Annotated in this window: 103 protein-coding genes and 1 pseudogene (2 of these 104 running past the window's edge); 39 read left to right on the top strand and 65 right to left on the bottom strand. The window is 70.2% G+C overall.

Features of this window, described 5'->3' with window-relative positions; translation table 11 throughout:
* From QQM39_RS37345 to QQM39_RS37320, 6 genes are all read left to right on the top strand, one after another.
* Positions 1-511, top strand: the end of a protein-coding gene (locus tag QQM39_RS37345) for a caspase family protein (protein ID WP_302002033.1). It extends 4,445 nt beyond the left edge of the window; the window shows 511 of its 4,956 coding nt (coding positions 4,446-4,956); its start codon lies beyond the left edge, outside the window; it ends in the stop codon at positions 509-511.
* Positions 504-887: a hypothetical protein gene (locus tag QQM39_RS37340; RefSeq protein WP_302002032.1), complete on the top strand. Its 384-nt coding sequence runs from the start codon at positions 504-506 to the stop codon at positions 885-887. The genes QQM39_RS37345 and QQM39_RS37340 overlap by 8 nt, the downstream gene beginning before the upstream one ends.
* Positions 884-1,489, top strand: a complete 606-nt coding sequence (locus QQM39_RS37335) for a hypothetical protein (RefSeq protein ID WP_302002030.1) — start codon at positions 884-886, stop codon at positions 1,487-1,489. The genes QQM39_RS37340 and QQM39_RS37335 overlap by 4 nt, the downstream gene beginning before the upstream one ends.
* A 162-nt stretch (positions 1,490-1,651) precedes the next feature.
* Entirely contained in the window at positions 1,652-3,034 is a 1,383-nt protein-coding gene (locus QQM39_RS37330; RefSeq protein ID WP_302002028.1) for a ferredoxin reductase family protein, read from the top strand.
* A 50-nt stretch (positions 3,035-3,084) separates the two neighbouring features.
* On the top strand, positions 3,085-3,831 hold the full coding sequence (locus QQM39_RS37325) for an FMN-binding protein (protein ID WP_302002027.1): 747 nt from the start codon (positions 3,085-3,087) through the stop codon (positions 3,829-3,831).
* Positions 3,832-3,886: 55 nt separating this feature from the next.
* Entirely contained in the window at positions 3,887-4,627 is a 741-nt protein-coding gene (locus QQM39_RS37320; RefSeq protein ID WP_302002025.1) for an FAD:protein FMN transferase, read from the top strand.
* An 82-nt stretch (positions 4,628-4,709) separates the two neighbouring features.
* Here QQM39_RS37320 and QQM39_RS37315 read toward each other — a convergent pair whose 3' ends face one another.
* From QQM39_RS37315 to argC, 5 genes are read right to left on the bottom strand one after another with little or no spacing between them, the layout of a single operon-like run.
* Entirely contained in the window at positions 4,710-5,255 is a 546-nt protein-coding gene (locus tag QQM39_RS37315; protein WP_062715470.1) for an arginine repressor, read from the bottom strand.
* Between the two features lie 19 nt (positions 5,256-5,274).
* Positions 5,275-6,462, bottom strand: a complete 1,188-nt coding sequence (locus tag QQM39_RS37310; protein WP_302002024.1) for an acetylornithine transaminase — start codon at positions 6,460-6,462, stop codon at positions 5,275-5,277.
* Complete coding sequence (argB, locus tag QQM39_RS37305; protein WP_302002022.1) at positions 6,459-7,370, bottom strand: acetylglutamate kinase; 912 nt, start codon at positions 7,368-7,370, stop codon at positions 6,459-6,461. The genes QQM39_RS37310 and argB overlap by 4 nt, the downstream gene beginning before the upstream one ends.
* Entirely contained in the window at positions 7,367-8,518 is a 1,152-nt protein-coding gene (gene argJ, locus QQM39_RS37300; protein ID WP_302002020.1) for a bifunctional glutamate N-acetyltransferase/amino-acid acetyltransferase ArgJ, read from the bottom strand. Before argJ ends, argB begins: the two co-directional genes overlap by 4 nt.
* A complete protein-coding gene (gene argC, locus QQM39_RS37295; protein WP_302002018.1) occupies positions 8,515-9,543 on the bottom strand; it encodes an N-acetyl-gamma-glutamyl-phosphate reductase in 1,029 nt (342 codons plus the stop codon). Before argC ends, argJ begins: the two co-directional genes overlap by 4 nt.
* 201 nt (positions 9,544-9,744) lie before the next feature.
* On the opposite strand from argC, the gene QQM39_RS37290 reads away from it, so the two are divergent.
* Positions 9,745-10,485 (top strand): VOC family protein, encoded by a 741-nt coding sequence (locus QQM39_RS37290; protein WP_302002017.1) that lies wholly within the window; start codon positions 9,745-9,747, stop codon positions 10,483-10,485.
* Positions 10,486-10,568: 83 nt separating this feature from the next.
* Here QQM39_RS37290 and QQM39_RS37285 read toward each other — a convergent pair whose 3' ends face one another.
* Positions 10,569-11,189, bottom strand: coding sequence for a TOPRIM nucleotidyl transferase/hydrolase domain-containing protein (locus QQM39_RS37285; protein WP_302002016.1), 621 nt, complete (start codon positions 11,187-11,189; stop codon positions 10,569-10,571).
* A gap of 136 nt (positions 11,190-11,325) precedes the next feature.
* Complete coding sequence (locus QQM39_RS37280) at positions 11,326-13,809, bottom strand: alpha-L-arabinofuranosidase C-terminal domain-containing protein (RefSeq protein WP_302002014.1); 2,484 nt, start codon at positions 13,807-13,809, stop codon at positions 11,326-11,328.
* Positions 13,810-13,962: 153 nt separating this feature from the next.
* On the opposite strand from QQM39_RS37280, the gene QQM39_RS37275 reads away from it, so the two are divergent.
* Entirely contained in the window at positions 13,963-14,406 is a 444-nt protein-coding gene (locus QQM39_RS37275) for a DUF6314 family protein (RefSeq protein ID WP_302002012.1), read from the top strand.
* Here the strand turns inward: QQM39_RS37275 and QQM39_RS37270 are convergent.
* Entirely contained in the window at positions 14,388-14,981 is a 594-nt protein-coding gene (locus tag QQM39_RS37270; RefSeq protein ID WP_302002011.1) for a histidine phosphatase family protein, read from the bottom strand. The genes QQM39_RS37275 and QQM39_RS37270 overlap by 19 nt on opposite strands.
* Before the next feature lie 176 nt (positions 14,982-15,157).
* Positions 15,158-15,592, bottom strand: a complete 435-nt coding sequence (locus QQM39_RS37265) for a GNAT family N-acetyltransferase (protein ID WP_302002010.1) — start codon at positions 15,590-15,592, stop codon at positions 15,158-15,160.
* 90 nt (positions 15,593-15,682) lie between these two features.
* Here QQM39_RS37265 and QQM39_RS37260 point away from each other — a divergent pair, with 90 nt between their 5' ends.
* Positions 15,683-16,303: a DUF6461 domain-containing protein gene (locus tag QQM39_RS37260; RefSeq protein WP_302002008.1), complete on the top strand. Its 621-nt coding sequence runs from the start codon at positions 15,683-15,685 to the stop codon at positions 16,301-16,303.
* A gap of 107 nt (positions 16,304-16,410) precedes the next feature.
* Here QQM39_RS37260 and QQM39_RS37255 read toward each other — a convergent pair whose 3' ends face one another.
* Entirely contained in the window at positions 16,411-17,853 is a 1,443-nt protein-coding gene (locus QQM39_RS37255; protein WP_302002005.1) for a PLP-dependent aminotransferase family protein, read from the bottom strand.
* Between QQM39_RS37255 and QQM39_RS37250 the strand changes: the two genes are divergently transcribed.
* Positions 17,852-18,835 (top strand): DMT family transporter, encoded by a 984-nt coding sequence (locus QQM39_RS37250; protein WP_302002004.1) that lies wholly within the window; start codon positions 17,852-17,854, stop codon positions 18,833-18,835. The two genes, QQM39_RS37255 and QQM39_RS37250, sit on opposite strands and share 2 nt — an antisense overlap.
* Before the next feature lie 97 nt (positions 18,836-18,932).
* The gene (locus tag QQM39_RS37245) at positions 18,933-19,127 is read left to right on the top strand and encodes a DUF1918 domain-containing protein (RefSeq protein ID WP_302002002.1); all 195 of its coding nucleotides are present in this window, start codon (positions 18,933-18,935) and stop codon (positions 19,125-19,127) included.
* A 13-nt stretch (positions 19,128-19,140) separates the two neighbouring features.
* Here QQM39_RS37245 and QQM39_RS37240 read toward each other — a convergent pair whose 3' ends face one another.
* A complete protein-coding gene (locus QQM39_RS37240; protein ID WP_302002001.1) occupies positions 19,141-20,406 on the bottom strand; it encodes a glycoside hydrolase family 10 protein in 1,266 nt (421 codons plus the stop codon).
* 197 nt (positions 20,407-20,603) lie between these two features.
* Here QQM39_RS37240 and QQM39_RS37235 point away from each other — a divergent pair, with 197 nt between their 5' ends.
* Positions 20,604-21,476 carry a 3-hydroxybutyryl-CoA dehydrogenase gene (locus QQM39_RS37235; RefSeq protein WP_302002000.1) on the top strand — a complete coding sequence of 291 codons (873 nt, stop codon included), beginning with the start codon at positions 20,604-20,606 and terminating at the stop codon, positions 21,474-21,476.
* A 193-nt stretch (positions 21,477-21,669) separates the two neighbouring features.
* Positions 21,670-21,927 (top strand): hypothetical protein, encoded by a 258-nt coding sequence (locus QQM39_RS37230; RefSeq protein ID WP_302001999.1) that lies wholly within the window; start codon positions 21,670-21,672, stop codon positions 21,925-21,927.
* A 23-nt stretch (positions 21,928-21,950) separates the two neighbouring features.
* On the opposite strand, the gene QQM39_RS37225 is transcribed toward QQM39_RS37230, so the two are convergent.
* The 10 genes from QQM39_RS37225 to infC all read right to left on the bottom strand — a co-directional run bounded on the left by QQM39_RS37225 (position 21,951) and on the right by infC (position 32,913).
* Positions 21,951-22,496 carry an NUDIX hydrolase gene (locus QQM39_RS37225; protein WP_030054968.1) on the bottom strand — a complete coding sequence of 182 codons (546 nt, stop codon included), beginning with the start codon at positions 22,494-22,496 and terminating at the stop codon, positions 21,951-21,953.
* 86 nt (positions 22,497-22,582) lie between these two features.
* Entirely contained in the window at positions 22,583-23,923 is a 1,341-nt protein-coding gene (locus QQM39_RS37220) for a transcriptional regulator (protein WP_302001997.1), read from the bottom strand.
* 284 nt (positions 23,924-24,207) lie between these two features.
* Positions 24,208-25,269: a PP2C family protein-serine/threonine phosphatase gene (locus QQM39_RS37215; RefSeq protein WP_302001996.1), complete on the bottom strand. Its 1,062-nt coding sequence runs from the start codon at positions 25,267-25,269 to the stop codon at positions 24,208-24,210.
* Positions 25,270-25,519: 250 nt separating this feature from the next.
* Entirely contained in the window at positions 25,520-28,033 is a 2,514-nt protein-coding gene (gene pheT, locus QQM39_RS37210; protein ID WP_302001994.1) for a phenylalanine--tRNA ligase subunit beta, read from the bottom strand.
* Positions 28,033-29,154 (bottom strand): phenylalanine--tRNA ligase subunit alpha, encoded by a 1,122-nt coding sequence (gene pheS, locus QQM39_RS37205; RefSeq protein WP_302001993.1) that lies wholly within the window; start codon positions 29,152-29,154, stop codon positions 28,033-28,035. The genes pheT and pheS overlap by 1 nt, the downstream gene beginning before the upstream one ends.
* Positions 29,155-29,303: 149 nt before the next feature.
* The gene (locus tag QQM39_RS37200) at positions 29,304-30,440 is read right to left on the bottom strand and encodes an ATP-binding protein (protein ID WP_302001992.1); all 1,137 of its coding nucleotides are present in this window, start codon (positions 30,438-30,440) and stop codon (positions 29,304-29,306) included.
* A gap of 52 nt (positions 30,441-30,492) precedes the next feature.
* Entirely contained in the window at positions 30,493-31,341 is an 849-nt protein-coding gene (locus QQM39_RS37195; RefSeq protein ID WP_302001990.1) for an RNA methyltransferase, read from the bottom strand.
* A 97-nt stretch (positions 31,342-31,438) separates the two neighbouring features.
* Entirely contained in the window at positions 31,439-31,822 is a 384-nt protein-coding gene (gene rplT / locus QQM39_RS37190) for a 50S ribosomal protein L20 (RefSeq protein WP_016642495.1), read from the bottom strand.
* Positions 31,823-31,933: 111 nt separating this feature from the next.
* Positions 31,934-32,128, bottom strand: coding sequence for a 50S ribosomal protein L35 (rpmI, locus tag QQM39_RS37185; RefSeq protein WP_003977225.1), 195 nt, complete (start codon positions 32,126-32,128; stop codon positions 31,934-31,936).
* Positions 32,129-32,238: 110 nt separating this feature from the next.
* Positions 32,239-32,913, bottom strand: a complete 675-nt coding sequence (infC, locus tag QQM39_RS37180) for a translation initiation factor IF-3 (RefSeq protein WP_302003866.1) — start codon at positions 32,911-32,913, stop codon at positions 32,239-32,241.
* Positions 32,914-33,272: 359 nt separating this feature from the next.
* Here infC and QQM39_RS37175 point away from each other — a divergent pair, with 359 nt between their 5' ends.
* Positions 33,273-33,638 (top strand): DUF1844 domain-containing protein, encoded by a 366-nt coding sequence (locus QQM39_RS37175; RefSeq protein ID WP_302001985.1) that lies wholly within the window; start codon positions 33,273-33,275, stop codon positions 33,636-33,638.
* Between the two features lies 1 nt (position 33,639).
* Here QQM39_RS37175 and QQM39_RS37170 read toward each other — a convergent pair whose 3' ends face one another.
* The gene (locus QQM39_RS37170; RefSeq protein ID WP_302001984.1) at positions 33,640-34,371 is read right to left on the bottom strand and encodes an SseB family protein; all 732 of its coding nucleotides are present in this window, start codon (positions 34,369-34,371) and stop codon (positions 33,640-33,642) included.
* 150 nt (positions 34,372-34,521) lie between these two features.
* Here QQM39_RS37170 and QQM39_RS37165 point away from each other — a divergent pair, with 150 nt between their 5' ends.
* A complete protein-coding gene (locus tag QQM39_RS37165) occupies positions 34,522-35,502 on the top strand; it encodes a serine hydrolase (RefSeq protein WP_302001983.1) in 981 nt (326 codons plus the stop codon).
* Positions 35,503-35,513: 11 nt separating this feature from the next.
* Here the strand turns inward: QQM39_RS37165 and mycP are convergent, their stop codons facing one another.
* On the bottom strand, positions 35,514-36,749 hold the full coding sequence (gene mycP, locus QQM39_RS37160) for a type VII secretion-associated serine protease mycosin (RefSeq protein WP_302001981.1): 1,236 nt from the start codon (positions 36,747-36,749) through the stop codon (positions 35,514-35,516).
* Entirely contained in the window at positions 36,746-37,819 is a 1,074-nt protein-coding gene (locus QQM39_RS37155) for a hypothetical protein (RefSeq protein WP_302001980.1), read from the bottom strand. The genes mycP and QQM39_RS37155 overlap by 4 nt, the downstream gene beginning before the upstream one ends.
* Positions 37,820-39,366: 1,547 nt before the next feature.
* Between QQM39_RS37155 and QQM39_RS37150 the strand changes: the two genes are divergently transcribed.
* Complete coding sequence (locus QQM39_RS37150) at positions 39,367-40,572, top strand: amino acid deaminase/aldolase (RefSeq protein ID WP_302001979.1); 1,206 nt, start codon at positions 39,367-39,369, stop codon at positions 40,570-40,572.
* Positions 40,573-40,588: 16 nt separating this feature from the next.
* Here the strand turns inward: QQM39_RS37150 and QQM39_RS37145 are convergent, their stop codons facing one another.
* Genes QQM39_RS37145 through QQM39_RS37130 form a run of 4 tightly spaced genes read right to left on the bottom strand, consistent with a single transcriptional unit; the run spans position 40,589 to position 45,106 of the window.
* Entirely contained in the window at positions 40,589-41,554 is a 966-nt protein-coding gene (locus tag QQM39_RS37145; RefSeq protein ID WP_302003865.1) for a DUF2510 domain-containing protein, read from the bottom strand.
* A 26-nt stretch (positions 41,555-41,580) separates the two neighbouring features.
* A complete protein-coding gene (locus tag QQM39_RS37140; protein ID WP_302001978.1) occupies positions 41,581-42,363 on the bottom strand; it encodes a 3-oxoacyl-ACP reductase in 783 nt (260 codons plus the stop codon).
* The gene (locus QQM39_RS37135) at positions 42,360-43,733 is read right to left on the bottom strand and encodes an aldehyde dehydrogenase (protein WP_302001977.1); all 1,374 of its coding nucleotides are present in this window, start codon (positions 43,731-43,733) and stop codon (positions 42,360-42,362) included. Before QQM39_RS37135 ends, QQM39_RS37140 begins: the two co-directional genes overlap by 4 nt.
* Before the next feature lie 8 nt (positions 43,734-43,741).
* The gene (locus tag QQM39_RS37130; RefSeq protein ID WP_302001976.1) at positions 43,742-45,106 is read right to left on the bottom strand and encodes a glutamine synthetase family protein; all 1,365 of its coding nucleotides are present in this window, start codon (positions 45,104-45,106) and stop codon (positions 43,742-43,744) included.
* A gap of 140 nt (positions 45,107-45,246) precedes the next feature.
* Here QQM39_RS37130 and QQM39_RS37125 point away from each other — a divergent pair, with 140 nt between their 5' ends.
* The 3 genes from QQM39_RS37125 to QQM39_RS37115 all read left to right on the top strand — a co-directional run bounded on the left by QQM39_RS37125 (position 45,247) and on the right by QQM39_RS37115 (position 48,322).
* Positions 45,247-46,002, top strand: a complete 756-nt coding sequence (locus QQM39_RS37125; RefSeq protein WP_302003864.1) for a FadR/GntR family transcriptional regulator — start codon at positions 45,247-45,249, stop codon at positions 46,000-46,002.
* Positions 46,003-46,171: 169 nt separating this feature from the next.
* Positions 46,172-47,614, top strand: a complete 1,443-nt coding sequence (gene eat / locus QQM39_RS37120) for an ethanolamine permease (RefSeq protein WP_302001975.1) — start codon at positions 46,172-46,174, stop codon at positions 47,612-47,614.
* Positions 47,615-47,635: 21 nt separating this feature from the next.
* Complete coding sequence (locus QQM39_RS37115; protein ID WP_302001974.1) at positions 47,636-48,322, top strand: gamma-glutamyl-gamma-aminobutyrate hydrolase family protein; 687 nt, start codon at positions 47,636-47,638, stop codon at positions 48,320-48,322.
* Positions 48,323-48,495: 173 nt separating this feature from the next.
* Here the strand turns inward: QQM39_RS37115 and QQM39_RS37110 are convergent, their stop codons facing one another.
* Positions 48,496-49,419, bottom strand: a complete 924-nt coding sequence (locus QQM39_RS37110) for a LysR family transcriptional regulator (protein ID WP_302001973.1) — start codon at positions 49,417-49,419, stop codon at positions 48,496-48,498.
* Between the two features lie 70 nt (positions 49,420-49,489).
* Here QQM39_RS37110 and QQM39_RS37105 point away from each other — a divergent pair, with 70 nt between their 5' ends.
* Positions 49,490-50,614, top strand: coding sequence for a TDT family transporter (locus tag QQM39_RS37105; RefSeq protein WP_302001972.1), 1,125 nt, complete (start codon positions 49,490-49,492; stop codon positions 50,612-50,614).
* Here the strand turns inward: QQM39_RS37105 and QQM39_RS37100 are convergent.
* The 4 genes from QQM39_RS37100 to QQM39_RS37085 all read right to left on the bottom strand — a co-directional run bounded on the left by QQM39_RS37100 (position 50,526) and on the right by QQM39_RS37085 (position 56,005).
* Positions 50,526-51,245, bottom strand: coding sequence for a helical backbone metal receptor (locus QQM39_RS37100; protein WP_302001971.1), 720 nt, complete (start codon positions 51,243-51,245; stop codon positions 50,526-50,528). The two genes, QQM39_RS37105 and QQM39_RS37100, sit on opposite strands and share 89 nt — an antisense overlap.
* Entirely contained in the window at positions 51,245-51,814 is a 570-nt protein-coding gene (locus tag QQM39_RS37095; protein ID WP_302001970.1) for a helix-turn-helix domain-containing protein, read from the bottom strand. Before QQM39_RS37095 ends, QQM39_RS37100 begins: the two co-directional genes overlap by 1 nt.
* A 479-nt stretch (positions 51,815-52,293) precedes the next feature.
* Positions 52,294-54,924: an ABC transporter permease/substrate binding protein gene (locus QQM39_RS37090; protein ID WP_302001969.1), complete on the bottom strand. Its 2,631-nt coding sequence runs from the start codon at positions 54,922-54,924 to the stop codon at positions 52,294-52,296.
* Positions 54,917-56,005 (bottom strand): glycine betaine/L-proline ABC transporter ATP-binding protein, encoded by a 1,089-nt coding sequence (locus QQM39_RS37085; RefSeq protein ID WP_302001968.1) that lies wholly within the window; start codon positions 56,003-56,005, stop codon positions 54,917-54,919. Before QQM39_RS37085 ends, QQM39_RS37090 begins: the two co-directional genes overlap by 8 nt.
* Positions 56,006-56,217: 212 nt before the next feature.
* Here QQM39_RS37085 and QQM39_RS37080 point away from each other — a divergent pair, with 212 nt between their 5' ends.
* The 6 genes from QQM39_RS37080 (at position 56,218) to QQM39_RS37055 (ending at position 64,127) form a co-directional block, all read left to right on the top strand.
* Positions 56,218-57,147: a 5'-3' exonuclease gene (locus QQM39_RS37080; RefSeq protein ID WP_302003863.1), complete on the top strand. Its 930-nt coding sequence runs from the start codon at positions 56,218-56,220 to the stop codon at positions 57,145-57,147.
* Between the two features lie 198 nt (positions 57,148-57,345).
* On the top strand, positions 57,346-58,191 hold the full coding sequence (locus QQM39_RS37075) for a siderophore-interacting protein (RefSeq protein WP_302001966.1): 846 nt from the start codon (positions 57,346-57,348) through the stop codon (positions 58,189-58,191).
* A 246-nt stretch (positions 58,192-58,437) separates the two neighbouring features.
* A complete protein-coding gene (locus QQM39_RS37070; RefSeq protein WP_302001965.1) occupies positions 58,438-59,997 on the top strand; it encodes an amino acid permease in 1,560 nt (519 codons plus the stop codon).
* Between the two features lie 274 nt (positions 59,998-60,271).
* A protein-coding gene (locus QQM39_RS37065) for an IS5 family transposase (RefSeq protein ID WP_302003862.1) occupies positions 60,272-61,071 on the top strand; the annotation gives its coding sequence in 2 pieces (ribosomal slippage) (positions 60,272-60,611 and positions 60,611-61,071; 801 coding nt in all).
* Positions 61,072-61,876: 805 nt separating this feature from the next.
* Positions 61,877-62,902, top strand: coding sequence for a pentalenene synthase (locus QQM39_RS37060; protein ID WP_302001964.1), 1,026 nt, complete (start codon positions 61,877-61,879; stop codon positions 62,900-62,902).
* 283 nt (positions 62,903-63,185) lie between these two features.
* Positions 63,186-64,127, top strand: a complete 942-nt coding sequence (locus tag QQM39_RS37055) for an RluA family pseudouridine synthase (protein WP_302001963.1) — start codon at positions 63,186-63,188, stop codon at positions 64,125-64,127.
* A gap of 19 nt (positions 64,128-64,146) precedes the next feature.
* Here QQM39_RS37055 and QQM39_RS37050 read toward each other — a convergent pair whose 3' ends face one another.
* The 6 genes from QQM39_RS37050 to QQM39_RS37025 all read right to left on the bottom strand — a co-directional run bounded on the left by QQM39_RS37050 (position 64,147) and on the right by QQM39_RS37025 (position 69,743).
* On the bottom strand, positions 64,147-65,580 hold the full coding sequence (locus QQM39_RS37050) for a cytochrome P450 (protein ID WP_302003861.1): 1,434 nt from the start codon (positions 65,578-65,580) through the stop codon (positions 64,147-64,149).
* A 158-nt stretch (positions 65,581-65,738) separates the two neighbouring features.
* The gene (locus QQM39_RS37045) at positions 65,739-66,359 is read right to left on the bottom strand and encodes an ATP/GTP-binding protein (protein WP_302001961.1); all 621 of its coding nucleotides are present in this window, start codon (positions 66,357-66,359) and stop codon (positions 65,739-65,741) included.
* Positions 66,340-66,747, bottom strand: a complete 408-nt coding sequence (locus QQM39_RS37040; RefSeq protein ID WP_302001960.1) for a DUF742 domain-containing protein — start codon at positions 66,745-66,747, stop codon at positions 66,340-66,342. Before QQM39_RS37040 ends, QQM39_RS37045 begins: the two co-directional genes overlap by 20 nt.
* Entirely contained in the window at positions 66,744-67,151 is a 408-nt protein-coding gene (locus QQM39_RS37035) for a roadblock/LC7 domain-containing protein (protein WP_062710000.1), read from the bottom strand. Before QQM39_RS37035 ends, QQM39_RS37040 begins: the two co-directional genes overlap by 4 nt.
* Positions 67,148-68,740: a sensor histidine kinase KdpD gene (locus QQM39_RS37030; RefSeq protein ID WP_302001959.1), complete on the bottom strand. Its 1,593-nt coding sequence runs from the start codon at positions 68,738-68,740 to the stop codon at positions 67,148-67,150. The genes QQM39_RS37035 and QQM39_RS37030 overlap by 4 nt, the downstream gene beginning before the upstream one ends.
* Before the next feature lie 367 nt (positions 68,741-69,107).
* Positions 69,108-69,743: a TetR/AcrR family transcriptional regulator gene (locus QQM39_RS37025; protein WP_302001958.1), complete on the bottom strand. Its 636-nt coding sequence runs from the start codon at positions 69,741-69,743 to the stop codon at positions 69,108-69,110.
* A 173-nt stretch (positions 69,744-69,916) separates the two neighbouring features.
* Here QQM39_RS37025 and QQM39_RS37020 point away from each other — a divergent pair, with 173 nt between their 5' ends.
* The 6 genes from QQM39_RS37020 (at position 69,917) to helR (ending at position 80,303) form a co-directional block, all read left to right on the top strand.
* Entirely contained in the window at positions 69,917-70,741 is an 825-nt protein-coding gene (locus QQM39_RS37020) for an urea amidolyase associated protein UAAP1 (RefSeq protein ID WP_302001957.1), read from the top strand.
* On the top strand, positions 70,738-71,427 hold the full coding sequence (locus QQM39_RS37015; RefSeq protein ID WP_302001956.1) for an urea amidolyase associated protein UAAP2: 690 nt from the start codon (positions 70,738-70,740) through the stop codon (positions 71,425-71,427). The genes QQM39_RS37020 and QQM39_RS37015 overlap by 4 nt, the downstream gene beginning before the upstream one ends.
* Complete coding sequence (locus QQM39_RS37010) at positions 71,424-74,936, top strand: 5-oxoprolinase/urea amidolyase family protein (protein WP_302001954.1); 3,513 nt, start codon at positions 71,424-71,426, stop codon at positions 74,934-74,936. Before QQM39_RS37015 ends, QQM39_RS37010 begins: the two co-directional genes overlap by 4 nt.
* Positions 74,933-76,618 carry an allophanate hydrolase gene (gene atzF / locus QQM39_RS37005; RefSeq protein WP_302003860.1) on the top strand — a complete coding sequence of 562 codons (1,686 nt, stop codon included), beginning with the start codon at positions 74,933-74,935 and terminating at the stop codon, positions 76,616-76,618. The genes QQM39_RS37010 and atzF overlap by 4 nt, the downstream gene beginning before the upstream one ends.
* 198 nt (positions 76,619-76,816) lie before the next feature.
* Complete coding sequence (locus QQM39_RS37000) at positions 76,817-78,043, top strand: glycosyltransferase (protein ID WP_302001953.1); 1,227 nt, start codon at positions 76,817-76,819, stop codon at positions 78,041-78,043.
* 106 nt (positions 78,044-78,149) lie between these two features.
* Entirely contained in the window at positions 78,150-80,303 is a 2,154-nt protein-coding gene (gene helR, locus QQM39_RS36995) for an RNA polymerase recycling motor ATPase HelR (RefSeq protein WP_302001952.1), read from the top strand.
* 80 nt (positions 80,304-80,383) lie between these two features.
* Here the strand turns inward: helR and QQM39_RS36990 are convergent, their stop codons facing one another.
* Positions 80,384-83,236: an RNA helicase gene (locus QQM39_RS36990; RefSeq protein ID WP_302001950.1), complete on the bottom strand. Its 2,853-nt coding sequence runs from the start codon at positions 83,234-83,236 to the stop codon at positions 80,384-80,386.
* A gap of 432 nt (positions 83,237-83,668) precedes the next feature.
* On the opposite strand from QQM39_RS36990, the gene QQM39_RS36985 reads away from it, so the two are divergent.
* Positions 83,669-84,379 (top strand): hypothetical protein, encoded by a 711-nt coding sequence (locus QQM39_RS36985; protein ID WP_302001949.1) that lies wholly within the window; start codon positions 83,669-83,671, stop codon positions 84,377-84,379.
* Positions 84,380-84,666: 287 nt separating this feature from the next.
* A complete protein-coding gene (locus QQM39_RS36980) occupies positions 84,667-84,960 on the top strand; it encodes a helix-turn-helix transcriptional regulator (protein ID WP_302003859.1) in 294 nt (97 codons plus the stop codon).
* A gap of 751 nt (positions 84,961-85,711) precedes the next feature.
* On the opposite strand, the pseudogene QQM39_RS36975 reads toward QQM39_RS36980, so the two are convergent.
* From QQM39_RS36975 to QQM39_RS36945, 7 genes and pseudogenes are all read right to left on the bottom strand, one after another.
* Positions 85,712-85,847 (bottom strand): annotated as a pseudogene (locus QQM39_RS36975) (sphingosine kinase); the annotation flags it as partial.
* Between the two features lie 40 nt (positions 85,848-85,887).
* Positions 85,888-86,835 carry a twin-arginine translocase subunit TatC gene (tatC, locus tag QQM39_RS36970; RefSeq protein WP_302001948.1) on the bottom strand — a complete coding sequence of 316 codons (948 nt, stop codon included), beginning with the start codon at positions 86,833-86,835 and terminating at the stop codon, positions 85,888-85,890.
* 47 nt (positions 86,836-86,882) lie between these two features.
* A complete protein-coding gene (gene tatA, locus QQM39_RS36965; protein WP_302001947.1) occupies positions 86,883-87,170 on the bottom strand; it encodes a Sec-independent protein translocase subunit TatA in 288 nt (95 codons plus the stop codon).
* A gap of 260 nt (positions 87,171-87,430) precedes the next feature.
* Positions 87,431-87,625, bottom strand: coding sequence for a hypothetical protein (locus QQM39_RS36960; RefSeq protein ID WP_302001946.1), 195 nt, complete (start codon positions 87,623-87,625; stop codon positions 87,431-87,433).
* 28 nt (positions 87,626-87,653) lie between these two features.
* Positions 87,654-88,067 (bottom strand): transposase, encoded by a 414-nt coding sequence (locus tag QQM39_RS36955; RefSeq protein WP_302001945.1) that lies wholly within the window; start codon positions 88,065-88,067, stop codon positions 87,654-87,656.
* The gene (locus tag QQM39_RS36950; RefSeq protein WP_302001943.1) at positions 87,998-88,390 is read right to left on the bottom strand and encodes a transposase family protein; all 393 of its coding nucleotides are present in this window, start codon (positions 88,388-88,390) and stop codon (positions 87,998-88,000) included. The genes QQM39_RS36955 and QQM39_RS36950 overlap by 70 nt, the downstream gene beginning before the upstream one ends.
* 54 nt (positions 88,391-88,444) lie before the next feature.
* Positions 88,445-88,639, bottom strand: a complete 195-nt coding sequence (locus tag QQM39_RS36945; RefSeq protein WP_302001942.1) for an AlpA family transcriptional regulator — start codon at positions 88,637-88,639, stop codon at positions 88,445-88,447.
* Between the two features lie 90 nt (positions 88,640-88,729).
* Here QQM39_RS36945 and QQM39_RS36940 point away from each other — a divergent pair, with 90 nt between their 5' ends.
* The gene (locus QQM39_RS36940) at positions 88,730-90,730 is read left to right on the top strand and encodes a transposase (protein ID WP_302001941.1); all 2,001 of its coding nucleotides are present in this window, start codon (positions 88,730-88,732) and stop codon (positions 90,728-90,730) included.
* Positions 90,731-90,738: 8 nt separating this feature from the next.
* Here the strand turns inward: QQM39_RS36940 and QQM39_RS36935 are convergent, their stop codons facing one another.
* The 7 genes from QQM39_RS36935 to QQM39_RS36905 all read right to left on the bottom strand — a co-directional run bounded on the left by QQM39_RS36935 (position 90,739) and on the right by QQM39_RS36905 (position 97,439).
* Entirely contained in the window at positions 90,739-91,050 is a 312-nt protein-coding gene (locus tag QQM39_RS36935; RefSeq protein WP_302001940.1) for a hypothetical protein, read from the bottom strand.
* Entirely contained in the window at positions 91,047-92,087 is a 1,041-nt protein-coding gene (locus tag QQM39_RS36930) for a YafY family protein (RefSeq protein WP_302001939.1), read from the bottom strand. The genes QQM39_RS36935 and QQM39_RS36930 overlap by 4 nt, the downstream gene beginning before the upstream one ends.
* A 19-nt stretch (positions 92,088-92,106) precedes the next feature.
* On the bottom strand, positions 92,107-93,060 hold the full coding sequence (locus tag QQM39_RS36925) for a YafY family protein (protein ID WP_302001938.1): 954 nt from the start codon (positions 93,058-93,060) through the stop codon (positions 92,107-92,109).
* A gap of 157 nt (positions 93,061-93,217) precedes the next feature.
* The gene (locus QQM39_RS36920; RefSeq protein ID WP_030053355.1) at positions 93,218-93,589 is read right to left on the bottom strand and encodes an FKBP-type peptidyl-prolyl cis-trans isomerase; all 372 of its coding nucleotides are present in this window, start codon (positions 93,587-93,589) and stop codon (positions 93,218-93,220) included.
* Positions 93,590-93,665: 76 nt separating this feature from the next.
* Complete coding sequence (locus QQM39_RS36915; RefSeq protein WP_302001937.1) at positions 93,666-94,670, bottom strand: FKBP-type peptidyl-prolyl cis-trans isomerase; 1,005 nt, start codon at positions 94,668-94,670, stop codon at positions 93,666-93,668.
* 138 nt (positions 94,671-94,808) lie between these two features.
* Entirely contained in the window at positions 94,809-96,170 is a 1,362-nt protein-coding gene (gene pafA, locus QQM39_RS36910; RefSeq protein ID WP_028801611.1) for a Pup--protein ligase, read from the bottom strand.
* A 9-nt stretch (positions 96,171-96,179) separates the two neighbouring features.
* Positions 96,180-97,439 (bottom strand): MFS transporter, encoded by a 1,260-nt coding sequence (locus tag QQM39_RS36905; RefSeq protein WP_302001936.1) that lies wholly within the window; start codon positions 97,437-97,439, stop codon positions 96,180-96,182.
* Positions 97,440-97,592: 153 nt separating this feature from the next.
* On the opposite strand from QQM39_RS36905, the gene QQM39_RS36900 reads away from it, so the two are divergent.
* The gene (locus tag QQM39_RS36900) at positions 97,593-98,609 is read left to right on the top strand and encodes a LacI family DNA-binding transcriptional regulator (protein ID WP_302001935.1); all 1,017 of its coding nucleotides are present in this window, start codon (positions 97,593-97,595) and stop codon (positions 98,607-98,609) included.
* A 99-nt stretch (positions 98,610-98,708) separates the two neighbouring features.
* On the opposite strand, the gene prcA is transcribed toward QQM39_RS36900, so the two are convergent.
* The 6 genes from prcA to arc all read right to left on the bottom strand — a co-directional run bounded on the left by prcA (position 98,709) and on the right by arc (position 104,912).
* Positions 98,709-99,479: a proteasome subunit alpha gene (gene prcA / locus QQM39_RS36895; RefSeq protein ID WP_302001934.1), complete on the bottom strand. Its 771-nt coding sequence runs from the start codon at positions 99,477-99,479 to the stop codon at positions 98,709-98,711.
* Between the two features lie 60 nt (positions 99,480-99,539).
* A complete protein-coding gene (prcB, locus tag QQM39_RS36890; RefSeq protein ID WP_302001933.1) occupies positions 99,540-100,385 on the bottom strand; it encodes a proteasome subunit beta in 846 nt (281 codons plus the stop codon).
* Complete coding sequence (locus QQM39_RS46335) at positions 100,337-100,594, bottom strand: endonuclease VII domain-containing protein (RefSeq protein WP_367669509.1); 258 nt, start codon at positions 100,592-100,594, stop codon at positions 100,337-100,339. The genes prcB and QQM39_RS46335 overlap by 49 nt, the downstream gene beginning before the upstream one ends.
* A 377-nt stretch (positions 100,595-100,971) precedes the next feature.
* Complete coding sequence (locus QQM39_RS36880; protein WP_019757212.1) at positions 100,972-101,190, bottom strand: ubiquitin-like protein Pup; 219 nt, start codon at positions 101,188-101,190, stop codon at positions 100,972-100,974.
* 198 nt (positions 101,191-101,388) lie between these two features.
* The gene (gene dop, locus QQM39_RS36875) at positions 101,389-102,900 is read right to left on the bottom strand and encodes a depupylase/deamidase Dop (protein ID WP_367669506.1); all 1,512 of its coding nucleotides are present in this window, start codon (positions 102,898-102,900) and stop codon (positions 101,389-101,391) included.
* 245 nt (positions 102,901-103,145) lie between these two features.
* The gene (arc, locus tag QQM39_RS36870; protein WP_302001932.1) at positions 103,146-104,912 is read right to left on the bottom strand and encodes a proteasome ATPase; all 1,767 of its coding nucleotides are present in this window, start codon (positions 104,910-104,912) and stop codon (positions 103,146-103,148) included.
* 245 nt (positions 104,913-105,157) lie between these two features.
* Here arc and QQM39_RS36865 point away from each other — a divergent pair, with 245 nt between their 5' ends.
* Positions 105,158-105,463, top strand: a complete 306-nt coding sequence (locus QQM39_RS36865; RefSeq protein WP_302001931.1) for a ferredoxin — start codon at positions 105,158-105,160, stop codon at positions 105,461-105,463.
* A 58-nt stretch (positions 105,464-105,521) separates the two neighbouring features.
* Here the strand turns inward: QQM39_RS36865 and QQM39_RS36860 are convergent, their stop codons facing one another.
* The 3 genes from QQM39_RS36860 to QQM39_RS36850 form a co-directional block, all read right to left on the bottom strand.
* Positions 105,522-106,100: a hypothetical protein gene (locus QQM39_RS36860; protein ID WP_302001930.1), complete on the bottom strand. Its 579-nt coding sequence runs from the start codon at positions 106,098-106,100 to the stop codon at positions 105,522-105,524.
* Between the two features lie 263 nt (positions 106,101-106,363).
* Positions 106,364-107,266 (bottom strand): tRNA (adenine-N1)-methyltransferase, encoded by a 903-nt coding sequence (locus tag QQM39_RS36855; RefSeq protein WP_302001929.1) that lies wholly within the window; start codon positions 107,264-107,266, stop codon positions 106,364-106,366.
* A 55-nt stretch (positions 107,267-107,321) separates the two neighbouring features.
* Positions 107,322-108,980: a site-2 protease family protein gene (locus QQM39_RS36850; RefSeq protein WP_302001928.1), complete on the bottom strand. Its 1,659-nt coding sequence runs from the start codon at positions 108,978-108,980 to the stop codon at positions 107,322-107,324.
* A gap of 174 nt (positions 108,981-109,154) precedes the next feature.
* Here QQM39_RS36850 and QQM39_RS36845 point away from each other — a divergent pair, with 174 nt between their 5' ends.
* Positions 109,155-110,258 carry a RecB family exonuclease gene (locus tag QQM39_RS36845; protein WP_302001927.1) on the top strand — a complete coding sequence of 368 codons (1,104 nt, stop codon included), beginning with the start codon at positions 109,155-109,157 and terminating at the stop codon, positions 110,256-110,258.
* A 14-nt stretch (positions 110,259-110,272) separates the two neighbouring features.
* Complete coding sequence (locus QQM39_RS36840) at positions 110,273-110,944, top strand: response regulator transcription factor (protein WP_302001926.1); 672 nt, start codon at positions 110,273-110,275, stop codon at positions 110,942-110,944.
* 92 nt (positions 110,945-111,036) lie between these two features.
* Here the strand turns inward: QQM39_RS36840 and QQM39_RS36835 are convergent, their stop codons facing one another.
* Positions 111,037-112,617 (bottom strand): ABC transporter substrate-binding protein, encoded by a 1,581-nt coding sequence (locus tag QQM39_RS36835; RefSeq protein ID WP_302001925.1) that lies wholly within the window; start codon positions 112,615-112,617, stop codon positions 111,037-111,039.
* Between the two features lie 99 nt (positions 112,618-112,716).
* Positions 112,717-113,615: the 3' portion of an ABC transporter substrate-binding protein gene (locus tag QQM39_RS36830; protein ID WP_302001924.1), read on the bottom strand. Its footprint extends 706 nt past the window's final position; the window shows 899 of its 1,605 coding nt (coding positions 707-1,605); the start codon falls outside the window, past its right edge; its stop codon occupies positions 112,717-112,719.

The raw sequence follows: 113,615 nt of genomic DNA, 5'->3' as shown, positions 1-113,615 counted from the left end.
CACCGCGTACCAGCACCTGAGCCTATTCCGCGACCTCGGTGCCATCATTCCCGATCTCAGCGCGGAGGAGCTGGCTGCCTTCGGTGTCGGTGTCCCCGACGAGTGGGATCTCCTGGCCCTCTCCCCCGAGCAGCGACGTTTCGCCCCCTCCTCCCCCTACACACCCTTCGAGCTGGTCAGCATCGCCGCCCGCCTCGGCGAACCCGTCTCCGAGACGGTGCGCCGCATCAGGCCCTACCTTCCCCTGCTCACGGCCCTCGCCTCCCTGCCCACCGCCGCTGACACCGTCCCCTGCTGGCAGGACCTCACCCTGCTCACTCAGCACTTCGACGGCAGACTGCCCGCGATCGAAGGAGCCGTGACGCAGCGGCACATCACGCTCGCCGCCGAAACGACCCGGGAGAGCGAGGAGTGGATCAGGTGCCGACTGCACCTGTACGCCGGGATGTTCGGCCTGACCATCCCCGACACCGAGGACCAGAGCGAGAGCGAGACCCGCACCGATGACTGAACTCCCGGCACCCGGCCATGACTTCACGCTCGCCTACGCGGAAGAGGACATGGGGCACGCGCCCACTCCCTTCTTTCGCACGCCCTCCCCCGACGGGCACGGCATCGTGGTCGAGGGTGCCTGCCCACGCTGTCACGGGAGGACGTCGACGGAGTACCGGCACGGGACACCCGGAAGCGGCACCAAGGGACTGCTGTCCTGGATCACCGGCGGGCATCCCGCGCCCGACGGAAACGCCGACGCCGACCTGCTGAAACAGGAACTCCACTTCTGCGAGTGCGGGCATCCTCATGCAAACCTTCCGCACGACGCGCCCTTCATCGGATGCGGGGCCGGCTGGCGCGTCGGCTCGCTGGACGCGGGCGGTCCCTCGTGAGCGCACAGTCCGATCGGCGCTGGGCCCAGCTGGCCCGTGAGCTGGAGTTCACCCAGCTGACCGAGTTGAGGAAGCAGGCGGAGGGCTGGCGCAACGGGCTGGCCGGGCTCACGGCATTGCTCGCCGTTCTGGTGCTGCTCAAGGGGCGCGACGACCTGTCCAAACTCCCCTCGGCCGCCCGGCACACGGCCACGGCATTGCTCGCCGCCGCGTTCGTGCTGCTGGTCGTCGGCTCCGTACTCGCGGTGCGCGCCGCGCACGGCCGGCCCGGGAGTCGGGTGCTGCTCGCCGGGCAGGCGCTGCGCCGCTGGACCGAGGCCGAGACGGTACGGGTCACCGGGGCGTTGCGGCAGGCCTCCGTGTGCTGCGTCGCGGGGCTCGTGCTGGTGTGCGGCGCGGTCGGCGTCGCCTGGACGACCACCGAGTCGCCGCCGGACCATGTGGTGCGGGTGGTGACGAGGAGCGGTGAGCAGTGCGGGGAGCTGCTCGGCGCCGGGCCGGACGGTGTGTTGCTGCGGACAGACAGCCAGAAGCGAGTGGTGCTGCCCGTGCGAACCGTGCTGTCCGTAGTACCGGTGGATGCGTGTGGAGCCGGTGGCTGACCGACCCGCTCCAGGCCACGCACAAGGTGGCGGTTACCGCCAGTCACCCCTGGACGCACTCGACTCCGCACGCGGCTGAACACACGGACCTCCCCGCACGTATCTCAGGGCCAAGGGACCACGCCCATCACGCACCCCCTTGCTCCCGTCCCCGGAGGAACCGTGACCACCACGCTCGCAGGCGGCCGTGCCGCTCGCCGCCAGACGATGCGCCGCATCCGCCCGCGCCGCTCCCCGGCCGTCCCGCTGGTGATCGCCCTGTGGGCGGGTGCGGCGGCGGTGCTGTGGCTGTGGTGGGACAACACGCCGTCCCTCGCGGACAACACCGCCAAGATCCTCGCCGCGGGGCGGATCACCGGACTGCTGGCCGGCTATCTCATGGCGCTCGTGGTGCTGCAGATGGCCCGGGTGCCCGCGCTGGAGCGGCGGGTGGGGTCCGACCGGGTCGCGCGCTGGCACGCGATGAGCGGTCGTTACACGATCTGCCTGGTCATCGCGCACGTCTTCCTCACCATGTGGGCGTACGCGCTCCAGGCCGGCAAGACGCTCGGTGACGTCGTCCAGCAGACGATCGACTCGGTCAACACGCTGCCGGACATGGGCAAGGCGGCCATCGGCACCGGGCTGCTGTTCTTCATCGCGTTCATCTCGATCGGGGGGATCCGCCGCCGGATCCCGTACGACACCTGGTACCACGTGCACCTGCTGACGTACGCGGCGGTGTACCTGACGTTCTGGCACCAGATCACCACCGGCAACGAGTTCGCCGTCGAGCCGTCCGCGAAGACCTTCTGGTACGCGCTGTACGGGGTCGTGACCGCGCTGGTGGTCTGGTACCGGATCCTCACCCCGATCCGCCTCAACCTGCGGCACCGGATGTACGTCGAGGCGGTCATCGAGGAGACGCCGGGCATCGTGTCGGTGCTGATCGGCGGGCGCAAGCTGCACCGCATGGGTGCGCAGGCCGGGCAGTTCTTCCGGTGGCGGTTCAAGGCGCCGGGGATGCGGTTCAGTTCCCATCCCTACTCGTTGTCGGCGGCGCCCCGCCCCGACATGCTGCGGATCACGGTCAAGGCGATCGGCGACCACACCTCGCGGCTGCGCGATCTGAAGCCGGGCACCAAGGTGTGGGCGGAGGGGCCGTACGGCGCGATGACCGCCCAGCGCCGCAGCCGGGGCAAGGTGCTGCTGGTGGCGGGCGGGGTCGGGATCACACCGATGCGGGCCCTGTTCGAGACGCTGCCCGGTGCGTCCGGCGACATCACGCTGCTCTACCGGGCCAACAGCACCCAGGACCTGGCGCTGTGGGACGAGCTCGCGGCCATCGCCGACGAGCGCGGGGCCCGGCTGATGTACGCGGTCAACAGCCCGGACGGCGAGCGGCCGGACATCTCGGCGGAGCGGCTGCGCCAGAAGCTGCCGGACATCGACAAGCACGACGTGTTCATGTGCGGGCCGACCGGCTTCGCGCAGTCCGTCTACGAAGCACTGCGCGGCGCGGGTGTGCCCGCCCGCCGCATCCATCACGAGTCGTTCGAGATGTGAGCGACGGGACGTCACACACCGGACTTCGGACTTCAGGAGCTGTAGGAGCCATGAGGAAGAGTCACCCCATCCGGCGTGTCGTGCTGGCCGGCGCGGCCACCGTGTCCGGGATCGTGCTGCTGCTGTCGCTGAAGCCGGCGACCGACCCGGCCTCCGCGGCGGCGGGCGGCACGGCACCACCCGCGGCGGCGTCACCCCAGGGCGGCGCCCAGGCGGCCGGAACCGGCACCTTCACCGGTGACGCGGCAGAGACCCAGTACGGGGCCGTGCAGGTGCGGCTGACCGTGGCCAACGGGAAGATCACCCAGGCAGAGGCCGTGCAGGCCCCCAAGGGCGGCCAGAGCGACCAGATCACGGCGAACGCCGTACCCAAGCTCAACCAGGCGGCGGTCGCCGCGCAGAGCGCCGACATCGACGCGGTGTCGGGAGCGACGTACACCAGCGCCGGCTACAAGGAATCGCTCCAGTCGGCGGTGGACAAGGCCAAGGCGAGCGCCGGTTCGCAGGGTTCGGGCGCCGCCCAGGCGGCCACGGTCACCGGCGATGCCGTCCAGACCCAGTACGGCGCGGTCCAGGTCCGCATCACCGTCAACGGCGGAAAGATCACCAAGGCCGAGACCGTCCAGGCCCCCAAGGGCGGCCGGAGCGACCAGGTCACCGCCAACGCCGTACCCAAGCTCAACCAAGCCGCCGTAGCGGCCGGCACCGCCGACATCGACGCCGTCTCCGGAGCCACGTACACCAGCGCCGGCTACAAGGAATCCCTCCAGTCGGCCCTGGACCAGGCCGGTGGCTGACGCGGTGGTGGAACCGACAGAAGCTCCCGCCGCGGTACGTCATGCGGAGGAGGTCATGGGGACGGTCTTCTCCTTCGACGTCCGCGGCGGGGAACCCCGTGCCGTCGAGTCGGCACTGGAAGAGGCGGTCGCCGGACTGCACCGGGTCGACGAGGTGTTCAGCACCTACCGCGACGACAGCCAGGTCTCCCTGCTGGCGCGCGGCGAGCTGACCGTCGAGCGGTGCGATCCGGAGGTCTCCGAGGTGCTCGAACTGGGCGCCGAGGCGGAGCGGCTCAGCGAGGGCTGGTTCAGCACGTCGTACGAGGGCCGCCTCGACCCGACCGGCATCGTCAAGGGCTGGTCCGTCGAACGCGCGGCCCGCCGCCTCGCGCAGGTCCCCGGCGTGAGCGGCGTCAGCGTCAACGGCGGCGGCGACGTCCAGCTGCTGGGCGTGCCGGGCGCACAGCGCCCCTGGCGCGTAGGCGTCTCCGACCCCCTGCGCCCGGGCGGCCTCGCGGCCGTCATCTCCGCCGCCGGCCTGGACGAACTGGCGGTGGCCACCTCCGGCACGGCGGAGCGGGGCGCGCACATCGTCGACCCCCGCACCGGCCGCTCCGCGGTGACGGACCTGGTGGCGGTGACCGTGGTGGCCCCGCACCTGACCTGGGCGGACTGCTGGGCGACGGCGGCTTTCGCGATGGGTTCGCGGCAGGGTCTGCGCTGGCTGGAGTCGTTGCCTGAGGTGGAGGCGCTCTTGATCACGGCGGGGGATGAGGTCCGCTGCACAGGAGGCTTGGCCTCTCGACTCGGGTGAGTCGGCCCACCCAGGGGCGCGGGGAACTGCGCGACCAGCCACATTGCACCCGCAGTCGGCAAATGACCGCCACCACCCCCACTCAGTGCCCGTTCTGGGCCAACCGCAACAGATGATCGGCCAAGGCCTGACCCCCCGTAGGATTCCGGCTGATCAACAGCAACGTGTCGTCACCGGCAATGGTCCCCAAAATGTCCTGCAGCTCGGCCTGATCAATGGCCGAGGCCAAGAACTGCGCCGCCCCCGGAGGGGTCCGCAGGACCACGAGATTCGCAGAAGCCTCCGCGGAGATGAGCAGCTCCTGCGACAACCGCCGCATCCGCTCCTCCTTGGCCGACTCCCCCAGCGGCGCCCGAGGCGTACGAAAACCGCCCTCGCTCGGCACCGCGTAGATGAGATCGCCCTCGTTGTTGCGGATCTTCACCGCATTGAGCTCATCCAGATCCCGGGAGAGCGTCGCCTGCGTGACGCTCAACCCGTCGTCGGCGAGCAGCTTCGCCAACTGGCTCTGCGACCGCACGGGTTGCCGGTTGAGGATGTCCACGATCCGGCGGTGGCGGGCGGTGCGCGTCTGCGGCACGGCAGGCCCGGCGGCCCCGTTGTGCTCGTGGTCCTGCGCCTGGCTCATCGTCGTCTCATTCCCCGGATCATCCGTCCCCGTCGGCCACGTCAAGGATGCCGGGCAGCGCCTGAAGAAGCGCCTCCACTTCGTCGTCGCCGAGGTTCAGCGGCGGCATGAGCCGTACGACATCGGGGGCGGGCGCGTTCACCAGGAAACCGGCGTCCTGAGCCGCCTGCTGCACCTTGGCGGCGTGCGGCTCGGTGAGCACGATACCCAGGAGCAGTCCCGCGCCCCGGACATAGTCGATCAACGGGTGGCCCAGCGCCTCGATCCCGTCGCGCAACTTCTCGCTCTGCCGCTTGACGTTCTCCAGCAACCCGTCGTTCGCGATGGTGTCCACAACCGCCAGCCCAGCGGCGCACGCGACGGGGTTGCCGCCGAAGGTCGTCCCGTGGTGACCGGGCTGCAGCAGCTCCGCGGCCCGCCCGAAGGCGACCGTCGCACCCAGCGGCAGCCCGCCGCCGAGCTGCTTGGCGAGCGTGACGATGTCGGGCAGCACGCCTTCGTGGGCCTGGTACTCGAACCAGTTCCCGGTACGGCCGATGCCGGTCTGCACCTCGTCGAGGACGAGCAGCGAGCCGTTGGCGGCGGTGATCGCCCGCGCGGCCTTCAGATAGCCGGCCGGCGGCACGACGACGCCGTTCTCGCCCTGGAGCGGCTCGATGATCACCAGGGCCGTCTCCTCGGTCACCGCCGCGGCCAGCGCCTGCGCGTCGCCGTACGGCACATGCGTGACATCGCCCGGCAGCGGCAGGAACGGCTCCTGCTTGGCCGGCTGGCCGGTGAGCGCGAGGGCACCCATGGTGCGGCCGTGGAAGCCGCCCTCGGTGGCGACGATGTGGGTCCGCCCGGTCAGTCGGCCGATCTTGAACGCGGCCTCGTTGGCCTCGGCGCCGGAGTTGCAGAAGAAGACCTTGCCGTCCCGGCCGAAGAGCTGGAGCAGCCGTTCGGCGAGGGCGATCGTCGGCTCCGCCATGAAGAGGTTGGAGACGTGCCCGAGGGACGCGATCTGCTTGCTCACGGCCTCGACGATCGCGGGGTGCGCGTGGCCGAGCGCGTTGGTCGCGATGCCGCCGACGAAGTCGATGTACCGCTTCCCGTCGGCATCCCAGACCTTGAGCCCCTCACCGCGTACGAGAGGGAGCCGCGGGGTGCCGTAGTTGTTCATGAGCGAGCCCTGCCACCGCTGGGTGAGCTCCTGATTCCCGGTCATACGGCGTCGTCCCCCTCTTGCGCGTCCGGCACGACCATCGTGCCGATGCCTTCGTCGGTGAAGATCTCCAGCAGGATCGAGTGCTGGACCCGGCCGTCGATGACGCGGGCGGTGGTGACGCCGTTGCGTACGGCGTGCAGGCAGCCCTCCATCTTCGGCACCATGCCGGAGCTCAACTCCGGCAGCAGCTTCTCCAGTTGGGAAGCGGTGAGGCGGCTGATCACCTCGTCGCTGTGGGGCCAGTCCTCGTAGAGGCCCTCGACGTCGGTGAGGACCATGAGGGTTTCGGCGCCCAGCGCAGCAGCGAGTGCCGCAGCCGCCGTATCAGCATTGACGTTGTAGACATGTCCGTCGTCCTGGCTACGGGCGATCGACGAGACGACCGGGATGCGGCCGTCGGCGAGCAGGGCCTCGATGGCGCCCGTGTCGATCGCGGTGATCTCGCCGACCCGCCCGATGTCGACCAACTCGCCGTCGATCTCGGGCTGGTGCTTGGTGGCGGTGATGGTGTGCGCGTCCTCGCCGGTGAGGCCCACGGCCAGCGGGCCGTGCTGGTTGAGGAGCCCGACGAGCTCGCGCTGGACCTGCCCGGCCAGCACCATCCGTACGACGTCCATGGCGTCCTCGGTGGTGACGCGCAGGCCCGCCTTGAACTCGCTGACGATGCCGTGCTGGTCGAGGGCGGCGCTGATCTGCGGTCCGCCGCCGTGCACGACGACGGGCTTGAGGCCGGCGTGGTGCAGGAAGACGACGTCCTGGGCGAACGCGGCCTTCAGGTCCTCGTCGATCATGGCGTTGCCGCCGAACTTGATGACGACGGTCTTGCCGTTGTGCCGGACCAGCCAGGGCAGCGCCTCGATGAGGATCTGGGCCTTGGGGAGCGCGGTGTGCTTACGCGTAGTGCTCATGAGGAGTAGGCGCTGTTCTCGTGGACGTAGTCGGCGGTGAGGTCGTTGGTCCAGATGGTGGCGGTCTCGGAGCCGGCGGCGAGGTCGGCGACGATGTGCACCTCGCGGTAGCGCATGTCGACCTTCTCGCGGTCCTCGCCGACACCGCCGTTCTTGCACACCCAGACGCCGTTGATGGCCACGTTGAGCTGGTCCGGCTCGAAGGCGGCGGAGGTGGTGCCGATCGCGGAGAGCACGCGGCCCCAGTTGGGGTCCTCGCCGTGGATGGCGCACTTGAGGAGGTTGTTGCGGGCGATGGAGCGGCCCACCTCGACGGCGTCGTCCTCGGTCGCGGCGTTGATCACCTCGACCTTGATGTCCTTGCTGGCGCCCTCGGCGTCCCGGATCAGCTGCTGCCCGAGGTCGTCGCAGACGGCCCGTACGGCCTCGGCGAACTCCTCGTACTCCGGGGTGACTTCGGCCGCGCCCGAGGCGAGCAGCAGCACGGTGTCGTTGGTGGACATGCAGCCGTCGGAGTCGACGCGGTCGAAGGTGACCTTGGTGGCGGCGCGCAGCGCCTTGTCCAGTACGTCGCTGTCGAGGGCGGCGTCGGTGGTGAGGACGACGAGCATCGTGGCGAGGCCGGGCGCGAGCATGCCGGCGCCCTTCGCCATCCCGCCCACGGTCCAGCCGTCCTTGGTCACGACGGACGTCTTGTGGACGGTGTCGGTGGTCTTGATGGCGATGGCGGCCTTCTCGCCGCCGTGCTCGGAGAGCTGGGCGGCGGCGGTCTCGACACCGGGGAGCAGCTTGTCCATGGGCAGCAGCACACCGATGAGGCCGGTCGAGCAGACGGCGACCTCGATGGCGCCGCGGCCGAGCACCTCGGCCACCTTCTCGGCGGTGGCGTGGGTGTCCTGGAAGCCCTTGGGTCCCGTACAGGCGTTGGCGCCACCGGAGTTGAGGACGACGGCGGAGACCTGACCGCCCTTCAGGGCCTGCTCGGACCACAGCACCGGCGCGGCCTTGACGCGGTTGGAGGTGAAGACGCCCGCGGCGGATCGGCGGGGCCCGGTGTTGACCACGAGGGCCAGGTCCGGGTTGCCGTTCTCCTTGATTCCGGCCGCGATGCCCGCGGCCGTGAATCCCTTTGCTGCCGTCACACTCACGGCGCGACTCCGATCGTCGTAAGGCCGGTGGTCTCGTCGAGACCCAGGGCGATGTTCATGCTCTGGACGGCACCGCCCGCGGTGCCCTTGGTCAGGTTGTCGATGGCGCTGATCGCGATGATGCGGTTCGCGGCGGCGTCGTACGCGACCTGCACCTGAACGGCGTTCGAACCGTAGACGGACGCCGTGGCGGGCCACTGTCCCTCCGGGAGGAGGTGGACGAAGGGCTCGTCGGCGAAGGCCTTCTCGTAGGCGGCACGGACGGAGTCCGCCGTGACGCCGGGGCGTGCGCTCGCGGTGCACGTGGCGAGGATGCCGCGGGGCATCGGCGCGAGGGTCGGCGTGAAGGAGACGCTCACGGTTTCACCGGCCGCCGCGCTGAGGTTCTGGATCATCTCGGGCGTGTGCCGGTGGCCGCCGCCGACGCCGTACGGCGACATGGAGCCCATGACCTCGCTGCCCAGCAGATGCGGCTTGGGCGCCTTGCCCGCGCCGGAGGTGCCGGAGGCGGCGACGATCACGGCCTCGGGCACGGCGAGGCCGGCGGCGTAGGCCGGGAAGAGGGCGAGCGAGACGGCGGTCGGGTAGCAGCCGGGGACCGCGATGCGCTTGGACCCCTCCAGCGCGGCGCGGCCACCCGGCAGCTCGGGAAGGCCGTAGGGCCAGGTGCCGGCGTGCGGGGAGCCGTAGAACGTCTCCCAGTCGCCGGCGTTCTCCAGCCGGAAGTCGGCCCCCATGTCGACGACCAGCACATCCGGGCCGAGCTGCTCGGCGACGGCGGCGGACTGGCCGTGGGGCAGGGCGAGGAAGACGACGTCGTGCCCGGCCAGCACCTCGGCCGTGGTCTCCTGGAGAACACGGTCGGCGAGGGGCAGCAGGTGCGGCTGGAGCGCACCGAGCCGCTGGCCCGCGTTCGAGTGACCGGTCAGGGCGCCGATCTCGACCTCGGGGTGTGCCAGGAGCAGACGCAGCAGTTCCCCGCCCGCGTATCCACTCGCTCCGGCCACTGCCGCACGTACCGCCATGGAAACCTCCTCCTAGACGGCATGACTATACGTTTCGATGCACGTTTATGCAATCTCGTCGGGTGGGTATGCAGCTCGATCGGCAGGTGCGTGCCGATCGCCGGCCGCATGCCGCCACCCCGGGCGGTCGCGGGCCGGCGGCCACCTGTCTTCGGCGATGGTGCGGATGTCGTTGCAGGGCGGGTGCATAGGATCGCCGGCATGGCACTGCGACCTGTTCATGTGATCATCAAGGCTCTTGATGCCTCGGCGGTCGGCCGGTTCTGGGCGGAGGCGCTCGGCTGGAGTGCCTACAGCCCCGGCGTGACCACCTACGTGGGACCCGGCGGCGGCCTCGTTTGGCCGGACCCGGTCGTCGTCGGCATCGACGTCGTTCCCGTCCCGGAACCCAAGACGACGACAAAGAACCGTGTGCACCTCGATCTCGCCACCACCTCTGCGGCGCATCAGGCGGAGCTGGTCGCGCGCCTGAAGGCTCTCGGTGCGGCGCCCGCCCACATGGGCCAGGGCGACGTGCCGTGGACGGTCCTCGCCGACCCGGAGGGCAACGAGTTCTGCGTGCTGGAGCCTCGGGAGGTCTACCGGGACACCGGGCCGATCGCCGCGGTGGTGGTCGACTGCGCGGATCCGCGGGCCATGGCCCGGTTCTGGGGTGAGGCGATGGACTGGGCGTTGCACGAGGTGACCGACGATCATGCGGTGCTGCGCTCCGCCAAGGGTGTCGGCCCGTTTCTCGAGTTCCTCCGCACGCCCGACGTGAAGACCGTGCCGGACCGCGTCCATCTCGACCTGCTGCCGTACCCCGGTGACGACAAGGCGGCGGAGGTGGCCCGGCTGCGAGCCCTCGGCGCCACCGACCTCGACCTCGGCCAGGGCGACGTCCCGTGGACATGCCTGACCGACCCGGAGGGCCACGAGTTCTGCGTCCTCGCGCCGTCCTGAAGCGGAGGTCGATTCGGTCAGTGCCCGGGGTTTCCGCCCTGCACAACGTCCTGGCCTCCCGACCGGAGCAGCCGGACACCGGGTCACAGGCTCGCAAGGAGGTCGTCGAGGGGCGCCGGTACCTGTTCGGGCTCCAGGGCCTCGACGAGGAGGTGGCCGTAGCGGATCTTGCGGCCCTTCTTCGTGCCGAGGAAGCGCCGCAACTGCTGCTGCCGGGGCCGGCCGTGCTGTGCGGGCTGGCGCAGGAAGGTCTGCCAGGCGCGCAGGTCGCCCTCGGTCCGGACGATCTCCTCGACCCTTGCCGTGCCCAGCGCGCGAATCAGCTCGTCCTCGAGGTCCCGCACGCACACGAAGAACGCCGAGTGCGACGCCGCCCGGACCCGCTTCAGGGCGCGGTCGTAGAAGCGCTGCTCGCCCTCGTCGCACAGTCCTGCCAGGCGCAGACCGAGGCCGGACGGCCCGAGAAGGCCGGCGTAACGGCCGACGCTCATCGCCCCGCCCATCGGCACGACGCACACCCCCTCGGCGGCCAGGTCCCGGCCACGCCGTGCGGCCAGCGCCTCGACGGCCGCGAGGTCACTCGGGCCTTCCAGCAGCACCGCCGTCCGCACCCTCAGCCGCACAGCCAGGTCACTCGCCGCCCCGCCGGGACCACCGGCCGCCCAGCCACGGACCTCGTCCCGGAACGCTCGCATGTCCGCCATGGAGCGAGTCTGCCCCTCCACCGACGACACGGCACGCACGATTCCGACGCGCCCGCGCGACCTGCCCGGGACCGTGTCACCTGGGCGGTAAAGACGCGGGCCGCTGCCGCTCGGACAGCGGCCCGCGCCGATCCGGCTACCTCTGCTTGATCCGCAGGAAGGTGATCGAGTTCGCCGGGAAGGTGTACGTGAACTCGTCCGCGACCCCCGAGAAAGTGGACGTCACCGGCGCGACCGGCGTCTCCGTCTCGCTGTTCACGGCGTTCGGGTCGGCGGACAGGGTCGTCACCCGGGCCTTGGACGCGACCTTCGCGCCGCCCAGGTCGATCGCGGTACGGGCCGCCGACGACTGGGCGTTGACGACCTTGACGATCAGGTCACCCGTCTTCGCGTCCTTGGTGACGACCTGGCGGAACGGCTCGGCCGGCTTGTCGTCGGTGAAGCTGCCCCACTCCTGGCCGTCGAGGTACAGGGTGACCTGGCGGCCGCGCACCTTGATGTCGATGTCGTAGGTGCGGCCCGTCTCGATCGTCCCGGCCTTGGAGATCAGCGTCGACTTGCCGCCGTCCACGGCCTGCTCGACGGCGGACTGGGTGTTGTTCCAGCCGCCCAGGTTCCACCAGTAGTAGTTGCCGGTGTCCTTGACGCCGAAGGCGACGAGGAAGCCCTCCTTGCCGGACTTCTTGGTGGCCTTCGCGTGCAGGTCGTAGTCGTGCCAGGTCGGGTCGCCGGCCGAGACCATCGTGTCCTCGGCGGCCGCGTCCGTCTGGACGTACTGCCCGTCCTGGATGCTCCAGCTGCCGCCGCCGGTGTGTGTCCACTTGGAGGCGTCACCGGAGAAGTCGTCGCTGAGCAGCGTCTTGCCGTCGGCGTCCGTGACCGACACATCGTCGTACGCCGCACTGGTCGCCCACGTCGACAGGCCGACCGCACCGGTGATCGGGCCCATCAGTGACGGCGTTCCGGTGGCCTTGGAGGGGACCACCCGGTCGCCGACGTTGTTCATGAACAGCTTCTGGACCTCGTAGTTGGCGGAGTTCCAGGAGGCGTGGTTGTTGAACCACACCATGTCGGGGCTCCACTGCACATAGTCCTCGTTGGCGAACAGCGGTGCGTAGGAGGCGAGTTTGACGACGTCGGCGTTGCGCTCCAGGCCGGTCATGAAGGCGGCTTCGGCGAGGCCGTTCTTGAAGGCGTTGCCCCAGGAGGCGTACTCGCCGAGGAAGACCTTCGGGCCGCTGCGGTCGTAGGAGTCGTAGCGGTCGTTGTTCTGCAGGAACCACTGCGGGCTGTTGTAGTAGTGCTCGTCGACCATGTCGACCTTGTTCTCACGGTTGAGCTGCCAGGCCGTGTCGAAGGTCTGACCCGCGTCGTCCGGACCGGAGTTGGAGACGACGGTGATCTCGGGGTACTTCGCCACGATGGCGGCGCGGAACTGCTTGAACCGGGCCATGAACTCGACCGGCAGGTTCTCCTCGTTGCCGACCCCGATGTGCGTGAGGTGGAAGGGCTTCGGGTGGCCCATCTGGGCCCGCTTCTTGCCCCAGGTCGAGGTCACCGGACCGTTGGCGAACTCGATGAGGTCGAGGGCGTCCTGGATGTGCCGCTTGAGCAGGGCCTCGTCGTCGACGGCCTTGTTCTGGCCGCAGCCGGTCACCAGGGCCGGGACGACGGGCAGCGGCATGGCGCCGATGTCCTCGGCGAAGCGGAAGTACTCGTAGTAGCCGAGTCCGTAGGACTGGTTGTAGCCCCAGAAGTTGGCGTTGGTGGCGCGCTCCTCGACCGGGCCGATGGTGTCCTTCCACTGGTAGGAGCGCTTGCGCTGCCAGTTGGAGGACTCGCTGTAGTCCTCCATGGAGTCCGTGTTGACCAGACAGCCGCCGGGGAAGCGCAGGAAGCCGGGGTGGAGGGCCGCGACCTTCTCGGCGAGGTCCTTGCGCAGGCCGTTGGGCTGGTTCTTGTACGTGTCGCGCGGGAAGAGGGACACCATGTCGAGGGCGGCCGCGGCGGAGGAGCCCACGGTGAGGCGGCCGTCGCTGCTGGTGCGGGTCGCGGTGAAGGTGGCGGTGTACTTGGCCCAGCCGCTCTTGGTCACGGCCACCTGGCGAGCGGTGGCGAGAGTGCCGTCGGCGTCCTGCAACGAGACGGTCAGGGTCGTACCGCTCTCGGCGCGGGCCCACACCGAGAAGTCGTACTTCTTGCCCGCCTCGACTCGGATGCCGGTGTTGTAGCCGGCGTTCGTGACGGACGAAGCGGCGCCCAGGGAAAGGTAGTTGCGGTTGCGCTCGTTGAGCCGGCCGGCATCGTTCACGACCTGTGCGGTGCCGTCGACCGTCCAGGAGGTGAGCGGCGTGTACGACCGGTTGTCGTCCGTGGAGTACTCGAAGGACCGGTTCTGCACGAGCTCGGCGTACAGACCGCCGTCCGCGGCCCGGTTGATGTCCTCGAAGAAGACGCCGTACATCGTGTCGTCGATCTTCGCGCCCTTGGTGGCGGGGTCGACGGTGATGGCGTAGTCGGTGACGTCCTCGGCGTGGGCGGGAGCCGGGACGAGACCGGCGGCCACCAGGAAGGCGGTCGCCGTCAGACCCAGTCTCCAACGGGTGCGCGTGCGTGACATGGATACTCCGCGGCTCGATGTTCGAAATATCAGACGCTGATCAGTACTTCGAACGGCAAGATAGGGAGGGGATCCAACTGCGTCAACAGGTCGCGCGGCATCGAAAGTGTCGGAAGAGCCGGAAGGGCCAAAAGGACCGGAGGAGAGGGACGGATGGGCGAGTTCTGGCCAGTACCGGATGCACTGACATATCTGGCCGGGAGTTGGCGGGTCGAGCGGTCCGTACGGGACCTCGCCGACGGGGCGGCCGGGGAGTTCTCCGGCACGACGGCCTTCGGTCCGCTGGAGGGCGGCGGACTGCTGCACCACGAGTCGGGCACGTTCGCCTGGCAGGGCGTGCCCCGGCCCGCCGAGCGGACGCTGCGTTTCCTGCCCGGCGCCGGGCGCGGCACGGCGGACGTACGGTTCGCCGACGGGCGGCCCTTCCACGACCTGGACCTGACGTCCGGGCGGTACACCGCCGATCACCCGTGCTCGGCGGACCTCTACCGGGGCGAGTTCACCGTCCTCGACGAGGACCACTGGCGGACGGTGTGGCGGGTGCGCGGCCCGGCCAAGGACCTCGTCCTCACCACCGACTACACGCGCGAGGACTGAGCCGGCGCCCCGTCGAAGCGGAGGTACCAGCGGCCCGCGCGGCCGGTCACGGTGGTCGTCGACAGCGGGCGTACGTCGATGTTCCAGTACGTGGCGGGCGGCGCCTTCAGCGCGTACACCAGGGCGGCACGGATCACGGACGGTTCGGCCACGGCGACGATACGGCCGCCGTCCTCCACGGGCCGGGTGTCGAGCCAGCCGCCGACCCGGCCGATGAACGCGATCAGCGACTCGCCGCCGTGCGGCGTGCCGCGCGGGTCGGCCAGCCAGGCGTCCACCGCCTCGGGTTCCCGGGCCATCGCCTCGCCGAGCGTGAGCCCGCGCCAGCGGCCCATGTCACAGTCGCGCAGGGCGAGTTGCACCAGCGGGGAGTATCCGAGGGCGTCGCCGGTGGCGCGGCTGCGCGGAGTCGGCGAGCAGTAGCGCAGCTCGGCCGCCGCGAGCGGCAGCAGGTCGTGCGCGACGCGCTGCACCTCGTCCCAGCCGGCCTGATCCAGCGGCCGGTCGTCCTCGAAGCGGTCGGCGAGCAGCGGGGAGCTGCGCGCGGCGGCGACGAACGTGACCCGAAGCGACATGCGGCGATGGTGTGTCGCGAAAGTGCGCAGGTCAAGAGGCGTTGTGCAGACGTGACCGAGGGTGGACGAAACCTTACTGCGGGGTCAGGACCAGGCGGACAAGTCGCTGGAAAACGGCTGTTGGACATTCAAGTACAGCCGCCGGAGGCAAGAAGACGGGGCAAGGGAAGCGGCAACTAGAAGGAAAGCGCCATCCATTGGTCCGGCTTCTCCAGCGGCGCGAACCCGAGCTTCTCGTAGACCCCGTGCGCGTCATGCGTGGCGAGCAGCATCCGCTTCAGCCCGTACGGCAGCAGCTCCTCGCGTACGGCCCCGACGAGCGCCGTCCCGATCCCCTTGCCGCGCACCGACGGGTCGACGTACACGTCACACAGCCACGCGAAGGTCGCCCGGTCGGTGACGACCCGGGCATACGCCACCTGCTCCCCCGAAACCGTCTCGTACACCCCGAAGTTCAGCGAACCCTCGATCGCCCGGCCCTGCTTCTCCCGCGCCCGCCCGATCGCCCAGTACGCGTCGGTGGACAGCCACTGGTGCACGCGCCCGGCGTCGATGCGGTGGGGGTCGGTCGAGATCTCGTAGCCGTCGGCGAGGGGCGGGGTATCGGTCATGCGACGAGATTCGCAGGCCGACGGCGGCGGCGTCGAGCGGTTTTCCCTGGTGGGCGGGGCATTGTCGGTGGCGGGTGCGATGCTGCGGACATGACTGGGAAGACGACTGCCGCGGACTACGCGTGGCTCGACGAGCAGTACGGGCATCTGATGGAGGCCTACTGCGTCACGCTGGTGGGCGGACTCAGCCCCGAGGCTCTCCTGAGGGAGTTGAAGGCCGAGCCGGAGCCCGGCCTCACGGGCGTGGACGCTTTGAACGAGCCCTGTTTCGACGCATGGGACCACTGGGAGGGCGACAGCTTGTTCGTCGGCGTCACGGCCGTCGGCGACTGGTCGCTGATGGTCGAGTTCAACGGCTTTCTGGGGATCACGACGGAGGTCGCGCTCCCGCTCTCGCGCGGACGCAGGGTGGTCTCCCACTTCCGCAACGTCAACGCGGTGGACCACTTCTACTGGTTCGAGGACGGCGACACGCGCCTGCACTTCGAGCCGCTGTTCCCGTTCGCCCGCGACGGCAGCCATGCCGACGAACTCCTCACGGAGATGCGGGAGTCGGGCTTCGACCTCCGGGAGAGCCGCGAGCGTGACTACCGCATGCACACGGAGGCCGCCTTCGCCCTGGCCGACCGCCTCACAGGCATACGCCTGACCCCGGAACTCTTCGCGTCCGCCCGCTTCACCTGCGGCATCGCCCCGGTACCCCGCGGCTAGGTCCTGCCGTTTGGATCATCCCGGCATCGCGGGGTCTGGCACGCGCATCTGCCGCGTTGTCGTCACTCGCCGACGCTCCGCGTCACCAACCTCTCCGGACAGCACACCTAGAGCACCTCGTCGCAAGCCGCCCGCAGCCGCCGTACCCCTTCCGTGATCTCGCCCGCCCCCGCCACCGCCGCGAAGCTCAACCGCACATGCCCGGCCGGCGGTTCCGCGCTGAAGTACGGGCGGCCTGGGGCGATCGCGACCCCCGCGCGCAGGGCGGCGGAGGTCAGTGCGGACTCGTCGGTTCCGTCGGGCAGGCGGAGCCACAGGTGGTAGCCGCCGGACGGGATGTGCGGGAGGGCGAGTTCGGGGAGGCCGAGGCGCAGGGCGGCCGTCATCGCGTCGCGGCGGGTCTTCAACTCGGCCGAGATCGCCCGCAGATGGCGCGGCCAGGCGGGTGAGCCCACGAGTTCGAGCGCGGCCTCCTGCAGGGGCCGGGGCACGAAGAAGGTGTCGACGACCTGGATGGCGCGCAGCCGCTCCAGCACGGGGCCACGGGCGGCGAGGGCGCTCAGCCGGAAGCTCGGTGAGGTCGCCTTGGTCAGGGACGAGACGTGGACGACGACGCCGTCGGGGTCGTCGGCGGCCAGCGGACGCGGCAGGGGCCCCGCGTCCTCGTGCACCAGCCGCCGTACGAAGTCGTCCTCGACGACGAAGGCACCGGCCTCGCACGCGATGCGCAGCACCTCGCCGCGCCGGTCGGGAGCGAGCAGCGCGCCGGTCGGGTTCTGGAACAGCGGCTGGCAGACGAAGACGCGGGCGCCCGTCGCCCGGAAGGCGTCGGCGAGCAGGGGCGGCCGTACACCGTCGGCGTCGACCGGGACGGGGACCGGCCGCAGACCGGACGCGCGGGCGATCGCCAGCATGCCCGGATAGGTGGGCGACTCGACCAGGACCGGCGCCCCCGGCGGGGCGAGTGCCCGCAGCGCGGTCGTCAGGGCCGACTGGCCGCCCGCGGTGATCAGCACCTCGGCGGCCGTGACGGCACCGCCCGGCCCGCCGATGCCGCGCGCGAACCACTCCCGCAGCTCCGGCAGCCCCTCCATCGGCGGTCGCCCCCACGCCCCGGGCCGACGGCCGGCCCGTGACAGCGCGGCGGCCATCGCGCGCTCCGGCTGCAACGACTGGTGCAGATAACCGCCGTTGAACTCGATCACGCCGGGCGGCGGAGCCGTGAGCGAGGCCAGTACGCCGGAGGCGTCCACCGAGCGGGGTACGAGTTCCGCGGCGGCGTCCGCACTGAGCGCCACCTCCTGCCAGGAGGTGTCCGCGACGGAGGCGGACGGCGCGTGCGGCTCGGCGCGGAAGGCTCCGGCGCCGGGCCGGGTCACCACCAGCCCCTCGGCGGCCAGCTGCGCCAGGGCACGGGAGACGGTCACCGGGCTCACCCGGAACCGCTCGACGAGGGCTCGGCTCGACGGGAGCTTTCCACCGGGAGAGTAGCGGTTCAGCTCTCGTCGCAGCTGATTCGCCAGTTCGTCGACACTGCTACGCTCCTGCATGGGAACAGAGAATAGCGCTACCGCTCCGAGCTCGATAGCAGTCACCACCCCGCCCACGCCAGGCGCCGCGACCGCTCCGTCGGCCACCCCAGCCGCTCCGACCGCCCCGGTCACCCCGGCCGGGACGCCGCTCCGCGGCACGCTCCAGGCCGCCCTCGGTGTCGCGGCCTTTTCCCTCACCTTCCCCGCCACCGCCTGGGGCCTTGAGGGCTTCGGCCCCTGGTCGCTGGTCGCCGTGCGCAGCGTGCTGGCCGCGCTGATCGCGGGCAGCTGTCTGCTCGCCGTGGGCGTGCCGCTCCCCGCCCGCCGGCACTGGGCGGGCCTCGCCGTGGTAGCCGGCGGAGTGGTCTTCGGCTTCCCCCTGTTCACCACACTCGCCCTCCAGACGTCCACCACCGCCCACGCCGCCGTCGTGGTGGGCCTGCTCCCGCTGACCACCGCCCTGTTCTCCGCCCTGCGCGTCGGTACCCGCCCCTCCCGCACGTTCTGGACGGCGGCGCTCGCGGGCGCGGCCGCGGTGGTCGCCTTCACCGTGCAGCAGAGCGGCGGCGCCCTGACCACGGCCGACCTGTACCTCTTCGCGGCGCTGCTGGTGTGCGCGGCCGGCTACACCGAGGGCGGCCGGCTGGCCCGCGTCATGCCGGGCTGGCAGGTGATCGGCTGGGCGCTGGTGCTGTGCCTGCCGCTGAGCGTGCCGGCCGCCGTGGTGGCGCTGTCGTACGAACCCGTGCACCTGACCTGGCACGGCGTGACCGGACTGCTGTGGGTCGCGGCCGGCTCGCAGTTCCTCGGCCTGGTCGTCTGGTACCGGGGCATGGCGGCGATCGGCATCCCGAAGGCCAGCCAGTTGCAGTTGGCCCAGCCCCTGCTCACACTGGTGTGGTCGGTGCTGCTGCTGGGCGAGCACCTGACAGTGGCCGCCCCGCTGACGGCCGCGGCGGTGCTCGTGTGCATCGCCGTGACCCAGCGCGCGCGTGGCTGAGCGGGCTGCCCGGACGACCCACCTCCAACCACCGCTCCACGCCGTAGACTCAAGGCCACGGACCGCTGCTCCCGCTCCTGGTGAGGAGGACCGACAGATGCGTGCAACCGTGGGCGACCAGCTTGTCCAGCACGGCAGGGTGGTCGGGCAACACGACAAGGTCGGCGAGATCGTCGAAGTCCTGGGCCAGGAGGGCAACCCTCCGTACCGCGTCCGTTTCGAGGACGGGCACGAGGGCCTGTGCTCCCCCGGCCCCGACACCGAGATCCGTCACAGGGACACGATGAAGTAACTCGGCGAGCAGATCAGCGCGGCGGAATCGCCGGCCGCCCGTAGTGGTCGGCGACCACCCGTGCCATCGCCCCGATCCGGTCCGTCGCCACGTCCTTGGCGGCGAAGTAGACGTGCCCGCGTGCCTCCGCGTGTTCCTTGGCCAGGGTGAGGTGCCGGGACAGCTCGGCCGGCTCCTGCCAGGCCGCGGGCTGCGCGGGATCACCGGCCTTGTAGAGCGCCTCGCCGAGGTACAGCTTCGTCCGGCTGCCCCGAGCCACCTCGGCCCACCAGGGCACGAGCTTGGCGTAGTCGGCGGCGGCGAAGTCGATGTTCCAGTACAGCTGCGGGCAGATGTAGTCGATCCAGCCCTCACGGACCCACTTGCGGGTGTCCGCGTACAGGTCGTCGTACGTCTGGACGCCCGCCCGCGAGTCGGAGCCGAGGGGGTCGGTGGCCGCGTTGCGCCACACGCCGAACGGGCTGATGCCGAACTCCGTGGCGGGCCGGATCTTCCTGATGCCGGCCGCCATCTCCTGGACCAGCTGGTCGATGTTGTCCCGCCGCCATTCGGCCCGGGTCGCGAAGCCGCCGCCGTAGCGGTCGTAGGCGTCGTTGTCGTCGAAGGTCTGGCCCGCCACCGGGTACGGGTAGAAGTAGTCGTCGAAGTGGACCGCGTCGACCCGGTACTTCTCCACCGCGTCGAGCATCGCCTTCTGCACGAACTCACGGACCTCGGGCAGCCCGGGGTTGTAGTAGAGCTTGCCGCCGTACGTCACCACCCAGTCGGGGTGCCGGCGAGCGGGGTGGGAGTCGGCCAGCCTGGTCGGGTCGGTGTGGTTGGCGATGCGGTACGGGTTGAACCAGGCGTGCAACTGCAGGCCGCGGGCGTGGGCCTCCTTCACGGCCGTGCCGAGCGGGTCCCAGCCGGGGTTCTCGCCCTGAGTGCCGGTGAGGACCTGCGACCACGGCTCGTACGGCGAGGGCCACAGGGCGTCGGCCGTGGGCCGTACCTGAAGGATGACCGTGTTCAGGCGGCTTTCGACCGCCGTGTCCAGGTGAGCGATCAGCTCGGCGCACTGTTCGTCGGCGGTCAGCCCCTGCTTGGAGGGCCAGTCCCGGTTCGCCACGGTCGCCACCCACATGCCGCGCATCTCGCGGGTCGCCCGTGGCCGGGCCGGCTTCGTCGTTCCGCCCGCCATGGCGGAACCGGCCGCCACCGCGCCTCCTCCCGCCACGAGCGCCGACAGGGCGGTCACCGAGAACGCCCGCCGCGAGATCCGCGGCTTCCGGTGCAGCATCTTCTTCGTACCTCCGTGTGCCGTGGTCAGGGGCCCACCCCGTGATAGATCCGTGCTTTCCGGATCGCGCCCTGCGTCAGCCTTTCATGAGGCACCCGAACGATCGATCATGTTTCGCCGAAGGTAACGTGCAGGTTTGGAGCAGGCGTCGAACAACGGCGGACCTGCCGCAGTCGTGGACCAGCGAAGGGGTCGATGTGACCGGCATCTCCGGAGATATTGCACGCGTCGGTGTGGTGGGCTGCGGCCAGATGGGAGCCGGCATCGCCGAGGTGTGCGCCCGCTCCGGTCTGGACGTGAAGGTCGCCGAGACCACCGGCGAAGCCCTGGAGATCGGCCGTACCCGGCTGTTCACTTCCCTGTCCAAGGCGGCCGAGCGCGGCAAGATCAGCGAGGAGGAGCGGGACGCCACGCAGGCACGGCTGTCCTTCACCACGGACCTCGGCGAGTTCGCCGACCGTGACCTGGTGATCGAGGCCGTCGTCGAGAACGAGCAGGTGAAGACCGAGATCTTCCAGGTGCTCGACCAGGTCGTGACCCGGCCGGACGCGATCCTGGCCTCCAACACCTCCTCGATCCCGCTGGTGAGGCTGGCGGTCGCCACCTCGCGCCCCGACCAGGTCGTCGGCATCCACTTCTTCAACCCGGCCCCGGTGCAGAAGCTCGTCGAGCTGATCCCGGCGCTCACCACCTCCGAGGGCACGCTGGCCCGTGCCCAGCAGTTCGCCGAGAAGCTGCTCGGCAAGCACGCCATCCGCGCCCAGGACCGCTCCGGCTTCGTGGTGAACGCGCTGCTGATCCCCTACCTCCTCTCCGCGATCCGGATGTTCGAGACGGGCATCGCCAGCCGCGAGGACATCGACAACGGCATGGAACTCGGCTGCGCCCACCCGATGGGCCCGCTGAAGCTGTCCGACCTGATCGGCCTGGACACGGTCGCCTCCGTGGCGCAGAGCATGTACGACGAGTTCAAGGAGCCGCTGTACGCCGCTCCCCCGCTGCTGCAGCGCATGGTCGACGCGGGCCGGCTCGGCCGTAAGACCGGCTCGGGCTTCTACACCTACGGCTGATTACAGACCGTCAGATTCCGGCCAAGTACACGGGCCCGGCACCGAGAAGGTGCCGGGCCCGCGCCATTCACACACCGTGTGCGCTCCGGGCTCGCATATGCCCCTCGCACACTCTCCCCACGGGCCCACCAGGCGAGTTCACTTTCCCTGCGCATGCCAGGGATTGAAGATGACTACGGAAAGGAGCGGACACGTGACCGCCGATCCCGAGCATCCCGTCGTCCAAGGAGAACTCGCAGAGTTACGACGTCGCCTCGACGTCGCCTACGCCCGCGTGGAGGGCGGGCTGGCTCTGCTCACGCACCGCACCGAGGAGACCGCCAAGGAGATCGACGAGTTGAACACCCGGATCCACACACTGGAACACACGCGCTGGCCGCTGCCCGCGGTCGCCGCCCTCACCGCCGTGGGTGCTCTCGTCGTGGCGATCTGGCAGGTCGTCGGGCGTTAGATCCGCAGAGCCGGGCCGTCACGTCAGGGCAGGACGTCCTGTCCGAGCCGGAGATGGTGCAGCAGCAGTAACGCGGCCGCCATGTTGGCGGCCGGGACCTCCCCACGGGCGACCATGTCGGGGACGAGCTTGAGCGGGACCCATTCCCGGCGGTCCGACTCGAAGTCGTCCACGGGGTGCCCGACGTACTCGCCCTCGTCGGCCCAGTAGATGTGGTGCCGGGCGTCGGTGAGCCCGTTGGAGGGCTCCACGCTCATGAGGTGGTGCAGGGGTCCCGGCCGCCAGCCGGTCTCCTCCTCGAGTTCCCTGGCGGCCGCGCGGACGATGTCCTCGCCGTCCTCGACGACGCCCGCCGCGAGTTCCCACCCCCAGCTGTCGGTGATGAAACGGTGGCGCCACAGGAGGAGGACCTCGTTGGCCTCGTTGACCACCGTGGCCACGGCGACCGGCCGCAGCCGTATGAGGAAGTGGTCCAGGTGCCGCCCGTCCGGCAGCTCCACGTCTGCCAGGTTGACGGTGAACCAGCGGTTTTCATACACAGTTTGTTCGTTCTGTTTCGTCCACTGCACGGTTCTGCCACCTTCCGTCGAGTAAGTGGCAATATCGCAGCAGGGACTATGAAGGTGTCTGTGTACGAGTACCAGCCTGCACCGGCCTAAAGCGGTACGCGCAGCGCCCCGTCGATGAGTTCGGCGGCCTCGGCCGTGCCCGCACAGCCGCTGCGCACCAGGTGTTCGCGTACCACCCGGAGTCTGTCGCGCAGGCGCTGGGACTCCATTCCGCGGGCCTGCTCGGCCATCTGCACCGCCGTGGCCACCGCCTTGTCGGCGTTGCCCTTGCGCAGCTCGATCGTGCTGAGCATGGCCAACCGGTGCACCCGGCCGCGGTCGTGGGCGGGATTGTCGACGGCTGCCGCGGCGTGCTCCCCGGCGGCCGCCAGCTCCCCGAGGCTGAGCAGCGCCTCCGCCACCTGGACGTTGACGAGTCCGGGCTGGACATAGCCCGTCTCGTCGGGTTCGTATCCGCGACGGATGCGTTCGGCGGCCTGCTCGGCACGCCGGATGCAGGACAGGGCGCTCGTGCCGTCGCCGAGGTGGGCGTACGCCTTCGCCTGCATCGCGTACAGGTCGGAGGCGAGCGCCGGGGTGATGTGCTTGCCGGCGGCCCGCAGTGCGGCCTCCGCGAAGGCGACGGCCTGCCGGAACTCCCGCATGAACAGCGCCTGGTTGACCAGCAGCGCGATCACATATGCGCCCAGCCCCCGGTCCCCGCTCGCCTTCGCGAGCCGCAGCGCCTGATGGAAGTACCGCTGGGCGAGTCCGTGCGCGTCGGAGTCGTACGCGCAGATCCCGGCGACGGCCACCAACCCGCCCGTGGCCCGGTGCAGTTGACGTCCCGTGGCATCGGTGTAGCTGCCGCGCAGCAGCGGCGCCGCCTCGGCGTTGAGGAAACCGACGATCCGGGTACGGGTCGCTATCCCGCCGGCCTTCCGGTACATCTGCTCGTAGTGGGCGCGCGCGGCACGCAGCATCTCGATGTCGGCAGGGGTGACCCGGTGCCGGCCGCCGCGCGACACGTCCACGTCCTCGGGCGGGTTCTCCCACTCCCACACCGGCATGACGGCAGGGGTGCCCGTGACCGCGGGCGCGCCCAGGATGTGGGGCCGCTGCTGCTCGTCGCAGCGCCACAGCGCGGTCGCCCGCTCCACGAAGCCGGACAGCGAGGTGGTGTGCGTGACCGACGGGTCGCCGGGCACGCCGAGTCCGATGTCGTCGAGCGTGACCGTACGGTGCAGCCGAGCGGCGAGCACCTCGCAGATCAGGTCGGGCACCTGACCGCGCGGCCGCTGCCCCTTCAACCACCGCGCCACGGCGGTGTGTTCGTATCTGAGCGCGAGCCCGCGCGCCCTCCCCGCCTGGTTCACGTGTGCGGCCAGCCCCGCGTGCGAGACCCCGGCCTCGTCCAGGATCGCGTCGAGCAGAGTATTGGGCTGCATAGAGGCCCCCCGGTGGCTCGGTGCCGACAGAGTAGTGCGAACCGCTTCACACGGGGTGTGAACGGAGTGCGCGAATCCGCAGCGTGCGCGCGCTGTTGCGGAGAGTTCCCAGCGGGTTGACTGAAATGCCTCGCAAGAGGCCGGCCGGGCCGCGGCTCCCCCTCGCACAATGCGGCGGCCCGCATCCGCGCCGTCCGCCCAGCTGCCTGCCCGACACTCCGTGGCTGGGCGGATGGCGACGGCGGCGCCGCGCTGGCTACGGCGGGCGACCAAAGGCCGTTGCACTAACGGTGGTTGGTCGGCTGCGGGTTCGTCGTGGTTGGTCGCGCCCCCAGGGGGTTGCAGGCAAGCCTCGTTCGATCGTTCCGTAGGACCAGTAGCGCTAGGTCGTCTGCCTGCTTTCCTCTCGTGTGGCGGATCAGCGCCGTGAAGAGGGTGCGCAGGATTGTCTGTGGAGTGATCGGGGCGTCGCGTACGGCGCCGATGAGGGCCGCCTGCAGGGAAAAGAACCGGCCTCGTGCGTCCCTCGCATCCTCGACACCGTCCGTGTACAGGACCAGGGCGTCGCCGGGGAGCAGGGAGCCGCAGGGCAGCGGGGCCAGATCGGCCGGGAGGGGGAACGGGCCCAGGGGTGGGAGGGGGTCGGCTCGGGCGACGGGCGCGACGCTGGTGCCACTCAGCAGATACGGCCAGGGGTGACCGCAGTTGAGGGCGGTGATCTCGCCGTCCCGCCCGATCTCCAGCAGCAGGACGGTGACGAACTCCTCGGCGACCGGGGTGTCGGGCTCCAAGCCGGACGCGGGGTGCTCGTCACGGGCCCGCTCCCGCAGGTGCCGGCCCAGGGCCCGCTCCAGCCTGCGCAGCACCCGGCCCAGGTCGGGTTCGTCGTGGACGGCCTCGCGGAAGCTGCCGAGGACTGCGGCGACGGTGCCCATGGCGGCGATGCCGTGGCCGCGTACGTCGCCCATCACCGCCCGTACGCCGTGCTCGGTGGCGATGACCTCGTACAGGTCACCGCCGACACAGGCACTGCGATCCGCGGAGAGCTGGGCGGCGGCGACGTTCAGCCCGTCGATGCGCGCGGGCAGCGGCCGCAGCAGCGCGCTCTGCGCGGCACCGGCGACCTCGCGGACCTGCCGCAGCTCACGCAGCAGGGCTTGTCTGACGTGCAGGATCAGACCAGTCCCCACGGCGAAGAAGACGGCGCTGGTGACGAGCCGGGCGCCGAGGCCGGCCTCCTGGGCGAGCGGACAGGTCAGCTTGTACGTGATCGCCATGGCACCCCAGGCGGTGGGCAGCCCCCACGCGAGCACCTTCCGGGGAACCCGACCCTTGATGCGGAACATGCCGATGGCCCCCCAATAGGCCCTGACAACGCAGAACGGACCGACCCCGAAAGGCCGGTCCGATTCTGTCGAGAGATGCCCCGGAAGTACCAGATCACCCAGAGAAGTCACCCTATTGAGTGAGGTGACTACAACGCGCCCCTCCAGGGGCGCGGGACTGTGTCGATATGCGGCTCCGCCGCGTGGGCGCGAGCAACCACGAACAACCCGCAGCCGCCAAACAACCGCAGTCCCCCGCCCCTTGGGCGAACTAGCCCCTCAGAACAGCTCCCGTACGCTCGCCCGCGAGGGCAACCGCAGCATCCCGAGCCGCCGAAGCCTCATCAACGGTCAGCGTCCGGTCACCCGCACGGAAGCGCAACGCATACGCGAGCGACTTCTTCCCGTCACCGAGCTGCTCATCATTCACGTACACGTCGAACAGCCGGATCGCCTCAAGGAGTTCACCCGCCCCGTCACGAAGCGCGGCCTCGACCTCCGCGGCCGGCACCGGCTTGTCCACCACGAGGGCGACATCCTGCGTGGCGACGGGGAACGTGGAGATGCTCGGCGCCTGAGGCGTACCGTCGCCGACCTGCTCCAGCGCGTCCAGGTCCAGCTCCATCGCACAGGTGCGCGCAGGCAGACCGAGCGCCTTGAGCACCCTCGGGTGCAGCTCACCGGCGTGCCCGATGACCCGCTCGGCGCCCTCCACGGTGATCGCCAGCGCAGCGCACCGCCCCGGGTGCCACGGCCCGTACTGTCCGGCCCGCACGATCAGCTCGGCCCCGGCTTCCCGCGCCACGACACGCGCCGCCTCGACCGCGTCCGCCCACCCGGCCGGACGGCCACCGCCCCACCAGCCGGCCTGCTCACGGGCACCGGCGAGAACGGCGGCCACGTGCCGCGGCTGCTCGGGCAGCACGGCGTTCAGCGCGGCGATCTCCTCGTCGGTCGGGCGACGGTCGACCGGCAGATGCCCGGCGACGCGCTGCTCCTCACGCGGCTGGAAGACCAGGCCCGTCTCGAACAGCGCCAGGTCGTGCGAGCCGCGCCCGTCGTTGCGCCGCAGCGCACCGAGCAGCCCCGGCAGCAGCGACGTACGCAGCGCGGGCTCCTCGTCGTTGAGCGGGTTGACCAGCTTGACGACGCGGCGGGCCGGGTCGTCGGCCGCCAGGCCGAGCTGGTCGAAGACCTGCTCGCTGACGAAGGGGTAGTTCGGCGCCTCGACATAGCCCGCACCGGCCAGCGCGCGGCCGACCCGGCGGTGCAGCCGCTGGCGGTGGGTCAGGCCACGGCCGGACGGCGGCTTGGGCAGCGTGGAGGGCAGGTTCTCGTAGCCCTCCAGGCGGATGACCTCTTCGGCCAGGTCGTTCGGCTCAAGGAGGTCGGGCCGCCAGGACGGCACGGTGACGATCAGCTCGTCCTGCCCGTACACGTCGCAGCCGATCTCCTGGAGTCGCCGTACGACGGTCTCGCGGCCGTACACGACGCCCGCCACCTTGTCCGGGTGGTCGGCCGGGGTGGTGATGGTGTGCGGCCCGGACGGCGTGACGACCTCGGTGACGCCCGCCTCCGCCGTGCCGCCCGCCAGCAGCACCAGCAGATCCACCGTCCGCTGCGCCGCCGCGGCGGCGGCCGCCGGGTCGACGCCGCGCTCGAAGCGGCGGGACGCCTCCGACGAGAGCTTGTGGCGGCGGGCCGTACGGGCGATGGCGACCTGGTCGAAGTGGGCGGCCTCGATGACGACGTCGGTGGTCGCGTTCTCCACGTCGTCGTGGTCGGCGATCTCCGTGTTGGCGCCGCCCATGACGCCCGCGAGGCCGATGGGGCCGCGCTCGTCGGTGATGACCAGGTCCTCGGCGTGCAGCTTGCGCTCGACGCCGTCGAGGGTGACGAGCTTCTCGCCCTCGGCCGCACGGCGTACGCCGATCGTGCCCTGGACCAGGTTGCGGTCGTAGGCGTGCAGCGGCTGGCCGAGCTCCATCATCACGTAGTTCGTGACGTCGACGGCGAGCGAGATCGGGCGCATGCCGACCTTCTGCAGACGGCGCTGCAGCCAGATCGGGGAGCGCGCCTCGGAGCTGAGGCCGGTCACCGTGCGGGCGGTGAAGCGGTCGCAGCCGAGCGGGTCGGAGACCTGGACCGGGTAGCCGAAGGCGTTCGGGCCGGGGACGTCGAGCAGGGCCGGGTCGCGCAGGGGGAGGCCGTAGGCGATGGCGGTCTCGCGGGCGACGCCGCGGATGGACAGGCAGTCGCCGCGGTTGGCGGTGACGGCGATGTCCAGGACCTCGTCGACCAGCTCCAGGAGCTCGATGGCGTCCTTGCCGACCTCGGTCTCGGGCGGCAGCACGATGATGCCGTGGGTGCCGTCGTCGCCCATGCCCAGCTCGCTGGTGGAGCAGATCATGCCGTGCGAGACGCGGCCGTAGGTCTTGCGCGCGGCGATCGCGAAGCCGCCGGGCAGCACGGCGCCGGGGAGGACGACCACGACCTTGTCGCCGACCTGGAAGTTGCGGGCGCCGCAGATGAGTTCCTGGGGCTCGCCGGTGCCGTTGGCCTGGCCGACGTCGACGGTGCAGAAGCGGATCGGCTTCTTGAACTCGGTCAGCTCCTCGATGGTCAGCACCTGGCCGACGACGAGCGGGCCCTTGAGGTCGGCGCCGAGGTGCTCGACGCTCTCGACCTCGAGACCGGCCGAAATGAGCTTGGCCTGGACGTCACGGCCGGTTTCGGTCGCCGGCAGGTCGACGTACTCCCGCAGCCAAGAAAGCGGGACCCGCATCAGATCTCCATCCCGAACGGCCGGGTGAACCGGACGTCACCCTCGACCATGTCTCGCATGTCTTCGACGTTGTGGCGGAACATCAGCATCCGCTCGATGCCGAACCCGAAGGCGAAGCCGCTGTACTTCTCCGGGTCGACGCCGCAGGCGGTGAGCACCCGCGGGTTGACCATGCCGCAGCCGCCGAGCTCGATCCAGCCCTCGGAGGAGCAGGTACGGCAGGGCCGGTCGGGGTTGCCGACGGACTCGCCGCGGCAGACGTAGCACACCATGTCCATCTCGGCGGACGGCTCGGTGAACGGGAAGAAGTTCGGCCGCAGCCGGGTCTTCATGCCCTCGCCGAACAGGGACTGGACCATGTGGTCCAGGGTGCCCTTGAGGTCGGCCATGGTCAGGCCCTCGTCGACGGCGAGCAGCTCGACCTGGTGGAAGACGGGGGTGTGGGTGGCGTCCAGCTCGTCGGTGCGGTACACGCGGCCGGGACAGATCACGTAGACCGGCAGCTCGCGGTCGAGCAGGGAGCGGATCTGCACGGGCGAGGTGTGGGTGCGCAGCACGACGCCGGACTCGGTGCCGCCGCCCTGGCCCTGCACGAAGAACGTGTCGGCCTCGCCGCGCGCGGGGTGGTCCGGGCCGATGTTGAGGGCGTCGAAGTTGAACCACTCGGCCTCGACCTGCGGGCCCTCGGCGACCTCGTAGCCCATGGCCACGAAGATGTCCTCGATGCGCTCGGAGAGCGTGGTGAGCGGGTGGCGGGCGCCGGCCGGTACGCGGTCGTACGGCAGCGTGACGTCCACGGCCTCCTCGACCAGCACCCGCTGGTCACGCTCGGCCTCCAGCTCGGCCTGGCGGGCGGCGAGACCCTTGTTGACGGCGCCGCGGGCCTGGCCGACGAGTTTTCCGGCGGCGGCCTTGGCGTGCGGGGGCAGGGCGCCGATCTCGCGGTTGGCGAGGGCCAGCGGGGAGGTGCCGCCGGTGTGGGCGGTCTTGGCCTCCTGGAGCGCGTCGAGGGAGTCCGCGGCGGCGAAGGCGGCGAGCGCCTCGTCCCGCATGCGCTCGATCTCTTCCGGTTTCAACGCCTCGACCTCTACAGGGTCGTACGACTTATTCGGTGCCGACATCTCTTCCCGTGCTTCCGATTGGCTGGCGGATGGTCCCCGTGACCGGCTCTGCGTCGCTCGGAGGGCCGTGTGCAGGACACAAAGGTGCCAAAGGCCGAGTCTAACGGGGTTGAGGTAGGCGAATGCGCCCGTGGGGCTCGGTCCGGATCTCAGGTGAGATACGCCGGTGCCGCCACGGGCAACGTAAATCGGAACTGCGCGCCGCCGCCGGGGGCGCGGCCGACCTCGACAGCGCCGCCGTGCGCCTCGACGATGCCCTTGACGATGTAGAGCCCGAGGCCCGTGCCGCCGCGCTTGCTGCCCCGCCAGAAGCGGGTGAAGACGCGGTTCATGGACTCCTCCGGGATGCCGGGCCCCTCGTCGCTCACCGTGACCGACGTGCCGGTGTCCTCCCCCTCGCGTGGGGACGCCGTGGCCGTGATGTCAATGGTGACCGTTCCGTCGCCGTGCCGCACGGCATTTTCGATGAGGTTGCTGAGCACCTGGTCGATCTTGTCGGGGTCGGCCCACAGGTCGGGCAGCGGCTGCTCGACGCGGAGCAGGAAGCGGTCGGCGGGCTGGCCGGCGGCGACGTACGCCTGGATGTGCCGCCCCACGGCCGCGCCGATGTCGACGGGCTGGCGGCGCACCTCCAGCCTCCCGCTGTCGATCCGTGAGATGTCGAGCAGCTCGGCGATGAGCCGGGTGACCCGGTCGGCGTCGGCGTCGACGGTCTCCAGCATGAGCCGCTTCTGGTCGTCGGTGAACCGTTCCCACTTGGCCAGCAGGGTGGCGGTGAAGCCCTTGACGGAGGTGAGCGGAGAGCGCAGCTCGTGGGCGACGGTGGCGATCAGCTCGGCGTGGCTGCGCTCGGTGCGGCGACGGGCCTCGGTGTCGCGCAGGGAGACGACGACGCGGCATACGGGGCCGGTGGGCTCGCTACGGACGTACCGCACCGAGACGAGCACCTCGCGCCCGCCGGGAAGGAGGAGATTGCGCTCAGGCTGCAGCCGGCGAATGGCGAGCCCGCCGTACGGATCGGTCAGCTGCCACCAGCGCCGCCCCTCCAGGTCCTCTAACGGCAGGGCCTTCTCCAGCCGCTGCCCGAGGGCGTCGGCGGCGGGGACGGCGGTGATGCGCTCGGCGGCGGCGTTGAAGCAGATGACGTGCCCGTGCTCGTCGGCGACGACGAGGCCGTCGGGCAGATCGTCGGGATCGAACCCGAGCTCGGCGACATCACCGGGCCGGGACGCGGACGGCCGCCGCGTCTCTTGTGCCCCCGGCGCGCTGCTCGTGCCGACACTCATCCCCGTACCCCACCTCTCACGACGGCTTTGGGGCCCCGAGCTGGTCACCCTACTAGCTCTCGGTGACGGTGCGGCACCCTCCGGAGGCGCGCTGTGCACGGGCCGACGCGTAGAGACATACGGCGGCGGCGGTGGCGAGGTTCAGGCTCTCGGCCTTCCCGTGGATCGGGACGCGCACGACGGCGTCGGCCAGCGCGCGGGTCTCCTCCGGGAGCCCCCAGGCCTCGTTGCCGAACACCCAGGCGGTCGGCCCGCCCATGCTCCCCTTGTCCAGCTCGTCGTCGAGGTCGTCCGTCCCCGCCCCGTCGGCGGCGAGAATCCGTACCCCGGCGTCCTGGAGCCCGGCCACGGCCCGTTCCACGGGCACCCCGACGGCGACGGGGAGGTGGAACAGCGACCCCACGGAGGCGCGTACGGCCTTGGGGTTGTAGAGATCGACGGAGGCATCGGTGAGTACGACGGCCTCGGCCCCGGCGGCATCGGCGCACCGCAGCACGGTGCCGGCGTTCCCCGGGTCCCGCACATGGGCGAGTACGGCGACCAGCTTGGGCCGGGCGGCGAGGATCTCCTCGAAGGGGGTGTCGATGAACCGGCAGACACCGACGAGCCCCTGCGGTGTGACGGTGGTGGAGATGTCGGCGATCACCTGCTCTCCGGCCAGGTGCACTCGGGCGCCCGCGGCGCGGGCCTCGCCGATGATGTCGGCGTACCGCTCGGCGGCGTCGAGCGTGGCGAACAGCTCCACCAGAGTGTCCTGGTGCCCGGCCGCCTCCCGTACAGCCTGCGGTCCCTCGGCCAGGAACAGCCGCTCCTTGCCCCGGAAGTTCCGCTTGGCGAGCCGCCGGGCGGCGGAGACGCGGGAAGAGCGGGGGGAGATCAGCTCGGGGGCGCCGGAAGGCATGGGGCTCACTTTCAAAGGATCTTTCCGCCAACACAACGGACCCGCAGGTAGATCCCACGGGTCCGTTCAGTCACGTCGGTCAAGCCGAGCGCAGCGGTCACGCAGCCTTCGGCGCGTTGACGTCGCTCGGCAGCGCCTTCTGGGCGACCTCGACGAGTGCGGCGAACGCGTTGGCGTCGTTGACGGCCAGCTCGGCCAGGATCTTGCGGTCGACCTCGATGTTCGCGGCCTTCAGACCCTGGATGAAGCGGTTGTACGTGATGCCGTTGGCGCGGGCAGCGGCGTTGATGCGCTGGATCCACAGCTGGCGGAAGTCACCCTTGCGCTTCTTGCGGTCGTTGTAGTTGTAGACCAGCGAGTGGGTGACCTGCTCCTTGGCCTTGCGGTACAGACGCGAACGCTGACCGCGGTAGCCGGAAGCCTGCTCGAGGATCGCCCGGCGCTTCTTGTGGGCGTTGACTGCCCGCTTGACGCGTGCCACTTGTTAACTCCTTGTAGCGGGGCCGTGGTTGGACTCACACGACCCGGTATCGATTGGGTCCCGGTCAGAGATCAGGCGCGAAGGTCGAGGCGATTCGATCCGCGCCCGACGTCACTTGCCGAGAAGCTTCTTGATCTTCGCGGCGTCGCCCGGGGCCATTTCGGCGTTGCCGGTCAGGCGACGCGTCACGCGGGACGACTTGTGCTCGAGCAGGTGGCGCTTGCCGGCGCGCTCGCGGAGCACCTTGCCGGAGCCGGTGATCTTGAAGCGCTTGCTGGCACCGCTGTGCGACTTGTTCTTCGGCATAGCGCCGTTCTCTCCTCGTAGATGGCGCTCCGATGCCCGGTCGTGAAACCGGGCACTATGGAGCGTCGCTCTTGTATCGGTTACGTCCTGGGGACTTTCGTCCCCCGGGATCACGCCTCGGCGGAAGCCTCGGCAGAAGCCTCGGTCTCCACGACGTCCTCGGACTCCACGGCGTCCTCGGACTCCGCGGCGTTCTGCGACTTGCCGGGGTTGGCCTTCGCATCGGCCTTGCGGGCTTCCTGCGCCTGGCGGGCCTCGGCCATCGCCTCGGTCTTCTTCTTGTGCGGACCGAGAACCATGATCATGTTTCGGCCGTCCTGCTTCGGGTTCGACTCTACGAACCCGAGGTCCTCGACGTCCGTCGCGAGACGCTGCAGCAGTCGGTAGCCCAGCTCGGGCCGGGACTGCTCGCGACCACGGAACATGATCGTGATCTTGACCTTGTCGCCCTGCTTGAGGAACCGGACGACGTGACCCTTCTTGGTGTCATAGTCGTGCGGGTCGATCTTCGGCCGGAGCTTCATCTCCTTGATGACCGTGTGCGCCTGGTTCTTGCGCGCCTCACGGGCCTTCATGGCCGACTCGTACTTGAACTTCCCGTAGTCCATGAGCTTGCACACGGGCGGACGGGCGTTCGCCGCGACCTCGACCAGGTCCAGGTCGTACTCCTGCGCAAGCTCCAGTGCCTTGGCCAGGGGGACGATGCCCACCTGCTCGCCACTGGGACCGACAAGTCGCACCTCGGGAACGCGAATCCGGTCGTTGATGCGGGGCTCGGCGCTGATGGATCCTCCTCGGTTAGCACCACACGGCGGTCTGGCGGACAGCCGCGTATGTCTTCTTTCGTAAGACCAACCGCGCCGAGGCACAAAAAATGCCCCGGACGATCACAGGCGGGGCTCCAGAACACTACCGGAGCACCGCGCGATGATCGCGGGGCGCGATTCGGGCGACTCCATCGTCCGTACGGAACGATGGTGGCCGCCTGACCGGGTGACCCGCCGTCCCGGGGGACGGTCAGGTGGGAAGTCGGAGCCTCCACTTGTTGGGCTGGGCAGTAGCTGTCCAGCCGGTCATTACACAAGGTTAGCAGCTACCCGGGGGTGGTGCTAATCCGCGTACACCGGGGCCTATCGTGTGGGACATGAGTGACACCCCTGCTGAGCCCTCCGAGGCTCCCGACTTCGACGACATGACCCGCGACATCGCCGAGGTCCCGGCCGTCGAGGTGATCGTGACGGTCGCCGTCAACCTGATGAGCGCCGCCGCGGTGAAGCTCGGCCTGACCGAGGAGGGCGAGAAGCACAAGGACCTGGACGAGGCCCGCAAGCTGGTGCACGCCCTCGCCGGTCTGCTCGACGCGAGCGCCACCGAGATCAGCTCCTTCCACGCGGCTCCGCTGCGTGACGGCCTGAAGTCGCTCCAGCTGGCGTTCCGCGAGGCGTCGATCGTCCCGGACGAGCCGGGCCAGGGGCCGGGCGAGAAGTACACCGGCCCGGTCTACGGCTAGCTCATCCCCGTACGTACAGGGGCTCGCCCGGTGGCGTCGCCTCAGCCGGCAGCAGTGCCAGGTCGAGGCCGCGCACCAGGCGGGCCCTCAGTGTTTCGTCGGCGGCGAGGCGCTCCGCCACCGCCCGGGCGGCCCGGGCCGGGGGTGCGGCCGGGTTCAGCACGAGGGCGAGGGTGCCGTCGGCCTGACCGGGCCCGAGGTGGGCGCGCAGGACCGAGGGCTCGGCGGCGACGGCGGCGCGTACGGCCGCCACGACCGCCGGGTCGGCGAGCGGGTCGGTCGTCGTACGGCCCTCGGCGAGCGCGAGCAGGGCGCGCCCCGTCAGCTCGTACGGCACCGGGCCGGCCATGTCCAGCACGATCGTGTCCGCCTTCTCGTGCGCCGCGGCCTGCAGGGCCTGGTGCAGGGGTACGGCCACGGGGCGGGCCGCCGGGTCCCAGCGGGCGAGCGAGTCGGTGGACGTGAAGGCAGGCAGGGCGGTGCGAGCGCCGGCCTTGAGGGTCGGTACGGCCATCTCGCTGGTCTTCTCGTGGCGCAGGCCGTTCTCGTCCTCCTCGACCTCGCCGAGCACGGCCACGACGGGGACGAGCAGCCGGGCGCCCTTGAGCGCCTCGAGCACGGGTCCCTCGGCGGTGCGGTCCTCGGCCCAGGCGGCGAGCGCCGCGCTCAACCGGGGGTCGGCGGTGCCGTCGTCGTCGGAGAAGAGGGAGTCGGGAATGTTCTTGTTCGCCACGGTCACCGACCCTATCGGGGGGATGCTGCTGCGCTTGTGCGGGCCCGGAAACCCCGCTGTGACACCTTTCACCGGAATCTCAGATTTCCCTGACACACATCTAACGTCCGTCTAACGGGCCGCACAGTCGCCGCCCCGACGATCGCGGACATGGAGTCTTCCAGAGTCCGCCGACATCGCCGGCCCCTGCCGTACACCGCGCTCGCCCTCGTCGTCATCGTCGGCGGTGCGGCCGCGGGAACGGTGTACATGCAGACTCAGGCGCACTCGGGCGGGGGCGCCGTATCGTCGGCGGTGGCGCCGTCGGCGTCGGTATCGGCCCGGGCGGGCGGGGAGGCTTCTGTGGAACCCGTGGCACAGCCGACGGTGGATCACGACATGCTGCTGGCCGAGGCCATGGAGTCGGTGCCCGTCGAGGACGGTGCCGAGGTGTCGGTGGCGGTGCTGGACCTGGAGTCCGGTGCGAGCGCCACGTACGGGGACGGCGGCTTCGACACGGCGAGCATCGTCAAGGTCGACATCCTGGCCGCGCTGCTGCTCCAGGCGCAGGACGCGGGGCGTGAGCTCACCGCGACGGAGAAGTCGTACGCCGTCAACATGATCGAGAACAGCGACAACACCGCCGCGTCGGCCCTGTGGCGGGCGATCGGGAAGGCCGAGGGGCTCGATACGGCGAACGAGCGCCTCGGGCTCACGGACACCGCGGGCGGTGACGGCATGTACTGGGGACTGACGCAGACCACCGCGGCCGATCAACTCACGCTCCTGCGGCAGGTGTTCGGGGAGGAGTCGGAGCTGAGTGCGCGGTCGCGGGCGTATCTGCGGGAGTTGATGGGCCAGATAGCGGTCGACCAGCGGTGGGGGGTGTCGGCCGCGGCCGACGGCTCGGCTTGGGCGTTGAAGAACGGCTGGCTGCCGCGCACCGCCACCGGGCTGTGGGACATCAACAGCATCGGGCGGGTGACAGTGGACGGCCACGACTGTCTGGTGGCCGTGCTCTCCGACGGCAACTCGACGAAGGGGAAGGGGGTTTCGCTGGTCGAGGCGGCGGCTGAGGCGGCGGTGTCGGTGTTCGCCGGCGAGACCTCGTCCGCTTCCCCGGCTACGGCAACGTCCGCGTCCGCCTCGTAGCGGCCCGGCCGCTAGAAGTCGTGGCGTGCGCGGCGGCCGCGCCACAGTGCGACCGCCGAGACCAGCAGGACACCGCCGGCGCCGCCCGCGAGCCAGGCGGTCCAAGTCGTCGCCTCGTCCTCCGACTTGGCGGCGTCGGGGCCCGAGCCGAAGTACTCCTCGCCGTACGCCACGGCCGTCAGGCGCTCCGGCTTGATGCGGGAGGCCTTCTTGATGGCGGCCGCCGGGTCGATGAAGCCGTAGCCGCGGGAGTCGTCGCGGCCGTCGTCGGGGGCGTTGCGGGCCGTGTCCTCCAGGAGCTTCTTGATCTGGGCCGGGGTGAGCCCGGGGTGGGCGGCCTTCACCAGGGCCACCGCTCCGGAGACGAAGGCGGCCGCGGCGCTGGTGCCCCAGCCCTCGTAGTACTTGTGGTCGGGGTCGGCGATGATCACGTCGACGCCGGGGGCGCTGACCGTGGCGTACCAGCGGCGGGTGGAGAACGAGGCGCGGGTGCCGTAGCGGTCGACGGCGGCCGCGGCGATGACGCCCGGGTAGGCGGCCGGGTAGGAGATGTGGTCGCCCTTCTCGCCGCCGTTGCCGGCCGAGGCGACGACGACGGCGCCCTTCTTCAGGGCGTACTGGACGGCCTCGTCCTCGCCGGCCTCGGGGTGGGCGGACTTGGAGTCGTCGCCGAGGGAGAGGTTGATGACGTCGGCGCCGTGGTCGGCGGCCCAGCGGATGCCGTCGGCGAGGGCGTTGCCGCGGGTGCTGCGGGCCTTGGCGCGGGCGGGGTCGCCGTCCTCGAGGATGACGCGGACGGGGAGGATCTTGGCCTCGGGGGCGATGCCCATGACGCCGTCGCCGCCTCCGGCGCCGTGTCCGTGGCCGGCGATGATGCCGGCCATCGCGGTGCCGTGCCGGGCCCAGGCGCGGTCGCCGCGCTCGGCGCCGAAGCCGACCATGTCCTTGCCGTCGAGGACGTTGCCCGACAGGTCGGGGTGGTCGGCCTCGACGCCGGTGTCGAGGACGGCGACGGTGACGCCCTTGCCCTTGGTGGTCTGCCAGGCCTCCTCGGTGTGCATGGCGTCCAGGGCCCACTGCCGGGCCCGTATGGAGTCGGCGTGCGCGGCGGTGGGGGGCAGGAGGGCGAGACAGGCGCCGAGCAGGACGGCGAGGGGGCCGGTACGCCGGGTCAGGGCGGTCTTCACGGCACTGGTCGCGGCGGGGCTCACCGCGGGGGGCGCCGCGCTGTTCGGGCCGGTGTTCATGACGACTGCTCCGTGGACGGGCTGACGTTTTTGCGCAGGGCGCGTTCGACGCGGTCGGCCAGGCCCTGCGCCTCGTGGCCGAGGCCGGCCTGGGCGACGTCCGTGGTGGCGCCGGACTGCATGGCCTCCTCGGCGGGCGCGGGCTCGTCGACCGTGCGGTCGTCGGCCCAGCCGGAGACGGCGTAGACGACGACCGGGGCGTCGGTGAGGACGGAGACGGTCCAGGAAGCGCGTTGTTCGTCGCCGAATCCGGCGGCCAGGGTGCCCTTGGCGGCGTAGGGGCGGGGCATGAGGTCGCTGCGGCGGTCGAGGCCCTCTTTGGCGAACTGGGTGTCGAGCGCGCGCATGGCAGCGGCGTCGGCCTTGGTGAAGAGCAGGCCGACGGTGGTGACGTAGCTCTGGGTGGCGTCGATGTAGGTGGCGCGCAGGAGGCGCTGGCAGCCGGCGGGGGCGAGGGCCTTGCGCAGCAGCGGGTCGAAGGCGTTCGCACAGCCGGTGTCCGGCGCGACGGCGACCCGCGTCCAGGTCCGGTCGGCGCCGCCGGGTCCGGCGCCCTGCCCGATGACCGTGGGCGGGAACAGCTTGTCGACCGGGACGCTGTGCCACAGGCTCCCGGCCGCGGCGAAGGTGTCCTGAGCGCCGGCCTCGCCCGAGTCGCCGATCAGCCAACTCCCGGTCAGGGCCCCGCCGATGAGCCCTAGTCCGAGTACGACACAGGCGGCCGCCCCGGCGACCCGTGGCCGGATCCGCATGCCCAGGGGCCGTGGTCGCGCCTGCGCGTCGTACCCCTCGGGCTCCCCGAACGACACGACCGGACGCTGGGCGCCCAGTGCGCCGCCCGGCGCCATGGGGGCGCCGGCGCTCCAGGAGAGGGACGGGTCCGGGGAGAAGGGGGGCTGCCCGGCGTAGGTGGGCCCGGCGGAGGTCGAGGCCGCGTATCCCCGGCCCGCCGACCCGTCTCCGGCCGGGGGCTCCGGTGTGGGACGCAGGGGAGGCAGGGGGACGGAGGCAGCGGGGCGAGCGGACTGGCCGGGTGCGGAGCCGGGGCGGACGGCCGGCTCCGTCGGCATGCCGACGGAGCCCTGCGCGGGCGCGGAGCCCGGCCGGGAAGACCCACCGGCAGGACCCTGCCCGGAGCCGGCGCCCGGCTTCGGCGGCACCCCCACGGAGCCCTGCGCGGGCGCGGAGCCCGGCCGGGGAGACCCACCGGCAGAACCATGCGCGGGCATGGCGCCCGGCCGGGAAGAACCACCGGCAGGACCCTGCCCGGGACCGACGCCCGGCTTCGGCGGCACCCCCACGGAGCCCTGCGCGGGCGCGGAGCCCGGCCGGGGAGACCCACCGGCAGAACCATGCGCGGGCATGGCGCCCGGCCGGGAAGAACCACCGGCAGGACCATGCCCGGGACCGACGCCCGGCTTCGGCGGCACCCCCACGGAGCCCTGCGCGGGCGCGGAGCCCGGCCGGGGAGACACGCCGGCAGAACCATGCGCGGGCATGGCGCCCGGCCGGGAAGACCCACCGGCAGGACCCTGCGCGGAGCCGGCGCCCGGCTTCGGCGGCACCCCGGCGGAGCCCTGCGTGGGCCTGGGGCCAGGTTGGGGACGTGCGGGGGACGGGCGGTTGTCGGCCTCGGGGGACGGCTCCGCGGGGATCGGACGGAGGCGGAAGGTGGTTTCCGCGGCGGTCTCGGCGGGGGCGCCCGTACGGCGTGGCGTCGAGGGACGGTCGGCCGGGCGGGGCGGTGCGGCATCGGGCGTGGCCTGTCCGGCGCCCTCGTGGCGCAACGATCCGCCACTGTCCCGACGCCCTTCACCGGCGTCGGCACGCCCCGCCGTCGGCGGCGCGTCCGGGAAGCGCGCCGAGGCGCGGGGCGGGGGCGGGGACGTGGGGGCGGTCGGGTCGGTCCGGTCGCCGCGCGGGGACGACGAAGGGACGCCGGAGCCGTCCCCGGCCACCGACCGGGCGCCTACGCCACTGCTCCGAGGAGACGGCACGGCACCTGAGCCGTCCGAGCCCCGCGATCCGGCCCAGGCACGCGGATCCGGGGATCCGGCGCCACCGTCGGCTCGCCGAGGCGCGGCGGCTTCGCCACGTACCGGCCCTTCCGACCCCGAGACCGGCCCACCGCCGACACCGCCAGGCACCGATCCCTCCGTTCGCGACCCCTCGCCGGTCGCCCGTGTGGCCTGCGCTCCCGGGACCGGCTGCTCGCCCTGCGGGTCGCCGGGCGTCGATGGCCGCGTGGGGCTCGGCGGTGTGGTCGGACGGGGCGGGGCGGCGGGCGGCGGGGGCACCGTGGGGCGTGGGGGGACGGGGGCGCGGCGCGCTTCCGTGCTCATGCACCCCCCGTTTCCTCGTGCCCGGGCTCGTCCTCGTACGCGGGCCGTCGTCGCGTTGTCCGTCTGCCCGGTGCGGACTCGTCCGACCAGGCACGCATACCCGCACGGGCGGGGTGTCATCCCGGCGCGGTCGTGCGGCCGGGGCGTTCCCCCACATGCGTGCGCGTCACTCTACGGGTTGATCCTGGGCGAACGGGAACCAGTCCGGGACCCCGTGTGCATCTGCCCGGAACATCCCCCTACCCTGCGGTAATCCTGCATGGCAGGCTTCGTTCATGACTGCGCGCGCCGCCGACCGGGCCCGTTACGACCGGGCCACCGCCCATCTCGACGCCCCTCTCGCGATCGTGGACCTGGACGCCTTCGACGCCAACGCGGACGACCTCGTCCGCCGCGCCGGCGGAAAGCCGATCCGCGTCGCCAGCAAGTCCGTACGCTGCCGTGCCCTGCTGGAGCGGGTGCTCGCGAAGGACGGGTTCGCGGGGATCATGTCCTTCACGCTCGCCGAGTCCCTGTGGCTGGCACGGTCCGGGTTCGACGACGTTCTCCTCGCCTATCCGTCCGCCGACCGTGCCGGATTCGCCGAGCTGACCAGTGATCCCAAGCTCGCCTCCACCGTCACCGTGATGATCGACGATCCGGCACAGCTCCGGCTCATCGACGAGTCCCGGGACAGGGGGCGTGAAGTCGTGCGGATCTGCCTGGAGTTGGACACCGCGCTGAAGCTGCTCGGCGGGCGCGTGCGCGTCGGCGCCCGGCGTTCGCCGCTGCACTCCCCCGCCCAGGTCGCCGACATGGCTCGGCTCGTCGCCCGGCGGCGGCCGGGGTTCGAGGTGGTCGGGATCATGGCGTACGAGGGGCACATCGCCGGGGTCGGGGACGCCGTGGCGGGGCGGCCGTTGCGGTCGCGTGCCGTGCGGCTGATGCAGGCCGCCGCGCGCCGGGAGCTCGCCGAGCGGCGGGCCGAGGTGGTGCGGGCGGTGCGGGCCGTGGTGCCGGGGCTTGAGTTCGTCAACGGCGGCGGGACCGGCAGTGTGCAGCACACGGCCGCCGAGGACTGCGTCACCGAGATCGGGGCCGGGTCGGGGCTGTATGTGCCGCGGCTGTTCGACAACTACACGTCCTTCAGCGGGCGTCCGGCCGCGCTGTTCGCCCAGCCGGTCGTGCGCCGGCCGGGGGTCGGGGTGGTGACCGTCCTCGGTGGTGGGTATCCGGCCTCGGGTGCGGCCGGGCTGGACCGGCTGCCGGTGCCGTATCTGCCCGAGGGTCTGCGGTACGACCCTCAGGAGGGGCCCGGCGAGGTGCAGACGCCGCTGCTCGGCTCCCCCGCCGACGATCTGCTGATCGGCGACAAGGTGTGGTTCCGGCACGCCAAGGCGGGTGAGCTGTGCGAGCGGTTCGAGAAGCTCCACCTCATCGAGGGGGAGGCGGTGACGGCCACCGTGCCGACGTACCGGGGTGAGGGGCACACCTTCCTGTAGCTCGGCTTTCGACGGCTCAGTCCGTCGTGGGCCGGATGCCCCGCGTGAAGCGGTCCATGTCGGCCAGAGGCGGCCCGTCCTCGCCCGCGTCGAAGACGTAGCGGACGATGACCGGTGCCTCGGTGCCGACGGGGGACGCGAAGGCGAGGGACTGGACGTATCCGCCCGGTCCCTCGGCGGTCCTGACCCGCCAGCGCACGAAGTAGCCGGTGCGGCCCGCCACCTTGACCGGGCCGGACTTGACGACCTGGTGGGACTCGATGCCGCCGAAGGGTCGCCGGCCGACGCGGTCACGGTCGTAGGCCTCGTCGGCCGCCTCCTTGATGTCCGCCTCGGCGAGGGCCTCGGGGGCCGTCTCGCCGTTCTGGGGCGTCGCCGTGCGCGAGATGACCTTGCCGTGCCGGCAGGAGCCGAAGTCCTCGGCGGGGCATTCGTAGGTGCCGTCCGTGGACATGAGGACGTCGGCCTCGGTGTAGGTCTGTGGCCTGACCCAGCCGTCGAGCAACGGCAGGGTGATGCCGTTGAGTTGGTCCACCACGACGGCCGGGTCGTCGGCGGAGGGCTCGGAGGTGGACTCCGACGGGGTGGGGGTGGGGGTGTCGGTGGCCGGCTCACGGGGCGCGGGCTGCGAGGTCGCGAGTGTCGGCGCGGTGTTCACCTCCGTGCCCCCGTCCTCCTCACCGAGCACGATCGCGCCCGTGACGATCGCGGTGACCAGTACGGCTCCGGCGGCGGTGAGGGCGATGACCTTGGACCGCAGCGCGGAGGCGTCACCGGCGGACGGCGGACCGGGCGGCGTCGGCGCCTGCGGGCCGGGGTCCGGCGGCCCGTACGCCTGCGGCGGGCCGGGCACGGGCGGCGCCGGCACCGGCGGTCCCGGAACGTCGGGAGTGCGCCGGTGCTCGGTCCAGGCCGTTCCGTCCCACCAGCGCTCCAGATGCGGGGCCTTGGGGTCGCGGTACCAGCCGGGCGAGGGTGTCATGCTCATCCCGGCCACTGTAGGGCGGCCTACAGCGGCGTGACGTACGCCCCGGAGATTCCGCCGTCGACCAGGAAGTCGGTGGCGTTCACGAACGAGGAGTCGTCGCTGGCCAGGAAGGCGACCGCGGCGGCGATCTCCTCGGCCTCGGCGAAACGGCCGACCGGGATGTGGACGAGGCGGCGCGCGGCGCGCTCCGGGTCCTTGGCGAACAGCTCCTGGAGCAGCGGGGTGTTGACCGGGCCGGGGCACAGGGCGTTGACCCGGATGCCGTCGCGGGCGAACTGCACGCCCAGTTCGCGGGACATGGCCAGGACGCCGCCCTTGGAGGCCGTGTACGAGATCTGGGACGTGGCGGCGCCCATCCTCGCCACGAAGGAAGCCGTGTTGATGATGGAGCCCTTGCCCTGCTGCCGCATGTAGGGGATGGCCGCCTTGCAGCACAGGTAGACGGAGGTCAGGTTGACCTCCTGGACGCGCTTCCAGGCCTCCAGGCCGGTCTCCAGGATGGAGTCGTCGTCGGGCGGCGAGATACCGGCGTTGTTGAAGGCGATGTCGACGCTGCCGTAGGTGTCGTACGCCGTCTTGAACAGCGCCTCGACCTGCTCGGGGTCGGTGACGTCGACCTTGACGAAGATCCCGCCCAGCTCCTCGGCGGCGGCCTTGCCGCGCTGTTCGTCGACGTCGCCGCAGACGACGTGGGCGCCCTCGGAGGCGAGTCGGCGGGCGGTGGCGAGGCCGATGCCGCTGCCGGCTCCGGTGATGACGGCCGTACGGCCGACGAGGCGACGGCACACGATTGCTTCGGTCACTGTGCGGGGCCTTCCGTGCTGATGAAGACGTTCTTGGTTTCGGTGAAGGCGGTCAGGGCGTCCGGGCCCAGCTCGCGGCCGATGCCGGACTGCTTGAAGCCGCCGAAGGGGGTCCAGTAGCGAACGCTGGAGTGGGAGTTGACGGACAGGTTGCCGGCCCGGACCGCCTGGGAGACGCGCAGGGCGCGGCCGACGTCGCGGGTCCAGATGGAGCCGGAGAGGCCGTAGTCGGTGGCGTTGGCGAGGGCCACGGCCTCTGCCTCGTCCTCGAAGGGGAGCACCACGGCGACGGGTCCGAAGACCTCCTCGACGGCCACGCGCGCGTGCGGGTCGACGCCGGTGAGGACGGTGGGCGGGAACCAGAAGCCGGGGCCTTCGGGGGCCTTGCCGCGGATGCCGTTCAGGTCGTCGGTGACGTACGAACGGACCTGGTCCAGCTGGGACTTGGAGATCAGCGGGCCCATGTCGGTCTTCTCGTCGGCCGGGTCGCCGACCGTCACCGCCTCGATCGCGGGGCTCAGCAGCTCCAGGAAGCGGTCGTAGGCGGAGCGCTGGACGAGGATGCGGGTGCGGGCGCAGCAGTCCTGGCCGGAGTTGTCGAGGAAGGACATGGGGGTGGCGGCCGCGGCGGCTTCGAGGTCGGCGTCGGCGAAGACGATGTTGGGGCTCTTGCCGCCGAGTTCGAGGGTGACGCGTTTGAGGAGCGCCGAGCCCTTCGCCAACACCTGTTTGCCCACGGCCGTTGACCCCGTGAAGACGATCTTCGCGACGCCCGGATGCTCGACGAGGGCGTTGCCCGCGACGGGACCGTGGCCGGGGAGCACCTGGAACAGGCCCTCCGGAAGCCCGGCCTCCAGGGCCAGCTCCGCCAGCCGCAGGGCCGTCAGCGGGGTCGTCTCGGCGGGCTTGAGGACGACCGCGTTGCCGGCCGCGAGCGCCGGGGCCGTGCCCCAGGCCGCGATCGGCATCGGGAAGTTCCAGGGTGCGATGACGCCGACGACGCCGAGTGGTTCGAGGATCGTGACGTTCAGGCCGCCGGGGACCGGGATCTGGTGCCCCGTCAGCCGCTCCACTCCCCCGGCCGCGTAGTCGAGCAGATCGCGGACGTTGCCCGCCTCCCAGCGGGCGTTGCCGACGGTGTGCCCGGCCTCGCGGACCTCCAACTGGGCGAGTTCTTCGAGGTGTTCGTCGACGGCGACGGCGAACCGGCGCAGCAGCCGGGCGCGTTCACCGGGTGCGAGGGCGGCCCATCCGGACTGCGCCTTCGTGGCCCGTACGACGGCGGCGTCGACGTCGGCCGCGGTGGCGGCCGGGACGGTGGCGACGACCTCTTCGGTGGCCGGATTGAGTACCTGGAGCTGGTCGGACAAGAAGGGCCTCACATGCGTTCGAAGGAGCGGCGCAGCTCCCAGTCGGTGACCGCGGCGTCGAAGGCGTCCAGCTCGACGCGCGCCATGTTGCGGTAGTGCGCGACGACCTCGTCGCCGAAGGCGGCCTTGGCGATCGGGCTGTTCTCCCAGAGCTCGGCGGCCTCGCGCAGGGTCGTCGGGACGTGCTCGAAGTCGGCGGCGTAGGCGTTGCCGGGGCAGGGCTCGGGCAGCTCCAGTTTCTGCTCGATGCCGTAGAGGCCGGCCGCGACCAGTCCGGCGACGGCGAGGTGCGGGTTGACGTCGCCGCCGGGGAGCCGGTTCTCGAAGCGCATCGAGCGGCCGTGGCCGACGACGCGCAGGGCGCAGGTGCGGTTGTCGTAACCCCAGGCGACGGCGGTCGGGGCGAAGGAGCCCGGCTGGAACCGCTTGTAGGAGTTGATGTTGGGGGCGTAGAGGAGCGAGAAGTCCCGCAGGGCCGCCAGCTGTCCGGCGAGGAAGTGGCGCATGACGTCGGACATGCCGCCCTCGCTGTCCCCGGCCATGACGTTGTTGCCGGCGGCGTCCGCGAGCGAGAGGTGGATGTGGCAGGAGTTGCCCTCGCGCTCGTTGTACTTGGCCATGAAGGTGATCGAGACGCCCTCCTGGGCGGCGATCTCCTTGGTACCGGTCTTGTAGATGGCGTGCTGGTCGCAGGTGACCAGGGCGTCGTCGTACTTGAACACGATCTCGTGCTGGCCCGGGTTGCACTCGCCCTTGGCGGACTCGACGGTGAGGCCGGCGCCGGTCATGTCATTGCGGATGCGACGGAGCAGGGGCTCGATACGGCCGGTGCCGAGGACCGAGTAGTCGATGTTGTACTGGTTGGCCGGCGTGAGGCCGCGGTAGTTCGCGTCCCAGGCCTGCTCGTAGGTGTCCTTGAAGACGATGAACTCCAGCTCGGTGCCGACCTTGGCCGTGTAGCCGTGTTCGGCGAGGCGCTCCAGCTGGCGGCGCAGGATCTGGCGGGGTGCGGCGACCACGGGCGAGCCGTCGCTCCAGGCGAGGTCGGCGACGAGCATGGCCGTACCGGCGTTCCAGGGCAGGCGGCGGAGCGTGGCCAGGTCGGGGTGCATGGCGAAGTCGCCGTAGCCCCGGTCCCAGGAGGACATCGCGTAGCCGTCGACGGTGTTCATCTCGGTGTCGACGGCGAGGAGGTAGTTGCAGCCCTCGGTGCCGTGGTGCAGGACCTCGTCGAGGAAGAAGCGGGCGGCGAACCGCTTGCCCTGGAGCCGCCCTTGCATATCGGGGAAGGCCAGGACGACAGTGTCGATCTCACCGCTCGCGACGAGGGCGTGCAGCGCCTCGACGCTCAGCGGGGGTGTGCGGTCTGCCACGGGAGAGCCTCCATTCGGCTACTTCGGTCAGCCGGGAGCCATAAGGTATTGCCGGGGACCATTGATTGGGAAGGGGGTCCGGCCACATGCCGCAGTCCGATCACGCGTCGCAGTCCGATCACACACCGCAGTCCGACCACATGCCGCAGGCGGGCACGGAGCACGGGGCGTCCGGAGCGCCCGAGGCCGACGACCGGCTGACGTCGGTGCTGCGGCCGGTGCGAGCCGGCAACGGCTTCGAGGAGGCCCTGGAGCAGATCCTCCAGGTCGTCCGGCTCGGCCTGGTGCCCGGCGGCGAACGGCTGCCCGCGGAGCGCGAGCTGGCCGACCGGCTCGGGATCAGCCGGGTGACGCTGCGCGAGGTGCTGAAGGTGCTCCAGGACCAGGGCCTGGTCGAGTCGCGGCGCGGGCGCTACGGCGGCACGTTCGTGCTGCCGCGCCCCGAGACCCCCGGCGAGGAGGAGCTGCGCCGCCGCCTGAAGGACGTGGACGTCGAGGACACGCTGCGCTTCCGCGAGGTCCTGGAGGTGGGCGCGGCCGGGCTGTGCGCGGCGCACGGGCTGGACGAGGAGCAGGCCGACCGGCTGCGCGAGGCCCTGGCGCGCACGCACGACGCCCCGCTCGCCGAGTACCGCCGCCTGGACACGCTGCTGCACCTGACCCTCGCCGAGCTGTCCGGCTCCCCCACGCTCACCGCCCAGTACGCGGCCGTCCGTGCCACGGTCAACGACCTGCTCGACTGCATCCCGCTCCTGGTACGCAACCTGGAGCACTCCCAGCGGCAGCACACCGCCCTGGTGGAGGCCGTGGTCGAGGGCAACGCGGAGTGCGCGCGGGAGATCATGCGCGAGCACTGCGGGGGTACGGCGGCGTTGCTGCGGGGCTTCCTGGGCTGAACCGCACCGACGCCCGGCGGGCCGAGGATTTACGGGCGATTAACGCACGGGTATTGCCATCCCCCGCCCAACCCCGCAAAGGTATGGATCCATTCCATTGAGCCGGAGCTCGGTCGACCCCACCGTGCCCGGAAATGCCCGGTGTCCGCCACCCGTGGGGAGTCCACCCATGTCCCTGGAATCCACCAGCACACCCGCCCCCGAGGCGGACGACTATCTGGAGCGCAGAACGCTGCGCCGCGGCAGCGCCGGCTGGGTGCTGCTGACCGGTCTCGGCGTCGCCTATGTCGTCTCCGGCGACTACTCGGGCTGGAACTTCGGCCTGGCCGAGGGCGGCTTCGGGGGCCTGGCGATCGCCATGGTGCTCATGGGGGCGATGTACGCCTGCATGGTCTTCGCCCTCGCCGAGCTGTCCTCGATCCTGCCCACGGCGGGCGGCGGCTACGGCTTCGCCCGGCGGGCGCTCGGCCCCTGGGGCGGCTTCCTGACCGGTACGGCGATCCTCATCGAGTACGTCCTCGCACCCGCCGCCATCGTCATCTTCATCGGCGACTACGTCGAGTCGCTGGGCCTGTTCGGCCTGGAGTCCGGCTGGCCGATGTACCTGGTCTGCTTCGCGATCTTCCTCGGTATCCACCTGTGGGGCGTGGGCGAGGCGCTGCGCTTCAGCTTCGTGGTCACCGGCATCGCGGTGGTCGCCCTGGTCGTGTTCGCGCTGGCGGCGCTGCCGGACTTCTCCTTGGCCGGGCTGGACGACATCCCGGTCGACACGTCGGCGGCGGGGTCGAGTTCCTGGCTGCCGTTCGGCCTGCTCGGCATCTGGGCGGCGTTCCCGTTCGGCATGTGGTTCTTCCTGGGCGTCGAGGGCGTGCCGCTGGCGGCCGAGGAGACCAAGGAGCCGGCCCGTACGCTGCCGAAGGCGATCCGCTGGTCGATGGCCATCCTGGTGGTGCTGGCGGTGGTCACCTTCTTCGCGGCGGCCGGGGCGCGCGGTTCCGCGGCGATCCAGGAGGCGGGCAACCCGCTGGTGGAGGCGCTCCAGCCGGACGGCGAGGCGACGACCCTGAGCCGGATCGTGAACTACGCGGGCCTGGCGGGCCTGGTGGCGTCGTTCTTCTCCCTGATCTACGCCGGCTCGAGGCAGCTGTTCGCTCTCTCCCGCGCGGGCTACCTGCCCCGCTTCCTGTCCCTCACCAGCCGCCGCAAGGCGCCGTACCTGGGCCTGCTGGTGCCCGGCACGATCGGCTTCCTGCTGGCGGCGGTGTCGGGTGACGGCGCCCGGATGCTGAACATCGCGGTCTTCGGCGCGACCATCTCCTACGCGCTGATGTCCCTGTCGCACATCGTGCTGCGCCGCAGGGAGCCCGAGCTCGCGCGACCGTATCGCACACCGGGCGGGGTGCTGACGTCGTCGGTCGCCCTGGTGCTGGCCTGCGCGGCGCTGGTGGCCACGTTCCTGGTGGACGTGACGGCGGCGTTGATCGCGCTGGCGGTGTACGTCGTGGCCGTCGGGTACTTCGGTCTGTACAGCCGTAAGCGGCTGGTGGCGCAGGCGCCGGAGGAGGAGTTCGCGGCGCTGGCGGCGGCCGAGGCAGAGTTGGCACGGGACTGAGACGTCGACTGTGAGGGAGTTGTGGTGGCCAGGCCGTTGATCGGTGTCAGCACCTATCTGGAGTCCGGTGCGCGCTGGGGTGTGTGGGAGCTGGACGCGGCGCTGCTGCCGGTCGGCTATCCCCGGCTGGTGCAGCGGGCCGGCGGCCTGGCCGCGATGCTGCCGCCGGACGACCCGGCGCACGCGGCCGCGGCCGTGGCCCGGCTGGACGGGCTGGTCATCGCGGGCGGCCCCGACGTGGAGCCCGTACGGTACGGCGCCGAGCCGCATCCGCGCACCGGGCCGCCGGCGCGGGCGCGGGACGCCTGGGAGCTGGCGCTGATCGACGCGGCGTTGGCCGCGGGGGTCCCTGTGCTGGGGATCTGCCGGGGGATGCAGCTGCTGAACGTCGCCCTCGGCGGCACGCTCGTGCAGCACCTCGACGGGCATGCGGAGGTCGTGGGCGTCTTCGGCAGCCACACCGTGAAGCCGGTGCCGGGGAGTCTGTACGCCGGGGTGGTGCCGGAGGCGGCGTCCGTGCCGACGTATCACCATCAGGCGGTGGATCGTCTGGGTGCGGGCCTGGTGGCGTCGGCGTACGCGGAGGACGGGACGGTGGAGGCGATCGAACTTCCCTCTGCGTCTTGGGTGCTGGGCGTGCAGTGGCATCCGGAGATGGGTGATGATCTGCGGGTGATGCGGGGGTTGGTGCGGGCGGCTGGTGGCTGACGCAGAGGTTTTCGCCCCCGCCGCCCCTACCCGTCCCATCCCTGGGGGCCTGCGGCCCCCAGGCCCCCGCTGCGGCCCTGAACGGGCCTCGTCCTCAAACGCCGGACGGGCTGAAAGATCCAGCCCCTCCGCCCCTTCAGGATGGGACGGGTAGGGGCGGCGGGGGCGACAAACTACCCCCGCGTCAGCGACAGCAGGTCCCGGGCCGGCCCCACCGGACGGTGCCCCGTCGGCCACACCGCCCGCAGGTCCCGCGCCAGGGACACATCCGCCACCGGCACACTCACCAGCCGCCGCATCGCCAGCTCCTCCCCCACCGCGAGCTCGCTCAGCACCGCAGGCCCCGCCCCACTCACCGCCGCCGCCTTGACCGCGGTGGTCGAGGACAGCTCGATCAGGGGCCGGGCCAGCCCGCCCAGCGCCGCGTCCAGGACCTGCCGCGTACCCGAACCCTTCTCCCGCAGGATCAGCGGAGTCACCGCGAGCTCCGAAGCCTCCAGGGGGCGTCGGCGGCGGGACCAGGCGTGCCCCGGCGCGGTCACCACGATCAGGTTGTCGTGGGCGATGACCACGGAGTCCAGCCCGGTCGGGGCGGTCAGCCCCTCCACGAACCCCAGGTCCGCCTCGTCCGCCAGCAGCCGCTCCGCGACGGCCGCCGAGTTCCCGGCGAGCAGCGACACCGCCGTGTCCGGGCGCTGGGCGCGCAGCGCGAGGAGCCAGCCCGGCAGCAGGTACTCCGCGATCGTCATGCTCGCCGCCACCCGCAGCCGCGAGTCACGCCGGTCCCGCAGCGCCTGCGCACCCGCGTCGAAGGCCTCGGCGGCCTCCACGACGCGCCGCGCCCAGTCCGTCACCAGCGCCCCGGCGTCCGTGAGCCGCGACCCCCTCGGTGACCGGTCCACCAGGGCCACGCCCAGCTGCCGTTCCATCGACCGGATCCGGCTGCTCGCCGCCGGCTGGGTGATGCCGAGTTCTCGCGCCGCCCCGCCGAGACTGCCGAGCCGCGCCACCGCCAGCAACAGCTCCAGCGCGCCGAGATCCGGGACACGATGTGCCAGGGTTCCCGCGCGAAACTGCCCCTCCGCCGCTTGAGTCATAAGCCCAGTTTATGTCGCCATAGAGGCAGACTCCCTGGTGGCAGGCAACCCACGCGGCGACGCTGAGCGCATGGTCACCGCCGTCCGTCATCTCGGACCCAACTGGTACGCGTCCGTCATGGGCACCGCCGCCGTCGCCACCGCCGGAGCCGGACTGCCGCTGCACCTCCCCGGCCTGCGTACCGCCTGCACGGCCGTCTGGGCCTTCTCCCTGGCCCTGCTCGTCACCCTGCTCGGCGCCCGTGCCCTGCACTGGACCCACCACCGCGACCAGGCCCGCGCCCACCTCCTCGACCCGGCCACGGCGCCCTTCTACGGCTGCCTGGCCATGGCCCTGTCGGCCGTCGGCGGCGGTGCCGTCACCGTGGGCCGGGACTGGATCGGGGTGGGAGCGGCGGTCGCCCTCGACGCCGTCCTCTTCACCGCCGGTACGGTCCTCGGGCTGGCGGCGGCGATCGCCGTCCCGTACCTCATGGCCGTACGCCATCGCATCGAGCCGTCGCAAGCCACGCCCGTGTGGCTGTTGCCGCTCGTCGCGCCCATGGTGTCCGCCGCGCTCGGGCCGCTCCTGGTGCCGCATCTGCCGCCCGGCCAGGCCCAGGAGACCCTGCTGCTCGCCTGCTTCGCGATGTTCGGGCTGAGTCTCCTCGCCACCCTGCTGATGCTGCCGCTGGTCTTCGCCCGGCTGGTCGCCGGCGGGCCCCTGCCCCTCGCCCTCACCCCGACCCTGTTCCTGGTGCTGGGCCCGCTCGGGCAGTCCACCACCGCCGTCGGCATGTTCGCCGACATCGCCCCCGGCGTGGTCGCGAGCCCCTACAGCCAGGGCTTCGGTGTTCTCGCCGTGCTCTACGGCGTGCCCGTCCTGGGCTTCGCGCTCCTGTGGTTCGGGCTCGCCACCGCCCATGTGCTGCGGGCACGGCGGCACGGCATGAGGTTCGCGATGACGTGGTGGGCGTTCACCTTCCCCGTCGGCACCTGTGTCACCGGCGCCGCGGCACTGGCCCGGCACACCGGGCTCGTGGTGTACGGATGGATCTCCGTCGGGCTGTATGTCGTGCTCGTCGGCGCCTGGGCCGTCGCCGCCGTATGCACCGCCCGCGGGCTGCTCAGCGGTGCGCTGCTCGCAGGGCCTCGGCCAGCACCCGCGGTGCCTCGGCCAGTGACGGGCCGTACCACGTCAGGTGCCGTCCGCTGACGAGCGCACAGGGCAGGCCGGGGAAGGCCTCCGGGCCGTCTTCGGCCGTGAAGCGGTACGGCTCGTCGGGGAGGACGACGACGTCGGGGGCCGCCGCTCGCAGGTCGTCCAGCGGGATGCGGGGGTAGCGGTCCTCGTGCGTCGCGTAGAGGTGGTCCACGCCGAGGCGGGTCAGTACGTCGCCCGCGAAGGTGTCGCGGCCCAGCACCATCCAGGGGCGCCGCCAGATCGGGACCACGGCCGTCGTACGGCGTTCGGGGAGCGGAAGCGACGACCAGGTCCGCTCCGCCTCGTCCAGCCAGCGCGGGCGGGCCGTCACCCCGCAGGCGTCCAGCACGCGCGCCAGTTCCCGGAAGGCCCCCGGGACGTCCCGCACCTCGGTCACCAGGACCTCGATGCCGGCCGCGCGGAGGGCGGCGAGGTCGGGCTCGCGGTTCTCCTCCTCGTTGGCGATCACCAGGTCGGGGGCGAGGGCGACGATCCGGTCGAGCTTGGGGTTCTTGGTGCCGCCGACACGGGTGACGTCCAGGTCGGCCGGATGGGTGCACCAGTCCGTGGCGCCGACAAGAGCGCCGGGGGCCGAGACGGCCACCGCCTCCGTCAGGGACGGCACCAGACAGACGACGCGCATCAGCGCCCCGGCCGGTCCCGGACCGCCTCGATGTGCTCCGCCACCGCGACGACGACCACGCGTGTGTCCGGCACGGTCGCCCGCCAGCGGTGGCGCACCCCGCCGGTGAGGTACAGGGTGTCGCCCCGGCCGAGCCGGTAGGCGCGGCCCTCGGCCTCGATCTCCACGGCGCCGTCGGCGACGTACATCAACTGGTCGTTGCGGTACTGGAATTCACGGCCCGCGTCATGGTCGCCGGTGAACTCCGAGGCATGCATCTGATGGTGACCGCGCACCAGGGAACGCATCCGCGGTTCCGGCTCCAGCTCGGTGGACTCGGCCCGCACCACGTCGACACTGCATGCCGGGTCGGCGGCGGCGAGGAGCTCCACGGCGGTCGTACGCAGGGCGTCGGCGACCTTTTCCAGGGAGCTTCGGCTGGGGCGTGCCCGGTCGTTCTCGACCTGGCTCAGGAAGGGCACCGACAGGCCGCTGCGCTCGGCGACGACGGCAAGGGTGAGGTCCAGGGCGCGACGACGCCGCCGTACGGCCGCGCCCACTCGAAGGGACTGTTCTTTGTGGTCGCCCATCGCTCCGGCTCCCTCCTTCGCTCGTCGGTCCGATGTCCTCGCGTCCGCCTCCCGGCGCACACCTTCTGTTGAGTTCTCTGCACCCTACGCATGTTCGGCAAACCGTTTCATGCGCCCGTCACATCGACGACACCTCAGGGGGAGTACGACCCATCGGTTCGCGCCAGCGGGATCGGCGCCCCGGACGTGACGGCCGCCCGCGCGGCACCGCTGACTCCCGATCAGCACGAGTACCCCGTGTTCATTTCAATGCTGCGGCGGCCTCCCGTGTTCCCTCTTGGTCGCCGGTGGAGTGCCTGGCCGAGGCTGCGGGACTCGGGTGGTGGCGTAGCGCTGTGTGGTTGGCCGGATCCTTCTCGTAGGCATGGACAGGTCTCGGTCCGGCCCAGGGCGGTGGTGACGCAAACAGAAACGGGTGCGGGATTCACATACGCGTGAATCCCGCACCCGGCGCATTTCTCTACGTCGGGCCCGCGGAGCTATCCCGTCACAGGCGCCAGCTCGTCCTCGATACCCGGATGGGCGTCCATCCAACGGCGTGCGGATTCCTTCTCGTTTCCGGCGCCGCCCTTCTGGATCTCCACCTCCAGTGAGGCGAGTTGCTCCTCGGTGAGCTTGAAGTCCTTCAGCCAGCCGTTCAGTTCGGGGAATTCCCGGCCGAAGTCCTTCTTGGCCACGGTGTGGATCTGCTCGCCCTTGCCCCAGGCGCCCTTCGGGTCCTTGAGTTTCTTCAGGTCGTACTTGCCGTAGGCCCAGTGCGGCGTCCACAGCGTCACGACCACGGGCTCACGCTTCTTGATCGACCGGTCCAGCTCCGCCAGCATCGACGACGTACTCGACGAGACGACCTTGTACTCACCGTCCAGGCCGTACGCCTTCAGCACCGACTTGTTCAGCGTGCCCATCATCCCGGCGCTCGCCTCGATACCGATGATCTTCCCGCCGAACTTCTTCCCCTGACCCTTCAGATCGGCCAGCGAATCGACGCCCTTCACATAGGAGGGGACTGTCAACTCCAATGACGTCGGCCCGTACCACGGCCCGAGGTCGTCCAACTTCCCCTTGAAGCGGTCCACATATTCCTTGTGCGTGGTCGGCAGCCAGCCGTCCAGCTGGACATCCATCTGCCCCTGCGCGAGCGAGGTGTAGAGCGGGCCGGGGTCGAGCTGCTTGACGTTCGGCTTGTAGCCGCGGTCCTCCAGGATGTTCTGCCAGAGGTAGGTGGCGGCGATGGCCTCGTCCCACGGGAAGTAGCCCATGTCGACGGTCTTGCCCGCGTCCTTGCCCTGCGCCTTCGCGCCGCCGGGAACCGGGGCGAGCTTGTCGACCAGGCCGGGGTTCTTCTTCAGCCAGGTGCGCACGCCGTCCTGCTCCTGGCCCTCGCCCGCCGCGCGGATGTCGTTCTCCAGGCTGGTCAGTTGCGTCTCGGTGAGCTTGAAGTCCTTCAGCCACTTCGCGGCGGTCGGGTCCTTCTTGTCGAAGCCCTTGTGCGCGACGGTGTGGATCTGCTCGCCCTTGCCCCAGGCGCCCTCCGGGTCCTTGAGCTTCTTCAGGTCGTACTTGCCGTAGGCCCAGTGCGGCGACCACAGCGTCACCACGACGGGCTCACGCTTCTTGATCGACCGGTCCAGCTCCGCCAGCATCGACGACGTACTCGACGAGACGACCTTGTACTCACCGTCCAGGCCGTACGCCTTCAGCACCGACTTGTTCAGCGTGCCCATCATCCCGGCGCTCGCCTCGATACCGATGATCTTCCCGCCGAACTTCTTCCCCTGACCCTTCAGATCGGCCAGCGAATCGACGCCCTTCACATAGGAGGGGACTGTCAACTCCAGGGACGTCGGCCCGTACCAGGCGCCGAGATCGTCGAGCTGGGAGCTGTACTTGTCCCAGTACGCCTTGTGTGTGGTCGGCAGCCAGGCGTCGGTCTGGAAGTCGATGTCGCCGCGGGCCACGCCCGAGTAGAGCGGGCCGGGGTCGAGCTGCTTGACGTCGGTCTCGTAGCCGCGCTGCTCCAGGAGCTCCTTCCACAGGTATGTGGTGGCGGTGCCCTCGTCCCAGGGGATGTAGCCGATGTTGATCTTCTTGCCCTGGCCCACGTTCGTGCTGTTCCCGGCGGCGGTCTGCTCGCTGCCGCCGGAGCCGGCCAGGTTCATGCCGCCGGCGACGAGGGCGAGGACCACGACGCCGACGACCGCCACCGCGCCGCCCGGCTTGTAGTGGGCGAGCTTGAAGCGGCCCGCGGCGGCGACCGCCGCTTTGGCCGCGGCGCGGCGGCCGAGCGGGGAGACCCGCCGGCCCAGCGCGCCGGTCATCCGGTCCAGGTACATCGCGAGGATGACCACGGCCACACCGCTCTCGGCGGCCAGGCCGACCTTGAGCTGGGTGATGGCGGAGTAGACCTGCTCACCGAGGCCGCCGGCACCGGCCATGCCGCCGATGACCACCATCGACAGGGCCAGCATGATGACCTGGTTGACGCCGGCCATGATCGTCGGCAGCGCGAGCGGCAGCTGGACGCGGGCCAGGGTGGTGCGCGGGCTGGTGCCGAACGCCTCGGCCGCCTCGATCAGTTCGCCGTCCACCTGCCGGATGCCCAGCTCGGTCATCCGCACGCCCGGCGGCATGGCGAAGATGATCGTCGCGAGGAGGCCGGGGGTGGTGCCGACGCCGAAGAACATGACGCCGGGGATGAGGTAGATGAAGGCCGGCATCGTCTGCATGACGTCCAGCACCGGCCGCAGCTGGGCGCTGACCCGGTTGCTGCGGGCGGCCCAGATGCCCAGCGGCACCGCGAACACGATGGTGATGACCGCGGCGACGAGGACGAGCGAGAGCGTGTGCATCGCGTCGTCCCACAGGCCGAGCGAGTCGATCAGGGCGAGGCCGACGAAGGCCAGCGCACCGGGCAGCAGACCGCGCAGCCAGCACGCGATCACGGCGAGGATGCCGGCCGTCAGCAGCGGCTCGCCGCCGCCGAGGACGGCGTCGACCGCGTCGTACATGCCGCCGAGGACCGCCTTGACGATGTCGAAAACCCAGGTCAGGTGGGACTGCAGCCAGTCCACCAGGTTTTCGATCCAGTCTCCGAAGTGGATCCTAGGCATTGGCGATCACCTTCCCGTCGCGGGCGCCGCGCGGGTTGTCGCAGGGTTCGGGCTCGCCCTGCTGGTCGCCGAGGAGGCCGATGAGGCGTTGCCTGGGGACGCGGCCGACGAGTTTCCCCTTGGCGTCGAGGACTGCCACGGGGTGCGTCAGGCGGGCGCTGATCGCGCAGAGCTCGGTGAACGGCGTGTCCGGCGTCGCGGTCTCGCAGCCGCAGCTGACCTCGCCGCCGCGGACGTCCTCGTCCATGACGGCCGCCGTGGTCAGGACCCGGGAGCGGTCGACGTCCTGGATGAAGGAGGCGACGTAGTCGTTGGCCGGGCGGATCAGGATGTCCTCGGCGCTGCCGGTCTGGACGATGCGGCCGTCGCGCATGACCGCGATGCGGTCGCCGAGCCGCATGGCCTCGTTGAGGTCGTGGGTGATGAAGACGATCGTCTTCTTCAGGGTCTGCTGGAGCTGGAGCAGCTGGTCCTGCATGTCACGGCGGATCAGCGGGTCGAGCGCGCTGAACGACTCGTCCATGAGGAGCAGGTCGGCGTCGGTGGCGAGCGCGCGGGCCAGGCCGACGCGCTGCTGCATGCCGCCGGACAGCTCGTCGGGCCATGACTTCTCCCAGCCGGCCAGACCGCACAGTTCCAGGGCCTCGGCGGCGCGCCTCTCGCGCTCGGCGCGGGGCACGCCCTGGACACCGAGGCCGTAGGCGGCGTTCTCCAGGACGCTGCGGTGCGGGAACAGCGCGAAGTGCTGGAACACCATGCTGATCTTCTGCGCGCGGACCGCGCGCAGCTCGCGGTCGCCGAGCGCGGTCAGGTCCTGGCCGTCGAAGCGGACGTGACCCGCGGTCGGCTCCAGGAGCCCGTTGAGCATGCGCAGCAAGGTGGACTTGCCGGACCCGGACAGGCCCATGACGACGAAGATCTGGCCCGGTTCCACGGTGAAGGAGGCGTCGATCACGGCGGCGGTGGTGCCGTCGGCGCGCAGCTCCTCCCGGTCGGCTCCCTGGCGGAGCCGCTCGACAGCCTCGTCCGGTCGTCTGCCGAACACCTTGTAGAGATGCTCGGCCTCAAGTCTGGATGACACGGGTACCTCTGTTTCGACGGCAAATGAAAGGGAGCGACGGGCGCAACAGTTGAATGCGCAAGCGCGTCGCTCCGGGCGGGCGCCTGCCCTCGTTCCCTGAGCACAAACGCACAAGTGCTCCAGCCCACAGGGCACGCGCACACCGCAACACGTTGCGCAGGGAGGGCGGCGGCTTGCGCACCAGCGGGCCGGTGTCAGTGCCGTACGGCATGATGCGTGGCGTGACCGGACGACTGATGCTCCTCGACACCGCCTCGCTCTACTTCCGCGCCTACTTCGGCGTCCCGGACTCCGTGAAGGCCCCGGACGGCACGCCGGTGAACGCCGTGCGCGGGCTCCTCGACTTCATCGACCGCCTGGTCAAGGACCACCGCCCGGACGCGCTGGTGGCCTGCATGGACGCCGACTGGCGGCCGCAGTGGCGGGTCGAGCTGATCCCCTCCTACAAGGCGCACCGCGTCGCCGAGGAGCACGAGGTCGGGCCGGACGCGGAGGAGGTGCCCGACACCCTGTCGCCGCAGGTGCCGGTCATCGAGGCCGTCCTCGACGCGCTCGGCATCGCGCGCGTGGGGGTGGAGGGGTATGAGGCGGACGACGTGATCGGCACCTTCACCGCGCGGGCGAAGGGCCCGGTCGACATCGTCACCGGCGACCGCGACCTGTACCAGCTGGTGGACGACGCGCGCGGGGTGCGGGTGCTGTATCCGCTCAAGGGCGTGGGCACCCTCCAGCTCACCGACGAGGCGTGGCTGCGCCAGAAGTACGGCGTCGACGGCCCTGGGTACGCGGATCTGGCGCTGCTGCGGGGCGACCCGAGCGACGGCCTGCCGGGCGTGCCCGGCATCGGTGAGAAGACGGCCGCGAAGCTGCTCGCCGAGTTCGGTGACCTGGCCGGGATCATGGCGGCGGTCGACGACCCGAAGGCCAGGCTCACGCCCTCGCAGCGCAAGCGGCTGGACGAGGCGCGACCCTACGTCGCCGTCGCGCCGACCGTGGTGCGGGTCGCCGCCGACGTCCCGCTGCCCGACGTCGACACGGCGCTGCCGCGTGCACCGCGGGATTCGGCGGGGCTGGACGAGTTGGCGGTGCGGTGGGGGCTGGGCGGGTCGCTGCAGCGGCTGCTGGTGACGCTGGGGGCGTGAGGACGCCCGGGGGGCGCGCGACGCTGCGGGCGTGCGGGAGGCCGGAGGCGGTGCATGGGGTTCCTGGCGCGGGGAATTCGTTCCTTGTGTGTGCGAGGTGCGCCCTTTCATGAACGGGTCATAGCGAGTCACAGCGCCATTCACCGAGCGAAGGTGCTAACTTAGGTAAACCTAAGCTTGGAACGAGGGAGGCCAGTGATGGCGCTACGCCCTGCCCGCAAGCCGCGGAAGCCCCACTCCGCGCAGGTCGTCCGTACCGAACGGCTGACCCCGCACATGCAGCGTGTGGTGCTGGGCGGCGAGGGGCTCGCCGACTTCGCGGCGGACACCTGCACGGACCACTACGTGAAGATGCTGTTCTCCCCCGAGGGCGTGAGCTATCCCGAGCCCTTCGACCTGGAGCGCATCCGCGAGGAGCTGCCGCGCGAGCACTGGCCGGTGACCCGGACGTACACCGTGCGAGCCTGGGACCCCGAGCACCGTGAACTCACGCTGGACTTCGTGCTCCACGGCGACGAGGGCCTGGCGGGTCCGTGGGCGATGCGCGCCCAGCCCGGCGAGACCGTGCGGTTCATGGGCCCCGGCGGTGCCTACGCACCCGACCCGGGCGCCGACTGGCATCTGCTCGTCGGTGACGAGAGCGCGTTGCCCGCGATCGCCCGCTCCTTGGAGTCGCTGCCCGACGGCGCCCGGGCGTACGCCTTCGTGGAGATCGCCGGCCCCGAGGAGGAGCAGAAGATCGACTCCGATGTGGACGTCGTCTGGCTGCACCGCGGCTCCCGCCCCGTCGGCGAGGCGCTGGTCGAGGCCGTGCGCGCGCTGGAGTTCCCCGAGGGCCGGGTGCACGCGTTCGTGCACGGTGAGGCGCACTTCGTGAAGCAGCTGCGCCAGCTGCTGCGGGTCGAGCGCGGTGTGCCCCGCGAGGACCTGTCGATCTCCGGCTACTGGCGGCTCGGCCACGACGAGGACGGCTGGCAGGCCTCCAAGCGGGACTGGAACGCGCGGATCGAGGCGGAGCAGGAGGGGACGGCGCCGGCGGCGTAGCCCTGCGTGGACCCCAAGGGGCGGCACCTTCACGGGCGCCGCCCCTTCGCTGTGCCCTGGGAGCCCGTCGGCTGCCGCACCGCGCCCCGGGAGCCCGTCGGCTGCCACAAGAGGCCTGCGACGCCCATCCGTGAGGACTTAGGATCGGCTCGGACATGAGCACGTCATGCATTCGAAACAGCCCCTCCCTAATTTCTGTCGCCCGACAGGAACTCTCGCGCCGCTGTGCGAAAGCAGGTTGCCGCCATGACGAGCACCGCCCCCGCCCCCCCTCGCCCCGATCCGCCGCACGACCCTGACGCCCGCTCCCTCGCCGCCTTCGGATACCGCCAGGAACTGCACCGCAGCCTCGGCCGGTACGCGTCGTTCGCGGCGGGCTTCTCCTTCATCTCCGTCCTGACGACCGTCTTCCAGTTCTTCGCCTTCGGGTACGCGTTCGGCGGTCCCGTCTTCTTCTGGGCCTGGCCGGCGGTGCTCGTCGGGCAGTTGCTGGTGGCGGCGTGCTTCGCGGAACTGGCGGCGCACTATCCGATCTCGGGCGCGATCTACCAGTGGTCGTCGCGGCTCTCGAACGTCACCTTCGGCTGGTTCGCCGGCTGGATCATGGTGATCGGGCAGATCGTGGTGGTCGCGGCGGCGGCGCTGGCCCTGCAGATGGTGCTGCCGGCCCTCTGGTCCGGCTTCCAGCTGATCGGCACCGACCCCGCGCCGACCTCGGCGGACGGCGCGGCCAACGCGGCCGTGCTCGGCGTCGCCCTGCTGGCCCTCACCACGCTCGTGAACCTCGTGGACAACCGCGTGTTGTCGCTGATCAACCGCGTCGGCGTGACCGCCGAGATCATCGGCGCGGTCCTCATCATCGCGCTGCTGCTGACCCACTCCGAACGCTCCCCCGGCATCACCTTCCACACCGAAGGCGCCGCCGAGTCCGGCCTGTTGGGCGCGCTGCTGGTCGGCTCCTTCACGGCGGCGTACGTGATGATCGGCTTCGACAGCGCGGGCGAGATGAGCGAGGAGACGCGCCATCCGCGCCGCACCGCGCCCCGCACGATCCTCACCGCACTGGGCGCCGCGGGCCTGCTCGGCGGCCTGCTCGTCCTGGGCGGGCTGCTCGCCGCACCGAGCCTCACGGACGGCCGGCTGGCGGTCGACGGCCTGAGCTACGTCCTGACGAGCAGCCTGGGCGACGGCGTGGGCCGGGCGCTGCTGGCCGACGTGGTGGTGGCGATCACGGTGGCCACCCTCGCCATCCAGACGGCGGCCTGCCGGATGCTGTTCTCGATGGCCCGCGACGGCCAACTCCCGTTCTCCCGCCGCCTCGCGAAGGTCAACCCGCGCACCGGCATGCCCCCCGCACCCGCCGTGGTGGTCGGCGTCCTCGCGGCGGCCCTGCTGCTGCTCAACTTCGCCTCGCCGGAGGCGTTCCTGGCCATCGGCACGACCTGCATCGTGATGCTGTACCTGGCGTACGCGATGGTGACCGGTCCGCTGCTGATCGCCCGCCTGCGCGGCCGCTTCGCTGCCGACGGCACCGACGAGACGGGCGCCCGCCTGTTCTCCCTCGGCCGCTGGGGTGTCCCGGTCAACGCCCTCGCGCTGCTGTACGGCCTGGTCATGACCGTGAACCTCGCCTGGCCGCGGGCGGCGGTGTATGACCCGGCGGGTGGGCACTGGTACTTCCAGTGGTTCACGGTGCTGTTCCTGCTGGTCACGGTGGGGCTCGGGGTCCTGTTCCGGCTGACGCGCGCGCAACGGGTGCGCTCTGCTGCGGAACCTGTGGAGGCACTCCGGGAACCGACTCCGTAGCGCCGCCGTCGTGTCTTCGTAGCCCGGAGTGCGGCACCTCATGGACGCTCGGGGGTCGAATGTCCTGCCTCGGCAACGAACCGCTTTCCCAGCTGCCGCGAACGGCCCGGACCAGCGGCGCACCGGCCGTGGGATATGAGACCGCGCATGCGGCGGCCACAGGGTCCGCCCACGCGCCCGGGTGCACGCCCTTTCCGGCGGCCGGAAACCATCGCATGGTGCGTAGTTAGAAGTCATCTCATTTGGCTGACTCGGTAGGCTGTAGCTCGTGGGGATCGTTGAGCGGCTGGTGCCGGATGAGTTGTGGGATTTGTTCCAGCGAGTGGTGCCAGAGGCTCCCTCGCGGCCTCAAGGAGGTGGCCGACGCCGCCATGGTGACCGGGAAGTGCTGGCCGCGATCGTGTTCGTGGCGACGTCAGGCTGCACGTGGCAGCAGTTGCCGTCCGCGTCGTTCGGGCCGTCGGGAGCGACGGCCCATCGGCGCTTTGCCGAGTGGACGAAGGCCAGGGTGTGGGCCAAGCTCCACCGCCTGGTCCTCGACGAGCTCGGCGCTCGCGGCGAGTTGGACTGGACCCGCTGCGCGATCGACTCCGTGAACATGCGGGCCCTGAAAAGGGGGACCTGACGGGTCCGAATCCTGTCGACCGGGGCAAGTACGGGTCGAAGATCCACCTCATCACCGAGCGGACCGGTCTGCCCTTGTCTGTCGGAATCTCGGGGGCGAACCTGCACGACAGCCAGGCCCTGATCCCTCTGGTGAAGGGCATACCGCCAATCCGTTCCCGCCGTGGACGCCGACGTCGCAGGCCGGGCAAGCTCCACGCCGACAAGGGCTACGACTACTCCCACCTGCGTCGATGGTTACGCCAACGTGGCATCACCCACCGCATCGCCCGAAAGGGCATCGAGAGTTCGCAGCGACTGGGCCGCCACCGCTGGACCATCGAACGCACCATGGCCTGGCTCGCCGGCTGCCGCCGCCTCCACCGACGCTACGAGCGCAAAGCCGACCACTTCCTGGCCTTCACCAGCATCGCCTGCACCCTCATCTGCTACCGCAGACTCGCCAAATGAGATGACTTCTTAGGGCTGTCAGGGCGAGTTGACGGCATGAGACGTGTCGTACCCGGGCCCATGGGGGTGGTGTCCGGATGCCCGCGATGCTCGGCAGTGCGCCTCGGGATCGCTACAACGAGCCGGCCGAGCTGGGGCGGTACCGCCTGGCCACGGGGAACGGCGTCCCATGGCGACTCGGGAATGCGGCTCCGGGAAACGCGCCGGTTCGGTCGCCGAGAATATGAGGCCGGCTTCTGCTGGACGCGCTCTTCGCGAGGCTCCGCGAACGCCTTCCACCAGCCCCGCCTCGCTTGAACAGTTGACGAAACCCATAGGGGCACTGGAAGGTGGAGGTGATCCACGACCGCGTCGCCGACGCCGCGGTCGTGGCGGGGGTGACCACCGATTATCCGCGCCGTCCGGCGGTCGAGGCCCGGGCCGACCAGTTCGGTCAACAGGCCCAAGACGTACACGAGTCAGCCATGCCGCGGTGGCAGCGTATGGAGCACAGCGCGTAGTTCATGAACTTGGTCGACTCCGCTAACCGGAGGGCATCATGAAAGGCTCTGCTCGCTCCCCGTTACCTCGGGCCGTCCCCCCATGCGCCCGTCGGCCGATTCCGACCGGCTCGCCGGCACCCGGGCCGCACGAGCAGAGGACGCCACCGCTCATCTCGGTTGGAGAGCCACCTACGTCACCGATCGAATTCGATGGTCCTCCGGACAAAGATCCCGAGGCAGTGACACCCGCAGACACCAGGCAGCGACGACCACCCGACCTCCTGGGCCAATAAGCATGCTGAGGCAGAAACTGGGAGAGAGTCATGCCCCAGAACATCACCATCAATTTACCCATTCCACCCCGACTGAACTCCGGTTTGGCAGCCGCCAGGGACCGCAATCTGGAATGGATGCGCCGGCAGAAACTGGTGTTGGGACACAGTGCCGCCCGTCGCTACGTATTCTCGGCAGTGGCGGATCTGGCTGCCTACAGCTACCCGGACGCCGCCGGCGAGGACCTGGACCTGGCCTTTGACACCATGGGCTGGTTCTTCCTGTTCGACGACCTGTTTGACGTCCCTGAGGGGCGCACAGCCGATGAAGCCGTCGACGTGTGCCAGCAACTCATCGCACTCATCACCCACCCCTCGCCGCGCGGAGCCGACCACGCTGCACCTCTGGTGAGCGCCTTCGCCGACATCTGGCGCCGAGCCAGGACGGGCATGTCCGAAGAATGGCAGCTACGGGCCGCCCACAACTGGGTGGACTACCTGTCGGGAAACCTCACTGAGGAAATCGACCGTCGCACATGGGCCCCCCAGGACTTCGCCACCCGGATGAGGATAGGGCACCGCACCCTGGGGCTGATCCCCTCGCTCGACCTTGCCGAAAGGGTGGGGCACTTCGAGATCCCACAGATCATTTGGCACAGCAGCCATCTGGAATCGATGAGACGAGCGGCTGTCGACGCCGTCAAACTCATCAACGAGGTGATGTCCCTGGAGAACGACGACGCACGAGGTGATCCCAACTTGGTGCACTGCCTCATGCGGCAACGCGACTGCTCCCGACAGGAAGCCATCAGAGTGGCCGTCACTCTCGTCCAGGCAGCGGTCAGCCAGCTCTTTGAACAGGTGAGGCGGACCCCCCTGTTCTGCTCCCGGCTCGGGCTCACGAGCACGGAGGCCGACAAGGTCCAACGCTATGCGACCGCCATGTTCACGTGGATTCGCGGCAGCTACGACTGGAGCCGCAACAACGGCCGCTATTCCCCACACACCGCCAGCGCCCTGAGCCCGGATGTCACCGGACAGCTTCACCCAGCGAACCTCGCACCGGTGTCTCCATAGTGTCCCGCCCAGAGAAACGCTGTTTCGTGGGACGGTGCAGACGACTGACCGCCGTGCACCGTCCCACAAGACAGTCCGGGCGGTGACCGACGCTTCAAGCGCTGGAAGCGCACTCCTGCCCGATGACCACCTGCAGCGCCCCGCCCGGCTCCCCAGCGGGGGCCGCTGAGGGCCGCCGTGGCGCGTGCGGCTACGCCCTGTCCTCGAGCCGCCCCGACTGCGCTCGTCCGGGTGCCCCGCCTCATCCCCTCGCTGTCAGTCACCACTCGTAGGCTTGGTCCCGATGAGACGCCGTACGCCACCCCCGCCCTCTCCCCTGCCGCAGCGCGACGGGGTCGATCCGGTGCGCGTGCGATTGCCGGCCGGGGACGCGTGGGCGACCGTGCGGGATCATCTCGTGGCGCGGCTCGCGGCCGGGGCCGGGGTGATCGACGCGATGCTCGACGCGGGGCAGATCGTGGACGTCGCCGGGCGTCCGGTGCGGCGGGACATGGCGTACGCGCCGGGGATGTACGTGTGGTTCCACCGTGAGCTGCCCGACGAGGAGCGGGTGCCGTTCGCGGTCGACGTCGTCTACCAGGACGAGCACGTGGTGGTGGCCGACAAGCCCCACTTCCTGGCGACCACGCCACGCGGCAGCCATGTCGCCGAGACGGCCCTGGCGCGGCTGCGGCGGGAGCTGGGCGTCCCGACGCTGAGCGCGGCGCACCGGCTGGACCGGCTGACGGCCGGGCTGGTGCTGTTCACCGTGCGACCGGAAGAGCGCGGCGCGTACCAGACTCTGTTCCGCGACAAGCGGGTGGCGAAGGAGTACGAGGCGGTGGCCCGGTACGACCCCGCACTGGACCTGCCACGCACCGTGCGCAGCCGGATCGTCAAGGAGCGCGGGATCCTCGCGGCCCACGAGGTCGAGGGTGAGCCCAACGCCGTCAGCCGGATCGAGTTGCTGGAACACCGGGACGAGCGTGCCCGGTACCGGCTGACACCGAGTACCGGGCAGACGCACCAGCTGAGGGTGCACATGAGCGCCTTGGGGGTGCCGATCTTCGGCGATCCCCTCTATCCGGTGGTGACCGACCCCGTGCCGGCCGGTGACTTCCGGCAACCGCTCCAACTGCTGGCGCGCGTCCTGGAGTTCACCGATCCGGTCACGGGGAGGGAGCACCGGTTCGTCAGCCCGCGCGTACTGCGGGCCTGGTCGTCGTACGAGGAGTGGGCGAGGTAGCCCCGAGGGCCGGGTCGGCTCAGTCGCCGCGCCACCAGCGCAGGAGGCGCCGGAACACGCCCGGGCGACCAGCCGGTTCGGGTGTCGGCGTCGGCGTCGGAGCCGTGGACGGAGTGGCAGGCTCCGGAGTCGCCGACTGCGGCTGTGGCGGGCTGACCGGCCAGTTACCGGGACGCTGCGAGGCCATCGGATGCGCGGGCCGCGCCATGACGTCCTGCTGGGGTTTGGGCGCGAACTTCACCGGCAGTTCCACCAGGTGCCGGTTCGAGATGGACGCCCGCCAGCACAGCTCGTCCTCCTCGCAGGAGAGTTGGACGTCAGGCAGGCGGGTCAGCAGCGCGTCGACGCCGACCTCGGCGATGGCGCGGCCGATGTCCTGACCCGGGCACTCGTGGGGGCCGCCGCCGAAGGCGAGGTGGGAGCGGTTGCCCTGCATGTTGGCATTGAGGTCGGGCCGAACGCGCGGGTCGACGTTGCCCGGCGCGATGCCGAGGACGAGGCCGTCGTTCTTGCGAATGCGCTGGCCGCCCAGCTCGGTGTCCTGCTTGGCGATGTAGGGAAGGACGGTACTGAACGGCGGCTCGTCCCACAGGGACTGCTCGACCGCCTCGGGCACCGTCATCTGGCCGCCGCTGAGCTGGGCACGGAACCGCGGGTCGGTGAGTACCACCCGCAGGACGTTGGCGATCAGGTTGGCGGTGGCCTCATACGCGGCGACCAGGATGATGCGCAGGTGCTGGCCGACCTCGTCGTCGGTGAGCCGCGCCGGGTGGTTGATCAGATGGCTGGTGAAGTCGTCCTTGGGTTCGGTCCGGCGGCGGGCGGTGAGCCGCATCAGGACGTCCATGAGGTACGCGTTGCTGGCGATCGCGGTCTCGGTGCCCTTGGGCATGTCGCGAGCGGCCTGCACGATCTGGTCGTTGTACTCCTCGGGCATGCCGAGGATCTCACACATCACCACCATCGGCAGGTGCTCGGCGAACTGGCTGACCAGCTCGGCCCTGCCCTCCTCGCAGAACTGGTTGACGAGGTGCTGGGTCGCGCGGTTGATGTAGCGGCGGATACCCCGGTGGTCGATGGTCGACATGGCGCCATTGACCGCACCGCGCAGCCGCAGATGCCCGTCGCCCTCGGCATGACTGCAGATGGGCTGCCAGGCGAAGTGCGGCATGAGCGGATGGTCGGGCTTGACCGTGCCGTCCTGCAGGGCGGCCCACTGCCGGGTATCACGGCAGTACTGCGAGGGAGTGCGCACCATGTGCAGGTTCTCGCTGTGGCCGAGCACCACCCAGATCGGCACATCGTCGTGCAGCAGCGCCGGAGCCACCGGGCCGTGCTCGGCACGGAGCTTCTCGTACACGGCTCCCAGGTCCTCCGCCTCGGGGCCGTACAGCCGGCGCAGCCCGCCGGGGCCGATGCCGTGCGCGGGGCAGCCGGGGGGCGGGGAGGCCATGGGCTCGTCCGTACCGGTCGGGAAGAGAGATTCAGGCGTCACGATGGTCGCTCCGAAGCTGAAGTGGTTCCGGTGTGCAGAGGTGAAGGGCTCCCCCGGTCCGGGCGGTTCGGCGAAGCCGGGACCGGGGGAGGAGGTGTGCGCGGGGTGTGCGTGCCTTACGCCGGAGCCTTCGCCGTGGCCAGCGCGTGCAGGAAGTGCATCAGGGTCATCAGGACGTCGCGGCTGGAGGCCCGGCGGCGGACGTCACACTCGACGATCGGGATCTCCTCGGGCAGGTCGAGTGCCGTACGGAGTTCGGAGACGGGGTAACGGGGAGCGTCCGGGAAGGTGTTGACGGCCACCACGAAGGGCACGCCGCACTCCTCCAGTCGCCCTATGACGTCGAAGCTGACCTCGAGACGGCGGGTGTCGACCAGCACGATCGCGCCCAGCGCGCCCTCGAACAACCCGTTCCACAGGAACCAGAAGCGTTCCTGGCCGGGCGTGCCGAAGAGGTACAGCACCAGTTGTTCGGTGATGCTGATGCGGCCGAAGTCCATCGCGACGGTGGTGGCCGTCTTGGTGTCCGAGCCGTAGTTGTCGTCGACGCCGATGCCTGCCTGCGTCATGGTCTCTTCGGTGGTCAGTGGCTTGATCTCGCTGACCGCACCGACCATGGTCGTCTTGCCGACGCCGAAGCCGCCCACGATCACGATCTTGACCGCGGCTTCGGCCGTGTGCGGCAGCTGGTCCTCGGTCCGTGGACCGGGGATGATGTCAGAGCCTTTGAAGTCCATGCATCACCGCTTCGAGAATTGAACGGTCGGCGACGGCCTGGCGCACGATCGGGGCGCGCGCCGTCACCAGTCCGGCCGTCAGCATGTCGGTGAGCACGACCGTCATCATGCTGAACGGCAGGTTGAGATAGGCCGAGAGCTCGGCCACGGACAGAGGGGCGGTACAGAGCCGGAGCAGCGCCGATTGTTCCGGCGGGGCGGAGGGCGGCGGGTCGGCGCGCGCCACGATTAAGGTGACCAGGTCGAGGTCCCCGTCGCGCTCGCCGCCGTCCGGGCCGGCCACCACGAAGAGCCGTTCCGGGTTCTTCTGCTTCCCGGTCTTGGCGGGCGGCGGTGGTGGAGGCGGTTGTTCCTTGGGGGATCGCCGCTGGCGTTGCGGAGGAGTCATACGGTCTGCCCGTTGCGCCGGGGCGGACTGGTGAGATGGGCGCCGATGCGGGCGACCAGGTCGGTCATGCGGTTGCTCATCCGGCCCGGTTCGGCGAACGTGTCGGAGAGCACCGCGAGATAGGCGTTGGCGCCGGCGGCCATCAGGTAGAAGTAGCCGCCGTTGATCTCGATCAGGACCATCTTCATCTTGCCGTCGCTCTTCGGGATCTCCGAGGCGACGGCGCTGGCCAGGCTCTGCAGGCCGGCGCAGGCCGCGGCGACGCGGTCGGCGGTGTCCGGGTCGCCGCCGTAACGGGCGATGCGCAGTCCGTCGGCGGAGAGCACCACGATCATCTGGATGCCCGGTACGCCGTCGTGGAGCTCCTTGAGCATCCAGTCGAAGTTCGCGCGCTGCTGAATCACTTGAGGTCCCCCTCCTCGTCGGCCTCGGGGCGGGCCGGTTGGGTTCGCGGTTTGAGTGTGAGCGGGTCCGGACCGTCCTTGAGTCCGTTCCAGAACGCCTCGACCCAGGCACCGGGGGCGGGCTCGTCCGCCGCCGGCTCGGGGTCGGGCTCGGGCTTGCGGGTCGACCAGATGGTCGGCCGGCCCTCCCGTTCGGCCTGCTCGATGGCCGCCTGCTCGGCGATCCGCTTGCTGAGCGGGGTCTTGACCCGGCTGCGACGCTGGGGCAGCCCGCCCGCGGTCCACTCGGTGACGACGGGGACGTCGTCCGACAGGGAGACCGCGGCGGGGAGCTTCGGGCTGGTGGGGCGCCGCTTCTTGGGGGCGCGCTTGGGGCCTTCGATCACATCGGGGCCCTCGGCCTTGGGCGCCGACCCGGCGCCGATGCCGTGGGCGAGTCCGGGCGCGGGGTCGGTGGTCATCATCTCGCGCGGCACCACGAGCACGGCGCGGACGCCGCCGTAGGCGGAGGAACGCAGCGAGACCTGCATGTTGAAGGCCGTGCAGAGGCGGCCTACGACAGCCAGGCCCAGGCGCGGGGATTCGCCGAGGTCCTGGAGGTCGGTGCCCTGCTTGGCGCGTTCGAGCATGCCCTCGACCCGGGCGCGGGCCTCCTCGCTGAGGCTGACGCCGGCGTCCTCGATCTCGATCGCGACACCGGTCTGCACCTCGGTGGCGGTGACGTGGACCTTGGTCTGCGGCGGCGAGTAGCGCGTGGCGTTGTCGAGGAGTTCGGCCGCGGCGTGGATGATCGGCTCGACGGAGATGCCGGCGATGTTGACCTTGACGATGGAGTCCAGGCTGATGCGGCGGTACTCCAGGATGCGGGACATGGCGCCGCGCAGCACGCTGTACAGCGGTACGGGTTCGGGCCACTGGCGGCCGGGGCGGCCGCCGCCGAGCACGGAGATGGAGTCGGCGAGGCGGCCGATCAGCATGGTGCCGTGGTCGATGCGCAGCAGGTCGTCGAAGACCTCGGGGTTGCGGCCGTGGTCCTCCTCCATCTCCCTGAGTTCCACGGCCTGTTGGTGGACGATCGCCTGGACGCGGCGGGCGATGTTGACGAAGGAGCGCTGGGCGGAGTCGCGGATGGCTTCCTCGTGGTCGATGATGTCGACCATCGCCCTCACGAACTCGAGCTGCACCGGTGGGAGTTGGGCATAGGACGGGTCGATCTCGGCGAGGTCGCGCATCACCTCATAGGGTGAAGCGCCACAGCGCAGCCGGTGGATCGCAGCGGGCGTGATCTCCGTGGCGAGGCGGACCATCTCCGCGTCGTGGGCGGCGACGCGCCGTTCCAGATACGCGGTGTGACGGGCGTGCTCGGCCCGCGCCTCCCGCAGAGCGCGGCCGCGGCGCACCGCTTCGGCCGCGGACGCCAGCACCAGCAACAAGGCCACGGCACCGCACACGCCGACGGCCGTCCGGGCCGGTTCCGCCACCACGGCGACGGCGGCTCCGGTCGCCGCGGCCATCACTATGACCGGCAGCAAAAGCACGCGCGCGTACGGGAGTTCACGCCGACTGGGCGGGGATTGAACGCTCACCATGTGGGCCCTCTGAAATGAATCGGGTGGGTGTAGGGGGAGCTTGCAAGGGGGAATGTCATGGGTATGTCGGAATCTTCTGCATGATTGGGAACAAGCGCACGATTACACCTCAACTCGGTGCGCTGCGGGCGAGCTTAGTCCGACAGGATCACCGCCGTGTCATATTCAGCAAGCGCCTGAAATGACGCGTGTGACAGGAGTACGCTCGGCTCTTTTATACGCTAAGCTCATATTCGAACACGGCCCGTAATCGCGTTCGGACGTGCGAAGAACACTCACCGTGACGAGTGAGACACCAGGTTTCGACGAACCACCGACAGGGGTTGGCGCCGCTTCGGCCGCCCCCTCAGACCTGCGGCCGACCCCCTCAGATCCCCGCGATACGCAGCGCCGCGTCGGCCGTGGCCTCGGCGAACACCGACACCGGGCGCTCCGGGTCGGAGCGGTGGACGAGGATGACACCCTCGATCAGACCGAAGAGCAGATCCGTACGCAGTTCCAGCTCGCTCTTGGCGAGTGCGCCGCCCGCGGGCGTGGCGGCGAGCAACTGGCGGTAGGCGTCCTTGAGTTCGGCGCGCACGGCGTGGAAGCCGGCGAAGCGTTCGGCGCGCACCTCGGGCAGCAGATACAGCCCGCCGAGGTTGTGCGGGCCGCCGCAGAGCAGCTCCACATCCGCCCGGCACAGCTCCCACAGCCGGCCTCCGGCCGGGGTCGAGTCGTCGGCGAGGAGTTCACGGGCGTACGCGAGCGAGGGCGTGACCGTTGACTCCAGGAGCTCGGCGAGGAGTTCCTCCTTGCCGGAGACGTAGTGGTACATGGACGCCTGCCGCATGCCCGCACGCTCGGCGACGGCGCGGGTGGTGGTGGCGGCATAGCCCCGGGTGGTGAACAACTCGGCGGCGGCCGCGAGGAGTTCGGCGCGCGGCTCCAGACCGCTGTCCAGCCGCTGAGCGGCCCGCGGCCTGCCGACCCGGCGACTGCCCGGCTCACCTGACGTACCCATGGATTCGATCCTCGCACACGGGGGCGCACGACGATCTCCGCGAGCACCCATTCGCGAACTCGCGGTAACCGCACGGCAACACTGCGGTAATCCTCCCGACCCACCCCGCCCCTAATTTCTGTCGGGCGACAGAAATGATCCAGGAGGCCGACACCGAAGCGGAGGTCCCGCGCATGGCGACAGAGACCACGTACGGAGCCCGTGACCATGCCCGCGCCCAGGAGGGGAGCCGGGCCGAGGCCATGCCCGTCGTACCGGCCCGGGACTGGCCGGCGCCGCCCGGTGAGGCGGGGCGACTGGTGTGGGCCGAGACGGTGGCGGGCGGCAACTACACGCACCGGGTGCTGGCCCGCGGCGCGCAGCTGCGGCTGACCGATCTGCGCGGCGAGGCGTGCGCGCATCTGCTGCTGTACGTGGCCGACCGCCCCTGGGAGCGGCTGAACGTCGCCGACACGGTCAAGGTCCAGTGGAACGCCTACCTCGGCGAGAACCGACTCCTGCTCTCCGACCAGGGCCGCGTCCTCGCCTCCGTCGTCGCCGACACCTCCGGCCGGCACGACGCGCTGTGCGGCACCTCCACCCTCGTACGCAACACCGAGCGCTACGGCGACGGCAGCGCGCAGTCCCCCTCCCCCGCCGGCCGTGAACTGTTCAAGCTGGCGGCCGCGAAGAACGGCCTCGAGCCCCGCGACCTGCCGCCGTCCCTGTCCTTCTTCCAGGGCGTGGAGGTGCGCGAGGACGGCACGCTCGGCTTCACCGGCTCGACCGGGCCGGGCGGCAGCGTGACCCTGCGCGCCGAGCAGGACGTGACCGTGCTGATCGCCAACGTGCCGCATCCGGCCGACCCCCGCACCGAGTACGTCAGCACCCCACTGGAGGTGCTCGCCTGGCGCGCGGCCCCGACCGGCCCCGACGACCCCCTGTGGAATGCCACCCCCGAGGGCCGCCGCGCCTTCCTCAACACCGCCGAATTCCTTGCCGCGAGGGGGCTCGCATGACCACGAACACGACCACGAACACGACCACGAGCACGACCGTCGTTCCGGCCCGTGCCCCCTGGTCGTCCGTCGTCCGCGCCGGCGAGACGCTCACCATCACCGACCTGCACGGCAACCAGGCCGTCGACTTCCTCGTGTACGACGCCCACGACACGTCCGTCCGCTACAGCGCGCCCGACACGATCCAGGCGCAGGGCGGCATCTTCCTCACCACGTCAAGCGTGCTGATGTCCAACGAGCACACCCCGCTGATGACCGTCGTCGCCGACGGCGTCGGCCGGCACGACACCCTCGGCGGCGCCTGCTCCAAGGAGTCGAACACGCTCCGGTACGGCCACCACACCTGGGCGCAGCACGCGTGCGTGGACAACTTCCTCGCCGAGGGTGCCGAGTACGGCCTCGGCAAGCGCGACCTCGTCTCCAACATCAACTGGTACATGAACGTGCCGGTCGAGAAGGACGGCACCCTCGGCATCGTCGACGGCATCTCGGCGCCGGGGCTGTCCCTGACGCTGCGCGCCGAGCGCGACGTCCTCGTCCTCGTCTCCAACTGCCCCCAGATCAACAACCCCTGCAACGGCTTCGAGCCGACGGCCGTGGAGATGACGATCACGGAGGCGGGCGAATCCACCAAGCCGGGCGAAGCCACCAAGCCGGGCGGCGCAGCCGAGGCGGGCGGCGCATGAGCTTCGACACGCTGCTCGTCGCCAACCGGGGCGAGATCGCCGTCCGCATCATCCGTACGGCCCGCGAGCTCGGCCTGCGCACGGTGGCCGCGTACTCCGACGCGGACCGCTCGGCGCCCCACGTCCGGCTCGCCGACACAGCCGTACGGCTCGGCCCGACGCCCGCCAAGGAGTCGTACCTCGATGCCGAGCTGGTGCTGAAGGCGGCCAAGGACAGCGGGGCCGGCGCGATCCACCCCGGCTACGGCTTCCTGTCCGAGGACGCGCTGTTCGCCCGGCGCTGCGAGGAAGCCGGGATCGTGTTCGTGGGGCCGACGCCCGAGCAACTGGAGCTGTTCGGCGCCAAGCACACGGCACGGGCGGCGGCCGAGGCGGCCGGCGTACCGCTGGCGCCGGGGACGGGGCTGCTGGGGTCACTCGCCGAGGCACTCGAAGAGGCCCAGGTCATCGGCTATCCCGTCATGCTCAAGGCGACCGGCGGCGGGGGCGGTATCGGCATGTCGGCATGTCGCTGCGCCGATGAACTGACCGAGGCCTGGGAGCGGGTCCAGCGGATCGCCGCCGCCTCCTTCTCCTCCGCCGGCGTCTTCCTGGAGCGGCTCGTCGAGCGGGCCCGGCATGTCGAAGTGCAGGTGTTCGGCGACGGCGAGGGCAGGGTGGTCACCTTCGGCGACCGGGACTGCACGCTGCAACGGCGCCACCAGAAGGTGGTGGAGGAGGCCCCGGCACCCGGTCTCCCCGCTCACCTGCGCGAGCAACTGGCTGCCTCCGCCCGCGACTTGTGCGCCTCGATCGACTACCGCTCCGCCGGAACCGTCGAGTTCGTGTACGACGCCGCCCGCGAGGAGGCGTACTTCCTGGAGGTCAACACCCGCCTCCAGGTGGAGCACCCGGTCACCGAGGAGATCTACGGCGTCGACCTGGTCGCCTGGATGCTGCGCCTGGCACGCGGCGAGCGGGACGTCGTCCGCGCCCCGGGCCCACCGCGCGGCCACGCCGTCGAGGCCCGCCTCTACGCCGAGGACCCGTCACGCGAACACCGGCCGAGCTCGGGCCTGTTGACGAGGGTCGAGTTCCCGCACGGGGTGCGGGTGGACGGCTGGGTCGAGACGGGCACCGAGGTGACGACGGCGTACGACCCGATGCTCGCGAAGATCATCGCGTACGGCCCCGACCGCGCGCACGCCCTGCAGCGGCTGGACGAGGCGCTGGCCCGCACCCGCGTCGACGGCATCGAGACGAACCTCGGCCTGGTGCGGGCGGCGCTGGCGCACCAGGACTTCCTGGCCGCCGCCCACACGACGGCGACCCTCACGACCGTGCCCGACCCGACGCCCCGCATCGAGGTCCTCGCCGGCGGCACCCTCACCAGCGTGCAGGACTGGCCGGGCCGCACCGGCTACTGGCAGGTCGGCGTGCCGCCCTGCGGCCCGATGGACGACCTGTCCTTCCGGCTCGGCAACCGCGCCCTGGGCAACCCCGAGGGCGCGCCAGGTCTCGAATGCACCCTCCAGGGACCGGAGTTGCGGTTCTCGCACCCCACCACCGTGTGTGTGACGGGCGCCCCGGCCCCGGTCACGGTCGACGGCGGGGCGGTGGCGCAGTGGGAGCCGGTGACGGTGCCGGCGGGGGCCGTACTGGAGGTCGGAGCGCCGGCCGAGCACGGTCTGCGGACGTACGTCCTCGTCGCGGGCGGTCTCGACGTCCCCGCTTTCCTGGGCAGCGCGAGCACCTTCACGCTCGGCCGGTTCGGCGGGCACGGCGGACGCGCGCTGCGGACGGGGGACGTACTGCACGGCGGCACAGTCACCGAGGGGACGGCGGTCCCCTTGCCCGACCGCCCCTCCTTGGGTGCCGTATGGCACATCAAGGCCGTCGAAGGGCCGCACGCCGCCCCGGAGTTCTTCACCGAGGACGACATCCGCGACTTCTACGCCGCCGACTGGAAGGTCCACTTCAACTCCGCGCGGACCGGCATACGGCTCATAGGTCCCCGGCCGCGCTGGGCGCGCGCCGACGGCGGTGAGGCGGGCCTGCACCCGTCGAACATCCACGACACGCCGTACTCCGTGGGTGCCGTCGACTACACCGGCGACATGCCGGTGCTGCTCGGCCCGGACGGCCCGTCGCTGGGCGGGTTCGTGTGCCCGGCGACGGTGATCAGCGGCGAGCGCTGGAAGCTGGGGCAGCTGCGGCCGGGCGACACCGTACGGTTCCTGCCCGTGCGGGCCGACGGCTCCGCGCGCCCGGAGATCGCCGACGGCGGTGTGCTGGCGCGGGACGGCGATGTGACGTACCGCCGCAGTGGTGACGACAGTCTGCTGGTCGAGTTCGGGCCCATGCGGCTGGACCTGGCCCTGCGCATGCGCGTCCACGCGCTGATGGAGGCGGTGGCCGAGGCGGGCCGGGACGGGATCACCGACCTGACCCCGGGCATCCGCTCCCTCCAGATCCAGACGGACCCGGCCCGTCTGCCGCAGCACGAACTCCTCGCCGAGGTACGGCAGATGATCGCCTCCCTGCCGCCCACCGACGAGCTCGTCGTCCCGTCCCGCACGGTCCACCTCCCCCTCTCCTGGGACGACCCGGCGACGCGCGAGGCCATCGCCCGCTACATGGCGGGCGTACGCGACGACGCGCCCTGGTGCCCGTGGAACATCGAGTTCATCCGCCGCGTCAACGGCCTGGAATCGGTCGAGGACGTCCACCGCACGGTCTTCGACGCGGAGTACCTGGTCCTGGGGCTGGGCGATGTGTACCTGGGCGCCCCGGTCGCGACCCCGCTGGATCCCCGGCACCGCCTGGTGACCACGAAGTACAACCCGGCGCGCACCTGGACTGCGGAGAACTCGGTCGGCATCGGCGGGGCCTATCTGTGCGTCTACGGCATGGAGGGGCCCGGCGGCTACCAGTTCGTGGGCCGTACGACCCAGGTGTGGTCCGGGTGGCAGCAGCGCGGGGCGTTCGAGCCGGGCTCGCCCTGGCTGCTGCGGTTCTTCGACCGGATCAGGTGGTATCCGGTGAGCGCCGAGGAGTTGCTGGAGCTGCGGGCGGACCTCACGTCCGGGCGGTTCGTGCCGCGCATCGAGGAGGGCACCTTCTCGCTCGCCGACCACCGCGCCTTCCTGGCCGAGAACGCCGAGTCGATCGCGGAGTTCAGGGCCCGGCAGCAGGCCGCGTTCGCGGCGGAACGGGACGCGTGGGAGGCGGCCGGCGAGTTCGCGCGGGCGGAGCAGGCGACGGCGCCGGTCGCACCGGCGGCCGAGGTGACCGTCCCGGCGGGCGGGCGGCTCGTCGAGGCCGAGTTCGCGGCGTCGGTGTGGCAGCTGAACGTCCAGCCGGGTGACGAGGTGACGGCCGGACAGCCGCTGCTCGCCCTGGAGGCGATGAAGATGGAGTCCAGGGTGCACGCGCCGATCGCCGGCGTGGTCGTGGAGGTCCTGGTCAGGCCCGGGGATCAGGTGGCGGCGGGGACGGCGTTGGTCGTCCTCGCGCCCACCACGCCCTGAACGGCAAGGAGAACAAAGACATGTCGAGCGCTCTGTCCCGAGTCCGCGCCGCCTACGCCCGGATCGAAGCCGTGGACCGCCCCGAGATCTGGATCGGCCTGCGCCCGCGGACGGCGGTCGAGGCCGAGGCCCGGATCATCGACGAACGCGTGGCCACGGGGGAACGACTCCCTCTCGCGGGCCGCCTGTTCGCCGCCAAGGGCAACATCGACGTCAAGGGCCTCCCCACTACCGCGGGGTGCCCTTCGTACGCCTACGACCCCGAAGCCGACGCACCGGTGGTAGCCCGTCTCCGTGCCGCCGGCGCGCTCGTCCTCGGCACCACGAACCTCGACCAGTTCGCGACGGGCCTCGTCGGCACCCGCTCCCCCTACGGCGCCGTTCGCCATGCCCACGACCCCTCGATGATCAGCGGCGGTTCCAGTTCCGGCTCGGCCACAGCGGTAGCGCTCGGCATCGTCGACTTCGCGCTCGGCACGGACACGGCCGGCTCGGGCCGGGTTCCCGCCGCCTTCAACGGCATCGTCGGCCTCAAACCCACCCGGGGTCTCGTCCCGACGCAGGGCGTCGTCCCGGCCTGCGCGTCCCTCGACTGCGTGACGGTGTTCGCACGGACGCTCCCGGAGGCCGAGCAGGCACTGTCGTTCATGGCGTCCCCGCCCGGCCGCGCCCTGCCCCCGCTCCCCCAGCGCACGCCGGGGCCATGGCGCATCGCGGTCCCTCCGACGGACGGACTCGGCGAGCTGGACGAGGGCTGGGCCGAGGCCTACGAGGCAGCCGTACGCCAGCTCACCGCCGCGGGCGCCGAGATCCGCACCCTTGACCTCACCCCCTTCACCGAAGCCGCCGCCATGCTCTACGAGGGTGCCTTCGTCGCCGAGCGCTACACGGCCGTGGGGAGCTTTGTCGACAAGGCGGTGGCAGCGGGCGACGACACCCTCGACCCCACCGTCGCCGGCATCATCACCCGCGCCCGCGACATCCCGGCCCACCGGCTCTTCGCCGACCAGGACCGGCTCGCCGCCCTGCGCGCACGCGCCGAAGCCGAACTCGCCGACGCGGACGCCCTGTTGCTCCCCACCACGCCCGGCCACCCCACCCTCGCCGAAGTGGCCGCCGACCCGCTGGGGGCCAACGCCCGCCTGGGCCGTTTCACCAACTCCACCAACCTCTTCGACCTGGCGGCGGCCGCCGTCCCGGCCGGTGAGGTGAACGGCCTGCCCTTCGGCGTGATGCTGATCGGCCCGGCGTTCACGGACGAACGGCTCGCGAGGATCGCGGGCCTGCTCCGCCCGGCGGTCCCTCTCGCCGTGGTCGGCGCCCACCTGTCCGGCCAGCCCCTCAACCCCCGACTCCTGTCCCTGGGCGCCCGATTCGACCGTACGACCGCCACGGCTCCCGTGTACCGCCTGCACGCCCTGTCCACGACCCCGCCCAAGCCGGGCCTGGTCCACGTCGGCGAGGGCGGAGCCTCGATCGAGGCCGAGGTGTGGCGGCTCCCGGCGGAGGGGCTCGGCCGGCTCCTCGCGGAGCTGCCCCGCCCGATGGCCCTGGGGCGCGTGGAGCTGGCCGACGGCAGCCACGTCCCGGGGTTCCTGTGCGAGCCGGCCGCCCTCATGGACGCGGAGGACATCACGTCGTACGGGGGCTGGCGGGCGTATCTCGGGGGCGGCCGCTCCTGACGGCGGGGCCGGGGAAACCAGGGAAGGCCCCGAGAAGGAAAACAGGGAAGGCCCGGAGAAACAGCGAAGGCAAGGAGCTCACTCACTCCTTGCCACTCTCAACTTATAGCGCACCGGGGGGCTTGCGGCAAGGCCCCCATCGTCCCGCACAATCGTCGACCTGAGCCCAGGACCTGCGGAAATAGGGGGATTCGCGAAGTGCGCGTGCTGTTGACTACGTATGGATCGCGCGGGGACGTCGAGCCGATGGTGGGACTCGCGGTGCAGCTGAGGGCGCTCGGCGCGGAGGTGCGGATGTGCGCGCCGCCGGACTTCGCGGAGCTGCTGGACGGTTTCGGCGTGCCGCTGGTGCCGGTCGGCCGGCCGGTGCGTGCCATGACGAAGGGGGTGGTGACGGGGACGACGCCGATGCCGGCGAAGACCCTGCCCCAGCGCGCGGCCGAGTTGGTCGACTCGGCGTACGACGCGCTCGCCCCGGCGGCCGAGGGCTGCGATGTGCTGGTGGCGACCGGTTTGCTGCCGTTCGCGGCGGCCGGGCGGGCGGTGGCCGAGAAGCTGGGCATCCCGTATGTGTTCGTGTCCTACTTCCCGTCCTACCTGCCGTCGCCGCACCACCCGCCGCTCGAGTGGCCGGGCCGGCCGCTCCCGCCGGACGTGACCGACAACCGGGTGCTGTGGGACCTGAACGCCGAGCACCTGAACGACCTTTTCGGTGACGCGGTGAACACCCACCGGGCCTCGATCGGCCTGCCGCCGGTGGACAACGTCCGCGACCACGTCCTGACCGACCGGCCGTTGCTGGCGGCGGACCCGCTGCTGGGGCCGTGGCCGGGGCCGGCGGATCTCGGTGTGGTGCAGACCGGCGCCTGGATCCGGCCGGACGAACGGCCGCTCCCGGCAGATCTGGTGGCGTTCCTGGACGCGGGCGCACCCCCGGTCTACGTGGGCTTCGGCAGCATCCCCCTGCGCGACGCGGAGGACGTCTCCCGGGCGGCCATCGAGGCGGTACGCGCGCAGGGCCGCCGCGTACTCGTGGGGCGCGGCTGGGCCGACCTGACCCTGATCGACGACCAGGACGACTGCTTCGCCGTCGGCGAGGTCAACCAGCAGAAGCTGTTCGGCCGGGTGGCCGCCGTGGTCCACCACGGCGGGGCAGGCACGACGACGACGGCCGCCCGGGCCGGTGCGCCCCAGCTGGTGGTGGACCAGCTGGCCGACCAGCCGTACTGGGCCGGCCGGGTCGCCGAGCTGGGCATCGGCGCGGCGCACGACGGTCCGACCCCGACCTTCGAGTCCCTGTCGGCCGCGCTCAAGACCGCCCTGGCCCCGGAGACCCGGGCGCGAGCGACCGCTGCGGCCGACAAGGTCCGCACGGACGGGGCGACGGTGGCGGCAAAGCTGCTGATCGACGAGTTCAGCCGATAGGCCGGCCCACAGAGCACAGAACTGGAGAACCGGCGGGATTCGCCCCGCCGGTCCGGACGCCTTGCCACGCGCACGGTCGCACACCGCCTCATTCGGAGCTGATGACGTGAATCACCCCCTGACCACCAGCGCGTTCGACCTTCCCGACCGCCTCTGCGCCAAGGCCGACCCGGCGCTGATCGCCGACGACGAGCAGCACTTCGCGGCCATCGCGGAGTGCCTGGAGCAGTCGATCGCCGAGCTGACCGACCGTCTCGACGCCGAACGCAGGGCACCCGGCGGCGCGGGCCGACAGGCGATGGACCGGGACGCGGAGATCCACCGGCTGACCGCCCGGCTGCGCGCACTACGACGCTTCGGTCTGGACCTGTGCCTCGGACGCATGATCGGCGCGGACGGCTCCGAGCCCCGGTACATCGGACGGCTCGGCCTCACCGACAGCTCGGGCCGCCGACTGCTGATCGACTGGCGCTCCCCCGCGGCGGAACCGTTCTTCGGAGCCACCCACGGCAACCCGATGGGCCTGGCGAGCCGCCGCAGGTATCGCTGGACCGGCGGCCGGATCAGCGACTACTGGGACGAGGTGTTCACCGCGGACGGTCTTGCCGGGCACGCCGCGCTCGACGACCAGTCCGCCTTCGTCGCCAGCCTGGGCAGCAACCGTTCGCCCCGGATGCGGGACGTGCTCGGCACCATCCAGGCCGACCAGGACGCCATCATCCGCGCGGGATCCCGCGGCGCCCTCGTCGTGGACGGCGGTCCGGGTACGGGCAAGACCGTGGTCGCCCTGCACCGCTCCGCCTACCTCCTCTACTCCGACCCGCGCCTCGGTCACCGTCGGGGCGGCGTACTGTTCGTCGGCCCGCACCGCCCGTACCTGGCGTACGTCGCCGACGTCCTCCCCAGCCTCGGCGAGGAGGGCGTGCAGACCTGCATCCTGCGGGATCTCGTCGCCGAGGGAGCCACGGCAGGGATCGAGGACGATCCGGAGGTGGCCCGCCTGAAGTCGTCCGCGGATCTGGTGCACGCGATCGAGAAGGCCGCCAGGTTCTACGAGGAGCCGCCGACCAAAGGGATGACGATCACGACCCACTGGTCGGACATCTGGCTGAGCGCCGACGACTGGGCCGTGGCGTTCGAGGCGGCGGAGTCCGGTACTCCGCACAACGAGGCCCGCGACCAGGTCTGGGAGGAGTTGCTGGCGATCCTGGTGGACAAGCACGAGGGCGACGCCCCGCAAGAGCTGCTCCGCAAGTCGCTGACGCGGAACAGGGAACTGCTCACGGCCTTCAACCGCGCTTGGCCGCTGCTCGAGGCGACGGATCTCGTGGGCGACCTGTGGTCGGTCCCGGCCTACCTGCGGATGTGCGCTCCCTGGCTCAGCCGCGACGAGGTCCAGCTGCTCCAGCGCGAGGACGCCCAGGCCTGGACGGTGTCCGACCTGCCGTTCCTGGACGCGGCACGGCAACGGCTCGGTGACCCGGAGGCGGCACGGCGAAGGCGCCGGCAGAAGGCCGCCCTCGCCGTCCAACGCGAGGGCATGGCGCGGGTCGTCGACAACCTGATCGCGGCCGATGACGACGGTGAGGGCCTCATGACGCAGCTGCGCCGAGAGGACTTCCAGCGCAACCTGGTCGACGAGTCGGAGCTGGCCTCCATCGAACCGGACCTGCTCGCCGGCCCGTTCGCGCACGTCGTCGTGGACGAGGCCCAGGAACTGACCGACGCGCAGTGGCAGATGCTCCTGCTGCGCTGCCCGTCCCGGAGCTTCACCATCGTCGGGGACCGCGCCCAGTCCCGGCACGGCTTCACGGAGTCGTGGCAGGAACGGCTGAAGCGGATCGGCCTCGACCGGATCAACCTGGCCTCCCTGAGCATCAACTACCGCACGCCGGAAGAGATCATGACGCAGGCCGAGCCGGTCATCCGGGCCGCGCTCCCCGACGCCAACGTGCCGACGTCCATCCGCAGCGGCGGTGTCCCCGTCCTCCATGGCTCCGTGTCGGACCGCGACTCGATCCTCGACAGGTGGCTCGCCACGCATGCGGAAGGAACGGCCTGCGTCATCGGCGACCCCGACTTCCAGCCCACGAACCGAGTCCAGTCACTGACCCCGGAGCTGTCGAAGGGGCTGGAGTTCGACTTGGTGGTGCTCATCGCCCCGGAGACGTTCGGCGAGGGCATCGAGGGTGCGGTCGACCGCTATGTGGCGATGACGCGGGCCACACAGCAACTAGCAATTCTGACCGGTACCTCTTGAGGGGCGACGAGTGCACGCGCTAAGGGGCGCGGGGAACTGCGCGACCAGCCACGACGACCCCCGCACCCGCCCACAATCAATCACCCCACCGACGAATAGGCGACAACCCCCCGCAGCAACCCGTCCACAGCCTTACGCGCACTCTTCGCCACGGTCGAGCCCTCCGCAGGAGACGCCGCCGAGATCTGCCCCAGCACATCGATCACCTGCTTGCACCACCGCACAAAGTCCCCCGCCGGCATCTCCGCCTCACGCAACACCTCATCGAGCCCCTTACCGCTGGCCCACATATAGGCAGCCCAGGCAAAGCCCAGGTCGGGTTCACGCTGCCCGACCCCTTCGCTCTGGGTGATCCGGAAGTCCTCCTCAAGGGCATCCAGCCGCCCCCAGATCCGAACCATCTCACCCAGCGAGGCCTTGGCCTTGCCCGAAGGCAGCTTCGGCGCCATCGCATCGTCCCCGACCCGCGCCTCGTACACCAACGCCGAGACGCAGGCAGCCAGTTCGGCAGGGCCGAGGCCCTCCCAGACGCCCTCCCGCAGGCACTCGCTGGCCAGCAGGTCGAGTTCGCCGTACAGCCGCGCGAGCCGCTTGCCGTGCTGGGTCACTTCGTCACCGCGCAGATAGTCCAGCTCGGTCAGCAGCGCCACGATCCGGTCAAACGTACGAGCAATGGTGTTCGTGCGGCCTTCGATACGGCGCTCCAGCTGCGAGGTGTCCCGCAGCAGCCGGTGGTAGCGCTCGGCCCAGCGGGCGTGGTCCTCCCGGTCGTTGCAGCCGTGGCAGGGGTGCGCGCGCAGGGCCTTGCGCAGCCGCTCGATCTCGCGGTCGTCGGCCGCCTGGGAGCGCCGCTTGCGGTGCCGGTCCGGCGGGATGTGCCCGGCCTTGGTACGCAGCGCGGACGCGAGGTCCCGACGGGACTGCGGGGAGCGCGGGTTGAAGGACTTCGGGATCCGCATCCGCTCCAGCGCCTCGACGGGCACCGGGAAGTCCATCGACGCCAGCCGCTTGACCTGCCGCTCGGCGGTCAGGACCAGCGGCCGCGGGCCGTCATGGTGCTCGAAGCCGCGATGGCCGTTGGACCGCCCGGCGGGCAGCCCGGGGTCCAGCACCAGCGCGAGACCGGCGTACTTGCCCGTCGGTACATGGATGACGTCACCCGGCTTGAGCTTCTCCAGCGCGACCGCGGCCTCCGCGCGCCGCTGGGCCGCACCCTGCTTGGCCAACTCGTTCTCGCGGTCCTTGAGTTCGCGGCGCAGTCGCGCGTACTCCTCGAAGTCCCCGAGGTGGCAGGTCATGGACTCCTTGTAGCCCTCGAGCCCCTCCTCGTTGCGCTGCACCTGCCGTGAGATCCCGACGACCGACTTGTCGGCCTGGAACTGCGCGAAGGACGTCTCCAGCAGCTCGCGCGAGCGGTGCCGTCCGAACTGCTCGACGAGGTTGACCGCCATGTTGTACGACGGCTTGAAGCTGGACCGCAGCGGATAGGTACGCGTGCCGGCCAGCCCCGCGAGGTGGTCGGGGCTCATGCCGCGCTGCCACAGCACCACCGCGTGGCCCTCGACGTCGATCCCGCGCCGCCCGGCACGACCGGTCAGCTGCGTGTACTCACCCGGCGTGATGTCGGCGTGCTGCTCGCCGTTCCACTTGACGAGCTTCTCCAACACCACGGACCGGGCAGGCATGTTGATGCCCAGCGCCAGCGTCTCCGTGGCGAACACCGCCTTCACCAGGCCGCGGACGAACAGCTCCTCGACGACCTCCTTGAACGTCGGCAGCATGCCCGCGTGGTGGGCGGCTATACCGCGCTCCAGGCCTTCCAGCCACTCGTAGTAGCCGAGGACGTGCAGATCCTCGGTCGGGATGGCGGCAGTGCGCTCCTCGACGAGGGCGCGCACCTTTTCCCGCGCCTCCTCGTCGTTCAGCCTCAGCCCCGCGTACAGGCATTGCTGTACGGCGGCCTCGCAGGCGGCCCGGCTGAAGATGAAGGTGATGGCGGGCAGCAGGCCCTCGGCGTCGAGCCGCTCGATGACCTCGGGACGCCCCGGCGTCCACACCCGGGACCGCTGTCTGCGCTCCCGCTCCCGGTCGGCCTCGCGCATCGCTCGCCCGCGTCTGCGGTCCTGGTACGACGGGCGCTGGGCCTCCATCCGGGCCAGCCGCGTCAGGTCGGGGTTGACGGCCTTCTTGTGGCCCTCGCCCTCCTCGAACAGGTCGTACATCCGCCGCCCGGCAAGCACATGCTGGAACAGCGGCACGGGCCGGTGCTCGGAGACGATCACCTCGGTGTCGCCGCGGACGGTGTCGAGCCAGTCGCCGAACTCCTCGGCGTTCGACACGGTCGCCGACAGCGAGACGAGGGTGACCGACTCGGGGAGGTGGATGATCACCTCTTCCCATACGGCACCGCGGAAGCGGTCGGAGAGGTAGTGCACCTCGTCCATGACCACATAGCCGAGGCCGAGGAGGGTCTGCGACCCGGCGTACAGCATGTTCCGCAGCACCTCGGTCGTCATCACGACCACCGGGGCGTCGGAGTTGATGCTGTTGTCGCCGGTGAGCAGACCGACCATGCCGTTGCCGTAACGGCGGCACAGGTCGGCGTACTTCTGGTTCGACAGCGCCTTGATGGGCGTCGTGTAGAAGCATTTCTTGCCCTGCATCAGGGCGAGGTGGACGGCGAACTCGCCCACGATCGTCTTGCCGGAGCCGGTGGGCGCGGCCACCAGAACGCCCTTCCCCGCCTCGAGCGCCTCGCAGGCCTCGATCTGGAAGGGGTCGAGGCCGAAGTCGTACATCTCGCGGAAGGAGGCGAGCGCGGTGGCCTGCTCGGCAGCGCGCCTGCGTGCTGCCGCATACCGCTCGGCCGGTGAGAGGTCCTCTGTCATCGTGCTTTCGAGCGTACCGGGCGCCACTGACAACAGGACGATCATTATCCGGATCCGGTCTCCGTAAACCCCTGATCCCCGCAGCTCACGGCCCTACGGCCTGCAGAGCAGAGACCCGGGCGGCTACCCGTCGGCGTACCCGGTGCTGTGTTTGGTGAGGATGCGCCAGATGCAGCGGCCTCGCAATCACCGAGCGGGGGCGCGGGCCGAGATAAGCACCGGCATCGAAGCTGCTGCCTATATATGTCTACTGAGTCACATTCTCAAGGGAAGCTCAGAAAAGTGAAGATTAGTTGACGGAGTGCAGATGACTCGCGCAAGATCTTCGAGGCGGAGCCCGCAGGGGAACGACAAATGGGCACGCCATCACGGGGACTGGGGGATTGTCGTGCATGCCCACGGTGGCACGCTTCACCCTTTCCTGCTGCTCGATTTCACATCTCGAAATCAGACCACGCAATAGGAGAATTCACAGTTATGCGTTCATCGATTCGCAGAGGTTCCGTCGCTTCCCTGAGCCTGGCCGTGGCGGCGCTTACTCTGGCCGCACTGCCCGGTACGGCCGCCGCGGACTCGGCTCCCTCGCCGGCGACGGCCTCCCCCGCGAAGTACGTCGCCTACCTGGAGGGCCTGGCGCTCAAGGGGGATACCGAGGCCGGCAAGACGGCGAGTCAGTTCAAGGCTCTCTCTGCCGAGGAACAGAATCGCTTCCTCGATCTGATCAACGACCCGAAGACCACCAAGGCGTTCGTCGAAGAGGCCGACAAGGCGCCCGAGACGGCAAAGGCCCGGACTGTGCGGGCCGGCGGGGATGTGGTGATCGAGCGCGTGAGCGAGACCGGCGGTGCGAAGACCCGAGCCGCCGCCAAGGACATGTGGGCCTCGTACTCGCTCCACGACACCGTGCTGGGCATCAAGGTCACCAAGGTCACCATCCGTACGAACTACCAGGTCAAGGGCAAGGACACCACCAAGGTGTACCCGGGCACCGCCGAGCACTACAACTACGTGCCCGCGTCCTCCTTCTCGCACTCCCCCGTCAAGGAGTGGATCTCCTCTCCGCCTGCCGACAACGCGCAGGCCGAGACGGTCTGGACGGCCAGGTGGACGGGCAACCTCGGCGAGTGGAGCGCTCGCGAGCGGGTGTGGGGGGACTACCGCGGCTTCGTGGGCGGCTACCTGAAGTAGCCCCGCGCCTAATCCGGGGTTCCCTGGGTGTTGCGGGCGGCGTCCTGCCGCTCGTAACACCCCTCTGGCGCCGGGCCGGGGCTCCCTTGACAACCAAGCTGGTGTACGCCGCCCAGGGCAGCAACTGCGTTACCGGCTGGACTGCAGGATAGCCCGGCCACGGCGAAGGCTCATTCGGGCTGGACTGCAGGATAGCCCGGCCACGGCGAAGGCTCATTCCTGAACCCAGCGCCCGTGTCGACTCCATCCCGCGTTAATGTGCACAAAATGCCGCGACGGGGCAGAGCATCTTCGCCCGCCCTGCTGGGTTGGTGGCGCAGCCGGCGAAGATCGCCGCCCGGGTAGGCGTCACAAACGTCAATCTATTGGTACTGAAGAACAGCCGCGCCAAGGCCATTCGGTTCAGCACCCTCACCCACATCTGCGAGGTGGCGGGATGCCACGCCGGAGATTCATCAGCGTTCGAACCGATAAGAGCGACAGCACCGAACGTCACCCGGAATAAATTCTCAAATACTGGGCCATCATGTGTGACCCGGTCTTGTCGAGCAGTTTGCTTGTCGAGCGTGGAGCGGTCTTGATTCTTGAGCCAGGCCACCCCGCCGATGGCTCCGGTCAGGATCAGCTGTAACGACCGCATGCCCCATGTGGGGAGCCAGCAGTCGGGCGCAGACACAGACAGCAGTACGGGCTGGCACCTTCAGCGCCACCCCGTCGGAGTCCTCCTGCGAGGCGCTCGACAGACGCTCCGACCTGCGTGCTGTACGGACTGGCGGTTCTCTCGGAGTGGCCGTCGGCGATGGTGTCCAAGCTGGAGACCAGACGCCAGACGACCACCCCGACCACCTCACATCCTGGGCCAGCATCCTGGGCCACGAGGAATCCCTAGGTCACGGAGGGACTGCTGACGCGTCTCCAGGGTCTGGAAAGGCACAGCCACTCGTGGCATCGTCGGCTGCGCGCCTCAACGAGGCAGGCCAGGATGCCACCCTTGCAGTTGATCTCAAATTCCCCGTTGCGCGCGATGTGATCGTGGCGGGTGGCGCGGGCGCGCTCGATGGTCGCGTGGAAGGGCACGTTCTACTGTCCGCTCACGCACAGCAAGAGGCCACGCGCGCAATGACCGGCTCGGGATCCTGAACCGTGGTAGTGCCGGTCAGTTCGATCGGCTCCAGGCGGACAACCTCCTCCTCCAGGAATGCCGGCGCCTTCTCCTGGGAGAGACCTGGCGCTGAGCGAGCTGCGGGCCGAGCCGCCTCCGGTGCCGAGGACGTCGCCCGCAGCGCGCTGCCACAGCTCGTCGAGTTCAGCCTTGTCCGGTCGCTGTTGGCCCTCGGTGTTCTCCCCGAGGACCGTCCGCACGGTGAATCCGGCGGGCCTGCAATGCGTAGGCGGCCAACTGCGCAGCGTGCGCGCCCCGGCCGCGCCCCGCGGTGGGACTGACGAAGAGGCCGATCTCGCTGGTCACTGTACTGACCCTACGAGCTGCGCCCCGAGCCTGTCGTTCCTCAGGTCACGTCGTCATAACCGTTGACCCGGTCCGTGCTCGCCTGCTCGGGCAGCGCCCGGCTCGCGGAGACCGTCTCGATCTCCCCGATGTCCTCGGGGGTGAGGTCGAGGTCGGAGGCCTCGTCGTCCGCCGGGCCTTCCGCCTCACGGCGCGCCCGACGCTTGTCGTTGGCAAGGGCGATGGCCGTCGCAGCGAAGTACAGGATCCAGATGGGGCCCGCGAGCGCCAGCATGGAGATCGGGTCCGTGCTGGGCGTGGCGACCGCCGCGAAGACCGTGATGCCCATGATCATCCCGCGCCACCAGCCGGCCATCTTCTTGCCGGACAGCACGCCGCCGAAGTTCAGCATCACCAGCAGCAGCGGAAGCTCGAAGGAGAGGCCGAAGACGACGATCATCCGCATGATCAGCTGCAGGAGATCGTCGAGGGGCAGCTGGTTGTCGCTACCGATGATCGAGAACTCGAGCATCACCGACGCCATCTTGGGCAGCGACCAGTACGCGAAGTAGGCGCCCATGATGAACAGCGGGAAACCCGCGCCCACGAAGGCGAGGCTGTACTTCTTCTCGTGCCGGTGGAGGCCGGGCGCGACGAATCCCCAGAGCTGGTAGAGCCACACCGGGGCGGCCAGCACCACTCCCGACGACAGGGAGACCGTGAGAGCGAGCGTGAACGGACTCAGCAGACCGTTCTGCACGATGCGCGCGCACTTGTTCTCACTCGTGTTCTTGGCCAGCTCGGCGAAGCTGTAGTCGCATCCCACCGCCTGGAGGATGGGATCCGTGAAGAACTGGATGATGTTCTTGTAGAAGAGGGCCGCCACGATGGTCGTGACGAGGATCGCCAACAGGCTCTTGACCAGCCGGTTACGGAGCTCACGCAGGTGCTCCGCGAGGGGCATCCGCCCCTCGGGATCCATCTCCTTCTTGCGGGCAGACTTAAGCAACCCACGTCCTCATCTCATGCTCAAGGCCGGAGACGTCCGGCCCTGCGTCAACGCTTCGTGGTGTCCGTCGGCTCGCTGACCGGGCGCGAGCTCGTCACGTCGCCGGGGGCGGCCTGGATGACGCGCTGAGCCGGGGGCTGCTCGTCGTTGTTGTTGTTCGGCGGGTCGGCCGGGGCGGGGGACTTGCCCTCGTCCTTCATCGCCTTGGCCTCGCTCTTGAGGATGCGCGCCGACTTGCCGAGGGAACGAGCCATGTCCGGGAGCTTCTTGGCGCCGAACAGCAGGATGATGACGACGAGGATCAGAATGATCTCGGTGGGGCCGAGCCTACCCATAGCTGTTTACCTTCTTCACCGAGGCGACATGGTCCGAATACCCGGCAAGTCGAATATTCATCCGACCGCCGCGCTGCCCAGGGATCGTAACGCTCAAGGGTGAACGCGTGACAATCCCTGTACATACTCCCAGTCCGCGGACCCGCGCCTCGCTCTCGGGGCCGCAATTCAGCAGCGTACCTGGCAGGGGCAGCAAGTCGACAGGGCGGAGTGGCCCAAAACGCACGCGGCCCAGGACTCACACCCAATACTTGACAGGCCTACAACGAGTCCACAGCCCGGGCCGCGCTCAGACTGGCCCGCTCCAGGTCCTCGGCCGCCCTGCTGATGCGTCGCGCCGAGTCCCTGACCTGCCGGCCGAGGCACTGCGCCGCGAGGAAGACCCGCACGGCGAGCACACCGAGGACGGCGAGACCCACGAAACCCACAGCTACCGCGAACATCGGCCAGAACATGGGGGCGAGCCTACGAGCTGTTCCGTAATTACGCATAGTCAATGTTGAGGTTGTGGAGCATGGCGACGGCGCGGGTGGCGTCGTTGATCGTGCCGCCGCGTCGGCGGTGTCGGCGGAGGGCTTCGAAGTCCTTGAGGCGGGCGATGCCGTGTTCGGCCCGTGCCCGGCGTTTGGCGAACGGCTTGCTCTTGGTCTTGCTGGTGATGACGGCGGAGTGGCTGCGGTACGCGCCGTCGCCGATGGTCAGGCAGTGTCCGGCGAGCTGGTCGGCCATGGTTTCGCGGAAGACAACGATGTCGTTGCAGTTGCCGGTCCAGGCGTCACCCACGGCGACTACGCGCCGGTCTCGGGCGCGGAAGGTGAACCGTACGTTCACCGATCGCCGGTAGTTCTTGGAGCACTTCTGCTTCTGGTCCTCGACGGGGACGAGCGTGCTATCCACGACCCGCAGGTCCGAGCAGGAGCCGCGGGCGGTTCGAGGAGCCCGGCGACCAGCGGGGTGAGCCGGTCGAGGATGCGGTGCACGGTGGCCACGCCGACACCGAAGAAGTCGGCGAGTTGGCGGTGGGTCAGGTTGGTGCGCCATGCCATGGCGGCCGCCAGGACGCGATTGTCCAGTAGGAGCGTCCATGGCCGCCAGCGCCGGGTCTCGGATGGAAGTAGGGCGGCGACGCGGGCGACCAGGACGAGGAACGCCTTGATGGGGAGCCCGGTCCAGTGCAGCGGTGAGCGGGGCCGCAGGCTGGTGACATTGATCCTCGACACAGACGGACACAACGCCCCATTAGTTCACTTACTTCCCGTTCGGGAAAGGGTCAGCTAATCTCCGCGCTTTGGGTGCGCTGCCCGCCAGGCGTCCAGCCGGTCAACCGGCCACAGCGGTGTGCGGCCGACGTAGACGGGCGAGGGGAAGTCGTCGCGGCTGGAGTTGAGGTTGTAGACGTGTTGGACGGTCACCTTGAGCCGCGCCGCTGCCTGCTTAGCGTCTTCGAAACCAGGAATCTTAATGGCCATGAAGCCCATTCTACCCTCGGTTGTCATAGCTGAACTACTCACGTAGCCTGCCGTAGGTCAGCTAATTCACTGACGGGGAGGTGACGAGTGATGCAGGCTGCCCAGACTCGGAAGTTCCGGGGCAAGAACAGGGCCCCGAAGTGGAAGAAGCCCAACGACGGGCAGGTCTCCGTGATCGTGCTGCCGCTCACCGTCACCGACCCCGCCGACCTTGCCCGCGTGGAGAACCTGTTCGGGGCGATGTGGTCGCTCAAGCGGGCCGTCCAGCGTGACGCCCGCGCCAAGGTCGACGCGTACTGGGCCGCCTTCCATAAGCGGAACGAGCAGGGCGCGAAGGCCGTACGGCAGCGCCTCGGCCTCTCCCGTGAAGCGCTGGAGCGCAGCGCGTACAAGCACCTCGAAGACTCGGGGCACTTGAAGCACCACGCCTCGAAAGCTCTGGCCATGCACATGGCTGACGAGGTGTGGAACGGCGTGCAGCGCCACCTGTTCCCCGATGCCACCGGCCATCACTCCGGCCGCCCCAAGACCGGCCGCTGGCACGACTTCACCCGCATCCCCGGCCGCGCCCGCTCCCACACCACCGAGAACAAGTGGGAGACCTTCCGCCTGGTCGGCACCCTCCGCGGCCACGTCATGGCCTACACCGACGGCGGGCAGCACGCGCTGATGCAGCCACGGACGATGCCGAAGCCGACCCTGCCGGACGGCAAGGTGCCCACGGGCAAGCTCACCGCCGCCGGGAAACCGGGCAAGCGCCGGGCGAACTGGTGGGACCACACCGGCCCGCTCGCCGTGGTGTTCGCGGGCGGTCCCGAGGGCGAGCGCGGTGACCTCGTTCTCCCCGTTCGCATCCCCCAGGGCGACGGGCAGTGGGAGCGCGTACAGCACTTCCTCGACAATCCGCTGGGCTGGCACAAGGTGGACCTCGTACGCCGCCGTAAGGCGTCCGCGCCGGGTGGCTGGGTATACGAGGCGCACCTGATGATCCTCGGGCCTGGGTACTCCTCCCCGGCCGTACGACAGATGCGCGATGAGGCCGCCCAGCTCGACCGCATCGGCGGCATGGACGGCAACGTCTCCAACCTCTCCATCGTGTCCTTCCCCGCGTCGCTGGACGGCGGCAACCCCGTCTCCACCGAGATCACGCTGACCGAGGAGGAGCGCGCCCGGCTGGAGAAGGCCGCGAAGAAGCGGCGGGGCCGCGCCAGGGCACTGGAGCGCTCCCGCCGAGCGACCAACTGTGCCCAGTACGGGCTGTCGAAGAAGCAGGCCCGCAGGGCGGAGCGCAGGGCCGCCAAAGGGCTCAAGCCCAAGGCTGTGGCCGTGCCCGGCGGTGCCCGTGACGCACGGTCCGATGGTGTGCCGAAGCAGGCGTTCCGCCGTGACCGGCTCTCCGCCAACTACCGCACCCAGCGCTCCCGCCAGGCCGAGCACGCCGCCTCGCTCGCCGAGCACCGCAGGCACCGTGCCCGCCTGGTGGCGCGGGAGATCATCGCCGCCCACGGACCCGTGCTCGTGGTCGAGGACTGCGACATCCGCACCTGGTACCGGCTGTGGGGTAAGCGCCTCTCGCAGACCACACCCGGCATGCTGATCTCCGCCCTCAAGGTCGAGTGCGAAGCCGCCGGGGGCAGGCTCGTACGGGCCTCCACCTGGTCAACGGCCCTGTCTCAGCACTGCCTGTGCGGCGAGCGCGTACGCAAGACCCTCCGCGACCGTGAGCACAAGTGCCTTGCGTGCGGCCTCGTTGGCAAGCGCGACCTCGTGTCCGCCGCCCTGGCCACGTTCGTCCACTTCGAAGACGTGGGCGACCCCAAGACCGCGTACCTGGACACCACGTTGTCCCGGCACGCACAGATCACCTATTCAGAAGCGCTGGAAGAAGCGCTGAGGGAGTCAACCACACCGAGCCCGAAACCGCCCCGGTGGTCGGGTCGCGTGGCAGTCCCACGGCAACGTCGTGAGACCTCTGCTCCCCGAACCGCCGGACAGCGGAACCGAGCAACCCCGGATGAGTCACGACCTCGTGGCCACGCCGGAAAGCCCGGTCCCCGCACGGCGTGCAGTCCACAGCTCACCCTCTGGTGAATTGCGGATCAAGTCTCAGACCGTCCTACAGCGTGCAGCCGCAGGGTGCTGACCCCGCCGCCGGTCAGCAGCTCGACGATCCGCTCGCCAGCCGGCTTGCGCACGGACGCACCGCACTCGGGGCAGGTGAAGGAGTAGAACGTCGTACGGCTGGACGCGCCGATCGCCAGTCTCAGGGCGCTCGCGGCGAGCTCGAAACGGCCCCGGCAGTCCGGGCAGCCCGCCTTGAACACCACCGGAGCCACGCTTCTCATCCCGGCGAACGCCGACGTCACCGTCATACCCCGCACCCCGGACCCGGACGTAGCCGACTCACTCAAAGCCCTCGCTCCTGCCTGTCGTCCTGCCGCTCCTGAACCGCACGCGCCCCGTGGGACTCCTGCACCTCGACCCCGTCGTACGCCGCCAGCGCCTCGCTGGCCGCCTGCCGGGCGCTGTCGGCCAGCTCGGGCGGCGAGACGATACGGCCGTCACGCCCGAGCCGTAGCGCCAGGCGCCGCAGCGACGTCGGGTCCGGGGTGCGCAGGGTGATACGCAGACCGCCGTCCGCAAGCTCATCCGCGCTGTCGTGGGGGTAGTACTCGGCGACCCAGCGTCCGCCCGGGCCGACCTCGACGACGACCTCCGGATCCTCCGCGGCGGGCTGCACCAGCCCCTCCGACAGGTCACGCAGTTCGATCTCCGGCGGCGCCGACGGCTCGTCCAGGATCTTGATCTCGGCGACCCGGTCGAGCCGGAAGGTGCGCCGCGCCTCGGAGCGACGGCACCAGGCCTCGACGTAGGTGTGACCGACGCTGACCAGGCGGATCGGGTCGATCTCGCGCTCGGTGACCTCGTCGCGGGCCGGCGAGTAGTAGCGGATCCACAGCCGGCGCCGCTCGGAGATCGCACGGTCGACGTCGGCGAAGACACCGCCCTCGGACTCGAAGGTCACCGACAGCCGCGAGCTGGCACCGGCCGCCTCCCCGGACGCGGCCTCCACCTTGGCGGTCGCCCGCAGCAGCGCCTGCCGGTCGCTCTCGCGCAGCCCCGGCAGCGTGGACACGGCCCGGGCGGCCACCAGCAGCGCGGTCGCCTCGTCGGCGGCGATCCGCAGCGGCTCGGCGACGTCGTCGGGGTTGTGCCACCAGATGCGCTCGCCGTCGGTGTCGATGTCGAGCAGGTCACCGCCGCGGAAGCTGGTGCCGCACATGGGCAGCACATCCAGGTCGGAGACCAGCTCGTCCTCGGAGATGCCGAAGGCGCGCGCGACGTCCTCGACACGGGCGCCGGGGCGCTCCCTCAGATACGTCACCAGCGAGAGCATCCGCCGGGTCTGGTCGATGGCGTTGACGGGCCGTACCGGTTTGCCTGCCACTGTCTCGCTCCGCTCCCCCTCAGCCCTTGGCCACGGCACGCAGCCGGTCCACCACGTCGGCCCGCAGCTCGGCCGGCTCCAGGACCACCACGTCCGGCCCGAACTCCACCAGCCAGGCATCCAGGCCGTGGCCGTACGGAATCTCCAACTCGTCCCAGCCGTCCCCGAGTTCCCGCACCGAGGTGGCCTTCGCCCGAAGGGGGTACCCGGCGCCCGTACGCAGCCGGATCAACGCGGAGCGGTCGGCGGTCTCCCCCGCCCAGCTCGCCACGGTCTCCCGCACCGTGACGACATCCGGGACCTCGGCCGTGAAACGGCCGGCGCGGCTGCGCACCTTGCCGGTGATCCGGGACAGCCGGAAGACCCGCTCGGCACCGCGGTCACGGTCCCAGCCCGCGAGATACCAGTGACCGCGCCAGCACTCCAGCGCCCACGGCTCGACATGCCGGGGTTCGGGGCGGGCGGCGGTGGCCTTGCGGTACTCGAAGACGACCGGGCGACGATCACGGCACGCCAGCATCAGCGGCTCGAAGGCCGCCTCATGCACCGGAATACGGGGCTCCAGGGCGCCGTGCGCCTCGTACGGGTCGACGTCCTCCGGCATCCCGGCCGCGCGCAGCTTCTGCAGGGCGCCGCTGGCCGCGCCCGCGAGCCGGGCCTGCTGCCACACCTTGGCCGCCAGGCCCAGGGCGGCGGCCTCCTCGGCGTCCAGGGTGATGGGCGGCAGACGGTTGCTGTCGCGGCGGGCCAGATAGCCGACCTCGCCGTCGAGGTTCTCCACGGTCTCGATGACCAGGCCGAGTTCGCGCAGGTCGTCCTTGTCGCGCTCGAACATCCGGTTGAAGGAGTCGTCGGAGCCGGCTTCCAGATAGGCCTCGATGGACTCACGCAGCTCGCGCTTGCTCAGCGGCCGCCGCGTCCCGAGCAGACACAGCGCCAGGTTCATGAGCCGCTCGGCCTTGGCAATGGCCATCGACGCCCTTCGCCTTCCCTATGGTGCTTACGGACGATGACCGTACCGCCCCGCGGTGGCGTGGCAAAAGCCGAGGGCCCATGCCCGGACAGGCATGGGCCCCAGGTAGTCGAGTCCGGTCGTACGCCGATCAGTCGTACGCCGTCAGACGCGACGATCAGACACCGAGCAGGTCGACCACGAAGATCAGGGTCTCGCCGGGCTTGATCGCCGGGGTGGGGCTCTGGTTGCCGTAGGCGAGGTGGGCCGGGATGGTCAGCTGGCGGCGGCCGCCGACCTTCATGCCCTGCACCCCCTGGTCCCAGCCCTTGATGACGCGGCCGCCACCCAGCGGGAAGCGGAACGGCGTGCCGCGGTTCCAGCTGGCGTCGAACTCCTCGCCCGTGCTGAAAGCGACACCCACGTAGTGGACGGTGACGGTCTGGCCCGCCTGCGCAACCGCGCCGTCGCCCTCCCAGATGTCCTTGATCTCGAGGTCCGCCGGGGGCTCGCCGCCCGGGAAGTCGATCTCGGGCTTGTCGATGCTCACGTCTTACGCTCCATGCTTGTTGTGGAAAGGCAACGGCCCTGGGGCCTGTCCCAGTCTTTCATCACCTCGGGCGGCCTCACATCTTCGCCAGGATGTCCACCGTGAACACCAGCGTGGCCCCCTTGGCGATACCGCTGCCCTGCGGCGGGTTGTCGCCGTAGCCCAGGTCCGGCGGGATGACGATCAGCACCCGGCTGCCCACCTTCTTGCCGGTCAGCCCCTGCGACCAGCCCTTGACGACCTGCTGCAGCGAGAACGACACGAGCTGCTTGTTGGCATACGTCGAGTCGAACTCCTTGCCGGTGGCCCACTGCACGCCCTTGTACTGCACCAGCACCGTGTTGTCCGCACCGACCTCGTCGCCGTCGCCCTCGATCACGTAGTTGGCGACCAGCTTCTTCGGCGGGTCCGTCTTGGGGATCTCGATGGACGGCGCCTTGCCGTCGGTGTTGGCGCCGGCCTTGGGCAGGTCGATGTTGTCCTGGGCGACCTCGGTGCCCTTGGCGGAGCTCTTGGTGTTGAACGTGTCCTGGATGTCGAGGACGAACACCAGCGTGTCGGTGCCCTTGACCCCGGCCTGCTCGTTGCCCTCCTTGCCGTAGCCCCACGCCGGAGGGACGGCCATCTCGACACGGCTGCCGACCTTCTTACCGGCCAGCCCGTACCGCCAGCCTTCGTAGATCTGACCCTGGGCGAGCGGGACGAGCGCCGCCGTCTTGGCGTCGTAGGAGTTGGCGAAGACCTTCCCGGTGTTCCAGATCTGGCCGAGGTAGTGGGCCTGGATGTAGTCCTTCTCGGCCACCACCTTGCCGCCGCCCGCGATGACCGTCTTCACCGCGAGATCCTTCGACGGATCGCCGCTGCCCTTGGCGACCGTCGGCTTCTCACCGAACTTCGTGCCCGCGGTGATCGCCGGCAGCGGACCCTCCACGATCTTCGGCGACGGAGCGGCCGACGCCTCAGGAGTCGAGGGCGACGCGCTGGCGTTCCCCTCGGCCGAGTCGGCCCCGTCCTCGTCGCCACATCCGGCGAGCGTGACCAGTCCTGCGGGTACGGCGATGAGAAGTGAGCGTCGGCGCACGGTGGGGGCCTCGTAATCGTCGATCTTGTGGATGGCGTGCGCGCAACTCTACGGCGTGAGAAGGGCGCCGTACGGTAAACGTACGGCGCCCGTGTTGCGTTCCGAAATCCACCCGGAACCCGATGCTCACATACCGGCTCACATACCGGCGATCAGTTTCTCCACCCGGTCGTCCACCGAACGGAACGGGTCCTTGCACAACACCGTGCGCTGCGCCTGGTCATTGAGCTTGAGATGGACCCAGTCCACGGTGAAGTCGCGGCGCTGTTCCTGAGCCCTGCGGATGAAGTCGCCGCGCAGCCGGGCCCGAGTGGTCTGCGGCGGAACGGACTTGCCCTCGAAGATCTTCAAGTCGTTGCAGATACGCGCGGCTTGACCCTTCTTCTCCAGCAGGTAGTACAGGCCGCGACGGCGGTGGATGTCGTGGTAGGCGAGGTCTATCTGCGCCACCCGCGGATGCGACATGGTCATGTTGTGCTTGGCCCGGTACCGCTCGATGAGCTTGTACTTCATGACCCAGTCGATCTCGGTGCCGATCCGGTCGAGGTCCTCGGCCTCGATCGCGTCCAGCGTGCGGCCCCACAGCTCCAGGACCTGCTCGACGGTGCCGGTGCGGATGCCCCGGCGCTCACAGAAGTCCACGGCCTTCTCGTAGTACTCGCGCTGCACCTCCAGCGCGGAGGCCTCCCGGCCACTGGCCAGACGCACCTTGCGGCGGCCCGTGATGTCATGGCTGACCTCGCGGATCGCCCGGATCGGGTTCTCCAGGGTCAGGTCGCGCATCACCGTGCCCGCCTCGATCATGCGCAGCACCAGGTCGGTCGCGCCGACCTTGAGCAGCATGGTCGTCTCGGACATGTTCGAGTCGCCCACGATGACATGCAGGCGCCGGTAGCGCTCGGCGTCCGCGTGCGGCTCGTCGCGCGTGTTGATGATCGGCCGGGAACGGGTCGTCGCCGAGGAGACGCCCTCCCAGATGTGCTCCGCCCGCTGACTGACGCAGTACACCGCGCCACGCGGAGTCTGCAGCACCTTGCCCGCACCGCACAGCAACTGGCGCGTGACAAGAAACGGGATGAGGATGTCCGCGAGCCGGGAGAACTCGCCATGGCGTGCCACCAGATAGTTCTCGTGACAGCCGTAGGAGTTGCCCGCCGAGTCGGTGTTGTTCTTGAAGAGGTAGACGTCGCCCGCGATTCCTTCCTCGTGCAGGCGTCGTTCGGCGTCCACCAGGAGTCCTTCGAGAATGCGCTCGCCTGCTTTGTCGTGGGTGACCAGTTCGGTCACGTTGTCACATTCGGGTGTCGCGTATTCCGGATGTGAACCCACGTCGAGATACAGGCGGGCGCCGTTTCGCAGAAAGACATTGCTGCTGCGGCCCCATGACACGACACGGCGGAAGAGGTACCGCGCCACCTCGTCAGGCGACAGGCGGCGCTGTCCCCTGAACGTGCACGTGACGCCGTACTCGTTCTCCAGCCCGAAAATGCGGCGGTCCATGACTGAACATTACGCCCGATCCCCCGAGCTGAAACGGGGTTCGACGGCACGGTTTGGATCATTTTCCGATGAAGACGCAACCACCGCACCCCTCACGGGAGCTGCGAGGACCCGCCCCGTGGCCAGCAGGACCAGCAACGACACGGCCCCAGCGGCACTCGGCACGGCAAACCCCCACAGAGCCCCGCCCGCCTCGACGACCGGCCCCGCCACACCCGTTCCGACCGACGCGCCCACCGTGAACGTCGTCACCAGCCAGGAGAACGCCTCGGTGACCGTACCGCGCGGCGCATGCCGGTCGACCAGCACGAACGCACAGGCGATGCACGGCGCGAGGAACACCCCCGCGAGCACGGCCAGCAGCGTCATCACGACCGCACCCGGCATCAGCATCAGCGGCAGGTAACACACCGCCAGAAGCGCCACCAGCAGCCGCAGTCGCCGCGCCGGCTCACCACCCCACTGCCGCGCCCCGTACACCACGCCACCGATCAGCGCACCCAGCCCGACACCCGCCATCAGCCAGCCGTACACCGCGTCACCACCATGGTCGTCCGCGTACGAGACGGCCGCCACCGCGATCGAACCGAGCGCCATCCCGATGAACAGGAACGAGGCAAGCAACGCGAGCAGCCCCCGTGAACGCAACGCCCCCAGCCAGTGCGCCTCACGCGGTTCCGAACGCCACGCGCGCGAAGGCGGCGACACGACCACCGAGAGAGCACCCAGCACCCCGACCACGTTCAGCAGAAGCAGCGCCACCTGCGCCGACCACACCGACGCGCCCAGCGTCAGCAGCAACGGTCCGGCGGTGAACATGACTTCCTGCGCCACCGCGTCCATGGCATACGCCGTGTGCACCTGATCCTCCCTGTGGAGGACCGACGACCACAGCGCCCGCAGACCACCCTCCAGAGGCGGCGTGAACAGCCCGGCGGCCGCGACCGCGGCGTACGCGAGCGGCAGCGGTCCGATCCCCACGAAGGCGAACCCGGCCATCGCCAAGGCCGAGGCGACCGCCGCGGGCAGCTGCACCCGCGGCTGGCCGTACAGGTCCACCAGCCGGCCCAGCACCGGCTGCCCCACGGCGTTCGCCACCCCGTACACGGCCGCCAGACCGCCGGCCAGGCTGTACGAGCCGCCCTCCTCCCGCACGAACAACACGATCGCGATCGCGGCGACGGCGTTCGGCAGCCGCCCCGTGAGCGTGCCGGCCAGCAGCCGGGCGGCATGCCTCGCCCTGAGGATCTCCACGTATGCGCCGGTCATCAGCCGCGCCGCCCTCCGCTGGCTCAAGTTTTACGTATAACGTCCGTCGTCATACGTACCATGAGCGCTGTTCACGAGTCCAGACGACAACAGCGAGCCACCGGGCCGAACCGCCCACAGGCCAACGACCACGAGAAGGGAAGCAGGCGAACGGTGGCACACGGCAGCACCCGCCCCACCAGCCGAGACGTCGCCCAGGCCGCAGGCGTCTCCCAAGCCGCGGTCTCCCTCGTACTCGGCGACAAATGGCGCGGACGCGTCTCCGAGACCACAGCCGAACGCGTCCGCACGGCCGCCCGCGACCTCGGCTACCGACCCAACCTCGCCGCCCGCAACCTCCGCCTCGGCCACACCCGAACCGTCCTCCTCGTCGTCCCCGCCCTCACGACCGAGTTCTTCGCCGGCGTCTACACCGGCGCCGCCCGCATCGCCGCCCAGAACGGCTTCGGCGTCGTCCTCTACCCCTCCCCCGAAGGCATCGGCCCCGCCCGCGACCCCTTCGCCTCCGCCCAAGCCGCCCTCGACGGCGTCATCGCCTCCTCCATGGCCGCCGACGCCCTCACCGCCATCCGCGGCGACCAGCTCCCCCTCGTCATGCTGGACAGCGACCCCAAAGGCAGCCTCGGCGCCGCCACCGTCAACCTCGACATCACCGACGGCATCCGCCAAGTCACCGAACACCTGCTCACCCTCGGCCACCGCCGCATCCTGCACCTCGCCGCCGACGTGCCCTCCTGGACCTTCGACGTACGCGCGCGCGAACTCGCCGCACGCATCGGCGAGGTCCCCGGCACGTCCCTGCTCACGATCCGCGCGCCCATCTCCATCGAAGGCGCCCGCACCGCAGCCGAAACCGCACTCTCCGCCAAGGGCCCCCGCCCCACCGCGATCATCTGCGACGACGACAAACTCGCCGCCGGCGCCTACAAGGCCGCACGCCGCCTCGGCCTGCGCATCCCCGACGACATCTCCGTCACCGGCCTCGACGACCTCGCCCTCGCCACCGCCATCGACCCGGAACTCACCACCGTACGACTGGACGCCGAACTCTTCGGAGAACGCGGCATGCAAGCCCTCCTGGCGGTCCTGGAAGGCCGCGAGCCCGACGCCGGCGACATCCCGGTCCAGCTCGTCGTACGGGCCTCCACAGCGCCACCCAGCACGCCCTGAACGCCACTATCAACGCCCTGTGCCCCGGCCGAGCAGGCGGCCGGGGCACAGTACGGGCGAAGCGAAGTCGGCGAGCGAGGTCACCGGGTGAGATCGGCGCTACTCCTCGGAACCGCCGGACTCCTCGGAATCCTCCGCACCGTCCGCACTCTCGGCCTCGGTGGACGCTCCGCCCACCTCCAACAGCCGAGCCAGCTGACGACCGACGATGCGCTTGAACTTCCGCGACTGCGGACGCGTACGGTCCAGCACCGCGACCTCCAGCCGCTCCGCGGGAATCTCCCGCTGAGTGCCGTTCGACTCACGCGACAGCGCCTGGACCGCCAGCTTCAGAGCCTCGGCCAGACTCATACCGTCCTGATGACGCTGATCCAGATAATTACTGATCAACTCGGCATTACCGCCGACCGCGACCGAGCCGTGCTCGTCCACGATCGAGCCGTCATGCGGCAGCCGATAGATCTGGTCACCCTCCGGCGTCTCACCCACCTCGGCAACGACCAACTCCACCTCATACGGCTTCTCCGCCGCGGAAGAGAAGATCGTGCCCAACGTCTGGGCATAGACGTTGGCCAGACCACGAGCGGTCACGTCATCACGGTCATAGGTGTAACCACGAAGATCGGCATACCGCACACCGCCGATCCGCAGATTCTCGTACTCGTTGTACTTACCGGCCGCCGCGAAGCCGATCCGGTCATAGATCTCGCTGAACTTGTGCAGCGCGCGGGACGGGTTCTCGCCGACGAAGACAATGCCATCGGCATACTGCAGCACGACCAGGCTGCGGCCACGGGCGATGCCCTTGCGGGCGTACTCCGCCCGATCGGCCATGGCCTGCTGGGGTGAGACATAGAACGGCGTCGACACCGGTTATCCGTCCCTTTCTGTCGAAGTCACAGGATCACCTTGATAAGACCGACCCGCCGCCTACAGCAGCGCGGCCCGCGGGCCGTCGGGCTGCTCCAGACGCCGCTCCAGAATGGAACGGGCGATCTCGGACGACTCCTCATCGCCGAGCCGGCGGAAACCGTCCTCGGTGATCACGGTGACGATCGGGTAGATCCGGCGGGCGACATCGGGACCACCGGTCGCCGAGTCGTCGTCAGCCGCGTCATACAGGGCCTGCACCACGAGCGTCGTGGCCTCGGCCTCGTTCAGGTCGCCACGGTAGAGCTTCTTCATGGCGCCACGCGCGAAGATCGACCCCGAACCGGTCGCGGCGTAACCCTGCTCCTCGGAACGACCACCGGTCACGTCATAGGAGAAGATCCGCCCCTTCCCCCGGTCGACGTCGTACCCCGCGAAGAGCGGCACGACCGCCAGCCCCTGCATCGCCATCCCCAGGTTCGACCGGATCATGGTCGACAGCCGGTTCGCCTTACCCTCCAGCGACAGCTGCGCACCCTCGACCTTCTCGAAGTGCTCCAGCTCCAACTGGAAGAGCTTGACCATCTCGACGGCCAGACCGGCGGTACCGGCGATACCGACGGCCGAGTACTCGTCCGCCGGGAAGACCTTCTCGATGTCACGCTGGGCGATGACGTTGCCCATCGTGGCGCGACGGTCACCGGCGAGCACCACGCCCCCCGGGAACGTCGTGGCGACGATGGTCGTGCCATGCGGCGCCTCGATCACACCCTGGGTGGGCGGGAGTTGACGGTTGCCGGGCAGCATCTCCGGCTGGTGCTCCGAGAGAAAGTCCATGAACGAGGACGACCCAGGCGTCAGGAAGGCAGCTGGTAGACGCCCGGTGCTACGAGTGTTGGCTTCCACGCGTTTCCTTCCAGGTAGTCGGCAGCTCGGTTGATCACGTCGGGGTCATCCCTCAACAGGCCGAGGCCGGAATTGCAGTTGAAGCACAGTACGCCACGGACCCTACCCGTCTTGTGGCAGTGATCCACATGAACGGCCGGGGCCTTGAGACAGATCACGCAGAGCCCCCGTTGAACGGCGACCATCTGATCACGCTCGGCTGCGGTCATGCCGTATTCACGCCTCAGGTGATCCGCATGGTTTTCGACGGCGCGACAGGCCCTGCAACGCGACGCCAACCCGTCTGGGGCCGAGGCCTTCCGATGCCAGTCCGAGTGCGGCTTGCTCTCTCCGCACCCTTGACAGTGCTTGTAACCCTCCGGGACGGACCCACGAACAGGGACTGTCCTACCCATGGCCTGCTGCCGCTTCCGATCGGACTCGGCAGCGCAATCACGACAACGGTGCTGCAAACCGGCGAGGTTCGTGCGCTTGGACCCGAAGGCTGCGCGCGGCTTGGACTCGCCGCACCGCACGCAGCGCTTCATCTCCGACTCGCCGACCACCACTCCACCCCGTTCACCTTCAAATCGAAGGGAAAAGTGGCCTACTGTCCACCCTTTTGAACGAATGAGCGCACGAAGTCCTCGGCATTCTCCTCCAAGACGTCGTCAATCTCGTCAAGGACGGAGTCCACGTCATCCGACAACTTCTCTTGCCGCTCCTTGAGATCCTCAGAAGCCTGCGTCTCCGCCGCCTGCTCCTCGACCTCCTCAGTGGAACGTGTGGCCTTCTGCTGTCCGCCGCCGGTGTCCTTGGTTGCCATATCCCTCACCCCGCTCAGTTCGCCCGACATGGTCGACAGGTCGGCTTTCCTGCCGATCGGTGATGATCAGACCCTACAAGCCGGGTCTGACATCGGCCCCGCAGTTTCTCCAACGTACGGGGGCCATCTCGATGATTCCCGGACGCCGGGTTTTCCACCCTGCCCAGCGGACGTCCGATCGATACCGCCCGAGTACCCTCAGTTGCCTGACAGGACCCTGACCAGGTCTTCCGCGGTGCGGCAGCGGTCCAGGAGCTCCTTGACGTGATTTCGCGTTCCGCGAAGCGGTTCGAGGGTTGGAACGCGCTGGAGGGAGTCCCGGCCGGGCAGGTCGAAGATCACCGAGTCCCAGGAGGCCGCGGCGACGTCGTCGGCGTACTGCTCCAGGCAGCGTCCGCGGAAGTACGCGCGTGTGTCCTCCGGCGGCTTGGCCTTGGCCCTCTCGACGTCTGTCTCGTCCAGCAGGCGCTTCATGCGGCCGCGGGCCGCCAGGCGGTTGTAGAGGCCCTTCTCGGGGCGTACGTCGGCGTACTGGAGGTCGACGAGGTGGAGGCGGGCGGCGTCCCAGTCGAGGTCGTCGCGGCGGCGGTAGCCCTCCATGAGCTCTCGCTTGGCCACCCAGTCCAGTTCGCCGGCCAGGCTCATCGGATCCCGTTCCAGGCGGTTCAGGGTGTCTTCCCAACGGGACAGGACGTCCTTGGTCTGCTCGTCCGCGTCCGCACCGAAGCGCTCCTCGACGTATTTGCGCGAGAGCTCGTAGTACTCCATCTGGAGCTGGACCGCCGTCAGGGTACGGCCACTACGCAGCGTGATCAGGCGCTTGAGGGACGGGTCGTGCGAGACCTGGTGGAGTGTGCGTACGGGCTGGTCGACGGCCAGGTCGACCGCGATGAAGCTGTCCTCGATCATCGACAGGACCAGGGCTGTCGTGCCCAGTTTCAGGTACGTCGAGATCTCGGAGAGGTTGGCGTCGCCGATGATCACGTGCAGGCGGCGGTATTTCTCGGCGTCGGCGTGGGGCTCGTCTCGGGTGTTGATGATCGGGCGCTTGAGAGTGGTCTCCAGCCCGACCTCGACCTCGAAGTAGTCGGCCCGCTGGCTGAGCTGGAAGCCGTGTTCGTGGCCGTCCTGACCGATTCCGACGCGGCCTGCTCCGGTGACGACCTGGCGGGAGACGAAGAAGGGCGTGAGGTGGCGCACGATGTCGGAGAAGGGGGTTTCCCGCTTCATCAGGTAGTTCTCGTGCGTGCCGTAGGAGGCGCCCTTGTTGTCGGTGTTGTTCTTGTAGAGGTGGATGGGCTGGGCGCCGGGGAGCTGGGCGGCGCGTTCGGCGGCTTCGGCCATGATGCGTTCGCCGGCCTTGTCCCACAGGACGGCGTCGCGCGGGTTGGTGACCTCGGGTGCGCTGTATTCGGGGTGTGCGTGGTCGACGTAGAGCCGCGCGCCGTTGGTGAGGATGACGTTGGCGAGGCCGATGTCCTCGTCGGTGAGCTGGCTGGAGTCGGCGGCCTCGCGGGCGAGGTCGAAGCCTCGCGCGTCGCGCAGCGGGTTCTCCTCCTCGAAGTCCCAGCGGGCTCGTCGGGCCCGGTGCATCGCCGCCGCGTAGGCGTTGACGATCTGGGATGAGGTGAGCATGGCATTGGCGTTGGGGTGGCCGGGGACGGAGATCCCGTACTCCGTCTCGATGCCCATTACTCGCCGTACGGTCATGCGGCCCTCCTTGCCCGGCGGCGCCCTCGGTCGTGGGCGTCGCGCAGATACCGCTGGCGCTCGGTTGCGTGTGCGGTGCCCGTCCCCGCACTGCGCGACTCGGCGGTATGGAAGAGCCTAGAGCGCCTCTGCGCTGGTGGGGAGATCATTTGCGTCATTGCCTTGCACGCCTCGTGTTCCGGTCGTGGCCTGGAAAGCAGTGGGCTGCGGGTACCCGGTGAGGGCACCCGCAGCCGCCCTGCCTTTTACAGGTACTGACCGGTGTTTGCCACCGTGTCGATGGAGCGTCCGGTGTCTGCGCCCTGCTTTCCGGTGATGAGGGTGCGGATGTAGACGATCCGTTCGCCCTTCTTTCCGGAGATTCGGGCCCAGTCGTCCGGGTTGGTGGTGTTGGGCAGGTCCTCGTTCTCCTTGAACTCGTCCACGCATGCCTGGAGGAGGTGGGCGACGCGGAGGCCCTTTTGGTTGTGTTCGAGGAAGTCCTTGATCGCCATTTTCTTGGCGCGGCCCACGATGTTTTCGATCATGGCGCCGGAGTTGAAGTCCTTGAAGTAGAGGACTTCCTTGTCGCCGTTGGCGTAGGTGACTTCCAGGAAGCGGTTTTCCTCGGATTCTGCGTACATTTGCTCGACGGCGGTCTGGATCATGCTCTGGACCGTCGTCGACTTGTCACCGCTGTGCTCGCCGACGTCCTCGGGGTGGAGGGGGAGGCGCTCGGTGAGGTACTTGCCGAAGATGTCCTTGGCGGCTTCGGCGTCGGGCCGCTCGATCTTGATTTTCACGTCGAGGCGGCCGGGGCGCAGGATGGCGGGGTCGATCATGTCCTCGCGGTTGGAGGCGCCGATGACGACCACGTTCTGCAGGCCTTCCACGCCGTCGATCTCGGCGAGCAGCTGGGGGACGATGGTGTTTTCCACGTCCGAGCTGACGCCGGATCCGCGGGTGCGGAAGAGAGATTCCATCTCGTCGAAGAAGACGATGACGGGTGTGCCCTCGCTGGCCTTTTCGCGGGCTCGCTGGAAGACGAGGCGGATCTGTCGTTCGGTTTCGCCGACGTATTTGTTGAGGAGCTCGGGGCCCTTGATGTTGAGGAAGAAGCTCTTGCCCTGGGCTTGGCCGGTGACTTCGGCGACCTTTTTGGCCAGCGAGTTGGCGACGGCCTTGGCGATGAGTGTCTTGCCGCATCCGGGGGGCCCGTACAGGAGGACGCCCTTGGGTGGGCGCAGTTCGTGCTCCTTGAACAGGTCGGGGTAGAGGTACGGGAGCTCGACTGCGTCGCGGATCATTTCGATCTGGTTGCCCAGGCCGCCGATCTGCTCGTAGCCGATGTCGGGTACTTCTTCGAGGACGAGTTCCTCGACCTCGCTCTTCGGCACGACCTCGTAGACGTAGCCGGAGCGGGGTTCGAGCAGGAGGGCGTCGCCGGGGCGGATGGTGACGTCCAGCAGCGGCTCGGCGAGCCGTACCACCCGTTCCTCGTCGGTGTGCCCGACCACGAGGGCGCGTTCGCCGTCCTCGAGGATCTCCTTGAGGGTGACGATGTCGCCGACGCTCTCGTACTCCATGGCTTCGACCACGTTGAGTGCTTCGTTGAGCATCAGCTCCTGGCCGCGCCTGAGGTCGTCGAGTTCGACGCTCGGGCTGACGTTCACGCGGAGTTTGCGACCTCCGGTGAAGATGTCGGCGGTGCCGTCGTCGTTGGCTTGCAGGAAGACACCGAAGCCGGCCGGTGGCTGTGCGAGCCGGTCGACTTCTTCCTTGAGGGCCACGATCTGGTCGCGGGCCTCACGGAGCGTGTTGGCAAGTCGCTCGTTCTGTGCGGAGACGCCGGCCAGGTTGGTCTGCAGCTCGACGATCCGCTCTTCGAGAATCCTCGTGTGTCGCGGAGAGTCGGCGAGCTTGCGTCGCAGGACGGCGATCTCCTGCTCAAGGTAGGCAATCTGCCCGGCCGGGTCGTCGGACCCGCGTCCCGGGCGGATGCCGCGGTTCATGTCGTCGTCGTGGGCTGCCACGGTCCTCACCTCCTCCAAGGGGAGCTGGACGCTTCCAGACCCTACCTGGGTGGGTGTCGATTGAAACCCCTAGATCACAAAGACTGTCGAGGTGTGTCCGATCTTCACCCTTGCGCTCTCCCTCACGCCAGGGGAATACCCACCGAACATGATTGGAAAGCCGCCGGAGGTAGGGTCGAAGCGTTCAACACCCGTCAGAGCTGGCCGGATTCCCGTGCGGCTCGGCGTAGCAAACGGCAGGAGAGATGAGCGTGGAGCAGGCGGCCGGGGTCGACAGTGAGGCGCTGGAGGTCTGGATCGACCAGGATCTCTGTACTGGTGACGGCATCTGCGCCCAGTACGCGCCCGAGGTGTTCGAGCTGGACATCGACGGTCTGGCCTATGTGAAGAGCGGTGAGGACGAGCTGTTGCAGGCCAAGGGGGCCACAACGCCTGTGCCGTTGCCGCTTCTCACGGATGTGGTGGACTCGGCGAAGGAGTGTCCGGGTGACTGCATCCATGTGCGTCGCGTTTCGGACAAGGTCGAGGTGTACGGTCCGGACGCCGAGTGACCTTGCATATACGGGGTGTTACGACTGTCTGATTTCTCACACGTGCCGGTGGCATGGGTCAGACACTGTGGGCGCCGGCGGGTGTCGAGCGGACGAACGCGCCGTTCTTCCACTGCCACTTCGCGCTCTTCTTCACGTCGGGGCAGCAGCGCGGTACGTCGGTTGACGAGTAGCCGAGCAGGTCGGTGACGACGGCTCCGTCACTGACGGCGACGTCACTGACGGTGATGTTGTCCTTCGGGTTGATGAGGGTCGCGATGAGGCGGGGCGTGGCGGTTTCGGTGGCCCGGGTGAGGACGTAGAGGCCGTCGGGCGGGGTGCCCATGGGTGAGTCGCAGTGGACGACGGCCACGGTTTCGGGGCTGCCGTCACCGTCCAGGTCTCCTGTGGCCTTCTTGACCACGACGGCCTTCACCGGCCCGCATTCGAGCGGGAAGTCGACGCTCGTGGGGTCGGGGGGTGTGGTGGCCGCGGGGGCGTTCCTCGCTTCCGGTCCGGCTGTCTGGGCCGCCGTCGCCGAGTTGGGTTGCAGGACCGAGGAGAGCGCTACGACACCGGCGAGGGCTGTGGCGGTGGCGAGCCAGTGGATCGGCCGGGTGTGGGTGTGTGCCAGTTCCGGGACGGCGGATTGCTGCACTAGGAGCGTCTCCTGTGAGGGCTGTGCCGGTGGGGTGGCCAGAATGGTGCCACACGTCACAGTCGGGGGGAACGTCGGGGTGTGGAGTTCCGGTGCCGGATGGCCGGTGGTTGGGGGTGCGGAGGGGGCGTGCGGGTGTCGTGCGACGTTCGGATTGTCGGCTGTTGGTGGTGCGGCAACGCAAAGGCGCTGTGGTCGAGTTCCGGGGGTGTTCCGGGAACTCGGCCACAGCGCTTGTACGTTGGATGCGGCATGGGGCCGTCTCAGCGGCCGGCGCCTCCGTCGGCGTTGGGGCCTTCGTAGTCCTCGCCGTAGGCGCCCTTGGCGGGGCGGCGGCGGCGCATGGGGGGCTCGACGCCGTCGGCGAGGCGGCGGGCGGTGAGCAGGAAGCCGGTGTGGCCGATCATGCGGTGGTCGGGGCGGACGGCGAGGCCCTCGATGTGCCAGTTGCGGATCATCGTCTCCCAGGCGGTCGGCTCGTTGAAGCAGCCGATCTCGCGGATGGACTCGACGGTCCGGGCGAGCTGGGTGGTGGTGGCGACGTAGCAGCAGACGATGCCGCCGGGGACGAGCGCCTTGGAGACGGCTTCCAGGCACTCCCAGGGGGCGAGCATGTCGAGGATGACGCGGTCGACGTCGGTGTCGCTCAGGTTGTCCTGGAGGTCGCCGACGGTGAGCTGCCAGGCGGGGTGGGGGCCGCCGAAGTAGCGCTCCACGTTCTGCCGGGCGATGTCGGCGAAGTCTTCGCGGCGCTCGTAGGAGTGCAGCATGCCCTGGTCGCCGATGGCGCGCAGCAGGAAGCTGCTGAGCGAGCCGGAGCCGACGCCGGCCTCGACGACGCGGGCGCCGGGGAAGATGTCGGCGAAGGCGAGGATCTGTCCCGCGTCCTTCGGGTAGACGACGGCTGCCCCGCGGGGCATGGACAGGACGTAGTCGGGGAGCAGGGGGCGCAGCGCGAGGTAGGCGACGTTCCCGGTGGTGCGGACAACGCTGCCCTCGGGAGCGCCGATCAGTTCGTCGTGCGGGAAGGAACCCTTGTGGGTGTGGAAGTTCTTCCCGGCCTCGAGCGTGAACGTGTAGTGGCGGCCCTTGGGGTCGGTCAGCTGTACCTGGTCCCCGACCTTGAAGGGCCCGCGCCTGCGGGCGGCACCGGTCGGTTCGGACATGTGAACAGCCTACCGGCGTTTCGGGGGGTCGCCGACCACGCGTGTGTGCCGGTCTTCAGCTGGGGCGGGCCATGGCCTTCACGAAGGCGCGCTCCACGTCCGCCGCGGACAGGACGCCGTAGATCTCGCCCGTCTCCTCGACGACGAGGTACTCGGTGGCCGGGGTCGCGCGCAGGGCGTCGAGGAGTTCCTCTCCGGCCAGCTCGGCGGAGACGCGCATGCCGTCGGTCAGGTCCTGGGCGAGGCTGCTGACGGCGACCCAGGGGCGGCGGTGTTCGGGTACGCCGGCGATGGCGGCCTCGCGGACGAGGGAGAGGGGGTGGCCGTCGGCGTCGACGACGACGAGGGCGCGGGCGCCGGCGGCGTTGGCGCGGCGCAGGGCCTCGGAGAGGGGGGTGTCGGTCTCGACGGGGACGGCGCGGCGGGTGAGGGTGCGGGCGCGCAGTTCGGGGAGGTGTTCGCGCAGGCGGGCCATGCGCAGGCTGTTGCCGGCGCCGGTCCAGATGATCGCGGCGAGGATGGCGGCGAGCAGGGCGTCCATGACGGTGTCCATGCCGACGTTGTCGACGGCGTCGGAGCCGAGGGCGCCGGACTGGGTGAGCAGGGGGAGCCCGACGAGGACGGCGACGGCGAGGGCGCGGCCGATCCAGGCGGCGGCGATGGTGCCGGCCATCGGCTTGCCGGTGATCTTCCAGACGATGGCGCGGAGCATGCGGCCGCCGTCGAGGGGCAGGCCGGGGAGCAGGTTGAAGGCGGCGACGATGAGGTTGGAGACCATGAGGCCGGCCAGCAGGACGCCGGGGACGGTGCCGGGTTCGACGGTCTGCATGGCGGCGTAGAAGACGCCGGCGAGGACGAGGGAGAGCAGCGGGCCGACGAAGGCGAGCACGAACTCGCGTCCCGGTGTCTCGGCTTCCTTCTCGATCTCGGAGACGCCGCCGAAGAACTGCAGCTGGATCCGGCGGACGGGGAGTTTGAAGCGGAGGGCGGCGACGGTGTGGGCGAGTTCGTGGACGAGGACGGAGGCGTAGAAGGCGACGGCGAAGAAGAGGGAGACGAGATAGCGGGCGGCGCCGAGTTCGGGCAGCACCCGGTCAAGCTGTCCGCCGAACACCCAGGTGATGAGGGCGGCGACGAGGAACCAGCTGGGGGCGACGTAGACGGGCACGCCGAAGGGCCGTCCCATGAGCAGGCCGCCTCGGGGTTCCTTGGGGCGCTGGGGCGGGCGGGTCTTTCCCGCGTCGGGGGCCGGGGCCGGTGGACGGGTGGCGCTGCGGCTGTCGTTCTCGTTCGCGCTCGGGGGGTCGGCTTGGTGATCGTCTGGGGTGCGGGGGTCGGCGGAGCCGCTGGGGGCGGGGGCGGTGTGCTCCGTGGTCCGGTCAAGTGCGTCGTCGCCGTCGGCGTTGCCGCCGTTCCCGCTGCTCTCGCTGTCGCCGTTCTCGCTGTCGCCCTCGCCGCTCGGGGCGTCCGCGTCTCGTGAGCGCCCCGGGGTCTCGTCCTGCGGGCGGTTCTCGGCGCCGAGCGGCGGCCGGGTGGCTTCGTGCTCGGCGTTGTCGCGGTCGGTGTCCAAGGGCTGTGTGTCCGAGGGCTGTTCCGTGTTCGGGGACGGGTCGGGGCGTGTGGGGTCGGTGGCCGGGGTCATACGGTCTGCTCGGCGCTCGGTCGACTCGCCGGTGCCGGACCGCGGCTGCCCGCTCCCGCCGCTCTCGTCCACGGTGTCCCCTCGTTCGAAGCGTCTTCCGCGCCTGCCGGGCGGATGGGTCTCGGGTCGATGGTATGCGGCCGTGGTGACGCCCTTCGCCCCGGCACCCCTCAGTTTCCCCTGCCGCCGCGGGTGTGACAGCGGCGGCTGGGTCACTGTCAGTGGCGGGCCGTAAGGTCTGTGGGCATGGAGACGAGCACGGAGGGTGCCGCGGCGGACTGCGGCAGTGACGTCGCGCCCGTGACAGGGGCCGTGGCGGACGGGGACCCAGCGGGGGCGGAAGCGTCCCCGGCGCGGGCGGACAGTGTGGTGGCGACGGTCGATGCGGGTGAGGGCGCGGCCCCTGCGGTCGGTGTGGCCGCGCGCCCGGCCATACCGCCGGCCTCGCTGTCGCCGTCCCGTGCCAGTGACTTCATGCAGTGCCCGCTGCTCTACCGGTTCCGGGTGATCGACCGGCTGCCCGAGAAGCCGAGCGCGGCGGCGACCAAGGGGACCCTTGTGCACGCGGTGCTGGAGCGGCTCTTCGACGCTCCGGCCGCCGAGCGGACCGCCCCGCGTGCCAAGTCCCTCGTCCCGGGCCAGTGGGACCGGCTGCGCGAGAGCAGGCCGGAGGTGGTGGAGCTGTTCGAGGACGATCCCGAGGGGGAGCGGCTGGCGAGGTGGCTCGGTGAGGCGGAGCAGCTCGTGGAGCGCTGGTTCAGCCTGGAGGATCCGACGCGGCTGGAGCCTGCCGAGCGTGAGCTGTTCGTCGAGGCCGAGCTGGACTCGGGGCTGCGGTTGCGCGGGATCATCGACCGTGTCGATGTGGCGGCCACGGGTGAGGTGCGGATCGTCGACTACAAGACCGGCAAGGCTCCCCGGCCCGAGTACGCCGAGGGTGCGCTGTTCCAGATGAAGTTCTACGCGCTCGTGGTGTGGCGGCTGAAGCAGGTGATTCCGCGCCGGCTTCAGCTCGTCTACCTGGGCAGCGGTGATGTGCTGACGTACGACCCGGTCCTGGCCGATCTGGAGCGGGTGGAGCGCAAGCTGCTCGCGTTGTGGGAAGCGATCCGGCAGGCGACGGAGAGCGGTGACTGGCGTCCCCGGCCGACCAAGTTGTGCGGCTGGTGCGACCACCAGGCCCACTGCCCGGAATTCGGCGGCACTCCCCCGCCGTATCCGTTGCCGGTGACAGTGGCCGAGCCGGGTTCGGCCGGGGGTCCGGGGGGTGCCCCCCGGGCGACGCAGTCGTTGCCGGTCAGGGCGGGCGAGTCCGGTGGCGGCCCGCAGGGCAGAATGGGGCCGGACTAGCGAAGGAGACTTACGTGGCCATCCGCGTCCTACTGGTCGACGACCAGCCGCTGCTGCGTACCGGCTTCCGGATGATCCTGGAAGCGGAGCAGGACCTCGCGGTCGTGGGCGAGGCCGGTGACGGCCTCCAAGCTCTCGATCAGGTGCGGGCCCTGCAGCCCGACGTGGTTCTGATGGACATCCGTATGCCACGGATGGACGGTGTCGAGGCGACCCGGCAGATCACCGGGCCCGGGCGGGACGGCCCGGCGAAGGTGCTGGTGCTGACCACCTTCGATCTCGACGAGTACGTGGTGGAGGCGTTGAAGGCGGGGGCCAGCGGCTTCCTGCTGAAGGATGCCCCGGCCAATGAGCTGGTGCAGGCGATCCGTGTGGTCGCCGGTGGTGAGGCGATGCTGGCGCCGAGCATCACGCGTCGGCTGCTCGACAAGTACGCCACGCATCTCCCGTCGGGCGACGAGCCGGTGCCGGACACCCTGCACACGCTCACCGACCGCGAGGTGGAGGTGCTGAAGCTGGTGGCGCGGGGCCTGTCCAACGCGGAGATCGCCGCCGATCTGTTCGTCAGCGAGACCACCGTGAAGACACACGTCGGCCATGTGCTCACCAAGCTGGGTCTGCGTGACCGGGTACAGGCCGCGGTGTACGCGTACGAGAGCGGGCTGGTGCGCCCCGGCGCCCAGTAGGAGCTCGCGTTACGGCGAAGAGGGCGCCCCTTCTCGAGACCTTTCTCGAGAAGGGGCGCCCTCTGTGCGTGTACGGCGGTCACGGCCGTCCGTCAGGCCTTGCTGAGCTCCCAGAAGCGGAAGACGGTGGAGGCGTCGAGGCAGTACTCCAGGCCGTAGACGTCGTCGTGGACGACCGCGTACTGCTTGGCCTGCCAGATCGGGAGGACGGGGAGTTCCTTGGCCACGATGTCCTGGAGCTGGTCGAACTCGTCGTCGGTCGCGGAGCGGTCGCTCTCGGCGGCGGTGCGCGGGATGAGCGTGCCGGTGATCGAGCGGTTGCTGTAGTTGTTGCTCAGCACGTTGCCCTTGCCGAAGAAGGGGGCCGTGAAGTTGTCGGCGTCCGGGTAGTCCGGGATCCAGCCCTTCACGTAGACGCCGTACTTGCCGGCGGCTACGTCCTTCTCGTACTGGTCGAAGGCGACGGACTGTACGTCGGCGTCGAACAGGCCGCTGTCGTTGAGCTGCTGCGCGATCGCCTTCAACTCCTGGTCGGTGGCGGGGCCGTAGCGCGACGGGGTGGACCACAGGGTCAGCTTGACCTTGCCGGTGATGCCGTCGTCCTGCAGCGCAGCGGCGGCCTTGGCCTTGGAGGGGCGGGCGCCGTAGGTGTCGAAGAAGGCCGTGTTGTGGCCGCCGATACCGGCCGGGATGATCGAGTACAGCGGGCTCGCCGTGCCCTGGTAGACGTCCTTGATGAGGGCGTCGCGGTCGATGAGGTAGGCGATGGCCTTGCGGACGCCGAGCTTTCCGGCGACCGGGTCGTCCATGTTGAAGACCAGGTGCTGGACCTCGGCGCTGCTGCCCTCGACGACCTCGACTCCGGAGTCGCCGCCGGACTTCTCGATGTCGGCGATGCCGCCCGCGGTGAGGCCTCGGTAGGCGATGTCGACCTCGTCCGCGAGGAGGGCCTTCTTCAGGGCGTCCTGGTCGCCGTGGAAGAACTTCAGCGTGACACCGGAGTTCTGCACCTCGGCGGTGCCCTTGTAGTTCTCGTTGACGGAGAAGACCGCTTCGTCGCCGTCGAACGTGTCCAGCTTGTACGGGCCGGAGCCGACCGCGTCGCCGTCCTTGCGCAGGCCGTCCGCGTCGTACTGCTGCTCGTCGACGATGGAGCCGGCACCGGAGGCGATCTTGCTGGGGAAGGTGGCGTCGGGTGTGTTGAGCCGGAAGACGACGGTCTCGTCGTCCGGTGTCTCGACCTTGTCGAGGGTGGGGAACATGACCGCGGGGCCGTCGGGGTCGTTGATCTTCAGCATGCGGTCGAAGGAGAACTTGACGTCCTCGGAGGTGAGGGCGTCACCGTTGCTGAACTTCAGCCCGTCCCGCAGTGTGCACTTGTAGACCTTGGCCTCGGTGTCGGAGAAGGAGCACTGCTCGGCGGCCTCGGGCTGCGGTTCGGTGGCGCCCTTGGGGAAGCTGAGCAGCGACTGGAAGACGTTGTTGAACAACAGCCAGGAGCCGGGGTCGTAGCCGGAGGCGGGGTCGGTGGCCAGGACGTCGTCGGACATCCCCATGACCACCGAGGTTCCGGTCCCCCCGGTGTCCCCCGTTTCGGTTCCGCAGCCGGTCAGCAGGCCGGAGGCCAGCCCTGCCACGACGGGCAGGACCGGCCACTGGTTACGCATGTTCACGTACGAGTGCCTTGTCGTCGGTTGTGAGAAGCCCGAGCCGCATGCTGCTGCCCGGGCCTGATCCCGCGCCCTGGTCGTGGGCGCCGGGCACGGGAGACGTCAGCCGCTCACGCCACGGCCGAGCTCCCACAGCTGAAGGGTCGAGGAGGAGTTGAGCGCATACGCCGTACCGGTGACGTCGTCGCCCGCGGCGACGTACTGCCTGCCCTGCCACAGCGGCAGGACGGGCACGTCATTGGCGACGATGTCCTGAATGTCCGTCAGGCTGCTGGAGGCGGACAGTCGGTCGGCCGCGCGGCGGGACTCCGGGATGAGGGTGTTGCGGATCGTGCTGTTGGCGTACGGCGAGCCGAGGAAGTTGTCCTTGTCGAGGAACGGGGCGAGGTAGTTGTCGGCGTCCGGGAAGTCCGGGAACCAGCCCATGCCGTAGACCTCGTACTCGCCCTTCTGCTCGGCGGGGCGGAACGTCGCCCAGGGGGTGCCCTGGATGTCGGCGTCGAACAGGCCGCTGTCGTTGAGCTGCTTCTGCAGCAGCTCGAACTCCTTCTTGGTGGCCGAGCCGTAGTGGTCGGTGGTGTAGTGCAGGGTCAGCTTCACCGGGGTCGTGATGCCCGCCTTCTCCAGCAGCGACTTGGCCGTGCTCACGCTCGGGTCGCCGTACTTGTTGAAGAACGCGTTGGAGTGGCCGGTGATGCTGGCGGGGACCAGCGAGTACAGCGGTTGGGCCTGGGAGCCGTAGACCTTGGAGACGAGTTCGCCGCGGTCGATGATCTGGGCCATCGCCTGGCGGACGGCCTTGCCGCGTACGGCCGGGTCGTTGGTGTTGAAGGCCAGGTAGCGGATTTCCAGACCGGACATGTCGACGAGGTCGACGCTGTCGTCGGAGTCGGCCGACAGCTTCTGGATCTGCTCGGGCGACATGGTGCGGGTCATCAGGTCGAGGTCGCCCTTGGCGAGGGCGGTGCCCATCTCGTCGGCGTTCGCGAAGTTGCGCAGTT

The organism is Streptomyces sp. DT2A-34 (genome assembly GCF_030499515.1).
GTDB lineage: Bacteria > Actinomycetota > Actinomycetes > Streptomycetales > Streptomycetaceae > Streptomyces.
The sequence above is the reverse complement of the archived record's forward strand: the minus strand, read 5'-3'. Positions and strand labels throughout refer to the sequence as shown.

What these genes read in the sequence shown, in the direction of transcription:
- QQM39_RS37340 (WP_302002032.1), top strand. Translation starts at nt 504, where the DNA reads ATGACTGAACTCCCGGCACCCGGCCATGACTTCACGCTCGCCTACGCG.
- QQM39_RS37325 (WP_302002027.1), top strand. Translation starts at nt 3,085, where the DNA reads ATGAGGAAGAGTCACCCCATCCGGCGTGTCGTGCTGGCCGGCGCGGCC.
- QQM39_RS37320 (WP_302002025.1), top strand. Translation starts at nt 3,887, where the DNA reads ATGGGGACGGTCTTCTCCTTCGACGTCCGCGGCGGGGAACCCCGTGCC.
- QQM39_RS37315 (WP_062715470.1), bottom strand. Translation starts at nt 5,255, where the DNA reads ATGAGCCAGGCGCAGGACCACGAGCACAACGGGGCCGCCGGGCCTGCC.
- QQM39_RS37310 (WP_302002024.1), bottom strand. Translation starts at nt 6,462, where the DNA reads ATGACCGGGAATCAGGAGCTCACCCAGCGGTGGCAGGGCTCGCTCATG.
- argB (WP_302002022.1), bottom strand. Translation starts at nt 7,370, where the DNA reads ATGAGCACTACGCGTAAGCACACCGCGCTCCCCAAGGCCCAGATCCTC.
- argC (WP_302002018.1), bottom strand. Translation starts at nt 9,543, where the DNA reads ATGGCGGTACGTGCGGCAGTGGCCGGAGCGAGTGGATACGCGGGCGGG.
- QQM39_RS37290 (WP_302002017.1), top strand. Translation starts at nt 9,745, where the DNA reads ATGGCACTGCGACCTGTTCATGTGATCATCAAGGCTCTTGATGCCTCG.
- QQM39_RS37285 (WP_302002016.1), bottom strand. Translation starts at nt 11,189, where the DNA reads ATGGCGGACATGCGAGCGTTCCGGGACGAGGTCCGTGGCTGGGCGGCC.
- QQM39_RS37280 (WP_302002014.1), bottom strand. Translation starts at nt 13,809, where the DNA reads ATGTCACGCACGCGCACCCGTTGGAGACTGGGTCTGACGGCGACCGCC.
- QQM39_RS37275 (WP_302002012.1), top strand. Translation starts at nt 13,963, where the DNA reads ATGGGCGAGTTCTGGCCAGTACCGGATGCACTGACATATCTGGCCGGG.
- QQM39_RS37270 (WP_302002011.1), bottom strand. Translation starts at nt 14,981, where the DNA reads ATGTCGCTTCGGGTCACGTTCGTCGCCGCCGCGCGCAGCTCCCCGCTG.
- QQM39_RS37265 (WP_302002010.1), bottom strand. Translation starts at nt 15,592, where the DNA reads ATGACCGATACCCCGCCCCTCGCCGACGGCTACGAGATCTCGACCGAC.
- QQM39_RS37260 (WP_302002008.1), top strand. Translation starts at nt 15,683, where the DNA reads ATGACTGGGAAGACGACTGCCGCGGACTACGCGTGGCTCGACGAGCAG.
- QQM39_RS37250 (WP_302002004.1), top strand. Translation starts at nt 17,852, where the DNA reads ATGGGAACAGAGAATAGCGCTACCGCTCCGAGCTCGATAGCAGTCACC.
- QQM39_RS37255 (WP_302002005.1), bottom strand. Translation starts at nt 17,853, where the DNA reads ATGCAGGAGCGTAGCAGTGTCGACGAACTGGCGAATCAGCTGCGACGA.
- QQM39_RS37245 (WP_302002002.1), top strand. Translation starts at nt 18,933, where the DNA reads ATGCGTGCAACCGTGGGCGACCAGCTTGTCCAGCACGGCAGGGTGGTC.
- QQM39_RS37240 (WP_302002001.1), bottom strand. Translation starts at nt 20,406, where the DNA reads ATGCTGCACCGGAAGCCGCGGATCTCGCGGCGGGCGTTCTCGGTGACC.
- QQM39_RS37220 (WP_302001997.1), bottom strand. Translation starts at nt 23,923, where the DNA reads ATGCAGCCCAATACTCTGCTCGACGCGATCCTGGACGAGGCCGGGGTC.
- QQM39_RS37215 (WP_302001996.1), bottom strand. Translation starts at nt 25,269, where the DNA reads ATGTTCCGCATCAAGGGTCGGGTTCCCCGGAAGGTGCTCGCGTGGGGG.
- pheT (WP_302001994.1), bottom strand. Translation starts at nt 28,033, where the DNA reads ATGCGGGTCCCGCTTTCTTGGCTGCGGGAGTACGTCGACCTGCCGGCG.
- pheS (WP_302001993.1), bottom strand. Translation starts at nt 29,154, where the DNA reads ATGTCGGCACCGAATAAGTCGTACGACCCTGTAGAGGTCGAGGCGTTG.
- QQM39_RS37200 (WP_302001992.1), bottom strand. Translation starts at nt 30,440, where the DNA reads ATGAGTGTCGGCACGAGCAGCGCGCCGGGGGCACAAGAGACGCGGCGG.
- QQM39_RS37195 (WP_302001990.1), bottom strand. Translation starts at nt 31,341, where the DNA reads ATGCCTTCCGGCGCCCCCGAGCTGATCTCCCCCCGCTCTTCCCGCGTC.
- rpmI (WP_003977225.1), bottom strand. Translation starts at nt 32,128, where the DNA reads ATGCCGAAGAACAAGTCGCACAGCGGTGCCAGCAAGCGCTTCAAGATC.
- QQM39_RS37175 (WP_302001985.1), top strand. Translation starts at nt 33,273, where the DNA reads ATGAGTGACACCCCTGCTGAGCCCTCCGAGGCTCCCGACTTCGACGAC.
- QQM39_RS37165 (WP_302001983.1), top strand. Translation starts at nt 34,522, where the DNA reads ATGGAGTCTTCCAGAGTCCGCCGACATCGCCGGCCCCTGCCGTACACC.
- mycP (WP_302001981.1), bottom strand. Translation starts at nt 36,749, where the DNA reads ATGAACACCGGCCCGAACAGCGCGGCGCCCCCCGCGGTGAGCCCCGCC.
- QQM39_RS37155 (WP_302001980.1), bottom strand. Translation starts at nt 37,819, where the DNA reads ATGCCGACGGAGCCGGCCGTCCGCCCCGGCTCCGCACCCGGCCAGTCC.
- QQM39_RS37150 (WP_302001979.1), top strand. Translation starts at nt 39,367, where the DNA reads ATGACTGCGCGCGCCGCCGACCGGGCCCGTTACGACCGGGCCACCGCC.
- QQM39_RS37145 (WP_302003865.1), bottom strand. Translation starts at nt 41,554, where the DNA reads ATGACACCCTCGCCCGGCTGGTACCGCGACCCCAAGGCCCCGCATCTG.
- QQM39_RS37125 (WP_302003864.1), top strand. Translation starts at nt 45,247, where the DNA reads ATGCCGCAGGCGGGCACGGAGCACGGGGCGTCCGGAGCGCCCGAGGCC.
- eat (WP_302001975.1), top strand. Translation starts at nt 46,172, where the DNA reads ATGTCCCTGGAATCCACCAGCACACCCGCCCCCGAGGCGGACGACTAT.
- QQM39_RS37110 (WP_302001973.1), bottom strand. Translation starts at nt 49,419, where the DNA reads ATGACTCAAGCGGCGGAGGGGCAGTTTCGCGCGGGAACCCTGGCACAT.
- QQM39_RS37105 (WP_302001972.1), top strand. Translation starts at nt 49,490, where the DNA reads ATGGTCACCGCCGTCCGTCATCTCGGACCCAACTGGTACGCGTCCGTC.
- QQM39_RS37100 (WP_302001971.1), bottom strand. Translation starts at nt 51,245, where the DNA reads ATGCGCGTCGTCTGTCTGGTGCCGTCCCTGACGGAGGCGGTGGCCGTC.
- QQM39_RS37095 (WP_302001970.1), bottom strand. Translation starts at nt 51,814, where the DNA reads ATGGGCGACCACAAAGAACAGTCCCTTCGAGTGGGCGCGGCCGTACGG.
- QQM39_RS37090 (WP_302001969.1), bottom strand. Translation starts at nt 54,924, where the DNA reads ATGCCTAGGATCCACTTCGGAGACTGGATCGAAAACCTGGTGGACTGG.
- QQM39_RS37080 (WP_302003863.1), top strand. Translation starts at nt 56,218, where the DNA reads ATGCGTGGCGTGACCGGACGACTGATGCTCCTCGACACCGCCTCGCTC.
- QQM39_RS37075 (WP_302001966.1), top strand. Translation starts at nt 57,346, where the DNA reads ATGGCGCTACGCCCTGCCCGCAAGCCGCGGAAGCCCCACTCCGCGCAG.
- QQM39_RS37070 (WP_302001965.1), top strand. Translation starts at nt 58,438, where the DNA reads ATGACGAGCACCGCCCCCGCCCCCCCTCGCCCCGATCCGCCGCACGAC.
- QQM39_RS37060 (WP_302001964.1), top strand. Translation starts at nt 61,877, where the DNA reads ATGCCCCAGAACATCACCATCAATTTACCCATTCCACCCCGACTGAAC.
- QQM39_RS37055 (WP_302001963.1), top strand. Translation starts at nt 63,186, where the DNA reads ATGAGACGCCGTACGCCACCCCCGCCCTCTCCCCTGCCGCAGCGCGAC.
- QQM39_RS37050 (WP_302003861.1), bottom strand. Translation starts at nt 65,580, where the DNA reads ATGGCCTCCCCGCCCCCCGGCTGCCCCGCGCACGGCATCGGCCCCGGC.
- QQM39_RS37045 (WP_302001961.1), bottom strand. Translation starts at nt 66,359, where the DNA reads ATGGACTTCAAAGGCTCTGACATCATCCCCGGTCCACGGACCGAGGAC.
- QQM39_RS37040 (WP_302001960.1), bottom strand. Translation starts at nt 66,747, where the DNA reads ATGACTCCTCCGCAACGCCAGCGGCGATCCCCCAAGGAACAACCGCCT.
- QQM39_RS37030 (WP_302001959.1), bottom strand. Translation starts at nt 68,740, where the DNA reads ATGGTGAGCGTTCAATCCCCGCCCAGTCGGCGTGAACTCCCGTACGCG.
- QQM39_RS37025 (WP_302001958.1), bottom strand. Translation starts at nt 69,743, where the DNA reads ATGGGTACGTCAGGTGAGCCGGGCAGTCGCCGGGTCGGCAGGCCGCGG.
- QQM39_RS37020 (WP_302001957.1), top strand. Translation starts at nt 69,917, where the DNA reads ATGGCGACAGAGACCACGTACGGAGCCCGTGACCATGCCCGCGCCCAG.
- QQM39_RS37015 (WP_302001956.1), top strand. Translation starts at nt 70,738, where the DNA reads ATGACCACGAACACGACCACGAACACGACCACGAGCACGACCGTCGTT.
- QQM39_RS37010 (WP_302001954.1), top strand. Translation starts at nt 71,424, where the DNA reads ATGAGCTTCGACACGCTGCTCGTCGCCAACCGGGGCGAGATCGCCGTC.
- QQM39_RS36990 (WP_302001950.1), bottom strand. Translation starts at nt 83,236, where the DNA reads ATGATCGTCCTGTTGTCAGTGGCGCCCGGTACGCTCGAAAGCACGATG.
- QQM39_RS36985 (WP_302001949.1), top strand. Translation starts at nt 83,669, where the DNA reads ATGCGTTCATCGATTCGCAGAGGTTCCGTCGCTTCCCTGAGCCTGGCC.
- tatA (WP_302001947.1), bottom strand. Translation starts at nt 87,170, where the DNA reads ATGGGTAGGCTCGGCCCCACCGAGATCATTCTGATCCTCGTCGTCATC.
- QQM39_RS36960 (WP_302001946.1), bottom strand. Translation starts at nt 87,625, where the DNA reads ATGTTCTGGCCGATGTTCGCGGTAGCTGTGGGTTTCGTGGGTCTCGCC.
- QQM39_RS36945 (WP_302001942.1), bottom strand. Translation starts at nt 88,639, where the DNA reads ATGGCCATTAAGATTCCTGGTTTCGAAGACGCTAAGCAGGCAGCGGCG.
- QQM39_RS36940 (WP_302001941.1), top strand. Translation starts at nt 88,730, where the DNA reads ATGCAGGCTGCCCAGACTCGGAAGTTCCGGGGCAAGAACAGGGCCCCG.
- QQM39_RS36925 (WP_302001938.1), bottom strand. Translation starts at nt 93,060, where the DNA reads ATGGCCATTGCCAAGGCCGAGCGGCTCATGAACCTGGCGCTGTGTCTG.
- pafA (WP_028801611.1), bottom strand. Translation starts at nt 96,170, where the DNA reads ATGGACCGCCGCATTTTCGGGCTGGAGAACGAGTACGGCGTCACGTGC.
- QQM39_RS36905 (WP_302001936.1), bottom strand. Translation starts at nt 97,439, where the DNA reads ATGACCGGCGCATACGTGGAGATCCTCAGGGCGAGGCATGCCGCCCGG.
- QQM39_RS46335 (WP_367669509.1), bottom strand. Translation starts at nt 100,594, where the DNA reads ATGACCGCAGCCGAGCGTGATCAGATGGTCGCCGTTCAACGGGGGCTC.
- QQM39_RS36880 (WP_019757212.1), bottom strand. Translation starts at nt 101,190, where the DNA reads ATGGCAACCAAGGACACCGGCGGCGGACAGCAGAAGGCCACACGTTCC.
- dop (WP_367669506.1), bottom strand. Translation starts at nt 102,900, where the DNA reads ATGACCGTACGGCGAGTAATGGGCATCGAGACGGAGTACGGGATCTCC.
- QQM39_RS36865 (WP_302001931.1), top strand. Translation starts at nt 105,158, where the DNA reads ATGAGCGTGGAGCAGGCGGCCGGGGTCGACAGTGAGGCGCTGGAGGTC.
- QQM39_RS36855 (WP_302001929.1), bottom strand. Translation starts at nt 107,266, where the DNA reads ATGTCCGAACCGACCGGTGCCGCCCGCAGGCGCGGGCCCTTCAAGGTC.
- QQM39_RS36845 (WP_302001927.1), top strand. Translation starts at nt 109,155, where the DNA reads ATGGAGACGAGCACGGAGGGTGCCGCGGCGGACTGCGGCAGTGACGTC.